The sequence below is a fragment of the Kordiimonas laminariae genome (genome assembly GCF_023008165.1).
In the GTDB taxonomy this organism is placed as follows: domain Bacteria; phylum Pseudomonadota; class Alphaproteobacteria; order Sphingomonadales; family Kordiimonadaceae; genus Kordiimonas; species Kordiimonas laminariae.
Genome location: NZ_JAKQZA010000008.1, coordinates 1 through 115,343 on the forward strand (window position 1 = coordinate 1; position 115,343 = coordinate 115,343).

The 115,343-nt window shown below is 46.9% G+C and carries 107 protein-coding genes and 2 tRNA genes (1 of these 109 running past the window's edge); 56 read left to right on the forward strand and 53 right to left on the reverse strand.

Annotated elements, in window-relative coordinates:
* Positions 1-3,576 (forward strand): beta strand repeat-containing protein (locus MF542_RS14845; RefSeq protein WP_247020849.1); only part of this gene is annotated, 3,576 nt, incomplete at its 5' end.
* Between the two features lie 101 nt (positions 3,577-3,677).
* Here the strand turns inward: MF542_RS14845 and MF542_RS14850 are convergent.
* The 8 genes from MF542_RS14850 to MF542_RS14885 all read right to left on the reverse strand — a co-directional run bounded on the left by MF542_RS14850 (position 3,678) and on the right by MF542_RS14885 (position 13,150).
* Positions 3,678-4,346, reverse strand: coding sequence for a TetR/AcrR family transcriptional regulator (locus MF542_RS14850; protein ID WP_247020851.1), 669 nt, complete (start codon positions 4,344-4,346; stop codon positions 3,678-3,680).
* A gap of 80 nt (positions 4,347-4,426) precedes the next feature.
* On the reverse strand, positions 4,427-4,897 hold the full coding sequence (locus MF542_RS14855; protein ID WP_247020853.1) for an arsenate reductase ArsC: 471 nt from the start codon (positions 4,895-4,897) through the stop codon (positions 4,427-4,429).
* A gap of 55 nt (positions 4,898-4,952) precedes the next feature.
* Positions 4,953-5,336: a hypothetical protein gene (locus tag MF542_RS14860; protein ID WP_247020855.1), complete on the reverse strand. Its 384-nt coding sequence runs from the start codon at positions 5,334-5,336 to the stop codon at positions 4,953-4,955.
* Between the two features lie 277 nt (positions 5,337-5,613).
* Positions 5,614-6,237, reverse strand: a complete 624-nt coding sequence (locus MF542_RS14865) for a hypothetical protein (RefSeq protein ID WP_247020857.1) — start codon at positions 6,235-6,237, stop codon at positions 5,614-5,616.
* Between the two features lie 133 nt (positions 6,238-6,370).
* A complete protein-coding gene (locus tag MF542_RS14870) occupies positions 6,371-8,887 on the reverse strand; it encodes a TonB-dependent receptor (RefSeq protein WP_247020859.1) in 2,517 nt (838 codons plus the stop codon).
* 6 nt (positions 8,888-8,893) lie between these two features.
* Positions 8,894-9,916, reverse strand: coding sequence for a FecR family protein (locus MF542_RS14875; protein WP_247020861.1), 1,023 nt, complete (start codon positions 9,914-9,916; stop codon positions 8,894-8,896).
* A 104-nt stretch (positions 9,917-10,020) separates the two neighbouring features.
* The gene (locus MF542_RS14880; RefSeq protein ID WP_247020863.1) at positions 10,021-10,551 is read right to left on the reverse strand and encodes an RNA polymerase sigma factor; all 531 of its coding nucleotides are present in this window, start codon (positions 10,549-10,551) and stop codon (positions 10,021-10,023) included.
* Positions 10,552-10,786: 235 nt separating this feature from the next.
* Entirely contained in the window at positions 10,787-13,150 is a 2,364-nt protein-coding gene (locus MF542_RS14885) for a M48 family metallopeptidase (RefSeq protein ID WP_247020865.1), read from the reverse strand.
* A gap of 92 nt (positions 13,151-13,242) precedes the next feature.
* Between MF542_RS14885 and MF542_RS14890 the strand changes: the two genes are divergently transcribed.
* Positions 13,243-13,743: a GNAT family N-acetyltransferase gene (locus MF542_RS14890; protein WP_247020867.1), complete on the forward strand. Its 501-nt coding sequence runs from the start codon at positions 13,243-13,245 to the stop codon at positions 13,741-13,743.
* A gap of 69 nt (positions 13,744-13,812) precedes the next feature.
* Here MF542_RS14890 and MF542_RS14895 read toward each other — a convergent pair whose 3' ends face one another.
* Both MF542_RS14895 and MF542_RS14900 read right to left on the reverse strand, forming a co-directional pair.
* Complete coding sequence (locus MF542_RS14895) at positions 13,813-14,298, reverse strand: phage tail protein (protein WP_247020869.1); 486 nt, start codon at positions 14,296-14,298, stop codon at positions 13,813-13,815.
* 171 nt (positions 14,299-14,469) lie between these two features.
* A tRNA-Thr gene (locus tag MF542_RS14900) sits at positions 14,470-14,544 on the reverse strand.
* Positions 14,545-14,703: 159 nt separating this feature from the next.
* Between MF542_RS14900 and MF542_RS14905 the strand changes: the two genes are divergently transcribed.
* Both MF542_RS14905 and dcd read left to right on the forward strand, forming a co-directional pair.
* The gene (locus MF542_RS14905; RefSeq protein WP_247020871.1) at positions 14,704-14,868 is read left to right on the forward strand and encodes a hypothetical protein; all 165 of its coding nucleotides are present in this window, start codon (positions 14,704-14,706) and stop codon (positions 14,866-14,868) included.
* A gap of 152 nt (positions 14,869-15,020) precedes the next feature.
* Complete coding sequence (gene dcd / locus MF542_RS14910; RefSeq protein ID WP_247020873.1) at positions 15,021-15,575, forward strand: dCTP deaminase; 555 nt, start codon at positions 15,021-15,023, stop codon at positions 15,573-15,575.
* Between the two features lie 111 nt (positions 15,576-15,686).
* Here the strand turns inward: dcd and MF542_RS14915 are convergent, their stop codons facing one another.
* Positions 15,687-16,445: a MipA/OmpV family protein gene (locus tag MF542_RS14915; protein ID WP_247020876.1), complete on the reverse strand. Its 759-nt coding sequence runs from the start codon at positions 16,443-16,445 to the stop codon at positions 15,687-15,689.
* Positions 16,446-16,543: 98 nt separating this feature from the next.
* On the reverse strand, positions 16,544-17,692 hold the full coding sequence (locus MF542_RS14920; RefSeq protein WP_247020878.1) for a helix-turn-helix transcriptional regulator: 1,149 nt from the start codon (positions 17,690-17,692) through the stop codon (positions 16,544-16,546).
* A gap of 210 nt (positions 17,693-17,902) precedes the next feature.
* On the opposite strand from MF542_RS14920, the gene murA reads away from it, so the two are divergent.
* The 11 genes from murA (at position 17,903) to MF542_RS14975 (ending at position 25,464) form a co-directional block, all read left to right on the forward strand.
* Complete coding sequence (murA, locus tag MF542_RS14925; RefSeq protein ID WP_247020880.1) at positions 17,903-19,183, forward strand: UDP-N-acetylglucosamine 1-carboxyvinyltransferase; 1,281 nt, start codon at positions 17,903-17,905, stop codon at positions 19,181-19,183.
* 107 nt (positions 19,184-19,290) lie between these two features.
* Positions 19,291-19,737 (forward strand): DUF2948 family protein, encoded by a 447-nt coding sequence (locus MF542_RS14930; RefSeq protein ID WP_247020882.1) that lies wholly within the window; start codon positions 19,291-19,293, stop codon positions 19,735-19,737.
* 54 nt (positions 19,738-19,791) lie between these two features.
* Positions 19,792-20,460, forward strand: coding sequence for an ATP phosphoribosyltransferase (hisG, locus tag MF542_RS14935; RefSeq protein ID WP_247020884.1), 669 nt, complete (start codon positions 19,792-19,794; stop codon positions 20,458-20,460).
* On the forward strand, positions 20,444-21,742 hold the full coding sequence (gene hisD / locus MF542_RS14940) for a histidinol dehydrogenase (RefSeq protein ID WP_247020886.1): 1,299 nt from the start codon (positions 20,444-20,446) through the stop codon (positions 21,740-21,742). The genes hisG and hisD overlap by 17 nt, the downstream gene beginning before the upstream one ends.
* A gap of 8 nt (positions 21,743-21,750) precedes the next feature.
* On the forward strand, positions 21,751-22,245 hold the full coding sequence (locus MF542_RS14945; RefSeq protein ID WP_247020888.1) for a UPF0262 family protein: 495 nt from the start codon (positions 21,751-21,753) through the stop codon (positions 22,243-22,245).
* Positions 22,245-22,670 carry an arsenate reductase ArsC gene (locus MF542_RS14950; protein ID WP_247020889.1) on the forward strand — a complete coding sequence of 142 codons (426 nt, stop codon included), beginning with the start codon at positions 22,245-22,247 and terminating at the stop codon, positions 22,668-22,670. The genes MF542_RS14945 and MF542_RS14950 overlap by 1 nt, the downstream gene beginning before the upstream one ends.
* 181 nt (positions 22,671-22,851) lie before the next feature.
* On the forward strand, positions 22,852-23,070 hold the full coding sequence (gene infA, locus MF542_RS14955; protein ID WP_247020891.1) for a translation initiation factor IF-1: 219 nt from the start codon (positions 22,852-22,854) through the stop codon (positions 23,068-23,070).
* 17 nt (positions 23,071-23,087) lie between these two features.
* A complete protein-coding gene (locus tag MF542_RS14960) occupies positions 23,088-23,696 on the forward strand; it encodes a Maf family protein (RefSeq protein WP_247020893.1) in 609 nt (202 codons plus the stop codon).
* A complete protein-coding gene (locus MF542_RS14965; RefSeq protein WP_247020895.1) occupies positions 23,696-25,090 on the forward strand; it encodes a ribonuclease E/G in 1,395 nt (464 codons plus the stop codon). Before MF542_RS14960 ends, MF542_RS14965 begins: the two co-directional genes overlap by 1 nt.
* Positions 25,083-25,259 carry a DNA gyrase inhibitor YacG gene (locus MF542_RS14970; protein WP_247020897.1) on the forward strand — a complete coding sequence of 59 codons (177 nt, stop codon included), beginning with the start codon at positions 25,083-25,085 and terminating at the stop codon, positions 25,257-25,259. The genes MF542_RS14965 and MF542_RS14970 overlap by 8 nt, the downstream gene beginning before the upstream one ends.
* Before the next feature lie 130 nt (positions 25,260-25,389).
* Positions 25,390-25,464, forward strand: a tRNA-Phe gene (locus MF542_RS14975).
* Positions 25,465-25,525: 61 nt separating this feature from the next.
* Here MF542_RS14975 and MF542_RS14980 read toward each other — a convergent pair.
* Positions 25,526-26,359: an alpha/beta hydrolase gene (locus tag MF542_RS14980; RefSeq protein ID WP_247020899.1), complete on the reverse strand. Its 834-nt coding sequence runs from the start codon at positions 26,357-26,359 to the stop codon at positions 25,526-25,528.
* A 483-nt stretch (positions 26,360-26,842) separates the two neighbouring features.
* On the opposite strand from MF542_RS14980, the gene MF542_RS14985 reads away from it, so the two are divergent.
* Both MF542_RS14985 and MF542_RS14990 read left to right on the forward strand, forming a co-directional pair.
* Positions 26,843-28,846 (forward strand): winged helix-turn-helix domain-containing protein, encoded by a 2,004-nt coding sequence (locus tag MF542_RS14985; RefSeq protein WP_247020901.1) that lies wholly within the window; start codon positions 26,843-26,845, stop codon positions 28,844-28,846.
* 118 nt (positions 28,847-28,964) lie between these two features.
* Positions 28,965-29,378, forward strand: coding sequence for a hypothetical protein (locus tag MF542_RS14990; protein ID WP_247020903.1), 414 nt, complete (start codon positions 28,965-28,967; stop codon positions 29,376-29,378).
* 29 nt (positions 29,379-29,407) lie between these two features.
* On the opposite strand, the gene MF542_RS14995 is transcribed toward MF542_RS14990, so the two are convergent.
* Positions 29,408-30,799 (reverse strand): helix-turn-helix domain-containing protein, encoded by a 1,392-nt coding sequence (locus MF542_RS14995; protein WP_247020905.1) that lies wholly within the window; start codon positions 30,797-30,799, stop codon positions 29,408-29,410.
* 239 nt (positions 30,800-31,038) lie between these two features.
* Between MF542_RS14995 and MF542_RS15000 the strand changes: the two genes are divergently transcribed.
* From MF542_RS15000 to MF542_RS15025, 6 genes are all read left to right on the forward strand, one after another.
* Positions 31,039-32,631, forward strand: a complete 1,593-nt coding sequence (locus MF542_RS15000) for an isocitrate lyase (protein WP_343264937.1) — start codon at positions 31,039-31,041, stop codon at positions 32,629-32,631.
* 228 nt (positions 32,632-32,859) lie between these two features.
* On the forward strand, positions 32,860-34,299 hold the full coding sequence (locus MF542_RS15005) for a serine hydrolase domain-containing protein (protein ID WP_247020909.1): 1,440 nt from the start codon (positions 32,860-32,862) through the stop codon (positions 34,297-34,299).
* 111 nt (positions 34,300-34,410) lie between these two features.
* Positions 34,411-37,173, forward strand: coding sequence for a DEAD/DEAH box helicase family protein (locus MF542_RS15010; RefSeq protein WP_247020911.1), 2,763 nt, complete (start codon positions 34,411-34,413; stop codon positions 37,171-37,173).
* A gap of 94 nt (positions 37,174-37,267) precedes the next feature.
* Complete coding sequence (locus MF542_RS15015) at positions 37,268-38,548, forward strand: serine hydrolase domain-containing protein (RefSeq protein ID WP_247021123.1); 1,281 nt, start codon at positions 37,268-37,270, stop codon at positions 38,546-38,548.
* 2 nt (positions 38,549-38,550) lie between these two features.
* A complete protein-coding gene (locus tag MF542_RS15020) occupies positions 38,551-39,093 on the forward strand; it encodes a MarR family winged helix-turn-helix transcriptional regulator (protein ID WP_247020913.1) in 543 nt (180 codons plus the stop codon).
* An 85-nt stretch (positions 39,094-39,178) separates the two neighbouring features.
* Positions 39,179-39,871, forward strand: a complete 693-nt coding sequence (locus MF542_RS15025) for an MOSC domain-containing protein (protein ID WP_247020915.1) — start codon at positions 39,179-39,181, stop codon at positions 39,869-39,871.
* A gap of 46 nt (positions 39,872-39,917) precedes the next feature.
* Here the strand turns inward: MF542_RS15025 and MF542_RS15030 are convergent, their stop codons facing one another.
* The gene (locus MF542_RS15030) at positions 39,918-42,221 is read right to left on the reverse strand and encodes a S9 family peptidase (protein WP_247020917.1); all 2,304 of its coding nucleotides are present in this window, start codon (positions 42,219-42,221) and stop codon (positions 39,918-39,920) included.
* Positions 42,222-42,552: 331 nt separating this feature from the next.
* Between MF542_RS15030 and MF542_RS15035 the strand changes: the two genes are divergently transcribed.
* Positions 42,553-43,734, forward strand: a complete 1,182-nt coding sequence (locus MF542_RS15035; protein ID WP_247020919.1) for an alpha/beta hydrolase-fold protein — start codon at positions 42,553-42,555, stop codon at positions 43,732-43,734.
* An 18-nt stretch (positions 43,735-43,752) separates the two neighbouring features.
* Here the strand turns inward: MF542_RS15035 and MF542_RS15040 are convergent, their stop codons facing one another.
* From MF542_RS15040 to MF542_RS15050, 3 genes are read right to left on the reverse strand one after another with little or no spacing between them, the layout of a single operon-like run.
* Positions 43,753-44,613: a LysR family transcriptional regulator gene (locus MF542_RS15040; RefSeq protein ID WP_247020921.1), complete on the reverse strand. Its 861-nt coding sequence runs from the start codon at positions 44,611-44,613 to the stop codon at positions 43,753-43,755.
* A gap of 56 nt (positions 44,614-44,669) precedes the next feature.
* Positions 44,670-45,611, reverse strand: coding sequence for a glycosyltransferase family 2 protein (locus MF542_RS15045; protein WP_247020923.1), 942 nt, complete (start codon positions 45,609-45,611; stop codon positions 44,670-44,672).
* Between the two features lie 2 nt (positions 45,612-45,613).
* Positions 45,614-46,429, reverse strand: a complete 816-nt coding sequence (locus tag MF542_RS15050; protein ID WP_247020925.1) for a hypothetical protein — start codon at positions 46,427-46,429, stop codon at positions 45,614-45,616.
* A gap of 268 nt (positions 46,430-46,697) precedes the next feature.
* On the opposite strand from MF542_RS15050, the gene MF542_RS15055 reads away from it, so the two are divergent.
* A complete protein-coding gene (locus MF542_RS15055) occupies positions 46,698-47,096 on the forward strand; it encodes a hypothetical protein (protein WP_247020927.1) in 399 nt (132 codons plus the stop codon).
* A gap of 91 nt (positions 47,097-47,187) precedes the next feature.
* On the opposite strand, the gene MF542_RS15060 is transcribed toward MF542_RS15055, so the two are convergent.
* Together MF542_RS15060 and MF542_RS15065 are read right to left on the reverse strand one after the other, a co-directional pair.
* Positions 47,188-48,000 (reverse strand): hypothetical protein, encoded by an 813-nt coding sequence (locus tag MF542_RS15060; RefSeq protein WP_247020929.1) that lies wholly within the window; start codon positions 47,998-48,000, stop codon positions 47,188-47,190.
* Between the two features lie 153 nt (positions 48,001-48,153).
* Positions 48,154-49,491: a methyl-accepting chemotaxis protein gene (locus tag MF542_RS15065; protein WP_247020931.1), complete on the reverse strand. Its 1,338-nt coding sequence runs from the start codon at positions 49,489-49,491 to the stop codon at positions 48,154-48,156.
* Positions 49,492-49,821: 330 nt separating this feature from the next.
* On the opposite strand from MF542_RS15065, the gene MF542_RS15070 reads away from it, so the two are divergent.
* On the forward strand, positions 49,822-52,686 hold the full coding sequence (locus tag MF542_RS15070; protein ID WP_281501735.1) for a M16 family metallopeptidase: 2,865 nt from the start codon (positions 49,822-49,824) through the stop codon (positions 52,684-52,686).
* An 89-nt stretch (positions 52,687-52,775) separates the two neighbouring features.
* Positions 52,776-53,441, forward strand: a complete 666-nt coding sequence (locus MF542_RS15075; RefSeq protein WP_247020935.1) for an RluA family pseudouridine synthase — start codon at positions 52,776-52,778, stop codon at positions 53,439-53,441.
* Positions 53,442-53,447: 6 nt separating this feature from the next.
* Here MF542_RS15075 and MF542_RS15080 read toward each other — a convergent pair whose 3' ends face one another.
* Genes MF542_RS15080 through MF542_RS15095 form a run of 4 tightly spaced genes read right to left on the reverse strand, consistent with a single transcriptional unit; the run spans position 53,448 to position 56,999 of the window.
* A complete protein-coding gene (locus tag MF542_RS15080) occupies positions 53,448-53,735 on the reverse strand; it encodes a hypothetical protein (RefSeq protein ID WP_247020937.1) in 288 nt (95 codons plus the stop codon).
* Between the two features lie 33 nt (positions 53,736-53,768).
* On the reverse strand, positions 53,769-55,565 hold the full coding sequence (locus MF542_RS15085) for a monovalent cation:proton antiporter-2 (CPA2) family protein (protein ID WP_247020940.1): 1,797 nt from the start codon (positions 55,563-55,565) through the stop codon (positions 53,769-53,771).
* Positions 55,565-56,110, reverse strand: a complete 546-nt coding sequence (locus MF542_RS15090) for an NAD(P)H-dependent oxidoreductase (RefSeq protein WP_247020942.1) — start codon at positions 56,108-56,110, stop codon at positions 55,565-55,567. Before MF542_RS15090 ends, MF542_RS15085 begins: the two co-directional genes overlap by 1 nt.
* Positions 56,111-56,120: 10 nt before the next feature.
* The gene (locus tag MF542_RS15095) at positions 56,121-56,999 is read right to left on the reverse strand and encodes a LysR family transcriptional regulator (RefSeq protein WP_247020943.1); all 879 of its coding nucleotides are present in this window, start codon (positions 56,997-56,999) and stop codon (positions 56,121-56,123) included.
* A gap of 116 nt (positions 57,000-57,115) precedes the next feature.
* On the opposite strand from MF542_RS15095, the gene MF542_RS15100 reads away from it, so the two are divergent.
* The 3 genes from MF542_RS15100 to MF542_RS15110 all read left to right on the forward strand — a co-directional run bounded on the left by MF542_RS15100 (position 57,116) and on the right by MF542_RS15110 (position 59,710).
* Positions 57,116-57,508: an MAPEG family protein gene (locus MF542_RS15100; RefSeq protein ID WP_247020945.1), complete on the forward strand. Its 393-nt coding sequence runs from the start codon at positions 57,116-57,118 to the stop codon at positions 57,506-57,508.
* 224 nt (positions 57,509-57,732) lie between these two features.
* A complete protein-coding gene (locus MF542_RS15105) occupies positions 57,733-57,939 on the forward strand; it encodes a cold-shock protein (RefSeq protein ID WP_247020947.1) in 207 nt (68 codons plus the stop codon).
* A gap of 229 nt (positions 57,940-58,168) precedes the next feature.
* Entirely contained in the window at positions 58,169-59,710 is a 1,542-nt protein-coding gene (locus MF542_RS15110) for an MFS transporter (protein WP_247020949.1), read from the forward strand.
* Between the two features lie 132 nt (positions 59,711-59,842).
* Here MF542_RS15110 and MF542_RS15115 read toward each other — a convergent pair whose 3' ends face one another.
* The 4 genes from MF542_RS15115 to MF542_RS15130 form a co-directional block, all read right to left on the reverse strand.
* Positions 59,843-61,123, reverse strand: coding sequence for a M24 family metallopeptidase (locus MF542_RS15115; RefSeq protein WP_247020951.1), 1,281 nt, complete (start codon positions 61,121-61,123; stop codon positions 59,843-59,845).
* Positions 61,124-61,144: 21 nt separating this feature from the next.
* Complete coding sequence (locus tag MF542_RS15120; RefSeq protein WP_247020953.1) at positions 61,145-62,422, reverse strand: Xaa-Pro dipeptidase; 1,278 nt, start codon at positions 62,420-62,422, stop codon at positions 61,145-61,147.
* 134 nt (positions 62,423-62,556) lie between these two features.
* Positions 62,557-63,096 carry a hypothetical protein gene (locus MF542_RS15125; RefSeq protein ID WP_247020955.1) on the reverse strand — a complete coding sequence of 180 codons (540 nt, stop codon included), beginning with the start codon at positions 63,094-63,096 and terminating at the stop codon, positions 62,557-62,559.
* 11 nt (positions 63,097-63,107) lie between these two features.
* Entirely contained in the window at positions 63,108-64,859 is a 1,752-nt protein-coding gene (locus MF542_RS15130) for an OPT family oligopeptide transporter (protein ID WP_247020957.1), read from the reverse strand.
* 175 nt (positions 64,860-65,034) lie between these two features.
* Here MF542_RS15130 and MF542_RS15135 point away from each other — a divergent pair, with 175 nt between their 5' ends.
* Complete coding sequence (locus MF542_RS15135) at positions 65,035-66,420, forward strand: MATE family efflux transporter (RefSeq protein WP_247020960.1); 1,386 nt, start codon at positions 65,035-65,037, stop codon at positions 66,418-66,420.
* A gap of 211 nt (positions 66,421-66,631) precedes the next feature.
* A complete protein-coding gene (locus MF542_RS15140) occupies positions 66,632-67,477 on the forward strand; it encodes a MipA/OmpV family protein (RefSeq protein ID WP_247020962.1) in 846 nt (281 codons plus the stop codon).
* Here MF542_RS15140 and MF542_RS15145 read toward each other — a convergent pair.
* Positions 67,474-68,145, reverse strand: coding sequence for a nitroreductase family protein (locus MF542_RS15145; protein WP_247020964.1), 672 nt, complete (start codon positions 68,143-68,145; stop codon positions 67,474-67,476). The genes MF542_RS15140 and MF542_RS15145 overlap by 4 nt on opposite strands.
* A 124-nt stretch (positions 68,146-68,269) precedes the next feature.
* Here MF542_RS15145 and MF542_RS15150 point away from each other — a divergent pair, with 124 nt between their 5' ends.
* The 4 genes from MF542_RS15150 (at position 68,270) to MF542_RS15165 (ending at position 71,430) form a co-directional block, all read left to right on the forward strand.
* Positions 68,270-69,925 carry a serine hydrolase domain-containing protein gene (locus tag MF542_RS15150; RefSeq protein ID WP_247020966.1) on the forward strand — a complete coding sequence of 552 codons (1,656 nt, stop codon included), beginning with the start codon at positions 68,270-68,272 and terminating at the stop codon, positions 69,923-69,925.
* Positions 69,926-70,081: 156 nt separating this feature from the next.
* Positions 70,082-70,342, forward strand: coding sequence for a hypothetical protein (locus MF542_RS15155; RefSeq protein ID WP_247020968.1), 261 nt, complete (start codon positions 70,082-70,084; stop codon positions 70,340-70,342).
* Positions 70,342-70,971: a DNA-3-methyladenine glycosylase family protein gene (locus tag MF542_RS15160; RefSeq protein WP_247020970.1), complete on the forward strand. Its 630-nt coding sequence runs from the start codon at positions 70,342-70,344 to the stop codon at positions 70,969-70,971. Before MF542_RS15155 ends, MF542_RS15160 begins: the two co-directional genes overlap by 1 nt.
* Positions 70,972-70,986: 15 nt before the next feature.
* Positions 70,987-71,430: a protein tyrosine phosphatase family protein gene (locus tag MF542_RS15165; RefSeq protein ID WP_247020973.1), complete on the forward strand. Its 444-nt coding sequence runs from the start codon at positions 70,987-70,989 to the stop codon at positions 71,428-71,430.
* A gap of 48 nt (positions 71,431-71,478) precedes the next feature.
* Here the strand turns inward: MF542_RS15165 and MF542_RS15170 are convergent, their stop codons facing one another.
* Entirely contained in the window at positions 71,479-73,563 is a 2,085-nt protein-coding gene (locus tag MF542_RS15170) for a S9 family peptidase (RefSeq protein ID WP_247020975.1), read from the reverse strand.
* Between the two features lie 183 nt (positions 73,564-73,746).
* Between MF542_RS15170 and MF542_RS15175 the strand changes: the two genes are divergently transcribed.
* Positions 73,747-75,540 (forward strand): aminopeptidase P family protein, encoded by a 1,794-nt coding sequence (locus MF542_RS15175; RefSeq protein ID WP_247020977.1) that lies wholly within the window; start codon positions 73,747-73,749, stop codon positions 75,538-75,540.
* 52 nt (positions 75,541-75,592) lie between these two features.
* On the opposite strand, the gene MF542_RS15180 is transcribed toward MF542_RS15175, so the two are convergent.
* The 4 genes from MF542_RS15180 to MF542_RS15195 form a co-directional block, all read right to left on the reverse strand.
* Positions 75,593-76,285, reverse strand: coding sequence for a hypothetical protein (locus tag MF542_RS15180; RefSeq protein ID WP_247020979.1), 693 nt, complete (start codon positions 76,283-76,285; stop codon positions 75,593-75,595).
* Complete coding sequence (locus tag MF542_RS15185; protein WP_247020981.1) at positions 76,285-76,671, reverse strand: MbcA/ParS/Xre antitoxin family protein; 387 nt, start codon at positions 76,669-76,671, stop codon at positions 76,285-76,287. Before MF542_RS15185 ends, MF542_RS15180 begins: the two co-directional genes overlap by 1 nt.
* Before the next feature lie 66 nt (positions 76,672-76,737).
* Positions 76,738-77,163 carry an OsmC family protein gene (locus tag MF542_RS15190; protein ID WP_247020983.1) on the reverse strand — a complete coding sequence of 142 codons (426 nt, stop codon included), beginning with the start codon at positions 77,161-77,163 and terminating at the stop codon, positions 76,738-76,740.
* A gap of 62 nt (positions 77,164-77,225) precedes the next feature.
* On the reverse strand, positions 77,226-77,882 hold the full coding sequence (locus tag MF542_RS15195; RefSeq protein ID WP_247020985.1) for a glutathione S-transferase: 657 nt from the start codon (positions 77,880-77,882) through the stop codon (positions 77,226-77,228).
* Positions 77,883-78,123: 241 nt separating this feature from the next.
* Here MF542_RS15195 and bfr point away from each other — a divergent pair, with 241 nt between their 5' ends.
* Positions 78,124-78,603 (forward strand): bacterioferritin, encoded by a 480-nt coding sequence (bfr, locus tag MF542_RS15200; RefSeq protein ID WP_247020987.1) that lies wholly within the window; start codon positions 78,124-78,126, stop codon positions 78,601-78,603.
* 38 nt (positions 78,604-78,641) lie between these two features.
* Here bfr and MF542_RS15205 read toward each other — a convergent pair whose 3' ends face one another.
* Positions 78,642-78,833, reverse strand: a complete 192-nt coding sequence (locus MF542_RS15205) for a (2Fe-2S)-binding protein (protein WP_247020989.1) — start codon at positions 78,831-78,833, stop codon at positions 78,642-78,644.
* A gap of 434 nt (positions 78,834-79,267) precedes the next feature.
* Here MF542_RS15205 and MF542_RS15210 point away from each other — a divergent pair, with 434 nt between their 5' ends.
* The 5 genes from MF542_RS15210 (at position 79,268) to guaD (ending at position 84,404) form a co-directional block, all read left to right on the forward strand.
* Complete coding sequence (locus MF542_RS15210; RefSeq protein WP_247020991.1) at positions 79,268-80,440, forward strand: glycosyltransferase family 4 protein; 1,173 nt, start codon at positions 79,268-79,270, stop codon at positions 80,438-80,440.
* A gap of 81 nt (positions 80,441-80,521) precedes the next feature.
* Positions 80,522-81,469, forward strand: a complete 948-nt coding sequence (locus MF542_RS15215; RefSeq protein ID WP_247020993.1) for a hypothetical protein — start codon at positions 80,522-80,524, stop codon at positions 81,467-81,469.
* 51 nt (positions 81,470-81,520) lie between these two features.
* Positions 81,521-82,297: a GNAT family N-acetyltransferase gene (locus MF542_RS15220; RefSeq protein WP_247020995.1), complete on the forward strand. Its 777-nt coding sequence runs from the start codon at positions 81,521-81,523 to the stop codon at positions 82,295-82,297.
* A 73-nt stretch (positions 82,298-82,370) separates the two neighbouring features.
* On the forward strand, positions 82,371-82,892 hold the full coding sequence (locus MF542_RS15225) for a PAS domain-containing protein (protein ID WP_247020997.1): 522 nt from the start codon (positions 82,371-82,373) through the stop codon (positions 82,890-82,892).
* Between the two features lie 213 nt (positions 82,893-83,105).
* A complete protein-coding gene (gene guaD / locus MF542_RS15230) occupies positions 83,106-84,404 on the forward strand; it encodes a guanine deaminase (RefSeq protein WP_247020999.1) in 1,299 nt (432 codons plus the stop codon).
* A gap of 20 nt (positions 84,405-84,424) precedes the next feature.
* Here guaD and MF542_RS15235 read toward each other — a convergent pair whose 3' ends face one another.
* Complete coding sequence (locus MF542_RS15235) at positions 84,425-85,270, reverse strand: DMT family transporter (RefSeq protein ID WP_281501732.1); 846 nt, start codon at positions 85,268-85,270, stop codon at positions 84,425-84,427.
* A gap of 62 nt (positions 85,271-85,332) precedes the next feature.
* Here MF542_RS15235 and MF542_RS15240 point away from each other — a divergent pair, with 62 nt between their 5' ends.
* Positions 85,333-85,668: a hypothetical protein gene (locus MF542_RS15240; RefSeq protein WP_247021003.1), complete on the forward strand. Its 336-nt coding sequence runs from the start codon at positions 85,333-85,335 to the stop codon at positions 85,666-85,668.
* Here MF542_RS15240 and MF542_RS15245 read toward each other — a convergent pair.
* Positions 85,655-86,152, reverse strand: a complete 498-nt coding sequence (locus MF542_RS15245) for an ureidoglycolate lyase (protein WP_247021005.1) — start codon at positions 86,150-86,152, stop codon at positions 85,655-85,657. The genes MF542_RS15240 and MF542_RS15245 overlap by 14 nt on opposite strands.
* The gene (locus tag MF542_RS15250) at positions 86,152-87,351 is read right to left on the reverse strand and encodes a urate hydroxylase PuuD (RefSeq protein ID WP_247021007.1); all 1,200 of its coding nucleotides are present in this window, start codon (positions 87,349-87,351) and stop codon (positions 86,152-86,154) included. The genes MF542_RS15245 and MF542_RS15250 overlap by 1 nt, the downstream gene beginning before the upstream one ends.
* Before the next feature lie 587 nt (positions 87,352-87,938).
* Here MF542_RS15250 and MF542_RS15255 point away from each other — a divergent pair.
* Positions 87,939-88,868 carry a LysR family transcriptional regulator gene (locus MF542_RS15255; RefSeq protein ID WP_247021009.1) on the forward strand — a complete coding sequence of 310 codons (930 nt, stop codon included), beginning with the start codon at positions 87,939-87,941 and terminating at the stop codon, positions 88,866-88,868.
* Here MF542_RS15255 and xdhC read toward each other — a convergent pair.
* From xdhC to uraH, 4 genes are read right to left on the reverse strand one after another with little or no spacing between them, the layout of a single operon-like run.
* The gene (gene xdhC / locus MF542_RS15260) at positions 88,865-89,818 is read right to left on the reverse strand and encodes a xanthine dehydrogenase accessory protein XdhC (protein ID WP_247021011.1); all 954 of its coding nucleotides are present in this window, start codon (positions 89,816-89,818) and stop codon (positions 88,865-88,867) included. The two genes, MF542_RS15255 and xdhC, sit on opposite strands and share 4 nt — an antisense overlap.
* A 17-nt stretch (positions 89,819-89,835) precedes the next feature.
* Positions 89,836-92,154 (reverse strand): xanthine dehydrogenase molybdopterin binding subunit, encoded by a 2,319-nt coding sequence (gene xdhB, locus MF542_RS15265; RefSeq protein WP_247021013.1) that lies wholly within the window; start codon positions 92,152-92,154, stop codon positions 89,836-89,838.
* Positions 92,147-93,622, reverse strand: a complete 1,476-nt coding sequence (gene xdhA / locus MF542_RS15270) for a xanthine dehydrogenase small subunit (protein WP_247021014.1) — start codon at positions 93,620-93,622, stop codon at positions 92,147-92,149. Before xdhA ends, xdhB begins: the two co-directional genes overlap by 8 nt.
* A gap of 38 nt (positions 93,623-93,660) precedes the next feature.
* Positions 93,661-94,014, reverse strand: coding sequence for a hydroxyisourate hydrolase (gene uraH, locus MF542_RS15275; protein ID WP_247021016.1), 354 nt, complete (start codon positions 94,012-94,014; stop codon positions 93,661-93,663).
* Between the two features lie 177 nt (positions 94,015-94,191).
* On the opposite strand from uraH, the gene MF542_RS15280 reads away from it, so the two are divergent.
* Genes MF542_RS15280 through MF542_RS15300 form a run of 5 tightly spaced genes read left to right on the forward strand, consistent with a single transcriptional unit; the run spans position 94,192 to position 97,800 of the window.
* The gene (locus MF542_RS15280) at positions 94,192-94,878 is read left to right on the forward strand and encodes a GntR family transcriptional regulator (RefSeq protein WP_247021018.1); all 687 of its coding nucleotides are present in this window, start codon (positions 94,192-94,194) and stop codon (positions 94,876-94,878) included.
* Positions 94,879-94,887: 9 nt separating this feature from the next.
* Positions 94,888-95,805: an allantoinase PuuE gene (gene puuE, locus MF542_RS15285; protein ID WP_247021020.1), complete on the forward strand. Its 918-nt coding sequence runs from the start codon at positions 94,888-94,890 to the stop codon at positions 95,803-95,805.
* Positions 95,805-96,323, forward strand: a complete 519-nt coding sequence (gene uraD / locus MF542_RS15290; protein ID WP_247021022.1) for a 2-oxo-4-hydroxy-4-carboxy-5-ureidoimidazoline decarboxylase — start codon at positions 95,805-95,807, stop codon at positions 96,321-96,323. Before puuE ends, uraD begins: the two co-directional genes overlap by 1 nt.
* Positions 96,324-96,334: 11 nt before the next feature.
* Positions 96,335-97,327, forward strand: coding sequence for an allantoicase (gene alc / locus MF542_RS15295; protein WP_247021024.1), 993 nt, complete (start codon positions 96,335-96,337; stop codon positions 97,325-97,327).
* Positions 97,328-97,332: 5 nt separating this feature from the next.
* On the forward strand, positions 97,333-97,800 hold the full coding sequence (locus MF542_RS15300) for a YybH family protein (RefSeq protein WP_247021026.1): 468 nt from the start codon (positions 97,333-97,335) through the stop codon (positions 97,798-97,800).
* 19 nt (positions 97,801-97,819) lie between these two features.
* Here MF542_RS15300 and MF542_RS15305 read toward each other — a convergent pair whose 3' ends face one another.
* Complete coding sequence (locus MF542_RS15305; protein ID WP_247021028.1) at positions 97,820-98,845, reverse strand: GGDEF domain-containing protein; 1,026 nt, start codon at positions 98,843-98,845, stop codon at positions 97,820-97,822.
* A gap of 225 nt (positions 98,846-99,070) precedes the next feature.
* On the opposite strand from MF542_RS15305, the gene MF542_RS15310 reads away from it, so the two are divergent.
* Together MF542_RS15310 and MF542_RS15315 are read left to right on the forward strand one after the other, a co-directional pair.
* Positions 99,071-99,280: a SlyX family protein gene (locus MF542_RS15310; RefSeq protein WP_247021030.1), complete on the forward strand. Its 210-nt coding sequence runs from the start codon at positions 99,071-99,073 to the stop codon at positions 99,278-99,280.
* Between the two features lie 77 nt (positions 99,281-99,357).
* Positions 99,358-100,020, forward strand: a complete 663-nt coding sequence (locus MF542_RS15315) for a Crp/Fnr family transcriptional regulator (RefSeq protein ID WP_247021032.1) — start codon at positions 99,358-99,360, stop codon at positions 100,018-100,020.
* Here MF542_RS15315 and MF542_RS15320 read toward each other — a convergent pair.
* From MF542_RS15320 to MF542_RS15330, 3 genes are read right to left on the reverse strand one after another with little or no spacing between them, the layout of a single operon-like run.
* On the reverse strand, positions 100,017-101,696 hold the full coding sequence (locus tag MF542_RS15320; protein ID WP_247021034.1) for an adenylate/guanylate cyclase domain-containing protein: 1,680 nt from the start codon (positions 101,694-101,696) through the stop codon (positions 100,017-100,019). The two genes, MF542_RS15315 and MF542_RS15320, sit on opposite strands and share 4 nt — an antisense overlap.
* 24 nt (positions 101,697-101,720) lie before the next feature.
* Positions 101,721-102,266: a nucleotide synthetase gene (locus tag MF542_RS15325; protein WP_247021036.1), complete on the reverse strand. Its 546-nt coding sequence runs from the start codon at positions 102,264-102,266 to the stop codon at positions 101,721-101,723.
* A 31-nt stretch (positions 102,267-102,297) separates the two neighbouring features.
* Positions 102,298-104,397 carry a toll/interleukin-1 receptor domain-containing protein gene (locus MF542_RS15330; RefSeq protein ID WP_247021038.1) on the reverse strand — a complete coding sequence of 700 codons (2,100 nt, stop codon included), beginning with the start codon at positions 104,395-104,397 and terminating at the stop codon, positions 102,298-102,300.
* A 190-nt stretch (positions 104,398-104,587) separates the two neighbouring features.
* On the opposite strand from MF542_RS15330, the gene MF542_RS15335 reads away from it, so the two are divergent.
* The gene (locus MF542_RS15335; protein ID WP_247021039.1) at positions 104,588-104,962 is read left to right on the forward strand and encodes a hypothetical protein; all 375 of its coding nucleotides are present in this window, start codon (positions 104,588-104,590) and stop codon (positions 104,960-104,962) included.
* Positions 104,963-105,134: 172 nt separating this feature from the next.
* Here the strand turns inward: MF542_RS15335 and MF542_RS15340 are convergent, their stop codons facing one another.
* The 3 genes from MF542_RS15340 to MF542_RS15350 all read right to left on the reverse strand — a co-directional run bounded on the left by MF542_RS15340 (position 105,135) and on the right by MF542_RS15350 (position 107,319).
* Entirely contained in the window at positions 105,135-105,806 is a 672-nt protein-coding gene (locus tag MF542_RS15340) for a TetR/AcrR family transcriptional regulator (protein WP_247021041.1), read from the reverse strand.
* Between the two features lie 199 nt (positions 105,807-106,005).
* Positions 106,006-106,296, reverse strand: a complete 291-nt coding sequence (locus MF542_RS15345; RefSeq protein WP_247021043.1) for a putative quinol monooxygenase — start codon at positions 106,294-106,296, stop codon at positions 106,006-106,008.
* 6 nt (positions 106,297-106,302) lie between these two features.
* Complete coding sequence (locus MF542_RS15350; protein WP_247021045.1) at positions 106,303-107,319, reverse strand: zinc-binding alcohol dehydrogenase family protein; 1,017 nt, start codon at positions 107,317-107,319, stop codon at positions 106,303-106,305.
* A gap of 105 nt (positions 107,320-107,424) precedes the next feature.
* Here MF542_RS15350 and MF542_RS15355 point away from each other — a divergent pair, with 105 nt between their 5' ends.
* On the forward strand, positions 107,425-108,309 hold the full coding sequence (locus tag MF542_RS15355; protein ID WP_247021047.1) for a LysR family transcriptional regulator: 885 nt from the start codon (positions 107,425-107,427) through the stop codon (positions 108,307-108,309).
* 5 nt (positions 108,310-108,314) lie between these two features.
* Here MF542_RS15355 and MF542_RS15360 read toward each other — a convergent pair whose 3' ends face one another.
* Positions 108,315-108,701 carry a hypothetical protein gene (locus tag MF542_RS15360; protein WP_247021049.1) on the reverse strand — a complete coding sequence of 129 codons (387 nt, stop codon included), beginning with the start codon at positions 108,699-108,701 and terminating at the stop codon, positions 108,315-108,317.
* Positions 108,702-108,818: 117 nt separating this feature from the next.
* On the opposite strand from MF542_RS15360, the gene MF542_RS15365 reads away from it, so the two are divergent.
* Positions 108,819-109,871: a hypothetical protein gene (locus tag MF542_RS15365; RefSeq protein WP_247021051.1), complete on the forward strand. Its 1,053-nt coding sequence runs from the start codon at positions 108,819-108,821 to the stop codon at positions 109,869-109,871.
* 4 nt (positions 109,872-109,875) lie between these two features.
* Here MF542_RS15365 and MF542_RS15370 read toward each other — a convergent pair whose 3' ends face one another.
* From MF542_RS15370 to MF542_RS15380, 3 genes are all read right to left on the reverse strand, one after another.
* Positions 109,876-112,407 (reverse strand): TonB-dependent receptor, encoded by a 2,532-nt coding sequence (locus MF542_RS15370; RefSeq protein ID WP_247021053.1) that lies wholly within the window; start codon positions 112,405-112,407, stop codon positions 109,876-109,878.
* 10 nt (positions 112,408-112,417) lie between these two features.
* On the reverse strand, positions 112,418-113,437 hold the full coding sequence (locus tag MF542_RS15375; RefSeq protein WP_247021055.1) for a FecR family protein: 1,020 nt from the start codon (positions 113,435-113,437) through the stop codon (positions 112,418-112,420).
* Positions 113,438-113,499: 62 nt separating this feature from the next.
* Entirely contained in the window at positions 113,500-114,078 is a 579-nt protein-coding gene (locus MF542_RS15380) for an RNA polymerase sigma factor (protein WP_247021057.1), read from the reverse strand.
* 136 nt (positions 114,079-114,214) lie between these two features.
* Between MF542_RS15380 and MF542_RS15385 the strand changes: the two genes are divergently transcribed.
* Positions 114,215-115,343: the 5' portion of an inositol-3-phosphate synthase gene (locus tag MF542_RS15385; RefSeq protein WP_247021059.1), read on the forward strand. Its footprint extends 29 nt past the window's final position; only the first 1,129 of its 1,158 coding nucleotides appear in the window; it begins with the start codon at positions 114,215-114,217; the stop codon falls past the right edge of the window.

Sequence of the window (115,343 nt, forward strand, 5' to 3'; positions counted from 1 at the left end):
ACAAGTGCATCTAATGTAAGCGGCAATGCCGCAGCCACGATTACCGTAACTGCCAACGATGGCGATGGCTCTGGTAACGTAAACTTAGGCACCGTAAATGTGAACATCACCGGAGTAAATGATGCGCCAACTCTAACAGCAACTGGCGGCAACCCAACCTTCGTTGAAGGTGGTGCGGCGCAGGATCTGTTTAACACTGTATCTGCATCTACCATTGAAAGTGGTGATACCTTCACCTCCATGACCCTAACGGTTACCAATGTTTCTGATGGCGCGAATGAGATATTGAGCTTCGACGGTTCTGATGTGGCTCTCACCAACGGCACCATGGTGACAACAGCCACGAATGGTTTGAGTGTTTCTGTATCGGTTACTGGTTCAACGGCAACAGTGAGCTTCTCTGGTGGAACGCTTACATCTGCGCAGTTCCAGACATTGGTGGACGCGCTCACCTACCGTAACACCAGCGACGATCCGACATCAGCTGGTAATCGTGTTGTAACGATTACAGATATTTCAGATAGTGGCGGTACAGCAAACAGCGGTGTGGATAGCGCAACACCTAATCTAGCCAGCACTGTTACAGTTACACCTGTGAACAGTGCACCAGCTATCACAGGTGTGGATAGTGAAAGCTCCACTGTTATTTCCGGAGACGGTGCAACCAATGTCGCCCTATTTGATGATGCAGCCATTACAGACGCAGATTCGAGCGACTTCAATGGCGGATTTATCACGATCGCGCAAAACACCGGCACAACTAACGGCAACTGGTCAGTGGACGGCACCACTGTTACATCAGGTGGCGATGCAACACTTTCTGCTGGTGAAACCATTCAAGTAAACGGCGTAACAGTTGGTACGGTTGATGTAACAGATGATGGTCAGGGCGGTAATGACTTTACTATCAACTTTACAACGGCCTCCGCCGATCCGTCCTCTATTTCTACGTTACTTCAGAACTTATTGTATGAAGGCCCATCTGTCGTAGATGCACGCACCTTCACACTCACGCTGAATGATAATGATGGTACAGCAAACAGTGGCGATGAAGATACCACAGCGAACTTCACTATCAATGTAAGCCCTAATCCACCGGTAATTGCTAACCTGAGCGGTGATAGCTTCACCTTCACTGAAGGTGATGATGCAACAACCTTGGATGTAGGTGATAACCTGACAATCACTGACGCTGACTCTGCTGATTTTGATGGCGGTGATCTCACCATATCCATTACAGCCAATCAAGCTGCGGAAGATAGATTAGAGATTGATACCAGCGGCAACATCAGCCTTTCGGCAGGGCAAACTGCAGGTTCAACAGTATCAGTAAGCGGTACTGTGATAGGTACGATTGACTCTGGCGCAACTGGTGGATCGAATGAAGATTTGATTATTAGCCTGAACTCAAATGCTACACCAGCAAGAGTGCAAGAGCTTCTGCGAGAAATTCAGTATAATAACGCAGATAGTAACACACCAACAGATGGTGACCGAACCATCTCTATTACACTTTCGGACGGCACAGGCGCCACATCTAATGCTGCTGACGTTACAGTAAATGTTGATCCGGTAAACACCAACCCGGTTCTGGATGCCGCTCTTCCAACAGACCTTACGTTCACGGAAGATACATCAAGCAACGTAGATCTCAGCTCATCTACTATTGGTGACCTGGACAGTGCTTCTATTACGGTAACCATTACGGCAAATGAAGGTATATTTGGTACCCCAACAGACGGTGCTGGTGTTGGTGGCGGTGTAACAGAAACACTGGTTAACAGCACAACCATCACCCTGGTTGGCTCACCGGCAGATATCAGTACCTATCTTGATACAACAAGCGCCATTACCTGGACCCCTGCAACAAATGACAACGGCGATAATACTAGCACCTTTACCGTTGCTGCGAATGATGGTGATGGCTCAGGCGATGTAACACTTGGTACTGTAAACGCTGATGTAACGGCCGTGAACGACATAGCCGTTATTTCCGGTGATGATACTTTATCAATCACAGAAGATGTTATCGGTACAGTATCTGGCGATCTCAACTCAACTGACCCGGATAATAATGATGATGTATTTCTTGCAGAAACACTGGATGGTTCATACGGACAACTTATCATTGATACCGATGGCAGCTGGACATACGATGTTGACGAAACACTGGCGGCTGTTGATCAACTGACCACTGGTGGCTCTCTCGATGACACACTTACGGTAGAAACCGAGGACGGAACCGAGCAGGATATCGTTATTACCATCACTGGCGTGGATGATGATGCAGTTCTCTCTGGTGATACATCAGCCACAATCAGTGAAACAGGCACATCAGTCAGTGGCACAATATCCCTGAGCGATGCAGATGATAGTGATCCCGTATTTGCTGATCAGGCAGCTACTATAGGTGATAATGCATTTGGTAGCTTTACGCTGGTCACTGGCCCATCATCCAGCACATGGACCTATGAAGTAAACCCAAGTCGGGTAGCAGGTCTTGATGACGGTGACACAGTAACAGATATCATTACCTATACGGCCTCAGATACTTCTACACATACCATTACCGTAACAATCACTGGTGTAGGCGAACCAGAGCCACAATCTACTGCTAACGATGATAATATTCAGCTCACAGATGAAGATGATGAAATCACGCTTCTCGGTGGCGACGATACGGTTAACGCTGGTAACGGCGATGACACCATCAATGCGCAAGAGAACGAGGATAACAATCTTCTTCTTAATGGCGGCAGAGGAGAAGATTTAATCAATGGCGGCGATGGTGATGATACACTGATTGGTGGCGAAGATTCAGACACCTTGAACGGTGGTGATGGCAACGATTTCATCCAGTTAGGCGACGATGAAGATCCGTCATCGGATATCGTGGGCAGCCGAGGACAAGGTGGTAGCGGAAACGATACCATTGATGGCGGCTTCGGTAATGATACCATTCTTGGTGGCGGCGATGATGATGAAATAGATGGCGACCGAGGACAAGATTTGTTGATTGGTGGTCAGGGTTCGGACACCATTAATGCCGGCAGGGGAGATGATCTGTCTTACGCAGGCCAGGGCGATATGGAAAATGATGACGTCAGCGGTAATGAAGGGGACGATACCCTTGGTGGCGGTGCCGGCGATGATTTGATAAACGGCGGCAGCGGTAACGATCTCCTGTGGGGGCGTCAGGGTAATGATACCGTTAATGGCGGTTCCGGTGATGATGTTATCTTCAACGGTGAAGGAAATGACACGATTGATGCCGGTACGGGCAATGATACACTTTGGGGAAGTTTCGGGAATGATACGCTCACAGGTGGCACTGGCGCAGATCACTTTGTCTTCGGCGCTGATTCCGGCAATGACCGCATCACTGATTTTGATGCCGACGAAGACATCATTGAACTCTTTGATTCTGCTCATAATTTCGCTGATGTAGATGCCCTTCTCGCAGCTGCAACCGAGGATGCTGACGGAGTACTCCTCACCCTGGGAGATGATCAGAGCATCTTTATTGCAGGCGCAAGTCTAAGTGATCTGTCGAGCAGTAACATCACGTTGCTTTAGACATATCTTTTAAAAAACAGCAAATGCCCCCTATCTCAGTCGGGGGCATTTTTCTTCACTCTTCAAAAAATTAAAGCACAGATATTTGCCTGTTCGCGCTATCAATCGCCAAACAAAATAAGCGCCTGCACCTCGGCCTTGCGCCTCAGGAATTTTTCCAAATCTTCAAGGGCACACTTTTGGGCACCCCCCATCATTTTCTGCACCCTATCGGCGACAAAAGTGAAACCTATGTGAACAGAAGTGTGAACTTTATCACGCCACTGGGCGGCATCCACATTCCCTGCCCGGCTTTTTAAAATGCTGAAAATCTGTTCCGCCCCGGCGCTGAATTGCCCTTCATAAAGCGGCCTGTATTCCCGGTTTTGGTATTCGCTCAGGTCCTTGGCGAAGAGCGCATAATGCCGCCAGCCTTCGTCCTGCTCAATCCGCTCTGAAAGCGGCTGCCCAAGCAGGATAAGAAGGTCCACATTTGAAAGCGCTTCCGCATCCACCACGCGCAGCTTTTCTTGCCGCTCCGCATCCAGCACAGCCATGCGTTTTTCAAGAATGGCTGAGAGAATAGCCTCCTTGGAACCAAAATGATAATGAATGGCGCCTGAGTTTTTCTGCCCCGCTGCTTTATTCACCTGCCTGAGCGAAAGGGTGCGCACACCACCTTCAGCAAGCAACCTTTCAGCCGCGTCAATAAGCGCAGTGCGTGTTGCGCTTGCACGTTTTCTTGTTGCGGTTTCCCGCTGCACTCCCACTGGCGCTGTTTTCGTTGTCAAAGTCCCACTTCCTTCCGGCCCCCATTTGCTTCTAGCAAACAGGTGCCGAAGGTCAAGCCGGAGCTATCACCCACCGTGTTTTAGTGCGCACCCATCTCGGCCATCGCGGCCTTCAAAGCCGCTTGGTCCATAGCACTAAACTCAAGCGCAAGCATGCGCTCAACCCGGCTTTCAATCTCGCGGATGGTTGCGCGGAAAGCATCGGCTTTCTCGGCGTCAGTTCCTTCTATTTTCGATGGGTCTTCAAGCCCCCAATGGAGCTTCAGCGTTTTTCCCATCCACACAGGGCAACTTTCGCCCGCTGCGCTATCACACACGGTTACCACCACATCAGGGGTGAAATCTTCCATATCATCCCAGCTTTTGCTTGAAAGCCCGTTTGTGGGCACGCCGTGCTCTGCCAGATAATGTTTGGTAAGCGGGTGCACTTCACCCACCGGCTGGCTGCCGGCACTGCGGGCTTCAATCTTGCCGCCGCCCATATGGTTTGTCAGCGCTTCTGAAAGCACACTGCGGCAGCGGTTATGGGTGCAGATATAAAGAATTTTCATAAGGCTTATGTCTCTAAATAATCACCAAATACACGTGCGGTAACTTTGTTGGTGCCTAAGCACCAAAGCGGAAGCTCTGTTCCCCTGCGGAGAACCGTTTTGCGCATGTTTTCACGCCTTCCCCAAACGGGCAGCTACCAGGCGGGCGGCTGTTAAAGGAAACCACAAGCGTGGTACCTTCTGGTACAGTAATAGCGCATTCACCGCCTGCGATCTGGCGGCTCGCGATCACTTGGTTAGACCGGTGGCCCCGGCCACGTTTTTTAAAGGCTTTTACCTTACCGTTTGATTTCTCGAACGAGCATGTTGCCGCCCATTTTTTCTCGCCAGAGAATTTCAGCGTAACAGATTTAAGAGGTTCCGCAGCCTGAACAGGCGCAGAAAGGGCAGCCGTCACAGCAAACGCCGTAATGATACCCCGTGAGAGAAGATATTTCATAGCTGTATCCTTAATTCATCGATATATCGAGATTAATGGATATATAAAGAAGAGTCTAGAAGGAAATATCCTCTTATCCTTCATTCGATTAATATTTTGACCATCAAAAAGACGTAACTTTCAGAAAAACAACACTCTGAAAGTTACGCTTTTTTATAGGTACTAACCACCTATGTAATGCTTGTACCTATCAGCCATAGTGCTAGAAAGCCTAACCAAGAAAAGCACCAAACTGTATACTTATTGGCAGCTTCCTAGACTTAAACTCCGCGCCCTATCACCAAATATCAAACAAATTACTGGAGGGCAGGTTTAAATCTGAAACACCGAAAAGACTCACTTCGCCGCCAAGGCCTGTCGTCAAAGTAAAACCAAAATCAGTTTCATTTACAGTAACATCTTCTCTAGATAAACCGGCGTCTGAGAAAAGAACTATATCTTCGGAAACGTTAAAATCCCGGAAAACAACATTTTCATTTCCAGAGATTTGAACGGTATCTTCCCCACCATTTCCAGTGAAAATAATAGTACTGCTACCATCTCCAATAACAACATCATTGCCACTTCCACCATAGATAATGTCAACATCCCCGCCCGTTGAATTACCCACAAGAGAAGTCGGACCAAGTTCGCCAGAGAAATCTTCAAGGAGAAGGCTATTGTCTCCCCAAGTTAACAAAAGCCCTTCATCCGTTTGTTCGCTGGAAAAATCTCCAGATTCGATATCAGCACCTAATAGAGATATCAAATCTTCAGACTCATTGAAGTTTCTGATAACATCGTCGCCGCTGTTGGGGCCAAAGGTAAAAAGTTCTGCACCATCTATTGCGTCATAGGTTTCATCTTCTTCACCAAACCTAACTAACCTAACGTTACTGTCCGTTTCCACTATTTCAGGCATATGCCAACTCCATATTGATTTGCACTGTTATTTTCGAAGGTCGAACTGGACCCTCGAATAAAAGACGCCACAGAATGGAGAAGACCCCACCTTCCTGATTTTTTAAGTGAGAAAGCGAAATAATTAGTTGGTATTAAAACTGCCACTGGCTAGAAAACCCAATGGTGCGAGGCCGAGGGGGGGTAACCTGTGTGCTATTCACCGCAGTTTCAGATACGCTTAAATTAAAAGGGTTGTTAAATGGAAAAATATTCGCCCTGCTATCAAATATATTTTCAACATAGATAGAAAACCGTAAGGTGTTCAAATTAAAGGCAATCGATGCATCCGCCTGATGAAACCCTGAAGCTTTTGGTTCACTTTCCTGATTAAAAACTAAACGGGTACTTCCAACAAAATTATATGATGCGGCAAGACTGGCATTTAAGCCAAATAATATAAAATCCTGCCGTCCTGACACATTCACTGCCAGTGCAGGAACTCCAGGTAGTCGGTTTCCCAGCCCTGTATTTGTCTGGGTATTTGTTTGTGTTATCGAAGACTGATTCCATGAGAAATTGGCTATAATTTCCCTGCTTTCCATGGGTGTATATTTTACCTCAACTTCAATCCCATAAACATTTGCATCCCCTACATTGCTGGATATAGGCAAACCATTAGTGTCAAATTCAAGTGACTGAATGTTGTTCCATGTTGAATAATAGCCGGACGTATTAATATTAAGCCCGATGTTTTCCGCCCGATATTTAAAGCCTATTTCATAGCTTGTGAGAAAATCAGGTTCAAAAAACCTCAGTCCGTCCTGTGGCCCCAGAAATATCCTATCTTCGCTCGTGCTGTCTAGAAAAACGGTCCCTCTAAATGTTGGCCCACGAAGATTGAACCCGCCCAGTCTATACCCTTTGGACACCTGACCATAAACAATAGCATTGTCATGAATCTGGTAGGAAAGAGACACTTTCGGTATAAACCCATTATCTTTAATCCCATCACGGAAAGTAATGAGGTCGCGGCTTTCTATATCACTAATGTCAGTTGACGCATTTGCCTTATAATTAAACCAGCGGAGACCTAAGGTAGATGATAGTTTATCGGTGAAATAATATGTTGCCTCGCCGAACACAGCTACTTCCTGCAAGGATTCTTCCGTATCTTCAAAAAAAGCTGCATCAACAGGGCCAAAAACACCATTCAATCCATTCCCAGGGATGGTCAGATTCGATACAGTTTCCTCAGTTCGTTTCGAAAAAAAAGTACCTGCAACGAATTCCAGACGATATCCAGTCTTTGAAGCTACATGCGTTTCATTCAAAAAGGTATTGATGCGCCGTGCCTGGAAAAAAGAACTTGGTACGTCAGGCCTCATGATTAACCGGGAAGCTGCTACAGAAGCATCAAGTGTTTGATCAATCTTTCGGTTATGCCATGTAGTTTCTGATACAAACGTTAAATCTTTTAGAGCGAAGTCTAATAAAACTCCAAACCTCTTTGACTTATTTTCAAGAGGTTCTCTTATGAAGTTAGCTCGATTTAAATCACCCAATTCAGCATCATAATAGTTACTATCATTCGATTGAAAATACTGAAGGTCTGACTTCAGAATGAGATTTAATGTCGAGGTAGGTTGTAATAAAAACGCAGATCTAGATGTCAAATATCGATTACTATTCGTGTCGGTTATACCAAGACGCAAATCATCTATATAACCGCCTTCCCGACGAAAAAATACCGAAGTACGGAAACCAATTTTATCAGATACAATTGGTAAATTAACTATAGAAGCAACATCATAAGACGGTGCACCACCCTTTGTGTGCTCGGCGCCTATAGAAAACTTCAATTCTACATCATCAAGTTTTGGCTTGTTCGGTACCAGTTTGTAGATACCGCTTATGGCACCAGAGCCATATAACGTACCTTGGGGGCCTCTCAATATTTCTATCTGTTCAATATCAACAATATTAAGCCCAGAATAAGGGGTATTATAATTTGCCCGTGAGAAATCAATATATGTGCTTACTAAAGATTGAACTCTACCGTTAAAAGCTCCATCAGATATACCTCGGATAACTATCTTATTTTGTGTACCTCGTCTGGGCACAGCATGAAGCCCCGCTGTCTTTGTAACAATATCCGAGTTCGTTAATCTTCCCAACTGTGTTTGGTTTTCAAATGTATAAACGCTTGCTGAAACAGGCAATTGAAACAGAGTTTCTGTTTTGCGCCGCGCTGAAACCAATATCTCGGTAATGTATTTTTCATTAGAGCCATCTGATAGGTTCTCGGTACTCTGCGGCTCCGATACTATAGAAGGTTGCTTAACTTCTTTATATATTTTTACAGCCCGTCCCTTGAGGGGTTCAAAGGTTAAGCCAGACCGATGCAAAAGCAGTTCAAGTCCCTCCGGGACGGTATAATAACCTTTTACAGCAACGCTCTTTCCGTCTCTATATGAAAGATGCGGTAAACTAAGCGAAATACGCGCCTGTGCGGCAAACTTACGTAAGGCTTTTGTTAGAGTAGTCTGTTCAATATCGAAATAGTGCTTCTTATCTTTTGTCTCAGCAATCGCTTCTGAAACAAAGACCAAGCAACAAACAACATACAAAAAAAAGTATCTACTTCTTGCTAAAGCAAATATGGCTGACATCCACTATTACCGGTAAATTTTTACAACTTGGTCAGTTTTCAAAACTTTGACCGATAAGCTATTTTCAAGCAATTCTAATACCGTCTGCAGATCATCTGTGTATAATATGCCTGAAAACTTCAAGGCCCTAACGGAGCTATCAAGCATCACATCTACACCAAAATATCTGTTGATATCTTGGGCTACTACCTCAAGAGAAACCTCTTCATATATCAGTTGTCCATCATGCCATGATAAAACATCATCGGCATTGACATCCAAAGCAAAACCTAACGCGCGTCCTTCGCTATGACGTAATTGCTTTCCGGCCGTTAATTGCCTGTGATCATCGCTGTTGGTTTCTGTCAGTGACACTACGTTCACCGTACCCTCAGTCACAGTAATGATTACATCACTTTTATGGCGCATTACATTGAAGATAGTTCCGGTTACTTCAATCCGTATATCACCAGCCGTTACCCAAAAAGGCTTATTATCATCTTTGGCGACATTGAAGGTAACCTCACCTCTCTGCAATACGGCACTGCGAGTTTCAGCATTGATTGCAAACTCAACCTGACTATCAATATTGATGTCTATTTGGCTTCCATCTTCCAAAAAGAGACTTTTTCGGGGTGTATCAAGAGCTTGATATATAATGGGTTCACCAACAGGGGTTTGTGCATCCTGTAAGAAAAAAGGTAAAAAGGCGAATATAAAAAATGTTGCTGCCACCAAGCCTGCCCATATGGTTTTATAATCATGGAACCAACTTCTGGCGGCTATTTCTGTGGTACCTTCAAATACCGGCTGAATAGTAACACTATCAGTATTTTTATATTCTATGTCTGCGCGGGTCAAACCATCCAGGTTCACTGCCACATCATGAAGCTTTTCATAGGCTTTTGCATGATCAGGGTTACTAGATAACCAATATGTTAACGCATCAAGATCTTCCATAGTGACTTGATCACTCTGAATCTTTGCATACCATTCAGCAGCTTCTTCTATAACTTGCGCATCTAAGTTTTTATATTGATCGTTATCCATTACATTCTGATACTTGTATTCTTGTTAAGAAGAAAAAACCTGTATCCCTTTATATAACGTCACAGCTAATTCATTACCCCACTTCAATCATAAAATTATTTCTCTCAGTGGCCATCCTTGATGTGCAACGCTATAAATTTCAACGCGCGTGACATATGTTTTTCAACAGCGCTTTTTGAAATATTCATCTTTGCAGCGACTTCAGAATATGTCAGCCCATCTATTTTGTGTGCAATAAATGCTTCTCGAGATTTTGGTGGGAGAAGATTGATCAGAGCTAAAAGTTCATCTGTTCTTTTTTTTGAATCGACAATGTTTTCAGCGTCTGGCGCATCATAAACAGGTTCACCACCAACCGATTGCACACTTACTTCACTCCATGCATGATCTCTGGCTTTTCTTCTAGCTAGCTGTCTTCGGTAGTCCAATGCTACATTATTTGTTATGCGTATCAAATAAGCTTCAGGATTGCTTAATGTTTGATTACCCGTCATTTTTTGGAGTTTTAAATACACTTCCTGCACAATATCTTCCGCAATGACTTCGTCGCGGAATTGTGCAATCAAAAACCTAAGCAGGTTTGATCTTTTTTCCAAATATAGCGCAATTAACAGTTTTTGACTGTTACTGCCCATAGTGTATTCCTCAAAAAACAACCTGAATTGATATTTTTCTTAGAATAAAATTCACTCTATAGTTGATTTTTATTCGTTGCGACATGTTATACACTGGTAAAGGTAAAACAATACAAATCTTCGTTTTCTCAACAATCAACCTTGAGTATACGCCAAAATTTCACTTTTTGAGTGTTACCGTAACAATGAATCTAATCAAATAAATACATGGTACTGCCGATAAGGTTTGAACGCCCTACCCCCGCTTATAAATCAGTGCGCTGCCATCCTTTGGTAAGTGTTTTTTCAGCTTGGGCATTTGGGTTTCAACGGAAATCAGGAACCCGTTATAGGTTCCGTGGGGCCAGTGCTCTGCCAGCATATCCATGGGGGTTGGGTCTTCCGTCATATGCATGATGCTTATCCCCTTCACGGCGCAGATAAACACGGCATCTTCTTCCGCCTTATGCTTCAGGGCTTTTCTGAACAGATGGGCTTCTTTGATTTGGGGCACTTTTTTAAGCGCGCGCAGGATGGGCTGAAGGGCCTTGTCGCTCAAGCCGTGGGGCAGCAATATATCTTCATCCAGCGTAAAAAACTCCCGCTCTTCATAAGCCTCTTTTTCTATTCGCGAGTATTCTGCGAAACGTTCCCTGAAAGCTTCTGCTTCCTCTTCCTGACCGGTGCGCTCAAGATACTCCACCGCCACCTGGGTGGCTTCCGCCATATAGCTTTCATCTGCCGCTGACGCATATTTCACCATATCAAGTCCCGTTTCATCATCCGCTTCCAGCTTTAAGGCACCCAGATAAAGGTTTGCGCGGGCATTTTTGGGGAAATGCGTGTAAAGCAGCTCGTATGCTGCCTTGAGCGCCGCGCGGTCTTCCAGCTCCGCAGATAACCAGACATGTTCCGTCAATGTATCTTCATCCGCCCTGCCCTTGGCGATGGCTTTTTTGATAGCCTTATGGCGCTTTAGGTTTGAATTCCATTCGCTGTGGATCTGTAGCCATTCATTCTGCGCTTCATCCCACCATGTTTTGGTGATCGCCTCCATAACAGGGGTGTGCGCACCGCCGAGCAGTGTGGCTGCTGCCGTCTTATCCGGCGCGGGGTAAGCTTTCAGCACACTGCCGATGGCCTCCAACCTATCATACACCGATGGATGGGTATCAACGAGGCTGGTTTCCCAACTTAGGGCATCTTCCATGATATAGGCGGTCAGACCTTCAGGCACATCCCGCATATAGGCGGCGATATCCCGGAAGGGGGAAAGATCAGGCTCCGCCAGATCGCGGGCTGTCAAAAAAACATCAGGCCAGAAATGCTGGTTGAAAACCTGCCCAGAAATGAAAATACGGCTGAGCGCACGGGCGGCTGTTTCCTGCCCAAAGGCTGCAACCATAGCCCTGTCTGCGGCATATTCATTCCGGCGGGAAAGTTCATAGCTGTAAGCCTGAAAATACGGCACAAATTTCCTGAGGAAAAGTTTCACGAAAATCCAGCTGAGCTTTTCTTCCCTGAGCGCTGTGGCGCGTAGTGTATCCCATGAATTTCTGAGGTAATATATCCAGGCGCCGCTGGCCCCGTGCCCGCCCGCCAGATGCCCCATTTCGTGGGCAATCACCGCCTCTACTTCATCTTCTGACAGGGTTTCAAGAAGCGGCAGGCCGACGGTAAGCGTGGTGCGCGGCAGCCACAGGAAACGGGACGCAGATTTTTGGTGAATGCTGGCGTTAAACTGATCATCAATCATCAGTGTGTGGATTTTGGGCGCGCCCACCGCCTTGCGCACACGTTCAACCGTTTGCCACAGTTCAGGGCTTTCGTCCCTCTGGATTTCAAAACCCATATCTGTTTGCTGTGGCGGTTTAAGTGCTTTCACCACACCATAAAGAAAATACCCAAGGGGCAGCACAATCACCTTCCCAAAGGCGAGACCGTATTTCCCAACCATGAAAGAAACAACCAGCGCCGTGATACCAAACCCACCAAGAAACAGCAGTGACAGCGGGATGATGCTGATACCAAACAAGCCGAGGAGCTTTACCTTCAGCGTATAAAGAAACAGGTTTTTCTTTGAGCTTTTCTCAAGCCTTTTGGCCAATTTCTGCATCTTTGGGTTTTCGCTCCAGTGCAGAATGGGTGCTTCGTCCTCTTCACGGACATTCAGCTCAAACGCCAATACATAAAGCAGGAGGAAAAAGCCCCACGCAAACAAGAGAAAGGATCGCAGCGTAAAATAAACGCCGAACAGCTCATAGGGTGCCGAATATTCATCCGCCATGGAAGCCAGCACATAAGGCACATATGTATCAGTGGTTTTATACATAACCGCTTTGGTGCCAAACAGCGCCCGCCAATCCCGTGACGGAGCAAGCACACGCAGGCTTTCTCCCCCTTCTTCAGCCACCGTGAAAACATAGATGTGGAGTAGTTCCATTTCGCTGCGGTTTTCAGCGATTTCCACCTCAAGCGGAATGCTGAGATCAGCCTTCATGAACAAAAGAACCTGCTCATGCTCACCGCGGATGCCGTATAGAAGGAACACGGCAAAAAGCGCCGGCAAAACGGAAAATAAAAAGCGGATACCCACCATCACCAGTTTTGCCTTAAGCATAAGCCCCCACCGTAAAAGATTGTAAAATTCACTATTAGAGGTAGATATACTTCCTGTGCCCGTCAAATAAAACAATTGGGAACCCCCTCCCTATGCCTCACATAGAAATGGTGCCGCTTGAAAGCGTGGCAGAGGAAGTGCTTTTAACGCTGATGAATGAGCCGCAGGTGCGCGCCTTTATGCCGCTGCTTCCGGTGCCCTTCACGGCTGAACAGTGCCGCGCGTTTGTCGCTGCCAAGCAAGCGCTGTGGGCAAAGCACGGCTATGGCCCTTTCGCCTTTATCATCGGTGGTGCCTTCGCGGGATGGGGCGGTTTGCAGGATGAAGACGGGGACGCAGATTTCGCCCTTGTGCTTTCGCCCAAATTCTGGGGTTGGGGACGGCAGATTTTTATGCGCGTGGCGGATCATGCCTTCCGCGAATGGGAGATACCTTCCATCACCATCCTGTTTCCGCCAAACCGCACCAACAGCGGTGCTTTAAGCCGTGTTGGTTTCATAGCTGACGGTGAGAGCACAATAGGCGGCGAAGCCTTCCTTAAATTCCGTCTGACCCGCGAGACATGGCTTGAGCACAGCAAAACACGCCTATGAAGCTGAAAACTGCCCGCTAAACACCAGGGCGCAGCCCATTTACTGCGCCTTAGTTTAAAGCAATATGATTTAACTACGCTGCGGATACTGACCATCTACACAGATTATATAATTTAAACCCAGTGACGGCTGCATATTTTCATGTGCCGTGTTACCACCCGCTTCACCAGACTGCATTGTTGACGCTGTGTCTAATGTAGTTACTGGTACATCACCAGACGCGACTGAACTTGTTTTAGTAGAGAAGTTCAATGCATGATTATGCACAGGCATCTCTTGCACAGTTAAAGTAACATTTTCCACACCACGCTGAGCCCCCAGCACGCTTGGGCTTAATCCTGGTCCATTCCCTACACCAAGAGCCACCCGACCTCTCATGTCAGGGAGAGCAAATGTACGACGCCCATCACCACCGTATGTATAGCTAATTACAGAGAAGAGCATTTCATTGTGGTCAATTTGTAAGACTTGCCCATCACAAAAGGCCCATTTTTCAGGTGCAAAGTTACCAGCCCATAATCTTACTTCACCAATAGTTCCATCATTTAATGACATAAATATTCCCCAATAATTGTATAATACCACATATAACTGTACACCATCTTAGACCTCACACAATGGTGGAAAATGGTTTTCTAACGGAAGAAAAATACAAATGAACACGGTACAAAAGCCAAGGCGCGGTAAGACCATGCGGGATGGATATACTAATTTATGAAAGATAAATGGTGCTGCCGAGAAGATTTGAACTTCCGGCCTCTCCCTTACCAAGGGAGTGCTCTACCCCTGAGCTACGGCAGCACTTTATAAGGCAGGTTGCACGTGTTGTGCAGGGCGGTCTATTGCCATATGTATAGCGTGCGTGCAAGCAAAAACATACGCAGGTTTGCAAATTCTCCTTGCCCGTCCATGGCAATTTTTCCTATGAGCAAGAGAGGAAAACATAGGGACAATACCTCCATGGCGGATGAGACAGATAAAAAGGCGGAAAAAGCGGCAATGAAAGCCAAGGACCGTCCTTCGGAAAAGCTGAAATCAGATGATAAGCAGGCCCGGCTTGCCGAAGCCCTACGCGCCAACCTGAGACGCCGCAAAAGCCAATCCCGCGAACGTAAGGACGACTGAAGATTGTTGACCTTTTGGTCAGCCCCAGCCGTTGATATACCTAAGCTTCAAGCATTTCACAGGTGTGTGAATTCTTCCTTGTGCATGCCTGGTTTCTGGCCTACTACTTAGGGCTATATTCAGTAAATTTATAAAAATCCGGGAGAGCGCACATGGCTATTATGTCTGATAAATGGATCAGGGAAATGTCACAACAGCACGGCATGATCGAACCATTTGTAGATGGCCAGGTGCGGGACGATAATATTTCTTACGGGCTATCTTCTTACGGCTATGATGCGCGGGTAGCGCCTGAGTTCAAGATTTTCACCAATGTGGATAGCGCTGTAGTGGACCCGAAGAATTTCTCTGACAAAAGCTTTGTGGACCGCGACACAGATGTGTGTGTGATCCCGCCAAACAGTTTTGCGCTCGCGCGCACTGTGGAATATTTCCGTATTCCCAAAGATGTGCTGACAATCTGCTTAGGTAAATCCACATACGCGCGCTGCGGCATTATTGTGAATGTAACGCCGCTTGAACCGGGCTGGGAAGGTCATGTAACGCTTGAGTTTTCGAACACCACACCACTGCCCGCAAAAATTTATGCCAACGAAGGCGCGTGTCAGTTCCTGTTCCTTCAAGGCAATGAGCCGTGTGAAGTGGCTTACAGCGACCGTTCAGGCAAATATCAGGGCCAACGGGGCGTAACACTGCCGAAACTATAGGCTACTCTTTCTTCCGAGACTAAAAAAAACTGGCCCGACATGCGGGGGGAACCGTGCCGGGCCAGCCGCGAGGTTGGCATAGAGCGTATGCAGGTTATAGGGGTTCCTGCATTAGAAGCTGTACGCCAATCCGATACCTGCCATCAGGTTATGTCGTTTACTTACAATCGGGCTATCAGCTGCCTGCGCGGGCAAACGCTCGGCTGTTGCATTCAGAAGCACGGACCAACCACCACTGATGGGATATGTGGCAGAGGCATCAAGGAACGGATACCAACCGCTTTCCACTTCATAGAGCGCAAAACCAGCGGCGCTATCAACCGCCCTCACACCGTAGAGGAATGTCCCAAGTTCTGATGAGCGGTGGCTCGCGCCTGCGTCCATGTTCAGGAATAGCGGCCCAATCGCCCCCTGCCACGTGCCGCCAAAGGTAAACTCTTCCCCTTCATGGGCGTTTGTTACATCCTTGAGAAACTGTCCATAGAGAGAGAATTCACCATGGGTATAGGAAGCATGAGCACCCACTTCAAAGGCGAAGTCACGGTCAAAATCGTTCAGGCGGTCATCGTTTGCGAAATCAATCTCTGAAATACGAAGTGAACCAACAGCTGAGAAACTGAAAGGCCCCGTATCAAACGGGTGCAAGTAAAGATTTGTCGTTTCAAATGTCAGATACTCATTCTGGTAAAAGATAAACGGCATCGGCAGGATTTGTGGCTTACCGATAAGAGCAGATTGCCCACCACCTGTAAACACACCCACGGTGAGTGTGCTGGATGGTTGTTCCTGCTCGCTTTCCTGCGCGTTCGCAGCAGCAGGCAGTATAGCCATGAGCATCAATGCTCCAAGTCCTCGTGTCGTAACTCGCATTTTTATTCTCCTGAAACTCAAAAACCTTGGAACTTGAGCTACTGGAGATTTAGGTATCAGGCGACCTGACCGAACGAACAGGACACCGATCCGTACGATCAGGACATGGTTTTACGGTCTTTCCGGTACTGAGCAGGGGATGTTTCCGTATGTTTTTTAAAAGCAGCACTGAAAGTGGAACGGCTGTTAAAGCCCACTGCATAAGCAATATCGATAGTTGCCTGATCTGTAGACGTTAATATCTCACATGCTTCGGTAATGCGGCAGCCATTGATATAATCATAAAAATTCAGGCCGATTTCATCCCTCAAAGTTTCAGAAATATGGTGGGTGGAAACCCCTATGGCATCGCTTAATTTCCTGAGTGTCAGATCAGCATCTCGGTAAAGATGGTCCTCATCCACCGCATGGCGGATTTTCCTGGCAATACGTTCGCGCCTGTCGTCTGACACCTGCTTTTTCAGTGGCTTTGCTTCTTCCGTCTGTTCCTGTTTTTCTTCGCCAAGCTTCATACCCGCAAAAACACGGTCCTGCCGAATACCGTATATACTAAAGGCCATCAGCCAAGCCGCCGTGACGAAATGCAGAACCCCCATCATGGCATCTTGCAAATGCAAGAAATCAGAAACACCAAGAAGCCACATAAGGATGAGTAACAAGATATAGTTCCTAAGCCAAATAAGCCTGCGGTTCTCAAGGTTTGAGAAATAGGATTTCACGCGCTTGTCGTGCCTGAGTATTCTGCGTACAGAAAGCCCAATATAAACCGCGCCCTGTAGCATCATAAGAAGATGGTGAATTTTACTGAGTTTGAGAACAAGTGGGTCACCCACCTCTGGCAGGCTCGCATATGTGCTTACCTGCAAAAGCTTCATTTCAGGCGAGGAGAACTGTATCGGCAATTCAAGAAGCAATATACCACCCGCGAAAATCCAGTGCCAACGAGACACTTCCTTCAGGCTCCAACGCCTGCGGGCACTAATTGCAACCACATAAAAATATAGGCTGGGTATAAGAAGCGGAGACCAAACAGTAGGCCAACCAATAATCATAGGATAACGCGCAAAAACCCCAGACCGTTCCAAAAATTCTGTAAAGAACCATGCGCCTAAAAGGATAAAGACACAGCCCAGCATCTGATAATGTATGCGTGTTTCTGACCGCTCAGAAAAAAGATACAGCACCATAAAGAGGCTGTGAAATCCAAGGGCAGCAGAGAGATATGGTACAAAATTTATGTCTGTCATAGGGCCACTGTTTTCAGGATTTTGTATCTGATAGTGATGGTTAGCAGCTAATTGCTGATTAAGGCAACAATCTGTTCTTTGGAATGGTTTCGCATCTTACGGCAAACTTTCGTCAATAAATTCTCACAAACGACTTTACATTGCCCACTTGCTGCCGCTATTGCGGGGGAATGTAGCTGCAATAAAAATCGCAGATTAAGGGTAAGATTTATGGAAAAACTGGTTATCAGAGGCGGAAAAAAGCTTGAAGGCACTATTCCTATCAGCGGCGCGAAAAATGCAGCACTGCCGCTTATGTGCACCCCGCTTTTAACCGATGAACCAGTTACGCTTACCAACCTTCCGCGTCTTGCCGATATCAGTACGCTGTCTGACTTGTTGAACCATCTGGGTGTCACCATCACTATTGAAGGCGGCAAGGGCGGTAAAATCCGTGGCCGCAGCCTTACTTTCTCTGCGGGTAATATCGCGGATACGGTTGCCCCCTATGATATGGTGCGGAAAATGCGCGCTTCTATTCTCGTGCTTGGCCCTCTGGTAGCCCGCGCAGGTGAAGCAATTGTTTCGCTGCCCGGTGGCTGTGCTATTGGTAACCGCCCTATTGACCTGCACCTCAAGGCCCTTGAAGCCATTGGTGCGAAGATTGAACTTGAGAATGGATACGTCCGTGCAAGTGCACCAGAAGGCCTAAAAGGCGGTACAGTGCGCTTCCCCTTTGTTTCTGTGGGAGCCACAGAAAATATCCTTATGGCAGCAGCTCTCGCCAAAGGCACAACAATCATTGAAAATGCTGCTCGTGAACCTGAAATCGCTGATCTCGCCAAATGCCTTAATGCAATGGGCGCAAAAATCACCGGTGCTGGCCACGAAACCATTACCGTGGAAGGTGTGGAAAAACTCCACGGCTGTACCCACGATGTCATTCCTGACCGGGTGGAAGCTGGGTCTTATGCGGTCGCTGCGCTTATGACCCGCGGCAATATTCTTCTTGAAGGCGCGAAGGCTGAGCATATGCAAGCGGCCCTTGATGTACTCACAGAAGCTGGTGCTATTGTCTCGGAAGAAGAAAACGGTGTTCGGGTTAAATCAAATGGTCATTTGGGTGGTTTCAATATTGTAACCCAACCCTTCCCGGGCTTCCCAACAGATATGCAGGCCCAGTTTATGGCACTAGCTGCTGTATCTGACGGTGCGAGTGTGATTAATGAAGCCATTTTTGAAAACCGTTATATGCACGTGCCTGAACTAAGCCGGTTAGGCGCAGATATCACTGTGTCTGGCTCAAGCGCTACCGTGCGCGGCGTTGATAAGCTGGTGGGCGCACCCGTTATGGCGACAGACCTCAGAGCCAGCATGAGCCTTGCGCTTGCGGGATTGGTGGCTGAAGGTGAGACTCATGTGAATCGCCTATACCATCTGGACCGGGGCTATGAACGCCTTGAAGAAAAACTCCGTCAGGTAGGCGCGGATATTGAGCGCGTTCCAACCTAAACGCGCTCAAAACACAGAAAATTTAGTGGAATCCAACAATTCTTTTTGAACCTTCGCGCCTTCATCACTACATTGCACCTGTTGGCTGAATTGATTGGACCATTTGTATGTCAAAACCACAAAGCGACATTTTGAAACTTGTTGCACAAAACCCCGATGATCTAACCGTCATCTCTGCGCTTTTGCAGGATATGGTAATCAGGGTTGGCGATATTGCCTGGTTGCCTGAAGAAAAACGCTTCGCAGCTGTTGGCAACCGCTACCGCTGGGAAAAGAAACGCCTGTTCCGCAAACCAAAAGGTGAGCGTATCAGAACCGGCTTCCACTTCTCCAGTGTAAACAGCGCTCAATTGAGCGGGATTGATCTATCTGAAAAGGAAAGCTTTCTTGAGCTTCTAAGCGTGGAAGCAGTAGAAAGCGACGCTGGCTTTTTTGTGATTTTGAATTTTGCGGGTGGTCCGGCAATTAAACTTGCTGTCGAAGCGATTGATGCAGTGGCATCTGATTTATCAGAAGGCTGGGAAGCAATCGCTCGCCCAACACATTCACTGTAACAACACATAGCTACGAACGTTTAAAGTTATATCCAAACAGAACTGGATCCCCCAATGGAACTAAGCCAAAAATTGGTTCTTGCCCTGCCGAAGGGCCGAATTCTGGAAGAAGTAATGCCACTGGTGCACGCTGCAGGCATTATCCCTGAAGATGATTTCACAAACCCGAAATCTCGCAAACTGGAATTTGAAACCAACATCAAACATCTAAACATCATCCGTGTTAGAGCATTTGATGCGGCAACATTTGTTGCCTTTGGCGCTGCCCATTTTGGCGTGGTTGGCAATGATGTTCTGCAAGAATTCGGGTATAGTGATCTTTATTCCCCGCTTGATCTGAATATTGGCCACTGCCGCCTGTCGCTTGCCATGCCTGAAGATGATTGCGAAGAGGACCCGCGTGAATGGTCCCACATTCGTGTGGCAACCAAATACCCGAACCTCACCCGGGAATATTATGCGAACCGCGGCGTGCAGGCAGAATGCATTAAACTAAACGGTGCAATGGAACTTGCCCCAAAGCTTGGGCTTTCCCGCCGTATCGTAGACCTTGTTTCCACAGGTGGTACGCTGCGCGCAAACCAACTGAAGGAAGTTGAAGTCTTGACCCATATTACCTCACGGCTGGTGGTGAACCGGCCGGCGTTTAAAACGCGCCCAAAGGAGGTAAATTACTGGATTGATAGATTTAGAGAGGCTCTCGACAATGGTTCTGCGGCTTAATACAAAAAATTCTGATTTCGAAAGCGCGTTTGAAGCCCTTCTGGGCATGAAGCGCGAAAGCTCTTCTGACGTGAGTGATACCGTACGCGGCATTATCAAAGATGTGCAGGAACGCGGCGATGAAGCACTTTTGGAGCTAACAACAAAGTTTGACCGGTTTGATGCAGCAGCAAAAGGACTACGCATCACTGAGGCTGAAATCGAAGCAGCCTGCACGCAGGTAGACGTTGATACAATGCGTGCGCTCGAAGTAGCGGCTGACCGGATAAAATCTTTTCACGTGAAACAGTTACCGGAAAATCTCGATTATATCGACGAGGTAGGTGTAAGGCTGGGCCAACACTGGAAAGCCGTTGAGGCAGCAGGCCTTTATGTGCCGGGCGGGCTTGCTAGTTATCCCTCATCTGTGTTGATGAACGCAATCCCTGCGAAGGTTGCGGGCGTTGACCGCCTTGTGATGGTGGTACCAACCCCTGATGACGAACTGAGCCCGCTGGTTCTCGCCGCAGCCAAACTTGCTGGTGTGACTGAGATTTACCGCATTGGCGGAGCACAAGCGGTCGCAGCACTGGCATACGGTACAGATACCATCAAGCCTGTGGATAAAATTGTTGGCCCGGGCAATGCCTTTGTTGCAGAAGCCAAGCGCCAAGTATTCGGTAAAGTGGGGATCGACAGCATCGCAGGCCCAAGTGAAATTCTTGTGGTGGCTGATGATAAAAATGACCCACGTTGGATTGCCGCTGATCTTCTGTCACAAGCAGAGCATGATACGGCCGCACAGAGCATCCTGATTACCGACAGTGAAAAATATGCTGAAATGGTAATTGGCGCCGTTGAAGATCATTTGGCGTCGCTTGACCGCAGAGATATCGCGCTTGAAAGCTGGACCAATTACGGCGCAGTTATCGTGGTTGATGATCTTGAAAACAGCATCCCACTGATTGACCGCTTGGCAGCAGAACACCTTGAGCTGGCTGTGGACAACCCTTCTGAAATGCAGGAAAAAATCCGCAACGCTGGTGCTATCTTCCTTGGAAGACACACTCCAGAGGCTATTGGCGATTATGTGGCAGGGCCAAACCACGTGCTGCCAACCGCGCGCACAGCAAGATTTTCTGGCGGTCTGAGCGTTTACGATTTTATGAAACGTACTACTTTTGTTGGTTGCACTGAAGAAAGCCTTCGTGCAATCGGCCCTTCTGCTGTTAGGTTAGCGGAAGAAGAAGGCTTGGGGGCGCATGCGCTCTCTGTGGCCATCAGGCTTGAGGAAACAAAGTAACGAGGCCTATGAGCAAGAAACTCGTAGATGTAACGCTGGATGAAAGCACCATTGTGCGCTGGAGTGCCGATATTGAGCACGAGCGCCGCATTGCCATTTATGATCTTCTTGAAGAAAACAGCTTTGATCTGGTTCAAACATCGGATCAAAGCTACACAGGCCCCTATAAACTGCATTTGGGTATTATCGAAGGCAGGCTCGCTTTTGATGTGCAAGCAGAAGATCAAAGCCCATTGATGTCGTTCCGCTTAGCCGTTACACCGTTCCGCCGGATTATCCGCGAATATTTCGCGATCTGTGACAGCTATTATGAAGCGATTAAATCTGCAAGCCCATCACAGATTGAAGCCATTGATATGGGCCGTCGCGGTCTCCATAACGAAGGTAGCGAACTACTGAAAGAGCGGCTCGACGGCAAGATCGAGATTGATCACCAAACCGCAAGGCGGCTGTTTACCCTTGTATGTGTACTCCACTTAAAAGACGGACGAGGACCACGCTAATGACCAAGCTTAAAAGCATCCTCTTTGTCTGTAACCAGAATGCGGTAAGAAGCCCAATGGCCAGCGCCCTTGCTTCCAAGCACAGCAAACGCCGTGTGTTTGTAGAATCAAGCGGCTTGATCGCTGGCGCCCTTGATCCCTTCTCTGTTTCTGCGATGGCCGAAATCGGCATTGATATCGCGGATCATAACCCGAAAACACTTGCTGATGTGGATATCACTCTCTTTGATCTGGTGATTACACTTACAGAAGAAAGCCGGGATATGATCACTAGCAAATACCCGGATGTCGCCCTGGAATTTTGGGCAACACCTGACCCATCAGACGCAGAAGGTAACCGTGATCAAGTGATGGATAGTTACCGTCTGGTGCGTGATCACCTTGAAACGCGAATCGCTGATCGCCTTCAATTCGAAGGCGCATAAGCAACTTTTGCGCTATTTCTCATCGCTCCAATGATGCAAAAAAACCGCTGTTCGCAGATATTTAACCAATTTATTCTATATTTTTCATAGGAAATTGCAGCAAAGCTGTTGCAATTAAGCTTTAACGAGGCCATGAATATGGCCGAATTTGAAAGGGCCAAAGCCACAACAAGGAGCCATAATGGCAAAAGAAGAAGTACTCGAGATGCGCGGCACAGTTACAGAACTGCTGCCTAACGCAATGTTCCGTGTAAAGCTTGAGAATGACCACGAGATCCTCGGCCACACAGCTGGCAAGATGCGCAAAAACCGCATTCGTGTTCTAGCGGGCGATGACGTTCTCGTTGAAATGACACCTTACGACCTGACTAAAGGCCGTATCACATACCGCTTCAAATAAGCACTTCGGTGGCTGACGTGACCACCAAGCTTGTTGAACCGGGAGCTTCTCCAGTAGGTTTGATACTAGCGTCCGCATCTCCGCGGCGATTAGACCTGCTTGACCAAATTGGCGTGACACCTTCCGCCATTATCCCCGCTGATATTGATGAAACCCCGTTTGACCGTGAGATGCCAAAAGCCCACGCAGAACGGCTTGCGCATGAGAAAGCCGCCAAGGTTGCTGAAAGCAAAAGCGGTAGCCTGATTTTGGCAGCTGACACAGTTGTTGCAGTAGGGAAACGCATCCTGCCTAAAGCAGAAGATGAAAGAACTGCGCGAGAGTGCCTTGCCTTGCTTTCAGGCAGACGGCACAAGGTAATCTCTGGTATTTCACTTATTTTGCCTTGCGGGAAACAGCATACTAAATCCGTTTCCACAGTTGTTGCTTTCAAGCGCCTCTCCCATGAGGATACAGAGCGCTATATCACAAGCGGCGAATGGGACGGCAAAGCTGGCGGTTACGCCATTCAGGGTCTGGGCGCTACATTCGTGCGCTTTATTTCAGGCTCATACAGCAATGTGGTAGGCTTGCCGCTCTTTGAAGTGGGCAGTTGGCTGAACGCACATATGGAAACACACCCATAATGAACAACGGTTTTACCATTATTGAACCCGGTATTGGCCAGTGGCGCAGTGCTGATATTGATGCTGACGAACTGCCAGTTGCACTTCGCTTTCATGAAAGCGTTGCGATCAGCCCCTTGGAGGCTGTGTTCGACGCCCGTGTAACCAATGTAGATCACGCTCTTGATATGGCATTCCTTGATTTAGGAAACGGTCTGATGGGTGCCCTTAATTTCCGCCGGGCAAGGCTTCTTGTGAAAGGGCAAGTAGGCGGCATTGGTGACTGCGTTCAGGAAGGCCAAGCCCTAAGGGTGCAGGTGATAGCCGAACCTTCTTCCATTGAAGACGGCAAAGCGCTGAGTGTAAGCGTACGCCCACGCGTTACAGGCCGCTATCTGGTGGCAGAAACAGGTGGCGCACGTCTTAATTTCTCAAAAGACCTGCCACCGCGTACGCTAAAGGCACTGAAGGAAGACTTAAGTCCGTTTGCTGCGAATGCAGCTATCATCGTGCGTTCTCGTGCCGTGGATATTGAACCAGCAGCTGTACTCGCGGAAGCAAAACGCCTCACAAAGGCTTTAAGCAGCCCTGTTGGTGAACCGGGCCTTGTGTTCAGCTACTCTGAAGCAGAGCGTGCCCTTCTAACTGCACCAGACAGCGATCTGCCTATTATGATTGAAGGCGGTAGTTTTGCGGCTGATGTGAAGAAGCTCGCAAAATCCCAGTGGCCTGACCTGCTACCGCGCATCAAAGGTTATGACGGCAAAAATGCCTTCGAAGAATTAGGCGTGAACGAATCGATCGAAGAATCGCTGGCTGACCGTATTGACCTGCCGTCTGGTGGTTGGATTTCCATCACACCAACACCTGCCATGACAGTGGTTGATGTGAATATGGGCAGCGCGCTTAAGCATATGAATGCGGGAGAAGCCAAGCTCGTAGTGAATATGGAAGCTACAATGGCCATCGCTCACCACCTGCAATTTCAGGACATTGGCGGCCTTATTGTGGTGGATTATATTGATATGTCTGGCAAAGGGCATGCACGGGAGCTGATGCAGCTTATTGAACGCACCATGCGGGAAGACCGGGTACCTGTTCAGCATACAGGCATTTCCACCTTCGGGCTTGTTGAGTTTACCCGCAAGCGCAGTGGCTTGTCGCTCCGCGACCGGATGCAGCGGCAACGCACACCTGTAGCACGAGATATGGCAACAGCCCTGGATACACTCCAGAAAGCGCAAGCCGCTGGTCTTTCAGCTGAACCCGGAAAGCTGGTGATTAAACTGCCACAAAATGCCATGAGCTGGTTGATTACAAACGATTCTCTTCTGGATGCTCTTGAAGCAAGCACTCAGCGCCAGCTTGATATCAGCCCCGGTGAAAAAACAGAGGTTTATATCCGTCATGACTGAAGCCAAAAAACAGGGCGCAAAATGCCCTCAATGCAGCAAACCAACAGATCATAAATTCCGCCCTTTCTGCTCAAAACGCTGCGCAGACGTGGATTTAGGCAAGTGGTTCTCTGAGGGATATGTGCTTCCGGGCGATACGGAAATCCCCGATGAGTTGGTTGAAGAATAGTGTCTCAGGCTTTTAAAGCGGCGCCTCAGAAAAATAATCGCAAAAAAAATGTAATAGGTGCTGGACAGGGGTCAAAATATTAGCTAAACACCCCCTCGCACCTCGGGGCACCCACCCGAGAATATTATGTGCCCGGGTAGCTCAGGGGTAGAGCAGCGGATTGAAAATCCGCGTGTCGGTGGTTCAAATCCGCCCCCGGGCACCATTTAAAAAAGCCAGTCTTTCGGACTGGCTTTTTTGTTGGCTACAATTCTCTTTCAGAAGGCTTATCCTTCAAGCCCTTTTACCAGCACACACTCTCTCTGCGCGTCAGCCTTTTGGTGCGGTAACAAACCAGCAATACCTGGGTCCAGCTTCCTCAGGAAACGGTCAACCTCAGCCGTAAAACAGCCCACTTTCCCCAGTTCCGCATTTAATGGCATATGCTTTAAGTTCACAGATATAAGCCCCGCATAACCACCATAGCTTTGTAGTTTTTTGACGAATTTCTCACTTTGTGCACAAGCCGTTGCTGTATGAATAGAACACACTGCCAAGAACGGTGGAATTTGAGCTTTAAGGGCATAAAACGGAGACGCCTTTTTTAAATACTCCGGGTCAGTGCCAAAGTTTCTCTCATAAAACTCAGAATGATTGGGAGGTGTGAACTTCTCAACAATATCATAGCCGGTGATATCCAGCGATACCGTTCCAAGAAGCGGCTTCAACAGTTTCGCTGCACCAGTACTATATTGCGCAGATACAAGTGAGACCAAATGTGCGCCAGCGGAATGCCCCATCAAGATGACTTTTGCGGGATCACTACCCCACACATGCGCTTGTTTTTGAGCAAACAGCAAGGCCGCCGCAACATCGCTCGCCTGTGTCACCGGATCAGCCTCCGGCAGGGTACGGTAATTGGTAGAGACAAAGACAAACCCGTTTTTCACCCAATGGGTAATCTTGCTATCCACCTCACCTGAATTAGCCTTATCACCGCCTCTCCAGCCGCCGCCATGCACCATAAATATCATAGGGGCCCCATCGGCACCCTCAGGTATATAAACGTCCATGGTTTGCGCAGTATGCTGGCCGTAGTCGATATCTGATAAGGTTTTCAATTCAGGCGAAGCCCCGCAAGTGCTACTAGCGATGAACAACAACACTAAACACAGGATAGATTTGAAGGAACAAAACATGATGTTTCTCTTTCTTCTAACATTAAACTATTTCAAACTTCAGGCAGAAAGCTGCCTTTGAAATGGACGCAAGAGAAACCTGAACGAAACAGCCCGCGAAACCTTGCCTGTACCGCAGGGTGCACCTCCCACATTGACAACAGGCATGATAAAAGTGTGTAGTTCCCGCTATTCGGGATGGCTTCGTATTATATGCGCTACCTGCGGCTAGTATATTTCCGAAAGGATCGATCATTCAGTGTTCCAGTATCCATTACTCAAAAAAGAAGCACCCACTTCTGGACTGAGTGCCTACGGATACTGGCGACGGAATGGAAAATAGTCGTGTCCCGAGCATGAGTTTTTATGAGTATTTATGATGATCGTTAAAAATAACCACATTAGCGGGCAAGGAATTTCAGGATAATGCGCTGGCAACTGGAAAACTTTCAATTCGATCAACAAACAAACCTGCTCACAGGGCCAAACGGCCAAGAACGCCTGGAACCCAAAACAGCCGCTCTCCTTAGCTTCTTCATCGCGCACAACGGCAAAGACATCAGCAGGGAAGATCTGATAGCTTCCGTGTGGCATGGCCAGATCGTCTCTGATCACGCCATTAACCGCGCCGTTTTGAATTTGCGCAAAGCTCTCGGAGATACAGGGAAAACCAAACGTTTCATCATTACTGTTCCGAAGGTGGGATACCGCTTTGTATGCAAGGCCCAAGAAGCAACAGTAGTTGCAGTTCCCTCGCGTGCCGCTAATAGATTCTCTGTTTTCCATCTCAGCATCGCCGCTGTCCTGGTGCTGATCATCGGGCTTGCTGTTTACCAGATAAGCCAACCCACGCCGCAATCAGAGAATATTCAGGTATCCCCGCTTGTCAGGTTAGACGGTATTCAATTCGATGTTGAACAGTCTAATAACGGTGAAATGCTGGCCTATTCTCGCAGAGTAGATAACCAGCCCGCAGAAATTCATATACTCAAAAAAGGCGAGGCGACCCCAGAGATCATCAGCCAACAGGGTGGTGACGCATCACTATCTCACTGGGCACCGGATGATAATCGGCTGGTTTATAAATATACAGCACCTGGAACCTGCCAACTGCATATGGTGGAGTTTCAGGTTGCCATTCCTCAAGCGCCAAAGCCCATCTATGAATGCACCTCAGGACCAAACCTGAAAGCGCTAGCCTTCAGCCGCGATGGGACAAAACTGTTTTTCACAGAACGCATCCACCGCTATGCGCCATTTATTCTCTATGAACTTGATTTGGAGAATGACAGCAAACGCCGCCTGCACCAGCCTTTACCATCAGGCATTGGCAACTATCATATTGATACCAACCCGCAAACCGGACACCTTCTGCTAGTTGCCAACCAAACGAGCGAACATTCCAGTATTTTTGAGATCAATCCGGCGGATGGTACATATTCCAAACAGCTGGATATGGATTATGAATTACTCGCAGCCATCTGGAACCATGACGGCACAGGCATTATACACTCTGGCCCGCACCCCTCTCATCACCTGATAGAAACATTGTTCGTCGGCAGTACACGTGTTCTTGTGCCTGGCTCACGCCGTATTGGCGGCATGAAACGCCTCAGTAATGGGCGGGATTATCTTTTCGGATCTTACCTTAGCAATCATAATATCACGGTGAATGGTAAAGACTTTCTCAGCCTCAATTCTTCCGACATGGATTATCTTCCAACCTATTCCCGGAGTGGTGAGCAGTTGGCGTTTATTTCGCGGCGCACCGGGGATGACATGTTATGGATCAAAAACCTGAATTCAGAGAAGCTGTCTTCTATAGAACTGCCGCACGTAAGCCATTCTTTCATAAGTATCGATTGGGCAAATGGCGATGCCCACATCCTTATCAACAGCAGCAGGGGAATCATTATCGTTGATTTGATGGCTGGCAAAACCATTAAAACGCTGGAGGCGACAAAGCCCGCCCGTGCAGCGACATGGGCAGATGCATCTTCTATTTTCTATAGCCAATACTCGGAAAACCGCTGGCACTTATACCGCCAGAATATATATACGGGGCAACGAGACAGCCTGAGTACACAGTGGGCCTTTGCATTTTCAGACCATGATCGGACCTTATATATTGACCAGAATATGCAGGCATTCCTGAATGCAACAACAGCAATCAGCACCGAAGAATGCAGCTCGCCCCTGCATAATAGTATCCTGACATACCGACTCTCGGGGCAGAATTTATACTGTCTCGATAAAAACAACCAAACCCAACTGCGCCTTCTCAGCAATATGCAAACATCAGCACTGCTGAACGCCCATGTTGGGCCTATGCGGTATTATTCCATCTCTGATGGGAATATCGCCACATCTCGGTTTGTGCAAAAAACCAGTGACATTATGCGCACAACTATCACTGCAAATACTCACTGAAGAAAATAATCTCATGCGCTCCAAAAAAGCCGACCGACAGACTGGCTTTTTTATTGGCTATTCTTCATTCCCGTAAGCTGGTATGCACTGCCTTTCATTTTATGGGGGACTTTATCAAATGCATCTAAAAACAGCTGTATTCATTTTCATTGCTAGCCTTGGTATTTCAGAAACCGGGAAAGCGAATGAATGCAAGGCTAACTATGTGGAATACACACAGACCGCCAAAGCAATTCTTGCGGATAGTGATCAGGTCGCATCCATTGTCGAAAACATACATCTGGAAAAAAGAAGCTCAGTAGCTTTTTACTGTAAGGCAACCAAAAACCTGCCTACCGCAATGGAAATTTCATCTCGTGCACTAGATGGGCTCAAAAAACTAAATCAGGTTAAAGATAAGATACGGACCAACTGCCCTGCAAACATATCGGCAAAAGTAAACGCTGGCGTTCAACACCTTACCGAATTTCTTCAAGAAGAAAATAAAAGGCTTCAGCCTATAGCAAAACGGCATCAGAATTTGTGCGGCTAAAACCGACATGAAGGTTTCATAATATCTGCTTATGGATCGGCGAGGCCGAACGGTGTTACCGGCCTGCGGATATCATCTGAAAGCAGTGATCTGCCAATAGGCGGTTCCGCACGGGCAAGGCAGTCCGCCCGGTGACAGAGACGACAGTTGATACCAATAGGCGTTGGTTTCACGGCAGCGATATCAACGCTTTTCGTATATACCAGTTGCGAAGCATGCTGGGACGCACAACATAGCGCCACGGCCCGCTCCACCTGTGGTTTGCCGTAGCCACCGCCGCCAGCCGTAACCGTACGTACGATGGAAAAGAACTTTTCTCCATCTGGCAGTTCCACCCACTGGGTGAGAAGTTGACGAGGGCTTGAGAAAGCACTGTGGAGGCTCCAAAGCGGGCACGAGCCACCATGCCGCGCAAACGGGAAACCAGCCCCGTCCAGCCGCTTGGAAACATTACCTGCAGCATCAACCCGAATGAAAAAGAAAGGCACCCCTTCCTGCCCCGGTTTCTGCAATGTGGTAAGCCGGTGCGCCACTTGCTCAAAACTAGCGCCAAACTGGCGGCCAAGCGCTTCAATATCATAATTCCGGTCTTTGGCAGCACGTGCGAATTTGCTGTAAGGCATCATAATCGCGCCAGCCGCATAATTCGCGAGCGCCCGGCGGGTCAACTTCTCCCCCGTCTCTGTTTCAAAACTGGTTCCCGCAAGGATTTCACCAATCACATCATTCATTTCAAGATACACGACCTGCAGTGCAAGCTGGAAAGTAGCACTGGCACCATCAAGCGATTCTTCAAGCACAATTTCCCGCCGGTGCATATCAAAACGGCGCGTAAAGCCCATCATCACATCAGATGGCAATCGCCTGACCCGCAAGCGTTGGTCATTGAAATATTTCTCAAAGCCCCCTGCCCGGTTCACATGCTGGGCCAGTTCCTCAGCAGGGCCATCAATTTCCGCGAAATAGTTTTTTCGCGCGGCTAAGAAACGCCGTGCTTCACTTACAGGATCAGGCCCAACGGAATCACCGCCAGTTTGGTCAGCCAGCGCGAGCTGGCCCTCCTGATAAGCGGTATAGAGCCGCATCACCGCCTCAGCTGTTGCAGGGAAAGTGCTGCCAAAATCCTGAATCTCAAGTGGAGAGAGATCAAGGTCCGCAAAGAGGGGCGCCTTAAAGGCTGCAGAAATTTGAGCATGGAAATCATCCCCGGCACCGCGTGCCAATGAAGCGATATCTATTCTGTAAATATCCGCAAGCTTTAGAAGCATGGAAGCTGTTACAGGCCGCTGGTTATTTTCGATAAGCGCGATATAGGATGGAGAAACATCCAGATCTTCTGCCATCACAACCTGCGTTAAACCAAGGTCCCGCCTAAGCCTGCGAATCCTTGGTCCCATAAATGTGCTGCGTTCTGTGCTCATCGCCAGCTCCATCATTACATATGTATTCTTACAAATCTTACAACATTACAAAATATTTTGTAAGATTTTACAAGTTCACTTTTTACTGCGGGTCAAAAGGCAAAAAAACACATACCGTTTCTTTAAAGGCAGATCAGCCGCCCATTTTCAGCGGCAATTTGGATTTGTGTAGATTTGTGTAACGGAGAGAAACAATGCCTTACGACAATAATTCTGGAATTTCAGACGGTAACAATACTATGAATTACCAAAGTGACATCAAAAACGTTCAAGACCTTATCAAAAGTTATGAAGGTACTTGGGATGGTATTGATGCCGAGGCCGTAGTCCGCATGCGCGCCCAGAATCGTTTCCATACAGGCCTTGATATTGCCCGTTACACCGCAGGCATCATGCGCCGCGATATGGCTGCTTACGATGCTGATCCAGCGAGCTACACACAGTCCCTTGGTTGCTGGCACGGCTTTATCGGTCAGCAGAAGATGATCTCAATTAAGAAGCATTTCGGCAGTACAAAGGGCCGCTATCTATATTTATCTGGCTGGATGGTTGCTGCTCTACGTTCCGAGTTTGGCCCACTGCCGGACCAAAGCATGCACGAAAAAACATCTGTACCTGCGCTGATTGAAGAACTGTACACATTCCTCAAGCAAGCTGATGCCCGCGAGCTTGGCGGCCTGTTCCGTGATCTGGATGCAGCACGCGGTGCTGGTAATGCAGCGCTTGAGCAGGAAATTCAGGGCAAGATTGATAATTTCCAAACCCATGTTGTGCCAATTATCGCTGATATTGACGCGGGCTTTGGTAACGCGGAAGCAACATATCTTCTTGCAAAGAAAATGATTGAGGCAGGCGCTTGCGCGCTTCAAATTGAAAACCAGGTGTCTGACGAAAAACAGTGTGGTCACCAGGATGGTAAGGTAACTGTTCCTCACGAAGATTTTCTCGCTAAAGTGCGGGCTTGCCGCTATGCCTTCCTTGAAATGGGTGTGGATGACGGTATCGTTGTAACCCGTACAGACAGCCTCGGTGCTGGCCTTACAAAACAGATTGCGGTTTCAAAAGAACCGGGTGACCTGGGTGACCAGTACAACAGCTTCCTTGATTGCGAAGAGGTAACTGCAAGCGACCTGAATTCAAACGATGTTGTAATTAACCGCGACGGTAAATTGATGCGCCCCAAGCGTCTGCCGTCTAACCTGTTCCAGTTCAAGCCGGGCACAGGCGAAGACCGCTGTGTTCTTGACTGCATCACATCGCTTCAAAATGGCGCTGACCTTCTGTGGATTGAAACCGAGAAACCGCATGTTGAGCAAATCGCAGGCATGGTTGACCGTATCCGTGATGTAATTCCAAACGCAAAGCTGGTTTATAACAATTCACCGTCCTTTAACTGGACCCTGAATTTCCGCCAGCAGGTGTTTGATGCATGGACAGAAGAAGGCAAGGATATATCTGCCTATGACCGTGCGAATCTGATGAGCGTGGATTATGATGATACAGAACTGGCAGCAGCGGCTGACGAGAAGATCCGCACCTTCCAGCGGGACGGCTCAAAGCGGGCTGGTATCTTCCACCACCTGATCACTCTGCCAACATACCACACAGCTGCGCTGTCTACAGATAATCTTGCGAAGCGCTACTTCGGCGATGAAGCAATGCTTGGGTACGTGAAACAAGTTCAACGCGAAGAAATCCGCCAAGGCATCGCTTGTGTAAAACACCAGAACATGGCTGGTTCTGATATTGGTGATGACCATAAAGAATATTTCGCTGGTGAAGCTGCTCTGAAGGCAGCTGGTGAAGACAACACCATGAACCAGTTCGGTTAATAAGCCCTGCAATACCCAAAACTGCCGCTTTCCCTAACTTGGGGGAAGCGGTTTTTTATGAGATCTAAACCATAGTAAAATAAGCGGCGCAAAAACATCACACAACTTGTGAAAGCGCATGCTCCTTGCTCGAAACGATTTGTAAAAACAAACTCAAGCACCTACGTTCAACACAAAGCAGCACAACTGCTTACTAATAAACATATGCGATGCGAGGAAAATTGAACTATGAAACGCTTCAAGCACATTGCTTGCAGCCTGATGCTTATTGCTGGTTTCAGTGCTCAGGCCCATTCTCAAGATACTACAGACAAAAACACTGCTTTCATCGAAGGCGCAGAAGCTATCATTCAGGGCTACACGGAAAGTGGCTGGTTTACGGGCACTGTTGCCATTTATAAAGATGATCAGATTATCTTTGATAAGAGCTACGGCCTCGCTGATATTGAAAATAACATAGCAAACCAAAGCAATACGAAAATCCGTATTGGCTCAATCAACAAGCATATTACTGCTGCTATCCTTCTTCGCATGGTGCAAGACGGCAAGTTAACTCTGGAAGATACACTGGCAAAATTTGATCTCGGGTTCCCTGCTGAGGTTGCGAACAAAATCACGGTAAGACAGCTTCTTTCTCACCGCTCTGGCTTCGCGGATATCTTCAATGATGAATATTACCGCACCTATAAATCCCTCAAAAACATTCAGGATAAACTACCGCTTTTAATGGATAAGCCACTGCTTTCAGAGCCGGGCACAAAGCGAGAGTATTCCAACTATAATTATATCGTTTTGGGCGCGATTATTGAGAAAATCTCCGGTCAGGATTTCGCAAGCGTACTCAAGCAAGAAATCCTTTCGAAAATTGGTGCAAACGATACCGAATACGCGCTCACAGAAGATGTAACTGGCAAAGCGCTCAGCTACAGCACTACTATGACTGGCAAGAAAGTTGATCGCACCACCATGCTGGAAAATGTAACACCGGACGGCGGCATGTATTCCACGCCTTCTGATCTGGCGCGCTTCTATTCTCACCTGTTCTATGAGAACACAATCCTGAATGATGAAATGAAGGCAGTGCTCGGCAACCACTACCAAAAACGCGATAGAAAATGGGAAGAAATCAAAGCAAACCCAGACAATATTTGGAGCTCCTATGGCGGAGGCCCGGGCGTTAGTGCTGCCGTTGAAGTGCTATTCAAAGACAAGCTGTTCATCATTGTTTTAGCAAACACAGATCAACTAGTTGCAGAACGGATTTCACAGCGCATTGCCGACCTTCACCAAGGTAAAACGCCAGAACCAGCTCTATTACCACTTGGTTTCTTTGCGTATCTTTACATAGAGAAAAACGGTATTGAAGCCTTCAGCGAGAAGTTTGAAACCGCCATCAAGGAAGCTGGCTATAAGGATTATTCAGATCGCTGGTTGAACCATTTGGGCTTTATACTTTGGGACGAAGGTGAACAGGACATGTCATTGGCGGTTCTTAAGAAAAACGTGAAACTGTTCCCTACTGTGGCCAATGCCTTTGATAGCCTGGGATTGATCTACGAGCGCCTCGGCAACAAAGACGCAGCTATTGCCAACTACAGGAAAGCGCTCGAACTGGATGAAAGCTTCACCTCCGCCAAAGAAGGCATTGAGCGGCTTTCAGCCTCATAGAACCCGCAGAACATCAAGAACCACCTTTCCTGCCTGGGAAGGTGGTCTTTCGCCTTGACCTGATAATCGCCTCTGGTATTCACTAAACGTTGATACTTGAGGGGGATTTCATTGTTTGAAGAATTAGGGTTTCGCGGCAAATGGCGTGCATATCAAGCACGTGTACTGGATGAACTTGATAGCCATCTGGATGATCAACATCTTCATGTTGTAGCAGCACCTGGTTCAGGCAAAACCACGCTAGGGTTAGAGGTTCTTATCAGACTTCAGAAACCAAGCCTTATTTTAGCGCCGTCCCTTACCATACGAGACCAATGGGTGAGCCGCCTGAAAGAAGCTTTCGCACCAGAGACCTATGATGTTGATCAGATAATCAGCTGCGAACTCAGGCAACCCAAGCCACTTATCTTTATCACCTACCAAGCTCTTCATGCTGCAATGACGGGAAAGATAGCTCAGGATGAAGAAGACTATGCAGAGGAAGAAGAAACAAACGGCCAATCGAAACCGGAAAAAATTGATGTTATCAAAACCCTGAAAAAGGTTGGCACACACACCATTGTGCTGGATGAAGCACACCATCTTCGCAAAGAATGGTGGGCCGTTTTAACCAAGGTGAAAAAAGGGTTGGGCAAACCCACAATGCTCTCGCTCACTGCTACACCTCCCTATGATGTAGAATATAGCGAATGGCAGCGATACGAGGAGCTATGTGGTTCGGTCGACACAGAAATTTCCGTGCCTGAACTCGTAAAGCGCGGCGATCTTTGCCCCCATCAGGATTATGTTTATTTTTCTGAACCCAGAGGGCTGGAAGCAGATCAACTTGAAAATTTCAAGACCGAGGTTGCGCTAGCTACCAAAGAACTCCTTACATGTGAGGGTTTTGAGAAAGCCATCTCCAGCCATCCCTGGCTGAAAGTTGCGGAAGAGGATTTCGAAGCCATCCTCGCTGATCCTAAGATGTTTTCCGCACTGATCATTTATTTCAATACAATTGGTTATCCACCATCAAGGAGCGCTTTAAAATTACTGGGCGCAGAAAAAGAAAAGATACCAACCTTAACGCCAGAGTGGTTGGAAATTTTCCTTACAGGTATTTTCTTTACCCAGCGGGATTTTTTTCCTGACCATGAGGAAACGCTCGCCCGGTGGCAAAAGCGCTTTCAAAAAATAGGCTGTATTGAGCGCCGCCGCGTAACCATTACGGATACCAAAGAAACCAGCAAACTGTTGGCCAACAGCGTTAGCAAACTCGCCAGTATTGTCGCCATTGCAGAGGCCGAAGCTAAAAATATGGGCGATGATCTTCGGATGGTCGTTCTTACGAATTACATTCGTTTGAAAGAATTACCTTCAGGCCCAGATGATAAACGCCCCATGAGTAAATTGGGCGTGGTGCCAATTTTTGAACACCTGCGGCAACATCTTACCAGCGATGTTAAACTAGGTATTCTTACGGGTTCACTGATAGTTGCACCAAAGAGCGCTTCCTCACTCATGCCCCAAATTCTTCAACAATTGGAAATCCCTGAAGCGGCGCTAAAGGTAAAGCCTCTGCATCACACACCAGATTATCTGGAGGTTTCACTAGAGGGCCGATTTAGCACACAGCAAGTTGCTTTTGTCACCGCACTATTCCGCTTGGGCGGCGTGACTTGCCTTGTCGGAACACAAGCCCTGCTTGGAGAAGGTTGGGACGCCCCCAGCGTGAACACGCTAATACTTGCATCCAATATCGGGTCCTTCATGCTCTCTAACCAGATGCGTGGCAGAGCAATCAGGATAGATCGTTCTTCCCCGGAAAAAGCATCAAATATTTGGCATCTCGCCGCAATTGAACGAGAAACACTGATGGAGCTCCTTAAGAAGGAATTCACCAACGCCCTGAAGGGGTACAGACCACCAATCAAAACTGTTTCGCCGTTCGAAGACCTGAATGTAAAACTTGGGCCAGATATGCAAATTTTAAAACGCCGCTTCAGAGCGTTTGAAGGCATTTCTCTTGGGGATATACCTCTTATCCAAAATGGTATTCGGCGCCTGAACCTGAAGGATGCCAAATGGACTACAAACGGGCTGCAGCAACTGAATGAACGCATGCTGGAGGAAGCTTCTGACAGAGGTGCCCTAAAGATGAAATGGGATCAATCACTCCAAGGCAAAAACCCACGGCCAGAAATGCGAGAGGCTACATCCGCGAACTATGCTCCTAAAAGTCTGGCCTTTATGGACACTCTTAAAGGACTTGCTTTCCAAGGTGCTATGGGCGGTGTTTTCTGGGGCGCATCCGTGTTGCAGGATATTACGCAGAACCTCAAATACTCACTTATGGGGGCTATTGGTGTGGGCATGCTCGTCGCTGCACCGAAGCTTATCACTGCACTATATGTTTTCCTACGGAATGGCAGCCTGGAAGGAAGTATGAAGCAGGTTGGCCACGCAGTGCTTGATACTCTGTATCAGGCAGACATCATCCGTACCGCCCCAAAGAATATTGAACTACGTACCACCAAACAAACAGACGGCACAGTGCGCTGCCATATTCTCGGGGCCAGTAACCCTGAACGCCACCAGTTCAATACCGCAATGGCACAAGCGCTTGGCCCTGTTGATAACGACCGCTATATCCTTGTCAGGAACTCACTCTTAGGCAGCATGCTCCGCGTTGATTACCATCCGGTGCCCCATGCATTCGCCAAACACAAGAAAACAGCGGCTTTCTACGAGAAGTGCTGGAACAGATATGTGGGGAAATCCGAACTGGTTTATACACGCACCCCCAAAGGACGACAGTTACTTCTAAAAGCACGGTTTAAATCCACCGCCGCCTACTTCCAGAAGAAAACGGATATCAGCAGCATCTGGGAATAAAATAGATAAAAGCGCTCTGCCTAAATCACACAGGGCTTGACAAAATACTTTGACACATACATTTATCTTAACGGTAAGATAAATGGTGAAAATAATGAAAAAACTAATATATACAAGCATATTGGTGGTACTATTTGGGATAGCATCGACAGCACCTGCTTTAACTGAAGCCCCAAAAACCACCTCTATTGATGATTATTTCAATCAGCTAACAACCAATGGGCAATTTAACGGTACTGTTGCCGTATTCAGCCCTGAACACCCTCCATATATAAAAGCTTTCAATAGCAAGCAGCTACCTTTATGGGCCCGGATAAACCCCACATCCCATTTCCATATTGCATCTGTTGCAAAACTGTTCCCACGTTACATTATTATGCGAGATAAAAACCTCTCCGAGAAGATGGACATCCCTATTTCAGTATATATGGAGAGCGATTTTGTGCACCCTGCATGGACTTTAAGAATGCTTCTTGAACATACAAGTGGTCTTCCAAGAGGAGAACAACATGATTTTGCTCAAGCCGTATATACCCCGGCTGAAACCAAAGATCTCATCAAAAGGCAAACACTGTTATTCGAACCTGGCACAAACGAACATTATTCCAATTTTGGTTTTAAGGCCCTTATGCTTGTTTTAGCAGAATATTATGGCATAGGCCCAAGGGAGCTTCTTCAAAACAAGGTATTCAGACCCCTAACCATGACATCCACTAGCGAATTCCTAGATTCGAAACAGAATACACACCTTGCAGCGGGAGTTCGAAAAGAGAATGGTGATATTATTCCCTCAGACACCAATCTTTACGGGCAATTTCCTTTTGGAAATGTATTTTCCAACCCTCAGGATCTATATAAGTTTGCTAAAATTGCCAGCCACATTGATATATTCGAAGATGAAGTTGAGCACGCTGGAGCAATCTCTGGTTTTCGGTCTTATCTGTACTATAACGACGCCACTGAGACAGCGCTAATCATCCTTTCGAACTATGGCAATATGCCAATCACGCAGGTTATCCGTGATAGTCGCACTCTTCTTGAAGGAGGTGAAGTGCCTTTACCCACCCTCATTAACCGAACCGCCATCAAAATGAATATGAAAACAGCAAAAATGTTGTCAGGGGTTTATCAACTGGTAATTAATGGGCAGTTTTTTGAAATTACCTATGAAAATGGCGATCTGAAGATCTGGGAACTAAATCAAAACAAACGCACAAATCCCGAACCATTATTTATGGAAGAAAATGGTATTTTCTTCACAGATCCAACATCAAACGATAGCATTATGATCAATTTAGAAACTGGCAAGGTTGCTATTACCGGCATGGGTGGTATGAGCTTTGATCTGAAAAGAATTGATAACCATGGTAACTGAATATGAATGAAGTCAGCAGTCGTTCTGAAAGCGTTGATCGAATTGTAAATCAGTGGGCAAAGGAGCGAGTAGACCTGGCGCACCTATTGCCCACTGTAGAACTGGTGGGCCGCCTTCTGGGCACCGCGTACAAAATTGATAAGCTCGGCAAAGAAACACTGCAACCACACGGTCTGAGGCAAACAGATTTCGATCTGCTTGCCTGCCTCCGTAGAAATGGTAAGCCTTATCAGCTAACCCCCAATGACCTTCTTAAAGATATGTATATCACTACAGGTGGTTTGACCGCCTGTTCTAACAGATTGATTAAGAAGGGTTTGATCGAACGACACATTGCTACCGAAGATAAACGAAGCCGGGTTATAAAGTTAACACCACAAGGACTTGAGTTAGTTAACCAGCTTGCAGAAGAACGCTTTACTCTCGCAGAACGTATCGCTTGTCACCTAACAACAGATGAGCAAACCAGTATGCTCACCTTGCTAAGAGCCTGGTCCGATAGACTTGATGAAGAACAGACCACTCTAGCCCCCCCCTTTGACTAGCCGACGTTTGACAAAAAGCTGTCACTGCCCAATACTGGTATCGACTAAATACTATATTTATTCAAAAACCATATAGGCACTGTGCATGGCTTTACCAAACCTCAAAACAACTATTGAAAACATCTTCCTTGGCGCCAAACAGGAGCTTTGGCTCGGCAAAGCTCCTTCAGCCATTCACAAAACAGTCGCTTATGGCGCTCAGACCATCGAAACCAATGGCTTCATCGCTGATGAACAGGCCGATCTAACAGTACATGGCGGAGCAGACAAAGCTATTCATCATTATGCCGCAGACCATTATCCTTTCTGGTGCGATAATGGCCACCTTCCAAGAGCAGCAACCCCAGCTGCATTCGGTGAAAATATTTCTACGCTCGGCCTCACTGAGCAAGACGTATGTATTGGCGATATTTTTGAAATAGGGAGTGCTGTCGTGCAGATAAGCCAAGGCCGCCAGCCCTGCTGGAAACTGAACGCTTACACCACCAACAAACAGATGACATCCCTATTTCTAAAAACAGGTTTCACAGGCTGGTACTACAGGATTCTCACACCAGGCATGGCCGAAAAAGGAGATATGATGCATCTTACTGATCGGCCACAAGATAGCTGGACCGTTGAGCGTGTTACCCGTGCGCGGCTTACCAAACAGGTATCAAAAGAAGATGCGCTCTATCTCGCAAAAATGCCAGAGCTCGCAGAAGGTTGGCGTACAGCATTTGCCAAGTTCGCTGAAGGAAACAAGGCGGAAGATACCAGCGCCCGCTTGAAGGGCTAGATTATAGAAAAAGCCAGCTTGGTAGCTGGCTTCTCTGTATCGTTTATCAATCTTCGAACTTGATCTCATACCCTTCAGGTGGCTTGGCCTGCATCAGATGCTTCACAAAGAAATCAAATCTTCGACGCTGGAAATAAGGTGAATCATCCAGAAAGTGTCCGTACCCCGGCACGATCAGAAATTCAAAATCCTTGTTCGCTGCGATCAGTTTATCAACAAGCTGAAGCGTTGCCATTGGGTTAACATTTTCATCCAGCTCGCCATGAGCGAGAAATAGTTTCCCCTTCAGGTTTCCGGCAACTGTTAGGTTGCTATCCCGGTCGTAGTGACTACCCGCTGGGAAACCCATCCACTGCTCGTTCCACACCGCTTTATCCGAGCGGTGATCATGGTTGCCGGATGCTGCCACCCCCACTTTATAAAAATCAGGCATTGTGAACATCACCCGCGCCGTATCATAGCCACCAGCCGAGAAACCATAAACACCTACATGGTCAGCATCCATATAAGGATATTTTTCCGCAAGTTGGCGGATAGCCGCTTCATGGTCTTTATAGCCGGTTTGCCCAAGGTTTTTATAAGCTTCTGCAAGGAAAGCCTTTGAACGCTGGTTTGTGCCCCTACCATCAATATGCACCACGATAAAACCAAGCTCCGCAATCGCCATCGCTTCCGTGCGCACACTGCGGCCGAAGGATTTGCGGGTCATCACATAATGAGGCCCTGTGTAGATGTTATCAATCACCGGGTAGCTTTTGTTCGGGTCAAAGTTACTTGGGCGGTAAATAGCCCCGTAAATAGGTGTCTTACCGTCTGCCGCCACTGCTTCAAACGGCTCGGCCATCTGAAAGCCTGTTGCAAACAAAGCATCTGCCTGTGCCGTTTCCAGTTCCATTAAAATTGCACCATCAACACCGCTTCTTAGCACCGTTCGTGTGGGCACATTCATCTCTGACATGTTATCCACAAAATAGGTGCCTGTCGGGGATATATCCACCCCGTGATCAAGTGCTTCTGGGGTCAGGAGTACAGGCTCACTGCCGTCACGGTCGGTGCGGTACAGATGCCTGTAGTAGGGATCTCGGCCCGCTTCCTTGCCGCCCGCCACAAAATAGATGGAACCATCTTCTTCACCTAAGCGTGCAATATAACGGTACCGCCAGTTGCCACGGGTTATTGGTTTTACTTTGTCTGTACCAGGATCATAACGTACCAGATGCTGCCATCCATCAATGAAGGATGACCAGTAATGCTCCCCTGTTTCCTCAACGGGGTTCCACTGGTGGGCATAATAATCAACAAAGTCATCCTGATTATCATCAATCAACACTTTGCTGCTGCCATCATCCGCATCAATTGCGATCAACCGGATAGCTTTATAACCACGTTCCGGCTGGCGAATAACTGTCGTTTCGCTATCAGCATTCCAGTTAAAATAAGGACCGCCGTAATAAAGTACCGGGATGGGATCAAGCGCCATTTTCACCAGTGTATCTGTTTCAATATTAGCGATGTAAGCATCTGCAAACGGAACTTTTTCTTCGCCAGACAAAGCATATACATAATCATACTGGTTTGGCCGTGTACTTCCGCTCTTCGGACTTGATTCCACAAGAGTAAGCTTCCCAGCTTCACGTTTATCAATGCGGTAGAAAGCAATTTTCTTCGAGTCTGGCGACCAATAAACCGTTGTAAATTCTTCTGGGTTACTGATGCGGCCATTAATGAGGTTTCTTGGGTTAATCAGTGGTGCTGCATATCCGAAGCCTTCTATGCCATCTGTGGTAATTTGCTTTTCATCCCCTGTTTCAAGGTTCCGCAAAAACAGGTTTTCTTCTTTCCTGAACGCCTGCCATTTACCATCAGGCGATGTACCGCGCTCAGTAGAAGGAATATCGGATTTAACAAGTGAATAATCAGCAAGTGTAAGCCGCCAGTGGCTGCCCTGCATATTGAACTCAAGTGCATCATCTTGCACGTCAAGAGCGCTCAGCCCAAACTCAGACGCATCAACCTCAATATCATGCCGATCTTCAAAAGCTTGCTTTAAGCGTTCATGATCAAATAACGAGCGACGAACCCCTTCTGCGGGGTCCACAAACATATAGTCATACCCCTTAGCTTGTTCGCGGATATACCAGAAACGGTCACTTTCCCCGATCCAGTTCGGACGAATGCTTAAGCGGTATGCAAGCTTGCGAGAATTCTGTGGTAACAGTGCAGATGCCCGATCATAATCGGCAGATGTTAGCGCTGTCGGCACTTCCAAAGGCGTGCTGGTTTTCTGTTCATCCAGACATGCAGATAAGAACGCGCTTGCCAGCAGCGCGGCTATTAGTGGTGTTTTCATTTTTCCTCCCCCGTATCTCAGTGGCCGCTCCGTAGACCAATAGACACGAGCTTACTCTGTGAGAAGGGTGGAGGTTTCACAAGCAAGAAAAACCAGTCAAACAGGTAATAAAAACCAATGATTATAAACCAATGTATTTAGTGTACATTTTGCCGGTATTGCCCCGGTAACAGGCTATGTTGAATCCTGATAAGGAAAAAAATTCCAACCCCTGAAACAATAAACTTCCAGAGGCACCGTTTCCATACCGATTAGTTATTATTTATCACTTTACATATTCAAGAAACGATACATAATAACATAACTTTAATATATTGATGGGCGTGAACTTATGAAATTTTTGTTGTTTTTACTGCTGCTTTTCAGTGGCATTACTCCCTCATTGGCAACAAGCCAAACCACCGAGAAAATAAGGGAACGCTTCATCATTCAAAGCGAGCTTTTAGGCGAACATAGAGAAATTCTCGTGCATCTCCCAAAAGGATATAACGCCTCAGCAAGATCTTACCCTGTTATCTATCTTACTGATGCCGAAGTACATATGGACCATACAAGTGCTTCAGCTGATTTCCTTTACAACCAACATAAAATGCCAAAATCCATTATTGTTGGGATTGTGAATACCAACCGCAATAGAGACCTGAGGCCAACTCCGGGAACTGAACAAACTGACCAAACACCAACGGGTGCTGATCTATTCCTTACCTTTCTGGAAAAGGAACTGATGGTGGAAATTAACAAGCGATACCGCACTCTGCCCTATAAGGTGCTTTCCGGGACATCATTTGGCGGCCTTTTTGCTATTCATAGCTTTGCCACCAAACCAGAACTCTTCAATGCTTATATTGCCGTAAGTCCATCTTTATGGTGGGATAACAAAGCTACTCTTAAGCACGCAGCTAAGACTATTAAGACCATTCCGATGCAGTTCGCGAATTTGGCTCCCAGACAGATTTATATCTCACTTTCAAATGAGCCTGATATGATGACCACCCCCTATGGGGAACTGGCTGAACTCCTCGCCGAGAGCAAGTTTGAAAAGCTTAAATCGTTTAACCGACGATTTCCGAATGAAAACCATAACAGTGGAGTTCTTATCAGCCAGTATAAAGGTTTTTCCGATATCTTTAATATATGGGAAATTCCCGATGCACCTCAAACACTGGAAGATTTACTCACCCGTTACGAGGCCATGTCCAAACAGCTTGAAACTTCCATCATGTTGCCAGAGGACCGCGCGATCGGTTACGGCACATGGCTCTATTATCTAAATAGGCTGGATGAAGCTACTGAGATGTTTGAGTGGGTTATTAAAACATATCCCGGATCAGCAACTGGCTATCATAGCCTGGGCCTGACATATGAAAAAGTTGGCGAAATCAAAAAGGCTCTCAATAATTTTGAAACAGCGCTAAGTCTCAGTAAAATGAATGGCGACCCATTATCCGGCACCTATTCAGATAGCGTGGAAAGAGCATCAGCTTTACTAAAAGATAAAGAGCCAGCTGGATAGTTGGCCTGCTGTTTTGCATCAGGCAAACGGCATGTTCAGGTCTTTGGTGTGAACTTCGAGACTATCAGAAACACGCTCAAACACCGTCTCCTCAATCGTTTCTGAATAAACCATATAAACCGGCAGTGTGAGCACAGGTGCATCTTCCATAATATGCAACGTTCCTGTAGCTATTTCATTTTGAATGGTACGGTATGGCAGATACCCCATTAATCCGGTTCGCAAGAGAAGGTTTTGCGCCAGCACACCCAAATTGGCTGACATTTTGGAATATGTAAAATCAGGAAAATGAAGTTTATGCTTACGCGCAAATTCACTCCCCCAATGCACATACATATAGCTCTCTTCATCAATGGAGCGTGGCTCAGGATTCCCGGAAACCAGTACAAACTTCTCTTCAAACAGTTTTTTTAATCTCAGCCCCTTATTAGTATAGGGCGTGTAAACGAGGCAAATATCCATAGTGCCATTATGAAGTTTCTGAATAAGTGAACTAGCAGTACCGATACGAGCGTTAATCACTGTATTTGGAAGCTGGGAACGGATATCCATCAACCAATCCATCAACAGAGGTTCCCACAAACCAAATCGCGCACCAATAGTGAGTGAAGGCGTGAGCTCCTCAGTTTGAACAACTTCTTTTTTTGCGTGATCCCAAAGCTGTACAATTGATTGCGCGTGCCGTTCAAACTTCTCGGCTGCCGCGGTTAAGGTTACACCCGCTTTATTCCGGATAAAAAGCGTACACCGCAGTTGCTCTTCCAGGCTCTTTATTCTCGCGCTTACCGTAGACTGTGTGACAAACAGTTTTTCAGCAGCCTTTTTAAAGTTCCTGAGTTCAACCACTGTGAGGAACGTTTTTGCCTGAGAAATATCCATATACCGGCCTCCTTAAATCGAAGATGTCGATAAAATGGATAAATAACATCATATTTTCAAATGATATATTGTTTGTGGCTACGCTTTCGCAGTTTTCCAGTTTGGTATTGCCGATGGTAAAGCGGTAAGTGGCGCAGCATAAAATACGCCTTATGTAACGGCGATTTCAAATGACGTACGGTATGTGCTGTCCATCTTCTTGAAACCATATCAAACAGAAATTGATCATACATATCTTCGCTATCATAATAGCGCTCAAAGGAAGGTGGATAGCTTACATCCGTTAGGTTTTTATAATAAGAACGAGAAAGACTGCCAGCGACCTCTCGGAATTTCAAATGGCCTCCAAGAAGCAACCCCATTTTCCCGTTACGCGCCACAATATGCTTTAAAACACGGTACCAATAATCAATTCCTTCATTAAGACGTGCGGTTTCTGAAAAGCTCTCCTTAACTGCATATTCTCGGGCAACAAGAACGTTACTGCCGCGCCCCATATTGAACCCTTCTGTTGTAGCAATAAGAAGTGGGTCAAGCCCTAAAAACACATCCTCCGTGCAAGGGACAAAATAAGGAGAAACCCTTTCAAACTCAGGATATGTTTTACCAGAAGGGACCAATTCAATACCAATCGCGAGAATATCCCAGCGGTACATTTCCACGACCCTCACTGCTTTCTCAAGCAGTGGCGGTTCATAAACATCATCCGCATCAAGGAAAATAACATAATCGCCGGACGCAAACTTCAAACCTTCATTGCGTGCAAAACCCGGGCCTTTATTTTCATCAAGCTCGATAAAATGCACACGGGTTTCAGGCAATGTTTTAAAATATTTAAGAATAAATAATTTCGCTGTCTCCAGGCTGCCATCTGTACTGCAATCATCAACGATAATAACCTCATCAGGATGGCGTTCTTGCGCCACAAGAGACGCAAGCGTTTCATCAATATAATCCACCTTATTATACAGGGGAATAATAACTGAAACCGTTGCCATCGCTATGCTGCCTGCACCGCGATATTTGCTGTAAGTGCGGCCATAACAGCCGCTTTTTTTGCCACATAATCACTGACAATTTCACTGAGATCATAGGCCGCCAAATCAATATCCATAGCATCTGCAAAATGCTCGACGGCATTAATCGCATGGAAAAAATGATCCTTTTCCGTTGGCCCACAATGCACTTGAATCCAGGCAAGACTTTTCTCAATGCGCTTATCTTCCCAGCCATAATCATGCTTCAGCCATTTCCTGAATAACGGCAAGATGAACTCTACCTCACCGTGGGTATAGATTTCATGAGCAAGCGTGGTAAGCAGCCCTATCATCAGGTCAGATTTACGGAGGCTGTTTTTATCTTTCCAGCTCTTAAAGCTTCTGGCCTCAGGCAATAAATATGCTTTCAGCATCCAAGCGTCATCACCTGAAATTTCTGTTGCCATCCGGTAGAAGAGATCAGAATGCAAGATATGCCCCTTCACAGCCAGATCTTCATCAGTAATGCGGTTCAAGCTGGCAATGGCATCCAGCAACCTGCCTTTATCTGCAACAGGTTTATCTTCATGCACCAACAAACTTAAGCGGTTACTTAGGCCAGAAACAGTGACTGCGCTATTATTTGTCTGGCTCCAACTGTGAAAGAATTTCCTGAAAGAATCTGGAGATTGCACATGCCCGGTAAAACTATGGAAAGATTGTTCAATAGTTTGGAAATATGGTTCTTGTGCTTTAAATGATTTTATCAGCTCTTGCTGAATATAACTGTTTTCAACCTGCCCCAATACAGGTTCAATAAATGACATCAACGTATGCATCTTTACCCCCCAATTTGATAAATTACCGCACGCATTTAATACACCCATAACTAACATAAAATTACACCTATAGTCGTGATTAAGATCACGACTATTACTTTAGGGTGCCTGACTGAGGAGCGCTCGGTAGAGGGTTTTTCAGCTTTCTTGGGTGGCAAATATTTTATATCGAATTTTCGAATTTTATTATTTGATATTATTCGCTTTTCAAAACTCAAACCGCCTGTAAGGTCATAACTGCTTATTCAATCATATAAGGAAAGTGATCATGCACTATTCGTTTGAAAGCACACAATCGACAGCCAGCGATACCATCGCCCGTGAAGAAAGCATCGGCACCCTTGAAGCGAAATTTGAACTACGAGTAGCTAAAATTGGCGAAGTCTTCAAAAAGCTTAATGAGCTATATCTTTCAACCAGTGTTACTGAACACCAAAAGCTGATTGAACTGTTTGAGCTTTCAAAACCAACGCTTGCCGCTGATGTCCTTGAAGCCAAAAGCATGCTTATTAAGCTGGAAGCCATGCTGGAACAGAATGATAGCCTCGTATCGCAGCTCGATATCAAGTTTGAAGAAGGAAAAGTTGTACAGCTAGCCAGAGAGATTGAAAAATATGAAAGCCGCTTGCTGAACAGTAGCTGTGCTGAAGATCTTTTCAAACACTAGAATTATCACCCTTTTTCATATTCCTCGCAGTACCCTGATGAAAAAGGGTTGAGGGAGGCTGTCTCGCTTGCTTGATAGCTTCCCTTACACCTTAAGCAGCCTCACTAATTGCCATTCGCTGTGTCAGTGCATTCACAATGGCAGCCTGATGCCCGGAATATGCATCAAACACTTCATGGAACATATCCACATTCCAGGTTTTGCCAGAAGCCGCTCCATAACTATTAATGGCTGTTTGAAGGTTCACCAAATGCAATGGGATAATGGTGGTAAGTTGGTGGTTAATCCAAGCCAGGCTTTCTTGAACTTGCCCTTCTTCCCACCCGTAATGGGCCTGCAGCCAATCCCCCAATTTATCAATAATTGCCTGAAAAAGTCCTTGCATATGCACCATATGAACAAGTTCAGCCATTAACCCAAGCTCAATATCTTTTGCCACAACACAAATAGCATCACGCCATGCTTTAAATTCATGCACAGCAGCACACAAAGCATCTGGCTGGGCCCAGCTTTCCCCCGCACAAACAGTGTTTGCCATAGTTCTAAAAAGACGGTGATTGGTCATGGAACCGTTTCGCGCGTCATCCATGGAAGAATTCAGTTGGATAATGGCATCCAGTATATGGCTTTCTGCTTTACCGGTAGGCTGTTCATGAAGCACCATAGTAAGGCGGTTCGTAATACCAGCTAAGGCAAGGTCACTATTATAAAGCACACTCCAGCCATGGAGGAACACTTTAAGGACATCCAAATCCTGTTTGGAAACCGTGAGCGTATTATAACCATGTTCTATTTGGCGATAACTTTGCTTGTGAAGGATAAGGCGTTCTTTAATAGCCTGACGAATATGCGCAGATTCCACCTTATCGGATGCGATAATAATGGCTTCTAATATATCACACATAAAGTTCCCCTCTTGCGCATACAGGCACAAAACAACGAATTGTGGATACCATAGGTTCTAAGATTGTATCGTGACGTCCGTCACGCTCGTTAACCAAACATAAAACAGCGGTAAAAATGCCACTGCTTTATGTACACTGTTGTATTATATGATTTATTTAGACTTTCGTCCGATTACAGAAAGAAGCCGCATAACCTCACCAGAAGCATCATTAGCTTCTCGCACCGCCTGAATAGCGCCTTCTAAATCCCCTTGCTTATAAAGTTTTGCTGCCTGAATGCCTCGCGCATGAACAAGCCGATGTGGTTCAAGAATTTCCTGCCATTCAGGTAAGTTTGTAAACCTCGGGTCAGTCTGGTTTTCATACCATTTCCCCATACGGCAACTACGGTGATCTGCAAGTTCTGTCGGCTCCAGAATAGCCCGCCCTGCAAGCATCTGAGCCAGCTTGCGCATCCAGATCATGTGATCAGATTTTGCTGCATAAACTGTTGCTGTTTTCCCACCACGGGCAACCAGATCATTGATGGCTTCCATAATTGGGGCTTCAGTTTCTTCAAGTACACCAATCACCTGTTCCACAGTGTTTACATTCTGGGTACTCATCCGAGCTATTGTGGTAACACCGCTCGATACCTCCTGCGAAGCTTCAGATTGCTGACCAAGAATATCGGTAATTTCCTGAATACGGCCATTTACCACATCAACCTGCTCGGAAATTCGCACCATTTCATCAGCAGATTTGGCAATAACCTGCTGGCCCTGTGACGCTTTATTTTCACCTTCCTGCATGCTTGAAACAATACCCGTCATCTCAGCTCTCAGGTTTTCAATTCGGTCACGGATATTCACGGTAGACATAGCGGTCTGGTTCGCAAGATTTTTTACTTCTGAAGCAACAACCGCAAACCCTTTACCCGCTTCTCCTGCACGCGCAGCCTCAATCGTTGCATTTAGGGCCAAAAGGTTAGTTTGCTTGGCGATATCCTCGATTTCCTTAACAATCGTACCGATCTGCTCAGATGCGGCTGACAGCTGCTGTACCTTGCCTGCTGCTTCTTTTACGGCGGAACTTATTTCTTCCATCGTCTGCTTAGCATTCGTTGCAGCATCCATGCCCGCAGCCGCACTTTCCGCGACGTAGCTTACTTCTTCTGCAGCCTGGGCGGACGAATCTGAAATATTGTGGACAGATACTGCTAACTCTTCCACTGCTGCCGCAATGCTCTGCGACTGATAATCCACTTCGCGGATTTCCCTCATCATTTCCGCGACGCCAGAAACACCTTTGTTTGCAGTGATTGACATATCAACGGTACGTTCAAGGTTGCGCGCAACCCGTGCCACGTTGGTGTCTGCCAACTGCTTCAGTTTTCGTGTAATCGCACATGTACCTTCTGGCACTTCTGAAAAATTACCAGCTATCAATTTATCGATTGTGCTTTCAATGCTATGCAAATCAGCACCGCCTTGAAGAATTGATCCCTCCATACAACACCTCGTTCATATCTTTGTCCCCAATGCCTACAGTAGCGGCTGATAAACTTTGCAAAACCACTGCTTCCCTGTAGCTGCGGTTTGTTAAAACCAAGAAACACCCAACTAGAAATTGATTTGCATCAAATGAGCAAGACAAACGGAGCTAAATTTGTCTTTTGAGGTAGCGGAATTGAGAATTCGGACCTAATCATGCCCTAAACCATAGTAACAATTTTGTTTTTCTACTGGCGCCACCTTGATGCATCTCTTAGAAATTATGCCAAATAGTTTCATTGGGAGGACAACGTGAAACAGCTTATGAACGTGCTGAATGCCAGCACTATGCTAAAATCAGCTACGATCGCAGCAGGTATTTTCACTCTTGCAGCATGTGGGGATGCACAAACAAGCTCACAAAACAAAACACCAGCAGGGGCAGAAACAGCGGCGGATGTTAAATCTGATACACTTGTAGCTTACGAAACCTTCACGCTGGATAACGGTCTTAAAACCATTCTCCATATTGACCGTTCAGACCCGGTTGTTGCGGTTGCGCTCACCGCCCATGTTGGTTCAGCGCGTGAGAAAGAAGGCCGCACTGGTTTTGCACATCTTTTTGAGCATCTGCTGTTCCTCGAATCTGAAAACCTCGGCAAAGGTGGTCTTGATCAGATGAGCGCTCGTATCGGCGGGTCTGGGGCCAACGGTTCCACAAGCAGAGACCGCACCAATTATTTCCAGACAGTACCTAAAGACGCGCTTGAAAAAATGATCTGGGCAGAAGCGGATAAACTGGGCTGGTTCATTAATACTGTGACTGACCCTGTGCTCGCCAAAGAAAAGCAGGTTGTTAAAAACGAAAAGCGCCAAAGCGTTGATAACCGCCCATACGGCCATTCACAGTATGTGACAGACAAAGCACTTTATCCGGAAGGCCATCCGTATAACTGGCAAGTAATCGGTTCCCTTGAAGATCTGGACGCTGCAACTCTGGAAGATGTGAAAGAATTCTTCCGCCGCTGGTATGTGCCAAACAACGTAACACTTACCATCTCTGGTGATTTCGATGTTGAACAGGCCAAAGAATGGGTTGAGAAATATTTTGGTGAAATCCCACGCGGTGAGGATGTTGCAAAACAGCCAAGGCAGGCTGGTGTGCTTCCTGAAACCAAGAGCTATTACTGGGAAGATAACTTCGCACGCCTGCCGCAGCTAACAATGACTTGGCCAACAGTGCCCGTTTATGATGCTGATAGCTACCCGCTTGCGGTTCTTAATAGTTTGCTGACGGAGGGCAAGGATGCTCCTCTTAACAAAGTGCTGATTGATGATAAGAAACTGACAAGCACACTCTTTATGTTCCCATACGAATCTGAAGTAGCTGGACAGATGACTTTGGGCGTACGCGCGAACCCGGGCACGAAACTGGATGATGTGAAAACAGCTATTGATGAGGCCTTTGCTAAATTTGAAGCAGACGGCATCAAAGACGCTGATCTGAACCGTATCAAAACGCAGGCCGAGGTAGATTTCTACAGTGGTATCCAAAGTGTGCTCGGTAAAGGTTTCCAGCTTGCACAGTATGATGTGTATCTTGGTGACCCAGGCTATATTGATACAGACCTTGCACGTATTAAAGGCGTAACCAAAGAAGACGTAATGCGGGTGTACGGTAAATACATCAAAGGTCAGCCGTTTGTAGCCACAAGCTTTGTACCTAAAGGCCAGAAAGAACTTGCGCTTGCTGGTGCTGAACTCGCGAATGTGGTGGAAGAAAAAATCGTTCAGGGCGCAGAACAAGCTGTTGATCCGAACGTGGTTGCCACTTACGAAAAAACACCTTCCTCCTTCGACCGTTCCGTTGAGCCGCCATATGGTGAAACACCTGTTGTTAAAGCACCAACACTTTGGGAAGCAGGCATGGATAACGGCCTCAAGGTTTACGGCATTGAAGACCGTGAAATCCCGGTTGTTCAATTTGACCTGACAATTGAAGGTGGCCAGCTACTTGATACGTTTGAGAAAACAGGCACTGCCAACCTTGTTGCAGAAATGATGAATAAAGGCACAGCTAACCGCACAACCGCAGAGCTTGAAAAAGCACTTCAGTCCCTTGGTGCCTCTGTGAATATTACAGCAGGTAGTGAAAGCATTCGCCTGCGCGGTGAAACCCTTTCCCGTAATTTTGATGCGGTAATGACAATTGTCGCAGAGATGATGCTGGAGCCGCGCTGGGATGCTGAGGAGTTTGATCTGGCGAAATTGCGGATCGACAGCCAGCTGACACAGGCAAAATCCAACCCGAATGCAATCGCTGCTGAGGAATTTGGTAAGATTGTTTATGGGGAAAATAACATCCTGTCCCGCAACATCATGGGCTCTGCTGATACGCTTGCAAACATCACACTTGATGATCTTAAGGCTTTCTACGCAGCAAACATTTCACCATCTGTTGCAAAACTACATGTGGTTGGCGCGGTAACAGACGCTGAAGTGAAAGCGGCAGCAGCACGTCTCGGCACTGATTGGGCGGCAAAAGAAGTAAGCATTCCAAGCTACGCAATGGCAGCTGATCCATCAGAATCCAAAGTATACTTCTATAACGTTCCTGGTGCGAAACAATCAGTTCTGCGCTTTGGTTACTCCGGCCCGAAAGCGGGTGACACTGAACTGTACCCAGCAACGGTAATGAACTATATCCTTGGCGGCGGCGGTTTCGCCTCTCGCCTCACACAAGAACTTCGTGAAGGCAAAGGCTACACTTACGGTATCCGTTCAGGGTTCCAAGGCAGTAAAACCAACGGCTTCTTCCAGATCGGTTCCGGTGTACGTTCAAATGTGACACTTGAAGCAACAGATTTGGTGAAAGATATTCTCACTAATTATGGTTCGACCTTCACAGATGAAGATCTGGGTGTAACCAAAAGCTTCCTTTCAAAAAGCCAGACACGTGCTTTTGAAACCCAAGGTGCAAAACTGGGCATGCTCCGCAGCATCAGCGTATTTGGCCTGCCATCGGATTATGCACAGCAGCGTGCCAATTATCTGGAAGGTGTAACAGTGGATGATATCCAGAAACTGGCTACAGATTATATCCGCCCCCAAGCAATGCACTATGTGATTGTGGGTGATGCATCTACTCAGATGGAACGTCTTAAGGAGCTTGGTTTTGGTGATCCGGTTCTTCTGAACCCAACTTCTGAATAACCAGAGCTTCTTATAGAAAACACAGGAAGGCCGGGGTATCCCGGCCTTTTTTGTTGTGCTCAGCATAAAACCCCGTTAAACCCCGCCCCATGAATTTGCATACACTCAGTGAATATCATCCGCCAATGGAACCATATATCGACGTTATCTACGCCGATAAGGATATCCTTGTACTTAATAAACCGAGCGGCATCCTGACCGTGCCCGGGCGGTATGAATATCTTTCTGATTGTCTGGCATCACGCGCCGCAGAAAAGTACCCAACGGCTACTATTGTTCATCGGCTTGATATGGAAACATCTGGTGTGATTATCATGGCGCTTAATAAAGAAGCCCATGTACATATCAGCAAACAATTTGAGCGCAGGAAAACAGGTAAAACATATATCGCCCGCCTTTTTGGTCATCTTGATGGGGAAGAAGGTACGGTAGATGAACCGCTTATCTGTGATTGGCCAAATCGCCCGAAACAGATGGTATGTTATGAGCGCGGGAAAAAAGCAGTAACTCACTGGAAAGTACTGGAACGCGAAAAAAAGGCTACTCGTGTTCAGTTCACCCCTATTACCGGCCGCTCCCACCAACTGCGTGTTCACTCGCTAGTTTTAGGGCATGCTATTCTTGGTGATAATCTGTATGCGGAAGGTGAAGCCCATGATGGGGCTGATCGTCTGCAGCTGCATGCTAAAACATATACGCTCTTTCACCCGCGTACGGGTGAAGAAGTTACTTTTGAAGCACCAGAGCCTTTTTAATCTCGACTAGGAAGGCAAGCCTTCAACGCTTTCAAGCGGGATTTCGATAGCTGTTTCACCAGCCTCAAGCATGTAGACAGTCGCGATCATAGCGATTTTTCCCATATCGTCGGTTACACTCCCAACATCTTTTGCATGCATGAAGCCAGCGAGAAGTGAAGCCGCCTGACCGTGATCCATATCAACCTGATCCATCAAGCCCTTCACGATTTCATAGTCGCCGTCCGCAACATCAAACGTGCCGTGCAGGAATGTTTCGCCGTTCTTCAAGACTGTTACATCAAGCTTACGCATGAGGAATCCTTTTCAATAAGTTTCGCGAGGGCTTTACCAAGCTTTATCAGAATTGGAAAGCTCTTCCTGATCACTGCTCATAACTTCTTCAAGCTGGGCGCGCGTACGTTTTGCATAATTGATCATGGATTTTTCATCCTCCATAAACTCGGCAGCACCCGCGATATTCTTTTCGTCATAGTGGCGGAAGCGAAGAACCGTTTGATGCGCTTCCCTCGCCCCGTAACCTAATTCCACAAGCGCAAGCTCCGCAATCTCAAGTGCGGAGGAGAATGTCTCCCGTCTGCTTGCTTTCACCCCCGCCATCTTCAGGCGGTTCAAATCCATCCGGTTTCTGGCCCGCGCCAGAATAGGCAGTTCTGGGAAATAACGTTTCACCATAGCAGCCGTTTCTTGCACTGCGGTTTGATCATCCATGGCGAGAATAAGAAGTTTGGCTTTATCAGCCCCCGCAGATTCAAGAAGATCAATACGGGTAGCATCACCGTAAAACACTTTGAAATCATACTTGCGCAGGAACTCAATATGGTTTGGATCATGGTCGATAACTGTTACAGGAATTTTTCGGGAGAGCATCACCCGCCCGGCAATTTGCCCGAACCTGCCATAGCCTGCGATAATCACATGGCCTTCATTCCGCTCGATATCACTTTCCTGCACCGTACTGATATTAAAGCGCGGCATGATGATTTTCTCATTAAGAAGCAGCAGGAACGGTGTGATGAACATGGATAAAGATGCAATAAGCACCAGCTCACTCGCAAATGTTACATCTACAATGCCCAGCGACTGGATAAGGGCCACTACCACAAAAGCAAATTCACCACCTTGTGCCAGCAGAAGCGCGAACAACACACGGTCAGACCGCGTAAGCCCTGCCATAGTACCCAAGTGGTAAATCACAATTCCCTTAAGCAACATAAAGCCAGCGACAATCGCCAGAATCACCAGCGGTCTGTCAAACAGGATCGATAGATCCACCGACATGCCAACCGCCATAAAGAACAAACCAAGAAGCAGCCCTTTAAAGGGCTCGATGTTTAACTCCAACTCGTGCCTGTATTCTGATTCTGCAAGTAGCACACCCGCAAGAAACGTCCCCAGCGCCATGGAAATATCTACCGCTTCCATTAAGAGGCCGGAACCGATAACCAGCAGAAGAGAAAACGCAGTGAATAACTCGCGAATTTTGGTTTCTGCAATCAGACGGAATACAGGCCGCAACAAATAACGACCGCCGATGATAAAGCCTACAAACACACCAAATGTTTTGAGCACATCTTCATATGATGTTGGTTCCGCAGACGCGCCCATCCCAAGAAGCGGCACAAAAGCAAGGATGGGAATCACTGCCAAATCCTGAAAGAGCAGCACTGAGAAGGAAGACTGGCTCACGGTAGTGTTGGATAGCCCTCGTTCTTCAAGGGCCTGCATAGCGGTTGATGTAGAAGAAAGCGCCAGTGCCACTGCAGCCGCACACGCCACCGCGAAACCGTGTCCCATCATCATGCCTGCCGCCATCAAGACAGCAATACTGAGGGCCACCTGCGCTGTACCAAGGCCAAAGATTGGCTTCCTAAGCTGCCATAATTTCGCTGGGTTTAGCTCAAGCCCGATCAGGAACATCAGAAGCACCACCCCCAGTTCACTGAAATTCAGTGTTGGGTCTACCTCATGAACAATATCAAAACCTTGTGGACCGATAATAATACCGGCAACCATATACCCAAGAACCGCCCCTAGCCCGAGCCGCTTGAAAAGCGGCACAGCAATAACAGCCACCCCAAGATAGATAACTGCCGTATGCAGGAAATCAGACTGTAGTTCCATCAGCTCTGCCCTCTTCCCTTGCCAAGTTCATGGATAATTTTCTGATACTGCTGGCCCGCGATGGCCACCTCGCCGGCGGACATATCTCCCACGCCTTGCACAATAAAATCTGGAAGCAGCTTCATTTTACAGAAAAGCCCGGTTTGTTTAAACGGCTGAAGATAGACATCAAGCGGTGCACCATGTCTGCCGCCCTCTTGGTAACTATCCTCAGTTCCCCCAGTTGTTACGCAGAGCATTAGTTCTTTCCCTGCAAGCTGGTTCGTGGCTCCGTAGGCAAAGCCGCCGGAAAGGACTCGGTCCATCCATTCTTTCAAAATAGCCGGACTACTGAACCAATAAATTGGAAACTGGAAAATAATGACATCGCTCTCAACAAGTAGCTGCTGTTCGGCATCTACATTAATAAACATGTTAGGATAAAGCTCATAAAGATCACGCACCACCACATGTTCGGCATACTGAACCGCCTGCAGCAGATATTTATTCACCTTGGATTTATTCGGCGCAGGATGTGCGTAAATGAGAGCAATTTTTTTAGTCACATTTAACTTTCTATGTCGTCAAAGCACCCTCAAGGGCGGCCTTTATTGGGGGTATTTTAGAGATCACAAACTGCCGGAAAGCCCGCATTCTGGCAGCACCGCGTAAATCCTTATGGGATAGCAACCACATATCATAATACCCTTCAGGTTCACTTAATCTAACAAGATTTTCTTCTGTGTCCCCTAAAAAACACGGAAAATAACCCAACCCTAAACCACGTTTCACAGCCTGCTGTTGCAAGAGCACGTTATTAAAATGGCAATTTAGCGGAAGGTGCGGATAAGGCGTTTTCTTTAACCAGTGTGGTTTCTCTTCGGGTGTCCCCCAACCAATCCAGCCAGCACCAGAAGACGGGTCCATAAGGTCATACTTTTTAATGTAATCTGCCCGGCCATAAACAGCCTGTTTCACGCGCCCGATTTTACAGCCAATTAAATGATCCGGAGGATTCTTGGTGAAACGCAAGGCAATGTCTGCTTCCCGGCGAGACAAATCAAATACTTCAAAGGAATCACTGATCTTCAATTGAATATCTGGATACTCAAGCATGAATTCTTCAAAGTAAGGCATCATCAGCTCAAGCGCGAAAATATCTGGCACTGTAACGCACACCTGGCCAGCCAGTTCGTTATCACGCCCTGCGATATGACGCCCGAAAGAATGGAGCGATTCGTCCACGCCCAAAGCAACAGGCATCAATTCTTCCCCTGCAGCAGTTAACTGATAACCGCTTGGCATACGGTCGAAAAGACGAACACCTAGCTCACCCTCAAGCGCATCAATACGCCGCGCGACGGTGCTGTGACTAACCTTCAAAGAGCTTGCAGCCACCCGCATAGAAGGTGCTTCTGCCACTGCCAGAAAATATTTTACATCATCCCAATTCATTGTCGGCCACCTCCAGTGGTCCATATATGGACCACACACATCCATATTCAATGACTTCCGGATTAAATTTGCGCCTGTATATGAAAGAAATCAGAAATTTTAAGGGATGCCTCAAAATGGATACGCTTTTCATCACACCGTTCGCTGCCGCTCTTCTCGGCATGCTTCAAATCTCTCTCATGATACCGGTGGGCCGAGCCCGTGGCCAAATCGGCGTCCCAATCGGTGATAACGGTAATACCGAGTTACTCCGCAAGATAAGACGACACGGTAACCTGACAGAAAATGCGCCTATCTTTTTGATTTTATTAACTCTTCTTGAAATATCGAATGCATCTAAAATACTCGTAGTGATTTTTGCTATTCTATTTGTAACAGCGCGAATATCCCATGTGATTGCATTTTCAGCTTCAGAAACCCCAGCCTTTTTTAGAGCCTTTGGCGCACTTGGCACTATAGTTTCCATCCTTGGTTCTTCACTTGCGATATTTTGGACACTTCTGTCCTGACACTACCCAAGGGCGGAAAGTGGTATTTTTCTGCAACACTTTTAAAAGCTTGCAAGAAAACTCTCATAGAAATTTAATGTTTTGGCGCTGGACTCTCACTCAAGAACTCTTATCTTAAGCGCATCAGCCTTTTTATTGAGGGTTGATACTATTTTGACTGCGACACTATTGACTTGGTTACAGACTGTTTCCATTCATACTCGCTACTTTAAAGGAGCCACACAATGGCAAACGGTACTGTAAAATGGTTTAATACACAAAAAGGCTTTGGCTTTATTAAACCTGAAGATGGCGGCAACGATGTGTTCGTTCACATCTCAGCTGTAGAAGCTGCTGGCCTGAAGTCTCTAGAAGACGACCAGAAAATTACTTATGAACTCGTAGAAGATCGCCGCGGCCGTATGTCTGCTGGCAACCTAGAGCTTGCATAAGCTTTAAGTTCATAAAGATTCGAAAGGAGCGTTACACCGCTCCTTTTTTTGTGCCTGTTATCCAAGTGGGTTTCGCCACAACTTCTCTAAATTTAGTAACACCCATCCACCTTAGTGAAAGCACCTTTTAGCTTATTGGCATTGACGGGCGCTCTAATACCCTTTCTATTTAGCCTCAATAAATTTCGCCCACCCATGAGGCGAAACATAAATCAATAAAAGGGTGGTTATGTCTCAAGAAAATGAAAACCAGCAAACAACAACTGTAAAGGATGTTGAACAGCTGGGTATCTTTGCAGCCATCGCAAGCTTATCCTATGTTTTCTGGATATGCGGCGGTATGGAAATGGTAGAACGCCTCGCATTCTATGGAGTTCGCCAAAGCACAGGACTTTATGTAACAGACTCTGTGGCCAACGGTGGCCTCGGGCTAGTAGAAAGTGACCTTGGCCTTATTTTCCTGATCTGGGCTATTGTACAAACATTTGTGCCTGTTCTAACCGGCGGCATTTCCGACCGGATCGGCTATAAAGAAACAATCTTCGCCTCAACAATCTTCAAAATTCTTGGATATCTGTTGATGGGCTTTTTCCCCTCATTCTGGGGCTTTGCATCAGGCGCTGTTGTTCTGGCGTTTGGCACCGGGATTTTCAAACCAGGTTTACAGGGTACTATTTCCAAATCTACGGGACGGCATAACAGCTCCATGGCTTGGGGGATTTTCTACCAGACAGTTAACATCGGCGGTGCACTTGGCCCAATGGTCGCCGTAGCCCTGCGTCAGCTTTCATGGGACTATCTGTTCTTCGCGTGCGCCGCGATTATCTCGCTCAATTTCATTCTACTTCTCATGTATAAAGAGCCGGATAAAGAAGAACGCCTTGCACACCGTGCTAAAGTCAAAGCCGGTGAAGTAAAAGAAGAAAGCCTGTGGCGCGACAGTATCAAAGAACTCTCCAACCCTGTTCTTATCTGGTACGTCGTTCTCTTCTCTGGCTTCTGGTTTATGCTTTGGACCTTCTGGGATGTAGCACCACTGTATTTCCGTGATTGGGTGGATACCACAACCATGGTTTCACAAATCTTTGGTGAAGGCGGAACGGACAGCGGTTTCTGGAAGTTCTTCTGGGGAATGAATCAGGAAGGCACAGCGGTTATGCCTGAGGGCCTAGTGAATATTAATGCCATCCTCATTATGTTCACCTGCTTTATCGTAGCTGGCCTGAGCGGCAAGATCAGAGCCACAAACTCTATGGCTATCGGTACCTTCCTTGCCTCAAGTGCATTGATCATTTTCGGCGGATTTAACTTTGCGTGGATCATTTTTATCGGCGTGGTTATTTTCTCCTTCGGTGAAATGCTTTCAAGCCCGAAAAGTAGTGAATATCTGGCAAACATCGCGCCGCGCGAGAAAAAAGCCATGTACCTTGGCTTCACACAGCTCCCTATCGGCCTTGGCTGGACGATTGAGAGCTATCTAGGGCCATATCTCTATGGTGAGTTTTCATCCAAAGAACAGATTTCACGTAAAATGTTGTTGGAAAACGGCATGACTGAAGCAGATGTAGCTGCAGTTCCGATCGGTGAAGCGTTTGATAAACTGTTGATGCTTACCGGACAAAGCGCAGGCACACTGACAGAACAAATGTATGCCGCTAACGCCGTTGGTACTGTTTGGTATGTTATGGGTATCGTAGGATTGATTTCAGCCCTTGGCATGTATGCCTACGGTAAATGGACCTACCGCGTGGCAAAAATGCAGGAAGCATAACAAGGCTTAAGCAAAAAAACGGGCGTGTCTCCCCCATCCAGAAGGCACGCCCCAAATATGTCAGTATCGTTCTGACCCCATTGAAGATGCCTTCAATCATAGGGGATTTCTACCTATAAAAAATTTAGGTTTTTAAGGAATTTTTGGCCCCAACTTTCCCACAGGTTGTTCTATAGATTGCGGGGGTTTAGTAAACCACTGCGGTCCGTTCTCTGTCATGTAGATACAATCTTCCAGACGCACACCAAATTCACCAAAAATATAGATACCCGGTTCATTTGAGAAACACATACCAGACGCCAGTTTTGTGGTTTCACCGTGGACGAAATTCACACTCTCATGCCCGTCCATACCAATACCATGACCAGTTCGGTGACTTAAGCCAGGCGTTTTATAACCCGGTCCATAACCTTTACTTTCATAATATCGGCGAACTGCATCATCTACATGACCAGCAGGCGTACCAAGTTTTGCGGTTTCAAACGCGATATCCTGCCCCTTGCGAACAGTATCCCACACTTCACGCTGACGTTTTGAAGCTTCACCAAACACAAAGGTTCGAGAAATATCTGATTGGTAGCCGTGCACACTACAGCCGCAATCCATCAATACAATCTTGCCTTCAGTAAGCTCTTGCGGTTGGTCTGTACCGTGTGGATAGGCGGAAGCCTCCCCTAGAAGCGCCAATCCCCAGATACCAGAACCACCTAGGTCTGCCTGTGCTTTACGCATCAGAGCTTTGATATCATCCGGGGTCATGCCTTTTTCAAGCTTGTCCCAAACTTCACCGTAAGCTCTGAGTGTAATTTCATTGGCTTTATGCATCAGCTTGAGTTCAGCTTTGGATTTATGCATCCGGCATCCAAGAGTGATAGGATCAGCCGACACAACCTCATACTTGGAAGCAGCATTTCTGAACCCATCCATGATGAAAAAACGCACTGTGCTTTCAAAACCAATCTTACCAGATGTAATACCACGGTCTTTGAGAATGCCAGCGACACGCTCAAACGGATTTTCATGCTCATGCCAGGTACGCACATCACTGCCAAATGTCATGCTTTCACGTACACTTGGTTCTTCAAAATACGGTGTAACAATGCCAATTTCACCATCACGCGGAATAACCACACAGGTAAGGCGTTCGCTTCGCCACCACCGAATACCTGTGAAATACAGCATTGCTGAGCCCGGCTCCAGAAGGATGGCATCGATGCCCTTTTCCCGCATCAATTTTTGTGCCCTGGCAACCCGGGATTTTCGCTCTTCTGTAGAGATTGGCTTTGCATCTCCGGTGATATTTTCCAATTCGCCAGAAACCGTTTTATTCGCGCCAGAAGCAGGTGATGTACCGACAAGAGCCGCAGCACCCAAACCAGCGCCAGCAAGCTTCAAGAAATCTCTTTTATCCATAACCTTGATCCCCCAATAGGCTTATTTTTTATAAACATCGCCATCTTTCATCACGAAAGATACATTCTCCAGAACAGTGATATCTTTTAGAGGATCACCATCCACCGCGATGATATCTGCAAGGAAACCTTCTTTGATCTGCCCCAAATCATTTTCCTGCTTGAGAAGTGCCGCAGAATTCATCGTAGCAGCCTGAAGTGCCTGAAGTGGGGTCATACCAAATTTCACCATACGAGATAGCTGTTTTGGATTATCACCATGTGGATAAATAGCAGCATCGGAGCCAAACACCATATTCACACCACCTTTAACCGCTTTGGTAAAACTCTCACGCTGACGCTTGGACACCTGACGTTCTTTATTCAGATTCTCTTCCGGTACACCATTCTGCTCGCCGAACGTAAGCGTATATTCAGTGTTATAAATATCCATGGAGAAATACGTACCAAAACGCTTTGCCAGCTCAACGCCTTCATCATCAAGGAAGCTTACATGTTCTACACTGTCTACACCTGCCACAATCGCGGCTTTAATGCCGTCCGTACCATGAGCATGGGCAGCAACAGTTACCCCGCGGCGGTGTGCTTCTTCAACAGCAGCTTTCATTTCATCCACAGAATACTGCTGAATACCAACCTTAGTGCCTTTAGAGAATACACCACCCGTTGCACAAAGCTTAATTGCATTCGCACCATATTTAATATTTTCACGCACTTTCTGGCGCACAGCATCCGTACCGTCTGCCACACCGCCGGAAGTTACCTTCATTTCTGGTGGCAAGAAGTTGTTATCACAGTGCCCCCCCGTAATACCAAGGGAATGCCCTGCAGCCCAGATACGCGGCCCTTCAATTTCACCTGCGTTAATGCCGTCCCGTACGCCGATTACGCTGTAACCCGCTGCGCCAACATTTCTTACGGTAGTAAACCCAGCCATCAGGGTTTTCTTTGCATTCTTCACTGCAACAACAGTTTGGCGCGGGATAGAGTATGTCATACTCAAGTGGAACGGTGTTTCAGCATCACCAGAGAGGTGCACATGCATATCCATCAAACCCGGAAGAACTGTTTTACCGGAAAGGTCAATCACCTTCGCATCTTTCGGCGCTGATCTGCCATCGGTTTTAGAAATAGAAACAATCCGGTTATCACGCACCACAATGGTTTGGTCTTTTTTCATATCGCCGTTTGCAACATCCAGAACCGCGCCCGCGTAGATAACCGTTTCATCGGCAATTGCTGTACCTGCCACCGCAAAAACTGCAGCCACCGCCAACGTTGATTTCAGTATATTTTTCATGATGTCCCCCTGCCCTTAAGCGTAAAGTTTGCAGCAGCCTAAGGGCTCTGCCTTATTGTGTCTATTTAGATTTTCGTGAGCATAAAAAAGCCCAGCATCATATGAAGCCGGGCTTTTCCTAATTTAGTGGTTGATCAGCGTGCGCTTGAAACAGCTTTATTGAACTCTTCTTGTGCATGCTTGAATTGACTGAGGGATTTGCTCACATAAGTAAGTACTTCATCCACATAACCATCCGTAGAGGCAGACCAAACCCGGTTGATATAGCGTTCGCCTGCAGCAAAACTGGACATAACATCTGCATAGGCCTGAACACCATAAAGGTGCTTCATTGTTTCGCGGGCATCCGCAAACCGGATCAGATCTTCCCTGAACAATTTATCGATTTCAAAGCGCATATCATATGTTGGTACTTTGTCTTTCCGCCCCTCAAGATCTGAGAGATTTTTTACGATATTTTTAAGGCTATCCTCAAGATCCTGCCGGTTAGAAGCCAACACACTATCATCTTTAGCGGCAGCTGCTTCCAGACGCTTTGACATAATCACACCTAGCGCACCGGCAATAACAATCGGGCCAAAGGCGGTCCAGTCAACTTCTGTTGGATGCAGTGATGTGAGATATGCACCCGCAAGGAAAGCAACAACAACAAGTAATTTCGCTAACATTTGCATTGTTCTTCTCCTTAGCTCGCAGACACGATCATGATTACAGCTTTCACAACGCCAACAAGCGCTTCACCCACAATCATTCCCGCGGCAATTGGAATGCCGTAGTTATCAGACCAAACCTTACCTTTCTTGCGATCAGAAATTTCGCGAAGAAGTGTGCCAAGGCTGTATGTCAATACGATATTAAACGGCAGATAGAAACCGAGACCAACGGTGATACCGAGGCCACCTTGCAAAGCGGTTAAAAGACCGCCAAGCGCTGCACCAGCTATATATTTTTCAGTTGGTACGTCACCGCCCGTAATACCCTTAACCATAGAAGCAAGCGCTTCACCTTGAGGCGCTGGAAGTTCATCAGAACCAAGACCGTAAGCTTCATGCAGCACAAAAATCAATACGATGATCAGGATCGGTCCAAGCCACGCACCAAAGAACTGCCCCATCTGCTGCATACGCGGTGTTGCGCCCACCAGATAACCGGTTTTAAGATCAAGCATCAGGTCTGTTGCCTGGCTCATGGCCACACAAGTTGCAGCACCCACAGTAATAGCTGCTACAATCGCCGGGCCAGTATCCATGCCGCCAAAGCTCTGTGTGATAATAATCAAGAGCGTTACCGCAATCAGCGTCATCCCCGAGAGTGGTGACCAGTTCGTGCGGCCAATGGCTTCCGAAAGAATAATACCTGCCATCCATATCCAAAGTGTACCAAGGATAGCCATCATAATACCGCGTGCAAAACCAACTTGCTCGTTTGCTGTAATCGCCATAACGCCAAGAAGGATGGCAGCTCCGGCAACAGCAATATAAAGAAGCTTAATCGGCATCTCATCAGCGCTCATTGCACTTTCAGACTTTGCTGAAGACTGCATAGACTTAACGGCAGATTTAATGAGCGGCAGTGCAAACATCACGCCGATCACGGCACCACCGATAAGCATACCAATACCTGTTGGTCGGAACAGAGTTACACGGAGCGTGCCCGGATCAGTTACCTTCACGCCGTCAACCACCGGCAACATGCCTGTAAGATCAAGCATCGGCGCCAATAGCCAGTAACATACATAACCACCGATGATAAAAGCCACACCACCCCGGCCAGCAATAAAACCAACACCGATTGTAAGCAGTGAAATATACCAAGCACCATTCAAGTATGGCGGCAAAACTTCAGAACCCAACGCACCATTGATCATATTGAAAAGTTCGAGGTTCGCACCATCAGAGAAGTAATAAACAATAGCAGAAATCAGTGCACCAGCGATAAGTAGTTTCGCTTTCTCCACACCAGCACCAGGTGATTTAAGGATTGAGGCAACCGCCACACCACCCGGGTATGTGAAACGTTCAAAATCAATCATCTGCTTCCGGAGCGGAATGATGAATGCAATACCGAGGAAAGCACCTGCAATTGCCCCGAACGTCAACACATATGGGTTAAAGTCATAGCCGTAACCCAAAATGAAGATCGCAGGCACAGAGAACATCATCCCCGACGATGCACCATTCACAGCGGAAGCCACAGTTTGCGTTACGTTATTTTCCACAATTGAACGGCGGCGCAATATGCCCCGCAAAATACCAAAGCCCAGAATAGCTGCAAGCTCAGAGCCTTCAATTGAGAAACCCAGTTTTAGTGAAGCATAACCAATTGAAAGCGCGATAATAGCGCCAAGGAAATAGCCCACAATAACTGCATGCGGTGTAAGTTCAGGATAGGCGCCTTTTGTAATTGGCCCAGCCTGAGAAGCAGTCTGATCAGACATGCTGTCCCTCCCCCGGAAAGTTATTCAACAAACGGCGCAGCATATAATTGCTCTCCCTAAGAACAACAGCCCTTGCATGTTGCGCCAAACAGGCCTAGCAGTAACATAATGATAAGAAAGTTGCGAGCCTGAGAACAAAAATTACACTATCAGGTTGGTTTTGAGGATAAGCCCCATGTCTTCTGCAGAAAACAAGATTAACCTTGCGTGGTTACGTGAGCGCCTGAAGCGCCACTTCAGCGAATTGCTGCGTTTGGCAGTGCCTGCAATTATGACACGTATCGGTCTGTTCGGCCTTGCGATGGTGGATATCGCTATGGTGGGCCACTATGCAACGCAGCATCTGGCATGGCTTAACCTAGCGAACCAATCAGTGATTATGTTCACACTTGTTGTAGGCATGGGACTATTGGCTGGTGTTACTGTATACACGGCCAATGCTATTGGTATGGATGATTACCACGGTGCCGGTAAAGTGTGGAAACGAAACCTAAGTTTCACACTTTTGATCAGCCTGTTCCTTGTCGCTGCCTGTCTGCCTGCTCCTCTTTGGCTTGAACTTTTAGGGCAAAGTCAAACCGATTCAGAAACCAGTGGTTTTCTCGTACGTATTCTGGCTATCGGCCTGCCGGGGCATCTGCTTTTCTTCTGCTGCACATCTTTCTTAGAGGGCATCAAACGTGCGGAGGTCGGTTTTTACATGATGATTGCTGCAAACATCGTAAATGTGGTCTTCAACTATGCCTTAATCTTTGGCCATTTTGGCTTTCCAGAATTAGGCGCAGAGGGCTCAGCCTGGGCGTCAACAATTGTACGCTGGTTTATGGCAGCTTCAGTATTTGGCTACATCTGGTTTATGCCAAGCATCAAGGATAAATACCAAATCCGTGAAAAGGTAACGCAGAAATGGGCTGAATGGTCTGATCAACGCCAGATGGGATATGCGTCTGCTGTATCCCTCGCCGCTGAAGTACTTGCCTTCAGCGCCCTTGCAGTATTTGCGGGCTGGCTTGGTACAGTACCTCTCGCAGCTCACGGGGTGATTTATCAGGTGATTGGTATTCCGCTCATGATTGCCATTGGCATTGGTGTGGCAACCACAGTTCGTGTTGGCATTGCATTTTCTCGTAAAGACAAGGCAGACACAGTTCTTGCCTCTATTTCCGGGATAATCCTGAATTTTATCGTATGCGGTACCTTCTCTGCAGCAATTTACGCGTTCCCAGCCCCTCTTCTCGGGATATTCACCAATGATATACGCATTATTGAACTTCTCATACCTGTGATTTTTGTAGCAACGTTCGGGATGATTTTTGATGCTGCTCAAATGGTGGCTGCTATGATGCTCCGAGGCTTTAAGGAAACATGGTGGCCAACCTACCTGCAGAGCTTTTCTTTCATCGCAGTAATGCTACCTGCCTGCTATATTTTTACCTTCCCGCTTGAAATGGGCTTCAAGGGCCTGATGGTCGGAACATTTGTAGGCGTCGTAGTTTCCTGGATACTTCAAATCGCACGTTTTGTGTATCTGGTGCGACAACCAGCCACGATGCAATCTTAACAGATCAGGTTATATTCGGAATCTGAATAAAACGGCCTATATGCCGCGGCAACTCTTGACATTCCGCGTACAGCTATTATCTGTGCGCCAAATAACAAGTGCCATATTTTTATCGCTATTTGCCTTAAATTTACCTTTCTAAGGCAGTTTAATATTCAGGCTTATTAATCGGATTGATAGCATTTTGCCCGCTAGATACAGGACAACAGCAATGAAAAAAACTCTCACTGCTTTAAGCTTTATTACACTGGCAAGTACCCCATCCACTGCTGATGATTTTAATGTTAGCGAGGTTTTGGGTGGTGCGGTTGATCTGCTACAGCAAGGTGTTGATCTTCTGTGGCCAGATGAACTTGGTCTGGATAATGTCAATGCGAAAATCGGATTCGGCGTAGGCTTCACCCCTGATTACATTGGTTCAGATAACTACGCTCTAAGAGCAGTACCGCTTCTTGATATTCGCTATAAAGATAGCTGGCGCTTATCTGGTAGCAAACTAACTTTCAGCCCTATCCGTACCAAGCATTTTGAAGCTGGCCCCCTTTTGAACCTAAGGTTTGGCCGTGCGGAAGAATCCAACGCATTCCTTGAAGGCCTTGGCGATATTAACACTACATTTGAAGTAGGTGGTTATGTAAGGGCGAAATATAAATCTGGCTTCCTGACAGCCGAATACCGCCACGGTTTGGGATCTGGCATCAAAAGTAACATCCAGGTAACCGCCGGACATGGTATCTATAAATCAGAAAATTTCGTTGCGCTTTTAAGTGCGCGCGTTCGCTGGCAAGACAACCAAACCGCCATGACACAATTTGGCATTACAGAACAGCAAGCTCAGAATTCCGTAAAAGGCTTTGATACGTATCAGGCTTCATCTGGTATTTATGATGTCACTACCAACTTAATTGGTTCTTATACTGTCAATAAAAGCACCCGCCTTGTTGGTCTTGTATCATATGGCAAGATTGTAGGGAGTGCTTCAGACAGCCCGCTGGTTGCTGATGCAGGTTCCAGCAACCAGTTTATCGTGGGTACAGGCCTAGTATTCAGCTTCTAAATCCAGGTAGAGATTTCTTCGAGGCTCTTCTTATCAATGTTCGGCACCTGAACGCCTTCTTCAGGGTAACCAGCCACAATTAGCATAATAGGTTTTTCATTGTTTGGTCTGCCACAAATCTTGCTCAGGAAACCCATTGGGGACGGTGTGTGTGTGAGTGTTGCAAGACCCGCATTATGGAGAGCAGCAAGCAAGAAACCACACGCAATACCAACGCTTTCATGCACATAATAGTTGGTTGAACGCTCACCTGTTTCCGAATCCAGACCGTATGTTTCCCGGAATACAGCAATCAACCAGGGTGCTGTTTCAATGAAAGGCTTGTTGGCATCCGTACCAAACGGCTCCAGATCCTTGAGCCACTCATCAGAAGCACGCCCACCATAAAATTCACGCTCTTCTTCCTCTGCAGCTTCACGGAGAGCAGCTTTGACTTCATCACTTGAAATAGCAGCAAAATGCCACGGTTGCTTGTTAGCGCCGCTTGGTGCCCGACCCGCAGTCAGGATCGCATTTTCAATTACTTCCCTTGGGACTGGCTTGTCAGAGTATTCCCGAACCGTGCGGCGGTTTTTCATCATCTCGAAAAATTCTTTGGAACGCGCAGTCATGGTTTCCCCATCCTTCACGTCAAAGCCTTCAAGAGGTACAAATTTTTCTGCTTTCATATCACTTCCCCGAAATGGCCCCTCGCCATTACTGTGCAGAATATGTTTATATTCCACAAATCACTTTCAAACTCATGGGCTTGCTAACATGCGCTGTTGGATATTGCTGGTAATATTATTGTGTATGCAGATGTTCACATCTGCCGCCCAAACACAATCTATCGCCATTCCTCCACAAAACCTTGAAGCATCCCTTCGCGACCAATTAGTTTCAGAGAGCAGTTTTTTTGTCAATGGGCCGCTTACATATGGCCTCACCCAGGAAACGGCAAACCGCTACTATCCTTTAGGAAACACAGCGAAAACCATTCTCGCCCTCACAGCACTTAGAACTGCAGAGGCCGGCCTTCTCGATATCAACGATCCTGTCGCGCGCCATCTACCTGAAATACTTGAAGACAACCCTTTCAAAGTGCAGGTAACCCTTCAGCACCTTTTAACGGAAACCGCAGGGTTTGCTACGGTACCTATCCAAAACAGTAGCAGCCCTCTCCGTTATTATGCCAAAGAACTTCGTACCGCAGGCCAAATGGCTCATGATGATATTGTCGGTTGGCTGGTGTTAATTAAACTACTGGAACGCTCTACTGGCACCTCAATCGACACGGTAATTTATACACATCTCCTGAACCCACTCGGGCTGCCAATAGAAAGCATTAAGTTGCCGGAAGTAGTTACCCCATCGCCGTTTCAAAACCTTTTAGGCATGAAGGCAAACGGCCAAGCCATAGCCGAAATTGTGCGTGTTCTTATCCGAAACCGTACAAAAGAAGGGTCGCCTTTTTTACAGCGTTATACTCATGATTTCTTGATCAAACACCATAGCTGGCGCATGCATCCTATGTCAGATGCCCGCACATTGGCAGGCGTTCAAAAACGGGCAAATAATCGCTTATGGCTTGAGCCTGCGGGAACCGATTGTGAGAAAGGTATCTTCTTTCAGGCCTATCCAGCGGGGGATGTTGCTTTCATTAAAATTGGATGCCCTACAGACGCTTATCTCAACGCGATTAGCACTACAGTTGAGAATAGCTTCCTGCCAGTAGAGACAAACAGCCGTCAGAAAGAGCTGGAAGCGCTCTATTCAACTGCACGGTTTAGCGGGCTATATGTAAGAGCAGATAAGCCGTCCGCCTGGTTCAAGGACCGTATAAACTTTATTCGTGATGATACACTCGACCTCAGTGACAGAGGTGACGGCACTGTCATCATTGATGATGGTATCAGGCAAATGACTTATCACCGCACAGCAGCTTTCACCTACGCTTCGCCATCGGGAGAAGGGGTACTTTTTAGTCCATTTAAACAAGGTGGTTACATGCTTATGGGTGATAAGTTTTACCGCTACGTAGGACCGCTTGGTAACAAAACAATGGTGATAACCGCTGTACCTTTCGTACTCATCGTTCTCTTCTCCAGTTTGTTCTATGTGAAGCCAAGCTTTGAAAAGCCATGGCGCAGGATGGGACAATTTGGCAGTGTCGGTACACTTCTGGTCACGGCTTCTATCGTGCTTGAATATACAGTATGGCCAACTGTTCTTTTTGACTGGCAGATGCCGTGGCTTATCAACCTATGGCGATTTTTCATGAATGTGGGCTTGGCTCTTATTCTGTCCTTACCGCTCTTTGCTATATCCTTCACCCGCCAAAACAAGGTACCAGCTGGAAAAGCTATCCTTTTTGTACCTCTACACCTCGGGTTACTGAGCGTTGCAGCTTTCGCCATGTTCCTGATTATGGTGGCATGGGGACTGGCCGGAGAATTTTCCGCCTATTAGGCTTGATTCCGTAGTGTCGCCATATTATGGTCCCGCCCATGACAAGAACTGGCGCATATAAACGCATGTGTAAGCGAATGATCCGCCCGGTTTCCACTGGAAGCCGGGGCACTATCGTTCGACCCTTACATACATCGTTTATAGGAGTAGCGCGCCATGACCGCGCCGTTTGAATTTACAAACCGTTTTGATATCCTGCTTACAAGCAGCCCAACATCACTTGAACAGGCATTAAGCCCTTTCACTCAGAGCGATATTACACCTGCCAAGGTTTCTGCAACACGGCAGGAACATGACAGTATGATTGTAACCGTTATTGTACCAAGCTTGGCGGAAAGAAATGCTCGTGCTATCCAGAAACAATTGAAATCACAGCCTCTTGTGAAAAATGTGTTTCTGGAACATATGGTGACATAATGCAGAATTTTGGCCTTGGCCCTGAGGATATTAAAGCTCAGCTTGATAAGCTTGCGGAAACAGATAGTAACGTGAAAGCAGCGATTGAACTGGTAGGTTATCCGGGAGAACGGGTAAACCCTCAAGGGTTAAATACCTTTGTACGGGTTATCATGGGCCAACAGCTTTCTGTGAAGGCAGCTGCTTCAATATGGACGCGTGTTCAGGCGCTCGTCGGTGAAGATGCTGACGCCAGTGCCTATGCAGCTCAATCTGATGAAGCACTGCGGGAAGCAGGCGTGTCGAGGCAGAAGATTAAATATCTACGTTCACTTTGCGAAACCATCGAAGACGGCGTGCTTGATATAGCAGCTTTGCCACACATGAGCAATGAAGAGGCAATCAAGGCCATTACATCAGTAAAAGGTTTAGGCGTTTGGTCTGCACATATGTATCTTATGTTCTCGTTGGGCCGTACAGATATATGGCCTGTTGGTGACCTTGCAGTTCGTGTGGGTATTGGCCGTATTGTTGGCTTGGAAGAGCGCCCTACGGAAAAAGAAGCTGAAAAGCTTGGCGAACGCTGGAAACCATACCGCAGTGTGATGGCGCTATTATCATGGCATTATTATTCTAATGCGCCATTTTAAGATGGAGAGTTGAGAGTGACAGATTTCAGGCAAGTAACAAATACCGTTTCGGTATCACCGCAAATCACAACGGCTGATATTGATGCAGCAAAAGAACAAGGCTTCACTCTGCTTATCAATAACCGTCCGGATGGCGAAGAGCTTGGCCAGCCTGCAAATGCTGACCTAGAAGCTTACGCAAACGAAGCTGGTATAAAGTGGTTACATATTCCTTTTGCGGGCACAGACCTTACCCTCAACAAAGTTATGCAGATGAACTATGAGCTAAAAAGAAACGAGAAAATACTAGCCTTCTGCCGCACAGGAACACGCTCTTGCAATATCTGGGCGCTGGCTTCTGCACTTACAAACGAATTAGCTAACGAAGAGATTATCGCTAATGGTTCTACAGCAGGCTATGATTTAAGCGGGATGGAAGCATCACTTGATCATATCCGTGAACTGAACACCTCAGCTTAAAGAATATGGGGCGTCACAGCAGCGCCCCAATATTTAACGATCGTTCGGTTATTTTTCTTTATTAAGCCCGAAAGCCTTCAAAACGAAGGTATATTCCTCAGCCACTTCCCAAAGACGCTCAAACCGGCCTGACTTACCGCCATGCCCGGCACCCATGTTGATTTTCATCACCAAAAGATTGTCATCCGTTTTAGTGGCCCGCATTTTAGCAGTCCATTTTGCTGGTTCCCAATATGTTACACGAGGGTCATTCAAACCACCTGTCACCATCATTGGCGGGTAATCTTTTGCTTTAACATTTGAATAAGGGCAGTAGTCCGCGATTGTGTCATATGCCTCAGCGCTTTCGATTGGGTTCCCCCATTCTGGCCACTCGATAGGTGTAAGCGGCAAGTCCGCATCAAGCATGGTGTTGAGAACATCCACAAACGGTACATGCATCACACAACCTGCAAATAGTTCTGGCGCCTGATTAACCACAGCCCCCATAAGCTCGCCACCAGCGCTGCCTCCAGAAATGCTTATACCGCCTTCAGCACAGTAACCTTCATCACTTAGCGCCCTAGCTACATCTACAAAATCATTGAAAGTGTTGGTTCGGCGTTCCAGTTTGCCCGCTTCATACCAACCATAGCCGAGCTCATCCCCACCACGAATATGGGCAATAGCATAGGCAAAACCACGGTCCAAAAGCGAGAGACGCGCACTTGAGAAAGATGGGCTCATACCAAGACCATACGCACCGTATCCATAAAGGTGAAGCGGAGCGCCTGACCCCTTTTTCCAGTCTTTATGATACACAATACTTACCGGGATTTGGGTGCCATCACGCGCGGTTACCATCTTGCGTTCAGAAGCATAGTTTTCCTTGGTGTAACCGCTTGGGATTTCCTGCTCTTTCCGAATGGTAAGGGCACCTGTTTCTATATCCCAATCATACACCGTTGGAGGCGTGGTCATGCTACTGTATGCAAGGCGTACAAACTTTTGGGCAGCTTCCGCATTACCACCAAGACCTACCTCATATACTGGCTCAGGAAATTCCACATAAGAACCTTTTCCACCGCGCCAGATATATATCTGATCAAGGCCATCCAGCCTATCCTGCACGGCGAGAAAGCCATCAAACACCTGCATACCATGAAGATAACGAGTATCACTGCCTTCAATCACTGGTATCCAGTGATCCTCAGAGATACCACCAGTCTGCACCTCATAAACACAAAAATTCCTGTGGCCTTTGTTGGAGCGCACATAAAGCGCCTGCCCGCCATGATCCACATAATAATCATGCCCATCGCGGCGCACAGCAAAGCATTCTGGCGCTTTCGAAAGGTCATCAAGTGGCACCATATGATTTTCAGCAGTTACATGATCAGCGGACCGAATAATCAGATACTGATCAGATGATGTAGCGCGGATATGCACGAAGAAACTGGTGTTTTCTTCTTCAAAAATCTTTTGATCTTCCGCAGCACCAAGCGTGTGCCGGTTCACTAGATATGGCCGCCATTCAGCAGAAACTTTCACATAGGCAAAACTTGTAGATGCACTATCCCAAACGATCTCACCGGATGTCTCTTCAATAGAATCACCTAGATCTTCACCAGTCTCCAGATTACGCACCTTAGCTGTAAAACGCTCTGACCCGTTATCATCTGCACTATAGGCTAGATATTTGCCGTCCGGGCTAACAGTCAGCGATCCAAGTTTATAAAATTCCTTACCTTTGGCTTCGACATTTTCATCCAGCAGCACCTGCCAGCCTTCACCTTCAAAAGGGTTCTCGGTTCGTGGGCGGTAGTACCAGATACGGTACTGGGTACCTTCAGCAAATGCCCAGCGGTAATCATACTTACCTTCCTGCCACGGCACGCCAACATCATCTTCTTTGATACGACCTTTGATTTCTTCAAATAGTTTATCTGTAAGCGCTTTTTCAGGCTCCATTACCTGTTCAAAATATGCGTTTTCTTCTTTCAGATAGCCTAAAATCTCTTCGTCTTTCACCTCAGGGTATCCTGGGTCCTTGAGCCAGAAGTATGGATCATCAAAACTTTTGCCGTGATGAGTAGCTGAATAAGGTTTTGTTGCAGCAACTGGTGCAGCTAGGCTTTCTGGTGCTTTAAGCATATGTTTCTTTTCCCGAGTAAAAAACTGTCTTACTGGTAAGCCTCATATGCAAATGTGTAAAGACTTGAAGAATCTTACACACCGCCTAAGGGATAGCGCTTGCAAATATCTGCATTCGCTGCCAAGTAGGCTAAAAGGGTCAGGGCTGGCCAACGTAAAATAATAAGTGAGGGGGCATATATTATGACCACAAATCCGCAACACCTGGCTGCACTACGCGCCGAACTCAAGAATCGCGACCTTGCCGGTTTTATCGTACCGCTCACTGATGAGCATATGAGCGAATACGTAGGAAATTATGCCCAGCGCCTTGCATGGGTTTCAGGATTCACGGGCTCTGCTGGTAACGGCGTTGTTCTGGCTGAAAAAGCATCTGTTTTCATTGATGGTCGCTACACCATTCAGGTTGCTGCAGAGGTTGATACTGCGCACATGGAACACCACCACTTCGAACAGTACCCTCTGCTTAGCTGGGTGAAAGATAACTCCAAAGCTGGTGACCGCATTGGATATGACCCTGAGCTGGCAACCGTAGCATGGGAAGAAGATGCCCGCGCGGCGCTGGACGGCACAGGTGTTGAGCTTGTAGCCGTAGATACAAATCCAATTGACAGTGTTTGGGAAGACCAGCCAGACCCATCCCTTGAACTGGTTTACGGCCACGATACAGAATACACTGGTAAAACTGCATCAGAAAAACGTGTTGATGTAGCTGCTGAACTTGCAAAAAAAGGTACTGACGCCGCGGTTATCACCATGCTGGATAGCGTTGCATGGGCCTTTAACATTCGCAGTAAAGACGTGTTGAACACACCAGTACCACATGCTTTCGCGATCATGGAAAAGAATGAGTTGGCTACACTGTTTGTGGATGAACGCAAAGTCGACAGCAACTTGAAGCAGTTCCTTGGCAACAATGTACGCATTGAACCGCGCACTGCCTTTTATGGCGAGCTTGAAAAGCTGGGCTCAGAAGGCAAAACAGTGTTGGTTGACCGCGCAAGTAACAATGCCAAAGTTTTCTCAACTCTAAAAGCGAGCGGTGCAAAGCTGGTTGAGGGACAAGATCCATGTATCCTGCCAAAAGCGGTTAAGAACGCAACAGAAGCTCAAGGCTCCCGCGATGCGCACATTCGCGATGGCGCTGCTATCGCTGAATTCCTTTGCTGGCTTGAAGGTGAAGCACCCAAAGGTACTGTCGACGAGCTCAGCGCAGTAGACAAACTTTGGGAATTCCGCCAACGCCGCGACATGCTGAAAGACAGCAGCTTTGATACCATTTCAGGTGCAGGCCCGAACGGCGCCCTTTGCCACTATAGAGTATCAGAAGAAACGAATCGCAAACTTGAGATGAACAGCATTTATCTTGTGGATAGCGGGGGACAATATCTGGACGGCACAACAGACATTACCCGTACCGTTATCGTTGGTACACCAACAGACGAAATGAAAGACCGTTTCACCCGCGTTCTCAAAGGCCATATCGGACTAACACTAACCCGCTTCCCTGAAGGCACCGCAGGCATGATGCTGGACAGCATCGCACGCCGCCCACTTTGGGAAGCTGGCCTTGATTATGACCACGGCACAGGTCACGGTGTTGGATCATTCCTGGCGGTACATGAAGGCCCACAGCGTATTGCCAAATTTGGTTCACCAGTTCCGCTTCAGGCAGGCATGATCCTTTCAAACGAACCGGGGTACTATAAAGAAGGTGAATACGGCATTCGTATTGAAAACCTTGTTCTTGTAAAGGAAATGGACCTTGGCGGGGACCCACAACGCCGTATGTTTGGTTTTGAAAACCTTACATGGGCACCAATTGAACGCCGCCTAGTGGATGCAAACCTTCTTGATGATATTGAACTTAACTGGCTGAATGCGTATCACGCGGATGTTTGGGAAAAACTGAACGGCCTTGTAGATGCAGAAACCAGAATTTGGCTTGAAAAAGCTTGCGCACCGATTGAGCGCTAAGTAACGCTGACAAGAGCTTCCGAAAATAGCCACTTCACTTCCACTGGAGTGGCTATTTTTTTGTGCCTATATCTCGCCAGTAAAGACCGCGATAATCAAACATACGAGTAAAACGCGCGCCATCCCAATCGAGCACCACCGCGCGTTCCTGTCCGTGCCATTTAAGTGCCTTTGCCTGCGTAATCACAGCAACTGTGCCGCCCTCTTCTTCATACAGCAGCCCAGCATTGCCTGAACCAGCAACATCCACCACCACCTGTTGAGATACGCTGTGATCAGCCATAGAATAACATGCGGGAAAAACTTCCCTGTCCGTCACATCCTTAAAGCTGCCTTCAAGTGTATAACGCTCTAGAAGAAAATTCATTCTACAAGGTGGCTGATTTGTATCCCGCAGGAAAGCCTCATAAATTTCGGATATAAACGCTACCGCTGCTTCAATCGTATCACCAACCACCATATGCGGCAGACTACGGGGATTGAAGCGCCATTCGGGGTAAGGATTTGCAAAACCCTCTAGAATTTCGGGGGCGGTACCTATCTCGGTTCCCTGCTCCAACGCGATTTTACCATCCTGCCAACGACCAGTGGGGGCTGTAAGGCCAATAAGTTCATCAAGAGCAGCCTCATCTTCACCATAATCCTTCAGTGCATGATCCGCTGGAACACGTGCAGGTTTCAAACGATATGCCGCAGGCCATTTCAAGAAGCTATCTGGAATTGATCTGATATCAAGCTTAACCATCAGGATTGCGCAAGCCCTGAAAGATACATACGAACCACATAAAGATCGGTGATTTCGCCAGCCAATAGCCTTTCAAGAGCACTTTGTCCTGCAAGTTGATCATTTGGTTTCTTGACCCAATCAAGCGCCTGTTGATCATCGCTGAAAAGCGTATGAAGCGAATGCTGGATTGCCATAATATGGGAAAGTCTTGAAAGCGTATCATGTGGCACACCGGAGATTTTCTCACCGCGCCAGTTATAAAATGTGCTGCGGGAGGGCTGGCCAAGAAGCACCATCTGCTCTTCAACAGAAAGGCCCCATTTTTCCGCTAATTTAAAGAAGGCACGAAGGCCGAGAGGAGCAAGCTGTTTGTTCTGCAATTTGTTATCGAGACGCGATTCCAAAATACTCTCCCCACCAGTACGTGAGTGGGAAGAGTACTGATAATTCATTGAAACTGCAACAGATTGCTAGTCTACTTCACGAATTTCAAAGTCTGTTGTGATATTGGCCAGAGCCGCAAGTTGAGCGGAAGCAGAGCAATATTTATCCATAGAAAGCTGGATCGCGCGCTCCACATGCTTTTCAGAGATATTTTTACCCTCAACCACAAAATGCATATGAATTTTAGTGAAATATTTTGGCATTTCTTCTGCGCGCTCACCATCAAGCTCAACCCATACGTCTTTAATGTCCTGACGCGCCTTCTTAAGGATCATCACCACATCAATGCTTGCACAGCCGCCAGCACCCAGAAGCAGCATTTCCATCGGACGAATAGCATGATCAAGTCCACCGCTTTCTGAACCACTGTCCATCAATACAGAATGACCACTTGGGGACTCGCCGATAAATGTCATATCGCCAGCCCATTTAACCTTTGCTTGTTTTGTCATATCGCCCTCTTAACTCTTTTAATGAATGAATTGGATATTGTTTATCACCGCAAGTCTATCGCTTACAGTGAATTATCAGGGAAAAGTGTCACAGTATCTTCAGGTTTCCACTGCTGAAACTTTTGCATAATGCGCGTGAAAGGTTCTTCTTCCAGCATCTCATCAAGCCAGCGGAGAGTATGCGGGTGAATTTTTTCTTCACGCCATGCTCGGTCAGCGTTTGCATACTGGCGCACAAACGGCATGATGGCATAATCTGCAAGCGCTCGTTTTTCACCAAACAAACTACGACCATTTGCGAGCCTGCCATTCAGGTGGCCCAGAAAATCCCGAGCCAGATTCTGATGCTTGGCAGGATCCACATCTTCATACCGGGTAGAATATTTAAAACGGTCCAGATGCGGCTTGAAGTCAGTTTCTGTGGCTTTAATGAGCGCGAGCATATCTTCTTTCGAGCCATTTTCAGCCTCAAGCCAGCCTTCAGGGTCGTTTTTAGAAAGCGCCCACAGCATTACATCAAGGCTTTCATCCACTACTTTACCGTCCTGTAGTTGCAGCACAGGCACAGTGCCCTTCGGGGATATCTCAAGCATATGATCGGGCTTATCCCTTAAGACAATCTCTCTCAGGGTAACCTGCTGATTACTCACATAAATTGCCATGCGTGCCCGCATGGCATAAGGGCAGCGCCTGAAACTATATAAAACTGGTGTATCCACGCTCTATCCTGTTTCCTGAAATCTCAATTTTACACCTTATACCGCCTATATTTTCACGTGTAAAATCACAGCAAAAAAAGCTATAAAAAGGGCCTGGAAAACGCAGTTAATAGGCACTCTCATTATTACAAAAAATCCTTTAAAATCATGTAATTAAGACCAATTAGCAACTAAGAAAACTTGTTGGCAAACACCCTTTCTCTTGCTATCATAAATGCAACTTTGACCTATGGAGGCAGATATGAAAGGTGACAAGGAAGTAATCCGTCACTTGAACGTGATTCTAAAAAATGAGCTGACAGCGATTAACCAGTATTTCCTGCATGCACGCATGCTTAAAGACTGGGGTATGGATAAGCTCGGTAAAAAAGAATATGAAGAATCCATCGATGAAATGAAGCACGCTGATGAACTGATTGAGCGTATTCTATTCCTTGAAGGTCTTCCAAACCTGCAGGATCTTGGCAAATTACAGATCGGTGAGAATGTAAAAGAGATTCTCGAATGCGACCTGAACATTGAGCATATCGCTCATAAAGACCTGACAGATGCTATCGTCCACTGTGAAGAAGTGCGTGATTTCGTTTCCCGTGACCTTCTAAAAAGCATCATGGAATCTGAAGAAGAGCACATTGATTATCTTGAGACACAGCTACAGTCGCTCGAGAACATGGGCATTCAGAATTATATCCAACTGCAAACATCCCCTGCAGAGGACTAAGATATAAGGCTATATAGCTGAAAGAATTAAGAGAGCTGTTATTCCGCTGCGAGCACGCGCTGGTTTGGCAGCTCTTCTTTTACGAGATCATTAGCGCAGTCAGTGCAAGCACCGCAGCAAAAACCATTGCCCAGTGACAGATACGCTTCTTCCGCAGTACTTACACCGTTCTCACGAACAGCGGTGCGGATTTCTTTATCTGTATAACCATTGCACAAACAAACATACATGGTGCGCTGAACTCCAATCAATAATGCGAACCGTTCGCAGTATCATTATCAAACAGATATGATGCCGTCAACCAAGTTTCAAGGAAAAACCGCTGTTTTCTGCGGTTCTTCCACTCAAAATCCATCAACTTATTGAATCCACACCAAAAGTTTTTTGCTATTCAATGCATTATTTGAGCATTGCACGCCTCTAAACAGGCGTTTTCCCGCCGTTCGTGCATAAGGGAGCTAACTATGGTAGGATTTCAGTGTCGAGTGAGTTTCACGGAACTGCAATCTTAAACCGCTAGAGGAGCGATTAGGTAAGAGTAGCTAAACCAGCTTAATCAGCTGTGAAACGACCCGAAGGCACTTTCACAAACTGAACACATTCTATAGCTATATGAGAGTGTAAGGTTATAAAAAAGAAGCCTATCGGCCATGAGAGACTATAAATGCCATACGACGCAGGAACACAGATACCACGCAGAATAGCGCTATTTTCCGGCAATTATAATTATGTGATGGACGGCGCTGCACGTGCGCTTAATAAACTGGTGGGTTATCTGGAAGAACAGGGCATCGAGGTTCTTATCTTCGCACCAACCGCAGATAAACCAGCATTTAAGCATAAAGGCACATTGGTTTCGGTACCGTCGTTTGCAATCCCGGGCAGAAGAAGCGAATACCGTATCAGCCCGTACCTACCGAAAAAGCAGCAAGAAATTCTGGAAAAATTCAATCCAGACATCGTACATCTTTCTGCACCAGATTTGCTTGGGCAATCGGCCCTGCGCTGGGCCCGGAAAAACAAGGTACCCGCCGTAGCATCCTTCCATACCCGGTTTGATACATATTTCCGCTATTATCACCTCGGCTGGCTTGAAAAATATGTAACAGCCTATATGCGCCGTTTTTACCATAAATGTGAGCAGATTTATGTGCCTACAGACGGCATGATAGAATTGCTGAAATCCCAGAATATGGCGAAAGATATTCGTATCTGGAGCCGGGGAATTGATCGCAATCTCTTTCACTATTCGAAACGCAACGATAAATGGCGCCAGAAAATGGGCCTCTCCGATGATAAAGTAACCGTCGCTTTTGTCGGGCGTCTTGTGCTTGAAAAAGGCATAGGGAACTTCGCAGATACACTTAAGGAACTTGAGAAACGCGGCGTGCCACACCAAGCACTTATTGTTGGCGCAGGGCCTGAACGTGAAACTTTCGAGAAAATGCTGCCGAATGCCGTGTTTACCGGCCACCTGAGCGGTGAAGACCTTTCCACCGCTTATGCATGTGCGGATATTTTCTTCAACTCCAGTATCACTGAAACCTTCGGTAATGTTACTCTTGAAGCCATGACCAGTGGCCTGCCGTGTGTGTGTGCAAATTCCATAGGGAACGCGCACCTGGTAAAAGACGGCGAAAATGGCTTTCTGGTGGAGTACGGCGACATCCAGGGATATGCGGATAAAATCGCTATTCTGATTGAAGATAGAGATCTTCACGCTCGCATGCGGGAAGATGGTATTGAGAAAAGCCGTTCCTTCACATGGGATATTATTCTCGGTGAAGTGATCGGGCATTATCAGCATGTGATGAAAACCTTTAAGGTTTCTGTGTAATTATCCATCAAGTTGACATGAGCTTATGAAACAAGGCCTTATGTCTTGGGGTAAGTACAATTAAGCGGGCACACATCCTATATGGCTAAATTCTTCGATGTATCAAAATTAAAAGATTTGATGCAAAACCCGCTGGTGAAGTTATTCCTGCGCGCCATTCAACTTTTAGCCGTGCTTGCAGTGCTATATTATATGCTCGATAAGCTAGGGGAAATTGGCTGGGATGATGTTTGGCAATCTCTCCCAACCACGCCGTGGTTTTATATCATGTTCCTCGCTATGTATTTTGCCCTGCCTATTGGGGAATGGCTTGTATATCAGGAAATATGGGGCAAAGCCGTAAAAGACCGATTCGATGTCTTCTTGCGAGCACGTATTTATAATCTGGCTATTGTAAGCTATGCTGGCGAGGCCTTCATCGCGCTTTGGGCACACCAAAACCTCGCAAAAAAAGGCCGGGTGGCAGTGTCTGCCGTAAAGGACAGCAATATCCTTTCAGCCCTCGCATCCAACAGTTTTACAGTGATGTTGCTCGCAGCTTTTTTCCTGACCGGGCAGCTCGAAGTACTAACGGATGCAGACCCGGATTACGGATATTATATCGGCTTATCGGTGGCTGTTGGTTTATTCCTTGTACCTATCGTACTGCGCTATCACGCCCGTATCCTCGGCCTGCCGCCTGAGAAAGCAAAGCGGGTATTTTTCATTCATCTCTGCCGGCTAGTTGCCATTCTCCTACTGCAGGCAGGCCAGTGGGCCGTAGTATTCCCAGATGTCCCTTTTGATACGTGGATATTACTGTTGACCGCACAGATGGTGTTAACCCGTGTACCGTTCCTTCCCAACACTGATTTGTTGTTCGCGGGGCTTGGTATCACTCTAATGCATTATGTGGATGGTCCTGCAGCAGCTGTTGCAGGCATGTTCCTCGCTGCAGGTGCTTTGAACCAAATCCTTAATCTTGTGTTCTTCATTATCACCAGCTTCACTCAGAAACGCGCAATTCCCCTTGAAACCCAGAGCGCATAAGCGTATCTGGAACCTCATATGCTGAAGCTTCTGCGCGACTGAGGAAAAAAAATGATTGATATAAAAACAAACCGTGAGCTTTTCATTGCAAAAGCCGCAGCGTGGCAGAAGGCAGACCCGCTCTTCACCGTGAAAGATATTATGGGCGCCACCGCCGTATTCAGCGGTAGCTCAACAGATACATTCAACGTGCTTGCCTTGGAGCCAAATGCCAAGCGTTCAACCGTTGAAACTGTTGATCATGCCCGCCGCTCTGTATTTGGTGCAGACAACCGCTTTGCTATCTGGAGCTGGGAAGAAGGCCAACTTGATGACCTGACACCGTTATTGGGGGCCGCAGAAGAAAACCTGGTGATGTCTGCAACCCTTGAAAGCCGAGTACCACAAAAACCAAAAATAGCACTCACTGTAGCTCACGCTACATCCAGCGCTCATCTTGCCGCAGCAGGCACTGTTCTCGCTGAAATCTTCGGTGAAAATGAAGAAGGTTTTATGGTACAGTCTATCTATATGGCACAGGAAGAAGCAGCAGTTAAAAACCTGCCGCTTCAGTATCTGGTTGCCTATGAAGATGGCGGTCCTGTTGCCACTGGCAGTTTCCTGCTCACGGGTGACACGGCTTCTATCTTTGATGTAGCAGTACGCCCTTCCCTTCAGGGTAAAGGTATTGGTTCGGCCATGTTTGAAGCCGTGTTTGATGCAGCAACAGAGGCTGGAGCCAAAAACTTCACCTTGCAGGCGACAGCAGACGGCGCAGGTATCTACGAACGGGCAGGGTTTAAAAAGCTTGGTAGCTGTTGGTGTCTGGACTTTGCTGAACCCCAGTAAACAACCCTGAACACTTCTTTAAGAAATTTCAGCTACCTTAAATATGGTTAAATTATTTTAAGGGACCTGATTTTTGCTGAATATCTCAAATCAACAGGTCGCCTCAAACACTCGATTTGGGGCGCAAACCCTATATCGCGGTGAAGAAATTCTCGGTAAAAATCGTGCTGCTGATTTCTTTTACAACCACTGGCATGCTCTCAGAAATCAGGGCCTAAGACCTTCAAGAGAAGATATCAAACCCAGAAACATGACCCGATTTCTGGACCGCGTTGTATTGATGGATGTAGTTCCTCAGGAGCCAGATAGCTTTCAGCTGCTGGTGAAACTGATCGGCGGGCACGTTGCTTCCTACTATGGGGAGATTGGCGGCAAGTTCATTGAAAGCATGTCCAATAAAAACGCGGTAAAGCGTATTTACCGCACCTCAGGCTTAGTGATTGAAGAAAAACAGCCCATTCTTGGTGTTACGCCAGGTTTTTGTGAGGACCGTCTGTTTATGGAAGCTCACGCAATATATTCACCTCTGTTTGATGAAAATATGGATGTCATCAAAATACTTGTTTGTGTGGATGTAAAATCAATGAATGTTTGATTCTGCTATCAAGTTTATGATTTTCAAATGGATTTATGAATACGTTCATCAGGCTTGCATAAATGCGTAAATATTTGATTGACCAAATAGTCAGGAATGCAGTAATTTAATCAAAAGCAGCGCCAAATCTGTGCTCAGGTTTCGCGCTGCTTTGTCGTGTCTGGCCCAAGTTTCACAGGCACAATGTGTATTTTAGAGCAGGAAGGAAACCCCGTGGCTCTTAAAGCGTATAAAGCTTCTGTTTTTCACATGACCGCTGACCCAAGCGTGGTCGGTATCGATAACGCACACGAATATTTCGAAGATGGTATGCTCCTTGTTAAAGATGGCATCACCGTGCGTGCTGGCCACCGAGCGGATATTGAGAAAACACTTCCTGAAGGTACAGAGATTATTGACCACTCTGGCAATATGATTGTGCCCGGCTTTATTGATACCCACATCCATTTCCCCCAGCTTGATATGATCGCCTCTTTTGGTGAACAGCTTCTTGATTGGCTTGAGAAATACACATTCCCGGAAGAAGCAAAGTTTGCCGATATTGAACACGCAGAAGAGTGTGCGGATTTCTTCGTAAACGAACTACTAAAGAACGGCACCACAACAGCGCTTGTTTACGGCACCGTGCATAAGAAATCTGCTGACGCGCTGTTTGCAGAAGCTTATAAGCGCAATATGCGCATTGTGGCTGGTAAGGCACTTATGGACCGTAATGTGCCGGAAAGCGTGCGCGACACCGCTGAATCTGGTGACAGAGACAGCCGCGATCTTATCAAAAAGTGGCACGGTAAAGGCCGTCTTGGCTACGCGGTAACGCCGCGCTTTGCGCCAGCTTGCTCCGATGACCAGATGGAACGCGCCGGCAAACTGCTTGCTGAATATCCAGATGTATTGATGCACACCCACCTTTCAGAAAATGTTTCTGAAATCGAATGGGTGAAAGAACTGTACCCTGACTGTAATGGATACTTGGATGCCTACGCAAAATTTGGCCTGCTCACAAACCAATCTGTGTTCGCCCACTGTATTCACTTGGAAGCAGAAGAATGCCAGCGCATGGCGGAGGCCGATGCCTCCATCAGTTTCTGCGCTACCTCCAACCTGTTTCTCGGCAGTGGCCTGTTTGATCTGAAACAGGCAGAGAAATACGGTGTAACCGTTGGTATGGGCACAGATGTTGGTGCTGGTACCAGTTTCTCTCTCCTGCAGACTATGAACGAAGCCTACAAGGTATGCCACCTGAAGGGGGAAAAGCTTACACCATTCAAGTCCTTCTATCTGGCAACTCTTGGCGGTGCGGAAGCACTGAATATGGCCGATAAAGTGGGCAGCTTTGAAGCGGGCAAAGAAGCTGATTTCCTTGTACTTGATTTTGCAGGCACGCCGCTTCTGGAGCGCCGCCTTAAAAACTGTCGTGATCTTCACGAAACGCTGTTTGTACTTTCCATGCTTGGGGATGACCGCACCATTGGTCACGCCTATGTGGCAGGTGAACTGCAGCACACCAAATAGAGCAAGCTAGGCGGCAGGGTTTAACTTTGCTGCCGCTTTCCGCCAAGAAGCGAAAGCGCAATGCCGCCAAGCACAAGGACGGCCGCAATGGTGAAATCCAGCGTCCACACCTCACCAATAAAGGCGATACCGCCAAGCATGGCGATAAGTGGCACAGTAAGCTGCACAATCGCCGCCACACTGGTATCAAGTTCCGGTAACACCCGGTACCACACCACATAACCCAGCCCTGATGTGATAATGCCGGATATAGCGGCAAGCACGGCCCCCTCCATTGCAATAGCGCCCGCATTTGAAGATAGCCACACAATAAGAGCAACCGGGACTGTCCACACAAAGCTAGCTGTGGTGGCAATAAGAGCATTCTCGGCCTTTTGCCCTGCGAGCGAATAAAGCCCCCAGCCAATACCTGCAAGTACCATCAACCCAGCGCCAAACAGGTTCAAGCCTCCAGTATCAGGGTTAATCACATAAACCAGCCCTGCCATACCGATAACCGCCCCCAGCCACTGCAACACACGCGGGCTACTGCCCTTCATAATAGCGCCGACAAACATAGTGATCTGCACAGTGCCAAACAAAAGGAGCGCCCCAAAGCCGGCTTCTAAAACCAGATAAGCAAAGGTGAAGCCGACACCATACAGCGCTAACCCACCCACGGACATGGCATTAAACTTGAACGTTGTAAGGCCCTTAAAAAGCCCTTTCATCTTCAGAAGCAACAACAGAAACAACGCGCCAGATCCAATCCTAATCAGCAAGAAAGTTTCCGGGTTGATGAGTTCTTCTGCAAGAGCCAACCGGTTTAGCACCGAATTCGCAGCGAAAAATATCATGGCTAAAGCTGTTAAAAGAATGATACGCATAAGGTGTGGTGTAGCACGGATCACGAAAGCGAAGACTAAATTCTTTGTGTAGGAGCCATCCGATGGGTTTATGGAATAATGCTGATAAAATTAAAGCCCGCGAGATATACAAAACTTTCACGGACGCATATGAGAGTGAAGATTGGGTGACTTACACACAGCAGATAAAAATTATCCGATCTAAATATATCCCTGAATTTGGAAAGTTGTCATCTACAGCAGATCACATCTACGCAATCGATAGCGAAGTTGATTGCTACCCTACAGGCCCAGAAAGACAGCACTGGAACAAACAAGCCTTACAAAAATTAGATGCTGAACTCTATGAAATATTCAAGGACAGTTTTCACCAGCTATGGGAACAACGCGCTGAACTAAAAAAGATTATAGGCTTATAGTCACCTGTTCATCGTGGGTCAGTTCGTGTTCCACACAGTTATCGCCTTTGCCTTTCCGGTCTATCACCAAAAAATCGCTCTGGCTATTCAGCGCCAATGAAAAATGATGCCATGTGCCCGCGTGGTAATTCACGCCCTGATCAGCGCTTGCAAGAAACACACGCAGCTTCTCTGCTTTAAATTCACCCTTTTCGGCAACCACAACCAGATAAGGCTGATCGCCCATAGGAATAAAGGCTTGGGAGGACAGTGGGTGATATTCCATCAGCTTTACAATAATGGGCTGCGGCAAGGGTTTGGTGCGGAAGATATTCACGCACACACTGCCCTCTTCTGCTGAAACGTTCACATCCGCCAAATTATGGAAACGGGTGGTGTTCCCGTAATTGATGGAAAACTGCTCTGCTCCCGCTGATGCTTCAATCACATCGCCAAACGGTGCAAATGCTTCTGCGGTAAGTGGTTCTGCTTTGATGGTACGCATCAATCATCCACCTTCATACCGTTTTCGATCCACTTACCTAGAATAGCACGTTCTTCATCTGTCATACCGGTTTCGTTACCAAGCGGCATAATATCTGATTTCACGGCTTGTTCCATAATGCGCGGGCCGTGCTGGATGATAAATTGTGGTTTATCAAACATCACACCACCTGGTGCTTCTTCAAAAGATTCGTGGCTTGGATTTGCAGCATGGCAACTAGCACAGTGTTTTGTCACCAGCGTTTGCACCTGGTTGAATGAGGCCTCAACACCCTTAGAAAGGGCCTTTCTTTCACGGGCTTCCATATCGCTTGCAAACATCATAAGGAGAATAAACACGCCACCAGCCGCAAACGGAAGCGCATAATTGGTCTGCCCTCTGTGCTTCAGGTTAAAGAAATGACGAATAAGCACACCGACAATCGCGAGCCCCGCAAGGATCACCCAATTATACGGGTTTGAAAATGTCATCGGATAATGGTTGCTCACCATCATCAAAAGCACAGGCAGGGTCATATAGTTGTTATGGAGAGAACGCTGCTTACCGATCTGGCCAAGGCGCGGGTCTGGGCTTTCACCTGCAATCAAGGAAGCAACCACCTTCTTCTGATTGGGGATAATCACCATAAACACATTAAAGGCCATGGCGGAGCCAACAATCACCCCAACATGAAGGTATGCCGCACGGTCAGAGAAAACTTGCGTGAGGCCATACGCTGCCGCTGTCAGCAGGCTGAACCAGATGATACCCAGCAACTTGTTATTCTGCCCGATAGGGCTGCGACAAAGGCCGTCATAGACCACCCAGCCACCTACGATAGAAGCGAGGCTGATAACAATTGCCTGCCACTGGCTAAGCACCATTTTGCTGTTATCAATAAGGAAGAGTTCAGCGCCATAATAATAAATCACAGCGAGCAGCGCAAAACCGCTCATCCAGGTGAAATAGGCTTCCCACTTAAACCAGTGGAGGTTATCAGGCATCTGTTCAGGCGCTACAGCATACTTCTGTTTGTGGTAAAACCCACCACCATGCACAGACCACAGTTCCCCAGACATACCCTTCTTGGGTTCTTTGGGGTCTTCAAGGTTGTTATCAAGCCATACGAAATAAAAGGATGAACCGATCCACGCGATACCGGTGATAACATGCAACCAGCGAATGGCCATGTTTAACCAAGGGGCTATATCAAGCTCCATTATACTCTCCCATCGGCAAAATGCCGTCTCCCGCGCTACCTGTTGTTGGCTACAGGCTCCTCAAGCGCTTTACTCTATACACAGGCAGATTAAAGCCTGTTTAATTTTGCCAACGCTTTTCCGCTTTGGTCTTTCGTGGGGAATTGTGCGCAAAAACAAACGCGATACTGGAACATTCATCAACTGCAAGAGCCAGAAAAGGCCAAGACCGGAAAAGGCCAAAAATGGAAAAGGGAGGTGGAAGAGGCAGGGCGCATTGTCCATACACCACTACGAACCGAGTATTTGAGGAGAATTGGGGGCCTCCTACACACTCAAATGGAAACAATCATTATGCGCTTAACAGCATCGCCTAACATACGGAGCTTAGCGTTACTCGAAACTACTCGGAACAAAAATGATCAATGCTTGGGATAGGTTGATCATTTTGCTGCATGCAGCACTATGTTTGTTTCCGCAGACGTACCCTACCTCTTCTCACCTAGGGGGTTCCATCAGTTGGAAGCCTCTATGTATATCTTTCTCTCATTTATGATAATCCTAATATTTCTGTATGTTTTTCAAAAAATATTTGATAATAGAAAAACATGAGTGTTTTCGATGATATGCCGGTGTTTATAGCCGTTTTTGAGAAGGGGAGTTTTTCCCAGGCCGGGCGCAGTTTACGTATGTCCCCTGCCCTTGTAAGCAGCCGTATTGCTAGGCTTGAGAACCATTTAGGCACGCGCCTTTTCGTGCGCACTACTCGTAAAGTTACAGCAACCGATGCTGGCCGCCGTTATTATGAAGACTGCCTTGATATCATGCGGCGGGTGGAAGAAGCCGAAAGCCGGATCGTGGAAGATGACAGTGCGCCTAAAGGGGTGCTTCGATTAACAGCTGCCTCGGCACTTGGGGATCAGTTCGTCACCAACATGATCCCTGATTTCTCTGCTCGTTATCCTGATATCCGGCTTCAATACCGGATGACAGATGCACTTGTGGATGTACTCACTGACGGCATGGATATAGCCCTCAGGGTTGGCCCTCTGGTAGACAGCAGCCTTAAAGCCCGCGTGCTTTGCCCCAGCCCCCGCTATATTTTCGCATCCCCCGAATACCTTGCAAAACACGGTATCCCTAAAAAACCACATAATCTGGTGGACCATAACTGCCTGATGTTACGCTTCCCCGGTTCACGGCAATATCGCTGGCGGTTTATGGACAAGCGCGGATCATACGAAATGCAGTTTGCGGGTACGCTTGATAGCAATAGCGGCGCGGTGCTGACCGACTGGGCACTGGCTGGCGCTGGCCTCGTTCTGAAACCATATTGGGAAGTGGCAGAACACGTGAAAGCAGGCAGGCTGAAAGCGGTGCTTACCGAGCATATGACCGATGACAGCTATATCGCAGCGCTTTACCCTTATGACACATTTGTACCACCGCGCTTGAGGGTATTTCTTGATTATCTGGTAGACCGGGTAAAAGCAGAACCGCTGTTTCAGGAAAAACTACCTGAAAGCGCTATTGCTTAATTAATCACCTGCAAAAGCTGTGCGGTAAGTGATGCGGCAATAATCTCAGGCTCTTTTCCAGTAATACCTGCAATCCCGATCGGGCAGATAAGCTGATCAAGTTCTTCTTCTGTTACTACCCGTTCCCGAAGCAAACGATTTTCAAAGCGTGCCCGCTTTGTTGCAGACCCAATAAGCCCGCAGAATTTGGCATCCTGCCGCTCAAGAATAGCCTTTGTTAGTTCATAATCCAGTTGGTGGTTATGGGTGAAAATGACAAACAAGGTATTCTCAGGTGCGCTCGCAATAACAGATAAAGGCTCATCTGTAAGACACGGTGTTACATTCGCAGGTATATCGTCCGGGAACTCGGCCGTACGGCTATCCACCCAGGTAATATGAAACGGCAAATCGACAAGCATTTTCACTGTCGCTCGGCCCACATGCCCGGCCCCAAACAGAATGAGCGGAAAACTTTTGCAGGCACTTGTTTCAAGAAGATAAGATGCCGCTTTAACGGCACCATCCAGCAGCTCACCAGTTTCACCATAAAAGGTAAATTCAGTATCCGCTTTCTCTTCCAGCCACACCTTGGAAAGCTTGCCATCTTCAAATGTGGTTTTCAGCGTGTTGGTTTGTACACCCCGAAGGAACTTGGCGCTTAAACCTTCTATACGCTCAAGAAGAATATCTACACTGCCACCACAGCACTGCTCAAGAAGCGGCCCAAGGGCATAATTCTGAAAGACGTAATCAGGCCCCTCTTCTGATGCCAACAGCTTACGAGCCTGTTCAATCACCTGAAACTCAAGGTTACCACCGCCAATCGTGCCAATCAGCTCATGCTCAGAAACCAGCATCTTGGTGCCTGCCCCGCGCGGAGCTGAGCCGCGGTCAGCAGCCACACTTACGAGCACAAAGCGCCGCTCGCGCGCATAAAGCTCTTGTGCACTCGTAAGCCAGTTTTGCATCAGGGTATCCGTATAAGTTAAGCGCGTTTCTTTACATCAGCCACAGCCATCAGAACTTCTTCAGGCGTTGCCGGTGCATCCATCTTAACAGGTACCTTATAGTCACCTACGCTGGCAACCGCATCAACAAGCGCCATAAACACAGCGTTCGCCAGCATAAAGGGTGGTTCACCCACAGCTTTGGAACGGTGAATGGTGGCTTCAACGTTACGGCCTTTGTTCCAAAGCTCGATATTCAGTTCGTCTGGGCGATCAGAGCAAGCTGGAACCTTGTAGGTAGACGGTGCATGTGTACGCAGACGACCTGCATCATCAAATACAAGCTCTTCTGTTGTCAGCCATCCCATACCTTGAATGAAACCGCCTTCAATCTGCCCGATATCAATAACCGGGTTCAGCGAACGGCCAGCTTCATGAAGAATATCCGTGCGGAGGACCTTGTTCTCACCTGTAAGTGTATCAATCATTACTTCCGAAACAGCGGCGCCATAACAGAAATAATAGAACGGACGGCCTTTGTGAGACGCACGATCGTATTTGATCTTTGGTGTTTTATAGAAACCTGTTGAAGACATGGAAACACGGCCAAGATACGCTTCCTGCGTAAGCTCATTAAAGGCCATTTCCTTGTTTTCAATATAAACCTTATTGTTGCGGAAAGTGATACGGTCTTTCGGGCAACTATATTTTTCCGCCGCAAAATCAATGAGGCGTGCCTTAATTTTGCGCGCAGCATCAAGAGCAGCCATACCGTTCAGATCAGAACCTGAGGAAGCTGCGGTTGCTGATGTGTTTGGCACTTTCGCAGTCGTTGTGGCTGTAATTTTCACTCGGGTAACATCAATCTGGAATTCTTCCGCCACAACCTGCGCTACCTTGGTAAACAAGCCTTGGCCCATCTCTGTACCGCCGTGGTTCAGATGCACACTACCATCCGCATAAATATGCACAAGTGCACCAGCCTGATTGAGGTGTGTCGTCGTGAAACTAATACCAAACTTCACCGGCGTGATGGAAATACCCTTTTTCAGATATTTACTATTGGCGTTAAACGCGCGAATTTCATCACGGCGCTTGCGGTATTCTGATGTCTCTGCGAGTGTTTCCATAATCTCGGCTGCAACATTATCTTCCACCTTCATACCATAAGGTGTGGTATCACGCTCACCTTCGCCGTAGAGGTTCAGCATCCGCACATCTAGCGGGTCTTTCCCAATCTCGCGGGCTACATCTTCAATCACGCGCTCAATACCGATCATCCCCTGCGGGCCACCAAAACCTCGGAAAGCAGTGTTAGAAACCGTATGAGTTTTATAGCGGTGCGATTTTATCGCTACGTCAGAGAGGAAATAGCAGTTATCCGCATGGAACATAGCACGGTCATTAATCGCAGGTGACAAGTCAGTCGAGCGGCCACAACGTGATGCCATTTCAATTTCGATACCAGTAATCTGACCATCATCATCATAGCCAACATCATAGCTATATTTGAAATCATGGCGCTTGCCTGTCATCACCATATCATCATCGCGGTCCAGGCGCAGTTTCACTGGGCGCTGAGTTTTCACCGCAGCAAGCGATGACATTGCCGCAAACATCGCTGGATGCGTTTCCTTACCACCAAAGCCGCCGCCCATACGGCGCACTTCAATAGTTACCGCATTGGTTGGGCGTCCGAGTACATGAGCCACAAGATGCTGTACTTCGCTTGGATGCTGTGTGCTTGAAAGCACGTGCACGTCGCCGTCTTCCTGTGGTGTCGCAAGCGCGATTTGGCCTTCAAGATAGAAGTGATCCTGCCCGCCAATATAGAAACTGCCCTGAAGACGGTTCTTTGACGCAGACAGCGCTTTTTCAGCTTCGCCTTGTGCCATCAACTGGCTGTCTTCAATCTTCAGGTCAACCGCTTCGGCTTCATCAATGTTCAGATAATGCGGTTTCTCGTCATACGAAACTTTCGCCAGTTTTGCCGCCGCGATTGCTTCCTCAAGGCTATTTGCAGCCACCGCAAAAATCGGTTGCCCGATATATTCTACAAGCCCTGTGGAAAAGAGCGGATCATCCCCCGCGAACGGGCTCACGTCATTATGGCCGGGAATATCGTCGGCTGTAAGAACGACAGCTACACCTTGTGCTGCACGAACGGCGGAAAGGTCCATCTCAGTAATTTCCGCATGTGCCTTTTCAGACATGGCAACATACATATGCAGCATGTTCTTCGGTTCTGCTACATCGTCGATATAAACGGCAGTACCAGCTACATGCTTATGCGCACTATCGTGACGCAAATCTTTGTGTACAGCACCTTTGATTTCAGAAAGAGACGGATTAGACATTGGCCATCTCCTGTCTTAGAGCAAGGCGGGTATCCGCATCGCTGGTAAGCTCAACAAATGCTTTCATCAACAGGTTTTGCGCCGATAACATGCGGTAATCCTTCGAGGCACGCATATCTGTAAGCGGGCTGAAATCATTTGCCATCGCTTCCATAGCCGCTTCCACATTTTCTTCGGTGAAGGCTTTGCCAACCAATGCGCTTTCTGCATTTGCAGCGCGTTTTGGTGTTGCTGCCATACCGCCATATGCGAAGCGCGCTTCTTTCACAGTTTCACCCTCAAGAGCGATAGAGAATGCCGCACATACCGCAGAGATATCTTGGTCAAAACGCTTGGATAATTTGTAAGAGCGGAACGCCGTATCTGCCGCCGGTTTCGGCACAATTACCTTGGCAACAAATTCACCTGCTGCACGGTCCTGCTTACCGTAATCAATGAAGAAATCTTCAAGATCGATAGTGCGCTCTTCGTGCCCTTTGCGGAGCACAAGCTTGGCACCAAGCGCAATAAGCGCTGGCGGTGTATCACCAATCGGGGAACCGTTAGCAATATTACCACCAATGGTACCGCTATTGCGGATTTGCGTGGAACCAATACGGCGGATCAGTTCGCCAAAATCAGGATAGAGTCCTGCGAGCAGTTCCATGGCATCGGTATAGGTAACACCCGCGCCGATCTCGACACTATCCGCAGTTTCTGTAATTTCTTTCAGCTCAGCCACATCGCCCAGATAAATCACTGTCGCCAGTTCTTTATGCATTTTAGTAACCCAAAGGCCAACGTCTGTACCGCCCGCAAGGAAGGTCGCGTCTGGATTTTGCTCTGCAACAGCTGCTAGTGTATCCACATTCACCGGTGCGAAATAGCGTTTTTCATTACCTGTCAACTTGCTTGTAGCTGAGATGTAAAGCGTATCATCCCGTTTAATACCTTCAAGAGCAGCCACTTGCTCCCGCATATCAGGCAGTTCATCAGCGCCCAGTTCAAACATACGGTGCGCCGCATCAATGATCGGGCCGTATCCCGTGCAGCGGCAGAGGTTACCCGCAAGTGCATCTTCGATACGGTCTTTCGTTGGGTTAGGGCCTTCAAGGTAAAGTGCGTAAAGCGACATCACAAAACCCGGTGTACAGAAACCGCACTGCGAACCATGAGTTTCAACAAGTGCTTCCTGTACAGGGTGCAAACCGCCTGATTTTGATTTCAGGCTCTCCACGGTCAGCAGTTCTTTACCATCGAGTGTGGGCAGGAAGATAATGCAAGCATTCACCGCTTTATATTCAACGCGGTCACCCTTAAGTTCACCAACAACCACCGTACAAGCGCCGCAATCACCCTCAGCACAACCTTCTTTGGTGCCGGTGCGCGCTATATCGTAACGCAAATAATTCAACAATGTGGCCGTTGGGTCTGGGCTATGGATTTCATGAACCCGTCCGTCCAGCAGAAACCGAACAGTACCTGACATATAAAATACTCCTAATTCCCTGAAAGCGGTTGCTCCGGCTAGCTGCCTCTGTAGGTGCTGTAGCCGTATGGGGAAATCAACAAGGGCACGTGATAATGTGCATCCACATCCGCTATACCAAAACGGATAGGCACCACGTCTAGAAAGGCTGGCTCAGCCAGCTCTGTACCACGAGCCCGAAAATAACTACCTGCCTCAAACTCTAGCAGATATTCACCAGTTTTGAAATCATCCCCATCAAGAAGCGGGCTATCAACACGGCCATCATCATTTGTGGCAGCGGATTTCAACAGACGGCGTTCTTCACCCTTCAAAGCATATAGCTTGATTTTAATGCCTTCGCCCGGACAGCCATTTGCAGTGTCCAGTACATGGGTGGTTAAACGTCCCATCTTGTCCTCTCTTTACGGGGTATGGTCTTCCTCAATTCTGATACCGTACTGATGATTGACGAATTGTAAAGTATATTATCAACATTAATGCCATTAAATTGTTGACAATTTGGTGACAGCGGCAAAAAATCTATGCTGTATTCAATGTGCTACATGCCAAACGACAGGGGATAGGTCATGGCAAACACCACAGCACTAACGGAAGAAGACGTGTGTCAGCGTATCAGGGATAGTATCCTTGAGCAACGTATTGCGCCTGGCACAAAACTGACTGAAGAATCACTGTGCGGCATATTTGGGGTAAGCCGAACGACAATCAGAAGGGTTTTCCTCCTGCTTAGTAAAGACAACATCATCAGGCTTGAACGCAACAAAGGTGCAACCATTGCCGCGCCAACCGTTGAAGAAGCCCATCAGGTTTTCGAAGCAAGGCGCGCAACGGAAAAAGCGCTTTTACGCCGTGCCGCTGAACGTGTACAGCCCGGAGACATTGCACATCTGCGCGCGCACCTTGAGGAAGAGCAAACCGCACTCAATGAAGCAGATTTAGCTGCATGGATCAGGCTTTCAGGAGAGTTTCATATCAAACTTGCGCATATTGCGCGCAATGAACCTATGTGCACTTTCCTTCAGCAGCTAGTGTTCCAAAGCTCTTTGATTATATCGCAGTACGGCACGGCGGGCGCACCATCAAGCTGTAAGGGCGGAGAACATGAACGCCTTGTTGATGCACTTGAACACCAAGACGCAGAAACAGCACAAACCATTATGGCAGAACATTTGCGCGGCATTGAAAGCCAGCTTTCCTTCGAAACCGAAGAAACCGGACAAGACCTGCACGTGATCTTTGCTGCCGCCAGTTAAGGATTAATAATGACAGAGCAAGCATACCCACGGGATATGATCGGCTATGGCCCCAAGCCCCCTCACGCCAACTGGCCGGGCGGCGCCAAAATAGCTGTCCAGGTGGTGATGAATTATGAGGAAGGCGGTGAAAACTGTGTGTTGCACGGTGACCCAGCCGCTGAAACCTTTCTGTCAGAAATTGTAAGTGCGCCTCATGTGGAAGACCGCCACATGAGTATGGAATCCATCTATGAATACGGTAGCCGCGCGGGTGTTTGGCGGCTGCTGAGGCTCTTTGAAAAATACGATATTCCGATAACGGTTTTCGCTGTTGCCATGGCGCTACAGCGCCATCCTGAAGTAGCCAAGGCATGCATGGATGCAGGACATGAAATCTGTAGCCACGGCCTCCGCTGGATCAACTATCAGAATGTAGATATTAAAACCGAACGCCAGCATATGCAGGACGCCATCAAGATCATTCAGGATATCACTGGCGAGCGACCACTTGGCTGGTATACGGGCCGTACAAGCCCCAACACAGGCAAACTGGTGGCAGAGGAAGGTGGTTTCCTTTATGACGCGGATGATTACAGTGATGACCTGCCCTTCTGGAAAACGGTGGACGGGAGCCCGCAACTGGTTGTGCCCTATACGCTTGATGTAAATGACATGCGTTTCGCAGCAGTTCAGGGTTTTAACGCTGGTGACCAGTTCTTTAACTATCTGAAAGATGCCTTCGATACACTGTATGAAGAAGGTGAAACCAACCCCAAGATGATGTCTGTTGGGCTTCATTGCCGCCTTATTGGTCGCCCGGGGCGCATCAAAGCGCTCGAACGTTTCTTTGAATATGCACGCTCCCATAAAGACGTATGGTTCTGCCGCCGCATTGACATTGCCAAACACTGGCACAGTGAACACCCTTATAAGGGAGAGAAATAATGCCCTTCATGAAACAAAGGCCGAGCGAGATTTCTGAAACCGAATTTATGGTGACATATGGTGTGATTTACGAACATTCACCGTGGATTGCCAAAGGTGCATGGGAAGCGAAAGACTCTGGAAACCTTGACACGCTTCAAGGCCTTCATAACGCCATGAAGAAGGCTGTCGCAGATGGTAGTGATGAAGCCAAAATGCGGCTTATCTGTGCCCACCCCGATCTGGCAGGCAAGCTGGCAATCAGTGGTGAACTGACCGAAGAATCGAAATCAGAGCAGGCTGGCGCAGAGCTTGATCGCTGTACACCGGAAGAATTTGAAGAATTCCAGACCTTGAATGCTGATTATAAAACCAAATTCGGATTCCCGTTTATTGTGGCCGTGAAAGGCATGGACCGTACAGAAATTCTGGCCCACTTCAGAGCCCGTATCAATAATGATAGGGAAACAGAGTTCGCCACTGCACTTGAACAAATTGACCGCATTGCCTTCTTCAGGCTTTCAGACCTAGCGGAATAAAGGACACCAACATGACAGACCACAGCTTTACGCGCTTTATCAATATGGCGTCCCCGCGCTTGGGTGCAGAAGTAATATTCGCCACAGACGATTTCTTTGCTGATAAAAGCCGCCTGATCAAAGACGAAGAAGCAGTTTTCATCCCCGGCAAATATGATGATAACGGCAAATGGATGGACGGGTGGGAAAGCCGCCGTAAACGAGGACAAGGTTTTGATCACTGCATCCTGAAACTGGGACAAGCCGGCATTATCAAGGGCCTTGATATCGACACCAGCCATTTCACTGGCAACTTTCCGCCTGCTGCTTCTGTTGAAGCTTGTTTCAACAAAACAGATACACCCGGAGAAGAAGCTGAATGGGTTGAGATTGTGCCGTCAATGAACCTGAACGGCGACAGCCACCATCTGGTTGCTGTAGAGAATGATACACCCTTCACGCACTTACGCCTGAATATCTACCCTGATGGGGGTGTTGCTCGTCTGCGTGTGTATGGTGAATTCTATAAGGTTTGGCAGGAAAGCGATTACGGCAAGGAAATGGACCTGCTCGCCATGGAGAATGGTAGCCGCCCGATCATTGCCAATAACGAGCATTTTGGCGTGCTTTCAAACATCATGCAGCCCGGTAAAGGCATTAATATGGGCGATGGTTGGGAAACACGACGCCGCCGGGAACCCGGGAATGATTGGGCGATTGTTGCCCTTGGTCATACAGGAGAAATTAACCGCATTCTTGTAGATACAGCCTATTTCAAAGGTAACTTCCCTGAAAGCATCAGCCTGCAGGCAGCACGAGTGGCGGGCGGCACAGATGATAGCCTACCGGTTCAAAGCCAATTCTGGGAAGAACTGATGCCGCGCCAGAAACTTACAGCTGATGCTGAACACACTTTTGAGAGCGAACTGAATAAGCTTGGCCCTATCAGCCATGTTCGAATTAATATCTATCCAGATGGCGGTATCAGCCGTCTCCGTTTGTTTGGAACTCTAGATAAAGACTAAGATTAATGAGCAAATTCCTAACCGCTGGCCTTTTGGGATTATTCCTTATGCTGACACCTACCGTGCAGGCGGATGATAAAGATATTATCCGCGGAAAGATGCAAGCCTGGCTTGATGCCTATAACACCAAAGACATTAGCGCACTTATGGCTCTATACGGCGACCGTATCTATTATGCTAATAACGGCAGTGATTTAGTAACATCCATAGAGCAAATCCGAGCTAACTATGGTGCACAGTTCAAGGCTGGTGGCGGTGCAACCGTTGAATTTTCAGAGGAATTGGTAACTGTAGGTGAAAAGCTTGCGCATATCGCAGGAAAATACCGTGTGAATATCCCACAAGGAGACGGTAAAGCACAGAGCTTTTACGGTAGGGTTTTATTGATCTTTGAAAAACAGACTGACGAGTGGAAACTGGTAGTTGATTTTGATAATCAGGGCAAAAACCTGTCAGCAGAAAACTTCCACTAACAGGCAATATTTTCAAAGCTTATTCAGCAATAGTTGTGCGGTTACGGCCGCCTTCTTTTGATTTATAGAGTGCAGCGTCAGCACGTTCCACGAAATCCGAAAGCGCCTCGCCGGGCTTAAATTCTGCAATTCCGAGCGACAGAGTTACATTACCAAAATCTTTTTCCGCTTGCCTATTGCGAACACGTTGAGAACCGATTTTATCGCGGATGTTATCCACAAGCTTAAAGCCATCTTCAATCTGTGTGTCTGGCAGGACAAGTGCAAACTCTTCACCACCATAACGAGCTGCTAAATCGCTCCCCTTCACATTGGCATGAAGCGCACCAGCAACAAGTTTCAAAACCTGATCACCCACCTGGTGACCGAAGGTATCATTAAACTTCTTGAAGAAATCGATATCCCCAACGGCGAGACAGAGCTTGCTGCCGTCTTTCTCTGCCATCTCGGAAGCTGCCTTAAGAAACGCGTCAAACTTCTTCCGGTTTGCGATACCGGTGAGAGCGTCTGTGTAGCTTTCTTTTTCCGCCTGTTTCAGATTTGATTGCAACGTTTCAATTTCAGCCGAGGATTTTTCAAGGCGCGCTTGAAGCTGCGCATTGGTTTCCTGAATACGGCGGGTTTCCTGCATCATATTCTGCACAAAGGCCTCGATACCAGTAATGGACGCATCTTCGCTGAAAGATTTAAGGTTATCCTTGATGGAAGCGCGCACGCCTTCAATTTCTGAAGAAGCACCACCAATAACTTCAAGCATTTTATCCGCCTGCTCTTTCATATGAGCACCGGTTTCCTGCAGAAGCGCGCCTTCTTTCTCATAGCCCAGATATGTATCATACAGTGACTGGTTGACCATGCCGTCAAAGTCGGCATCATCCCTGATCATCTGATCAAGTGCTATCTTCAAATCCGGATAACGCTGGCTAACATAGCTATACCAAATTGCAAAATTAGGTGGTGCTGGAGGCACCTTATGGCTGTCCATCAGTTCAATTGCCTGTTTAGCAATATCCCCTGCTTTGTTCATCCCATCGCCAAAGCTCATAATCTCTCCGCGATCATCAATCTAGTGTTCCCTTGCTAACCCCAAATCGATACAAATACTTGTACGGTTCATGAACTCTCGTTCACGCACCACAACAATTAACACTTTGTTAAACATTTTGACAGACGAAAATACAGGAATGTCTATTTTACTCGTATAATCGTTGCTTATGTGAAACGAACTTTCTAAATCATGGCGTTAAAACAATAACAGGTGCATAGTCTTATGGCTGATCTAGAAGAAAAACTAACTGATTTGGAATGCAAATTCGCTTTCCAGCAAGAAACTATTGATACGCTGAACACTGAGCTAACCAAACAGTGGAAGGAAATTGATAGTCTAAAAAACGCTATTCACCGCCTACACGAACAATTGCTGGATCTGGAATCGTCAGGTGGGAAACCAGAAATCGAACCACCACCACCGCACTATTAAGCATAAGTTTCGCTATTTACTTGCTTTTAATGGTGGATTGATCAATCTAAAATACATTGATCAAAGGGGGGCACTAGATGCGGGATATCCTCGCAAGTTTTTTTGGCACTTCATCTATCATGCTTAACGATGTTGAGCAGAAATCCACTCGCATGGTGTTCAACCCCGGTGAAACCATTTTCTCACAGGAAGAAGAAGGCAACACAGTATTCTTTGTATTAACTGGCAGGGTAAAAGCAGTACTTTATTCAAACGCCGGTGAAGAAGTATGGCTTGATGAATTTGGTAGCGGTACATTATTTGGGGAAATGGCTGTACTTAGTGCCCAAAGTCGAACTGCCGATATCGTAGCCTCAACTCGTGTAGAACTCGCTGCTTTCTCGGCCGCATGCTTTTTAGATTTAATGGAGAACCATGGCAGTGTTGGGCTTGCTGTCTCCAAAATGCTGGCTGACCGAGTTCATAAAACCACTCAGCGCATGTACGAACTTACAGCAGTTTCAGCCAAAGGCCGAGTCCATGCCGAGCTATTACGCCTTGCAAGAAGACAAAATAATCAGCTTCTTGTTGAAAATATCCCAGCCTACACGGTGCTTGCGAAACGTGTTAACAGTACGCGGGAAACAGTTTCCCGCACTGTGAATGAACTTGTTCGCAAAGGTGCCGTGGAAAAGAAAGGCAGCGACCTTATAATTCTTGATAGATCGGCACTTACAAGAAAAACATCCTGGGTAAATTAACGGACACGCAAACTAAAAAGCTTCAGCGCTTGTTGTCCTTTCCGAGCTTCAACCTTACCAACGGTTTCACAGCGGTATTTTTCTTCAGCGCTTAGTGCCAGAGCACAGGCAAAGGGCTCACTCACATATATTGAACCAGGCACAGTTACGGGCTCAATACGGGCCGCAAAAGCTACCTCTGTTCCGAATACCCCAATCCGGTTCGTAAAAGGATCCCGCATTTCATGTACTGGGCCATAATGACCTCCGATACGAAGCGCGAGAAATTCCGGCAATCCAATTTCAGCAAGATCAATAGCCCTGAATGTTTCCTGCAAGTCACTTGCTACATTGGCTGCGGCCTCTACACTATCCAGCACAAGGAATAAACCATCCCCCCAAGTATTCAGATGTTCAAGCTGCCGTCCCTGTGTGTTTACGCAGATGGCCAAGGGCCGCAGGATTTTATCGATAAACACAGGAACCTGACTGTCTGTAAGCGCGCCAAATCCCCGCACATCGGCAAAAACCATCGCCTTCAAATCGCGACTGGCTGTTAGTTCTTCGGCATTGTCTCCGGCCCCTGTTGCTTTCCTTGTATCTCTTGGATAAGGGATAATAATCTGATCACGCCCTGCTTGCTCCCACACTTTTGCATCTCTTGCAGTACCCGCTTTTGCTGTTGGGTTTTTCTGATCCCAAATCAACAACTGCAACGGTTTTGTGGCTAAACGCTCTGCCTTAAGAACTGCCAACCCCATCGCGGTTTCGCTGGCAAACGCTGTGAACATATCATCTGTTTTGAGATTATCGCCCGAGAGATATCGCACTGTTTTAGCAGCCGCTTTACAAGCCCAAAAGCGCGGCACCCAGTGCTCTCCGAAGGGGACGACTGACGTTTCGAGAAACAGTTCATCGGGGCACGGCAGAACCAAATGAAATTCTGCATTTGCTTCAAGTGCCTTCTCTGCAATCAGGATATCAGAACCAGCTGCGAGTGCACCATAAACATAACCAATATTTTCAGAGAGAATTTTATCCAGAATAGATTTACCAAGCCCATAAACAGAAGCTTCATCAAGAACATTCCCGTCGCCATCAAGGCCGAAAATATGTCCTGCAAAATGAAGGGTTTTCGGGGGCCTAAATTTATCAAGCCAACTAATATCTGCGTTATTTACCGTAGCAAGCAGTTCAAACTGTTTCAGAGTAGAGGCATGAGCATCATAATTCTCGGGATCAAGAGATATAGCATCCGTTAAATTAGTTTCAGCGCGTACATGATCACCTAAAATGAAATAGGCCTCAGCCACGGTTGCCATATGATAATAAGCATCCTGCCCGGGTTTAGGTGAATATCCCCTGGTTTTATGAAGAACTTCATCCGCGGTCGCACGAGCATTATCAATATCTCCCGCAAGCATCTGCATTGCGGCGGTGTTGATACCAGTATAGGTACCGCCTGTTGCTTCGTAGGCGTGATAATATTTTTCAGCAGCCTGCCGCGCCAGTTCCTGTTTGTGAGATTGATGACTTTCCACCATCCGGCTTTTCAAAAGCCGCCCACCCAGCGCCAGAATATCTTCGTTATCTGAAACTGTATCCAGCCCCAGACGGAAATACTCTTTCTCCGCCTGCTCAAGCGCACCAGCTCTAAGCAGCGTTAGGATTGAGTTATATTGCTCCGTCGGGGACATAATCTTTTACAACTTATCTAGCCGTTAACCGCGGCCATCACCAGGGCCATCATCATCGCCACCATTCCCTACATCTGGATCAATAATTACCGGCGTAACGGCCGATTTAATGTCCTCAGGGTTCTGCCAAACATCAATAAACAGGTTATAAACATAGGGTTTTTCCTGCTTAATCTTGTTTTCATCATCCACATAGATAGTCTTAGAACGCCCATACCCAAGAGGGTCGTCCTGAAGCTTTGTTTGATTAACAAAGTTATTCAATGGATCAGGCGTTTTAAGCGTAAAGGGAGCAATCGTTGGCTGGAAAAACCAGCTATCGACAGCAAGTGTAAACACAAGGCGCTGACGTCCCTTAACCTCAAAGAAAAACGGATTTTCTGATGTTACAGGCGCAAACTGGACATCTGGAATAGCTTTTAAGATTTCATCACGCCCAAGAAAACCCGGGATTGGTTTGCTACGTCCGACACAATATTGTCCGGAGGGCGACATTCCAATCTTGATAATGGTTGTAAATTGCTTACGCTTATCAAGCGTTGCATCTAATTCTTGAACCAATTCATACATAATTCATTCCCCTATAGTAAATAAGATACAGTTATTCTGTGGAAAACCCTCTATCAAGAAGGCTCTTCTCCAATTGTTTCAGTTGTTCGCTATTGCTCACAGCACTCAGTAATTTATGTAGTGAGCGCATATAGTGAGGGTGTTGCTTTTCTCTGGCGGCAATAGAATGCAATACAGAAGTATCACTTTCTAAATATTGAATTACCTGTTCGACTTCCGAAAATTGTCCAGCTTCTCTGAGAGCTTCAATTTTCAACGCATACGCTAACAATAAAGTTCTTCGCCCTTCTTTAACGACAAAAGCTTGCTGCGCATTTGATAAAATGCGATCTAAAATATCAGTGATTTTAGAAATGTTATCTTGCTCTAATTTTAGCTCCTTATTGATCCGGTAATTTAGGAGGCTAACAGAGAAATCGAAATGCGCTCTAGATTTTGGGCGTACTATTGCCCTACCTAATACTTCCTGTGAAATAGTTTTTACATCTTCTAACTGAGTACGTGACGCTGAATATTGACCGTCAGCATAATAGGCTTTAGCCAAACCTATCTGCATATAACCTTGTTGCATTTTCTTATTAAAATTTGCCTCATCTGCGGTACTAATCTCTTTAGCTACAGCGACCGCCTGAATGAAATAAGTGATCGCATCTTTATATTTTCCTTGATACATTTTCAGCAGGGCAAGAGCATGGAGTGGCGCAATTAATTCACTATGAAAAACCTTATTTTTAGGATTTTTCTCGTGCAAATCTCGTAAAATACTTAACTCTTTTTGGCGTGCTTCTTCGACCTCATCAGCATGTCCAAACCTCAATAAAGCATCTGCTATCCAAGCGTATGTATCCGCAATCTTTGCCTTTAAATTATTATCCTCCGGCATTTTTAATGCTAGATTTTGCCGAATTTGTAATGTCTTCTGATAGCTATGGTGAGCCGCTACTGGCTGAGATAAACTTAGTAATTGCAAGGTGCCTATGTTACTATGCGCATAGGCTAGTTCCTTTTGCCATTCAATATTATATGGCTCCATATCCACCAATCGCTCAGCAAGGCGCTTATATTCTTGCATTGCTACTGAAGCAGCTTCAGAATCCCTCGCAGACAAAGCCTGATTTCCTAGATAAAAAACACTCTGAGCATGCTCAAAAATACGTTGAGGGTTATCCGGGTCCCTTGCAAGTAAAACCGCCGTCGCTTGTTGTGCACTGCTGTACATCTTGCCAGCTTCTATAGCTTTTCCCCTGCGGTCTTGAATCTGTCCTAAAAGATGAAACGCCCTTGAGCGGCGGCCCATGGCATCATCAGATACATCATCCAAATCCTGCGCGTTATAATAATCCACAGCTTTGGTACCCACAGCATCAAGCACATCAAGCCGGCCAACAGGTTCCAATTTATCGCGCAGATCAGTGAGCATAAATTCGATTAAATCTTCCGCTTCAGCACGGTGCCGCTCGGCAGCATTTCGTGCTGTAGTTGCTTGATAGGTTAATGCACCCATCACTATCATGCCCAGAATGCTGGCGCTCGTGATAGCCATCACGCGGCGCTGCTTTCTTTGCAGTTCTCGCTCCACCAACTGATCAAGCCCAACCCCAAGTAGGCCTGCGATCAGCTTCTGAATACCTCTCTTTCGGCCATCTGATTGCTCGCGAATATCAGCTGCTATAGGTTCTGTACGAATATGTGAGAGCGTACCAGCGGGGGAGATACGGTACCGGAGGGCTGGTGGAAAACATTCCACCTCTTTATCATCAGTATCAGAAGCCCACGGCTCCCCTGAAAGAATCAAAGGCAGAACATATTTTTCACCGCGTAACTTTTTGAATTCGATAATTTCTTTGTTGACCCAGCGAGAAGCTGCCGCAGAAGGTGAACACAAAACAATCATGAACTCAGATTGCCCTAAAGCCTTCGCAACCTCAGCTGTAAGATCTTCCGCAACAGGCAATTCTTCACGGTCTCGAAAAAACTGCCCCAATTTCAACGGCACAACACCAATACCCGTTGTTTTACCCACCAATCTTTTGGGTACTTTATATTTTTCCAACTCTTTGTGGATCTCTTCCCCAAGAGCAGCGTCTTTGTGGCTATAGCTGATAAACGCTTTATACTTATAGTTGCTCACTATGCTCTCTCCTTCACAGTGCAGCTTTCATATACAACTATATCGGCACGCTAAAACCCGCGAGGCAAGCGGAAATTCAATGCAGCGTGATGAAGATCACGCGTAGAGCCCACAATAGTTTGATAAGAATTAATTTCACGAGGTAATTACAAGCCAACAACGGCAAAACATCAAGATTGGTTAGCATCCAATGGAACTGTTAAAAATAATAGATTTCATAGCCTTATCCGCTACCGCTACGTTGTTTTTCGTTGGGCTTAAATACTCGGTTGCGATCATTACTAACTGGGTTTGCGCAGTGGTATCAGGGGGATACCACTATGTAATAAAAGGCTCAGTTCGCGCACCACTTTCTGTTTCTGAATTATATCAGTTCATAAGTGAAGCGCTATTTTACGGTGTAACATTTCTGAGCTTGCCTGTGCTGGTTTCCAGCATGAGTGGTAACTGGGGAATGGGGGAACTCACGCTTATACTCGCGGGAAGTATGCTCCTTGCAACACCTAGCATACTCTACAAAGTAGATAAGCTATTGAAAGGAAATAACACTGCGGCTGTTCCATAATATGGAATGTCTGGAAGAGTTACTCGAGATTTAGTGCAGCTCTCTCCCTCATGGTGCCCATCCCCATCATACCCTGCTGGTCCCACGGTATCATGAAGAATTTAAAGCGCCCCGCTTTACTGTACTAAATCTTTCGTGCCAGTCAGTTTTACGGTTACTGACTGGCACATTTTTATTTTGAGGAACTTTTATGAAGCGTACATAACTCAATCGCTGCATCAATCAAGTTATCCAGAATGCCCATACCAAGTTTCAATCTGATATCTCGCGCTTTCCCTTCACCTAACACCGTAAGATTCATAGTGAAACCTGAAACCTGATGAATGAAGAGCGCTACCTGATAAAGATCATCCCGGTCAGCTCTATATCCAAAACGATCAAACAATGTGATGATACGAGTAGTGAAATTATGGATGTGGGTTTCACGAAGTTCGGCGATTTCCGGCACACGGCCAATTACCTTCATGATCTCGATATATACCTCGTTATCCAGATACTGATTTTCATAAATACGCTTATAAAGACGGTGAAACATCTCATAGATATCTGATGCCTGATCATCAACCGTATTATAAATATCTTCAAAATCCGCATTTATGTGATCGTACCACCGAAGCGTTAAAGCATAGAGAATTGTCTCTTTATCTTCAAAATACTGATAAAGTGTACCAATACTCATACCCGCCTTTTTCGCGATATGATTAGTAGTAAGCTTGCTATAACCATATTCAAATAACAGCTCACTCGTTGCATCGAGAATTTTACTAACTGTATTTTCACCGCGTTTCGTTAGCGGCACACGCCTTTTGGCTTTGCCCATGCCACGAGGCATCTCTTTGTTCATTTAGTCAGCCCTGAAAGTTACTCCGATTATCTTCATCCCCCATCAAGGCTCTATTCAAACATGCCACTCGCTATTTTTGCAATAAAATATCATGTGCATGAGTGGCCTTTAAATTTTAGCCAAAGAAGTAGTGTTTTTGAGCAAGAGAGAAATAAGGAAACACTACTTCAAATTTTTAAGACCGAACGATTTCGCTACATCAGGTAATATGGGTCATCTCATGCACAATGAACTCCTTCACTGCACCCTCAACCGCTTTCGAATAAGTAGCTAAATGCGGTGCCGCCATATGCTTCTGCCATACCGCACGCGATTCCCAGTTTTCATAAAACATGAAAACCGAAGGATCATCATTATCCTGATGAAGGTCATACTGAAGGCATCCTTCTTCGGCGAGGGTTGGTGCCACAAGTTTTTTCAGCTCCGCCTTCACAAGTTCCATCTTATCTGCATGAGCTTTAATATGGGCAACAATCGTGAGCTTTGTCATTCTGCTTTACTCCGCTTTCATACCGTCAAGAACAGTTTTGCCGATTGAAGCACCACTTTCCTGTGCTACATGGGCTGCCTTTAAATTCTCCACCGTCATCGCGCCTATATTCCTTGTAACCGTAGACTTTAATATGCCTTTATCCAGCATGTCAGAAACCCGGGTCAAAAGTTGGTGCTGTGCATCCATATCTTCTGTTTGGAACATGGAACGCGTAAACATAAACTCCCAACTGAAAGAAAGGGCTTTTGGCTTTATTGATGCCATATCAAGGGATTGTGGATCATCAATCAGGGCAATATGTCCCCGGGGTTTGATAAGCTCAACAATGGCACCAAAGTGCTTATCTGTGTGAGTGAGCGACGCAACATATTTGGGCTGAATACCAAGTGATTTAATTTCCTCATCAAGCGGGTTCCGGTGATTGATAACATGATCAGCCCCCATTTCTTTTACCCAAGTTTCTGTATCTGCTCTGGAAGCTGTCGCAATAACCGTTAAACTCGTAAGCTGTTTTGCGAGTTGAATAAGAATAGATCCAACGCCACCAGCAGCACCGACAATAAGAAGAGCTTCTCCTTCTCCATCTCCTTCCTTCAAGCCAAAACTATCAAAAAGAATTTCCCACGCGGTAATACTGGTAAGCGGCAAGCCAGCGGCCTCTGCAAACTCAAGTGACGACGGCTTTTTCCCAACAATTCGTTCATCAACCAGTTGATATTCCGCATTTGAACCGGGACGGGTTATATCACCCGCATAAAACACTTCATCACCCGGCTGGAATAGAGTTACATCAGCTCCAACGGCTTTTACTGTGCCTGCAGCGTCAAAACCCAAAACGCGAGGGCTACCATCTTCCAGCTGCATCAAAGCACGGACCTTCACATCCACTGGATTCATGGAAACGCCCTGAACCTTTACCAGAATATCTTTTGGGCCCGGAACAGGTATATCTGTTTCAAATTCAACGAGCGAATTCACCGCTGTAATTGGGCCTGTTTCACTATAACCAATCGCTTTCATATCATTATCTTTCTGCTGAATAACTTATCTATCCCCAATGTAATCATTCAGGTACGCATGATAATCTTGATTGATACGAAATCATTATTCGGATATTTTTGATAAATGGATATTCTTTCACTCAGGTTATTTCTCAGAGTAGCTGCGCTTGGCGCGGTCTCCGCAGCTGCGCGAGATTTATCTTTATCGCCAGCAAGCGCGAGTGCCCGGCTTTCAAAACTTGAAGAAACAGTAGGTTTCATCCTCTTCAACCGAACAACACGAGCTGTATCACTCACCACTGACGGCGCTGCTTTCCATCCGTATGCCGAGCAGATGATTGAAACACTGGAAAACGGTTTGAATATGGTAAGCGGTAATAACAAAGCCACTCATGGTCAGCTTCGCGTTACTATGCCCGGATCTTTTGCGCGAATGCACATCATCCCGTATCTGGCTGAATTCCATGAGAAGTTCCCGGACATCCAGCTTGACCTCAGGCTATCAGATGAAGTGCTCGATCTTGTGGAAGGTGCCTATGACCTCAGCATCAGAAACGCCCCCCTTGCAGACAGCAGCATGATTGCGCGTAAGCTCGCTCCAGATAAACGCCTACTGCTTGCCTCACCAGATTACATAGAGAAACACGGCGCACCTACATCACCAGAAGATTTAAAGCACCACCGCTGTGTTATTTTAGGGGAAAGGAGCAGTTGGAAATTTAAGGATGGCCAATCTGTTCAAGTACCGTGTAGCCACGTTGTAAACGATGGTGAAGCCATGCGCATGATGCTCAAACAAGGCCTCGGGATCGGTATGAAATCACTATGGAACGGTTACCAGGAAATCAGTAAAGGTACGCTTGTTGAAGTGATGCCTGATTATCCTCTTCTCACAGAATCAGCTATCTGGGCCATTTACCCTAGCAATCGTATCATCGCCCCCAAGGTGCGAGTCTTTATTGATTTCCTCCTAATGAAATTTAAGCCCACCGCTCCATGGGAAGAATAACAAGGTTAATTTGCTAACATACATTTTACGATCAAATCAAATGTATGGCTTTTCGATGGACCAAATAAATCATGAGCATAGAGAATAGCTTCTGGCCAATCTGAATCCTGATACTGAATGAAAGCTGCATAAAATGCTTCTTTCACCTCTTCCTCTTTAGCTCCGTTATGTAGTTTGCCGTCAATACGCATGGCCATCAATAAAAGCCCTAACCAGCGCTCAAGATTCTTATCCTGTTTACAGCCCCAGAATTTTTGCCACAGGCTGGGGTTCGTTTTGGCGATATAACACTTAGCCATGCAAGGCAGGATTTTCTGCATCACATGGTCTGTATAAGACAGAGCATTTGTGTTGATCATCAGCATTTTCCGTGAACCCTTTTGGATAAGCATTCGCATATTCACAGGGTCAACGGATCAATGATAAAACCACCTCCAATAAAAATGCTTTGGAGGCACTCTTTCCGTCATCTCGTTAGAGAAGAAATATATTATTTCCGGAGAGTATCAGTGCCTCACTGCTTCAAAAGCCTGTTTATATACGTTCTATTTGTCAGTCATGCTGCTTTAGCTGGCGATATAAAAGAACCCAAGTTACTGAGTGATAGTTCCTACAGCGAATACTGGGAACAGCAGTTTCTTTTTGAAAATAAAACTCTGGCTACCTCTCAGTTCCTCATCACCAACCTGCCCTTCAGCAAACACCACGGTATTATGGTGGGTACTTTGAAAGAACCTTCCAAAGACAGCATCATTATTAAAAATGGCCGGAAAAAAACCGGCTGGTTTTACAGCACAGAACCTGCAGAAACCATGAGCATTTTCCAACACAAACTCATAGCCGATGAAAAAGGTTATTTGATGCAGCTCCATAACACCGCTGCTGAAGTAGATGTGCTGTTCACGAAAGACTATCAGGCCATAAATCTGATCCCGAAAAATGAAGCAGAAAACCTGCCACAGGTCACTTTATATGCACCTGCTGCACAAGCTTATGGCCGCTGGCGGGCTGGACCAGAAATTGGTGGTGCAGGTGAAAACGGTAACTGGCTAGATTTAGGATGGGGTTTCGGTTACGGCCTTCATGTAGTGCACACAGAAACCCCAAACAAACAATTAAAGAAGTGGATACGTTTTTCAGGCCTGACTGAAAACAAAGAAGCCGCCCCAATTCTCCATATTTTTGAAACTCCCTCAGGCAGACAAATTCGCTCACTCACACTTATGCAAAAAACAGGGAAACCTACCACATTTGAAAATATCACTTTCAAACCAATCACACCAATGAGCTGGCAGATTACCGGTATATCTGGCGATAGTACTATGAAAGGAGAGATTGCCATCTCTGAACCCCTCGATGTTTTTAATCTCAAAGACCAACTGAATGCCATAGAAAAACTGGCGGCTGGATCTATGGCAGATGTGGAACGCCACAAATATCTGACCACATACCAATTCACATTGACCACAGGTGAAAGCGTAAAAGCCTTCACGGGCAATGCTCTTATGGAAAATATCATCTTCGGGAAAGAACAGAAAAAGCGCCCACGGCGCCGGAGATAGGCTTCTAGAAGCTGGTTTCCACAAAGATACCAAACGTTCTTGGACGCGGCGGTGTTATTTGGTCGCGATTACGAAACAAAAAGCTATTGCCAAAAGCGAAAGTATTGTCTGTGGAGTCTGTCAGGTTACGAACATAGAACCCAAGCTTCCATCGTTCCCTAAACAACTGAAGGCGGGCGTTTGCAATCCCATATCCCCCCATAGCTGGTGACGAACCTTCATTAAATCCGATTGCCGATTCCCCAGTATAGGCATAATCAGCAGCAATCGTCGCAGACCAATCATTATTAATGGAGAACTGATAAAGCGCCGCCAAACTATATGTACTTCCCGGAATCGTGGGCAAACGGTCCCCTCTTTGAGCACCAAGAAAAACATTATCTTCCCGTAGTTCCGTTTCATTACCAAACAGGGAACCTGTTAATTCAAAACCGGGAAACAAACGAGCAGAAAACTCTATTTCATAACCAAGGCTACGCGCGTCACCCACGTTGGTGATAAAGGGAAACCCTGCTTCTGATATTTGGTCTGACTGAATATCAAACCAATCCACATAATAAACCGACGCATTGAGGGATAATGCTCTATCAAACCAGAATGATTTGATACCCAATTCATAGTTCACCAGTTCATCAGATTCAAACACTTCGCTTTCAACATTCCCCTGTTCATCCTCAGGTCCTTGCACGGCTTGCAAGGCTTCGATCGGTGTATTGATATTAATGCCCCCAACCCGGTATCCCATAGAAACCTGAGCATAGGTTTGAATAGCATCTGTCCACTGATACCGAAGCGCCAATTTTGGTGTTAACTCTTCAGTATCTGCATCTTCATCCAGAGCAAAGTTGGTGTTATCTGGGGTAAACAACGAAGCATATTCTACCTCGGTTTTATGCTTCGAATAGCGAAGCCCACCAGTTACACTAAATTTATCTGTAACTTGGTAACTGGCTTCCCCAAAAAATGCGAATTCAAAAACGGTTTCATCACGTTCTTCAGTTTGCGCTACTTCCGGGGATTGGCCTGCATTGCCTTGCAACAACAAGCTATCAAGATCATTGTTTCGGCCTAGAAAATAAAACCCAAGAAGCCAATCGAAATCGCCATTACCTTCAGACTGCAGTCTGGTTTCATGGCTAATGGTTCTATATTCATCACGGCTAAAATAACCCACAGCGTTCTGGGTGAAAAAGTCGGAGAAAGCATTTACTTCCTGAAACTGACCAAAGCCTTCGAGAACAGGTAAAGTGCCTGCCGCAGATCTAATTGTATCGATAAAAGGCAGTCCAATAGTTGCATCAGCCGTTTCCGTTACCCCCCGGCTTACAAAGGCTGTTGCGCTAGTCAACAGAGTCGAACCTATCTTACCTTTCAGCGTTAAGCTGCCATGGAAAAAGGAATCTTCATAGGGCTCTGGGGTAAAGGTATCTTTCTGGTTTCTTGATTGGTCTACGAAGTAATACTGAGCATCATCATAGTTAATACCCTGCAGGTTTACCGATGCTTCCAGAGACCAGTTCGGGTTAATTTGCCATAAGAGCGACGGCCTTAGCCCCCATATCCGCAAATCGTTAGTATCTGTTTCACCAAGACGCGGATTATCAATATACCCATCATGCCCTTCAAAATATCCAGATACCCGAAGTGCCAGTTTATCTTCAACAAGGGGCTGATTGTAGACTGCATCAAGCGTTAATCCAGGGCCTGCACCCTTCGTTGCTTCCACTGCTATACGAGTTCTGAAACCTGTCTCTGTTAAATCAGGTTTGTTGGAAACAATCCGGTACAAGCCTCCCAAAGACCCCGCTCCATAAAGGGTTCCTTGCGGGCCTCGCACCAGTTCAATACGTTCCACATCAAACAAGCGTATATCCGGGTTAGTATCACTGAAGTTCACAGGTGTTTCATCAATATAAACGCCGACCACACCCTGGGTTCGGTCAGAAAAGGCACCATCAGAAAGGCCTCGTACAAAAATCTTGTTTCTGCCTGGCCCAAGGTTTGTTGAAAATACACCTGCGAGATGTGGCGCTAGTGACTGAAGGTCATACGCCTGTAGATCATCAAACTGCAAAGACGATACACCAGCAATACTGACGGGCACTTCAAAGTTTGTCTCAGTCCTCTTGGTCGCTGTTACTACAACATCTTCTATATAGCTTGCTCGGGGTTCATCAGCAGTACGCTTTGCTCTCACCACAGGCTTATTTTCAGAAGTGGTTTTAGAGAGCAATATCTGTACGGAATTTGGTGTAATAAATCTAAATTCCAGCCCGGTTCCATCGAGAATAGCTCTAAGCGCGGCACGTTTTGAAAGGCTGCCACCCGTACCTTCTGTTTTAAGGGCTGAGATATTAACCCCAGAGTAATTGATAGAAAGTCGGGCTTTTTCAGAAAATGCGATAAGTGCTTCTTCGAGCGTACCGGCTTTAATATCATATAGACCGTTTTGCGCGTATGCAGGTTGCTCAACAACCAGCATTTCAACACAAAAGAGAGCTCCAAAGGCAGCCAACATGCTTCCAGTTCTAGTCACTCAAAACTCTCTATTGCTGCTTACGGTTAAGACTGTAGGTATTACTATCAGCTCTCAACTCCATGCCGGTGAATTCCGCTAACTCTCGAAGCATTGTCTCTGGTTCTGTAACCACCAGTGTACCGGAAAACACTGTATCTCCTTCAGCTGTAACTACCGCATGAATAGTCGGATAAATCAGCTGAATTTGCTCAAGTACTTCACTGATTGGCTGTTCTTTGAACCGTAACACCCCTTCAGTCCAATTTCCTATTGTGGCTGGGTCTACTTCCTTGAGAATTGGTTCATCACTTGTAGATGCATAAGTCGCTACAGTGCCCGGTTCAATAAGGATTGCTGGAGTTTTCTCCTCACCTGCCTGCGACGCCACCGAAACCAAACCTTCATTCACCGAAACCCGGTCAAATCCATCTGCTTTCAAAACTTCAAAGCGCGTTCCCACAACACGCACTTGCCGTTCACCTGTATTCACATAGAAAGGTCGATCTTTATCGGAAACCACATCAAAGAAAGCGCGACCACTTTCAAGCGCTACATTGCGTGCACCATCATCCATTTCCACAGAAATACGGCTACCGGCAAAAAGGGTTACCCGTGAACCATCCATCAATTTTACATTTTTTAAACCTTCAGTACTGGCTGAATAGATATGAGGATCAGATGGTGCATCATAAAAGGGCGTTTGCGGGAAAAACATGACAAAAAGCAGGGCAGCTACAGCAGCTAGACCCGTGGCAAACTTTGGCCACACCCAACTAGCATTCATAGGCTTGGGAGCTACTACCCCTTGATTTGAAGGTACCTTAAGATCACTTGCAAAGGCTGCTCTGATCTGCTGTTCATGCTGACCAACACCCACATAAGCCTCTTGTACATATTCAAAGGCATCAGTGTGGACTGGGTCTTCAAGGAGCCATTCCATATGGCGCACGCGTTCCGCATCAGACAAAGCACCGCCAGCAAGCTTCGCCTGCCATTCGGCTGCCTCATCAATGAGTTTCTGATCGATATGTTTCAGATCGTTCGCCATGTTTTTCACTCTATGCCCATATATCTAACGAAATAGATATCAGCCTGCCTCCAAAAAAACTCTTACGGTGCTGCTCTTTTTTTCAAATCAGACAAGGCCTTGATAGCCTTAATCATATGTTTCTCAATGGTACTTTTCGGAATACCTGTTTTTTCTGATATTTCAGAATGGGTTAGCCCTTCAAACCTGTGCAGCAGAAATATCTGCCGGGTTTTATCTGGTAGCTTTTCAATCACCTCTAAGGCCTCCTCCACCTGCTGCTTTGCGGATAACGTGCGGGCAGGATCAATACTTTCAGAACCCCCAATCGCATCCACCGCACCATCAGTATTAAGCTTGCCCCACGCGTCTTCACGTGCGGCTCTGGCCTTCTTCTCCCGTACCCGGTCAATCAACAAATTGTGGGCAATACGCGCTAAAAGGGCCTCTGGCGAGCCTGTCGTTTCTGCATCATATTTGTTTTGGAAGCGGATAAAGCATTCCTGCACAATTTCTTCTGCTTCAGCTTCATTTTTGATTTTGGCATTCACAAAACGGAGTAATGGCCCACGTTGCAGACGGAACAAATCTTCAAAGGATTTGTTGCTGCAAACCTCGTCATTACCCTTACGTAGGGTTTTGTTTTTAATCCAATCAAACATGGCTAAACTCTAGCGTATCCATAATTTTTTAGGAAGCCATGAATTGCTTATGACATTTTTCTAAAAAACTTTGGAGGTGGGTTTTCACTTGCTCCGTTTTTCACCCAAAGCAGGAATTAGCCTTGGAGTGAATTTTATGACTGCACCAACAAACAAAAAAATAAATGTGGCAATTATTGGCATGGGTAACTGCGCGAGCTCGCTTATCCAGGGCATCTATTATTACGGCGCAGACCGTGAGACAGATGCATCAGGGCTGATGCACAGTGAACTGGGTGGCTATAAGCCATCTGATATTCAGATCACCGCCGCTTTTGATATCGACAGCCGTAAAGTGGGCAAAGACGTATCAGAAGCGATTTTCGTTGAACCAAACTGTACAGCTGTTTTCCAGAAAGACATCCCACATCAGGGTGTAGCCGTTCAAATGGGCCATATGCTTGATGGCTATTCAGATCATATGGAAAGCTATCCAGATGAGCGCCGTTTCATGCCCTCTGCTGATACACAGCCAAGCAAAGAAGCTGTTGTAAAAGCGCTTCAGGACGCTGACGTAGACGTAATGATGAACTATCTGCCAGTGGGCAGCCAGAAAGCCACGGAATTTTACGCGGAATGTGCTCTTGAAGCTGGCGTAGCGTTCGTAAACAATATCCCTGTTTTCATTGCCAGCAACCCTGAGTGGGCAGCACGCTTTGAAAATGCAGGTATTCCAATCATTGGCGACGATATCAAAGCCCAGCTTGGCGCAACAATTGTCCACCGTATCCTAACTGATCTGTTCGCCAAACGTGGCGTGGCGATGGACCGCACTTACCAGCTGAACACAGGTGGTAATACTGATTTCCTCAACATGAAAAACCAGAACCGACTGGAATCAAAGAAAGAATCTAAAACAGAAGCTGTACAATCAGTTGCAGCAAGCCGGCTAGATGATGAAAACATTCATGTTGGCCCCAGTGATTATGTGGCGTGGCAAAATGATAACAAAGTATGCTTCCTCCGCATGGAAGGCCGCCTCTTTGGTGATGTGCCAATGAACCTGGAGCTTCGCCTGTCTGTTGAAGATTCGCCAAACTCAGCCGGTGTTGCGATTGATACAATCCGCTGTGCCAAAGTTGCCCTGGACCGCGGCATCGCAGGTGTTGTTGAAGGCCCATCAGCTTATTTCTGTAAGCACCCTCCAATCCAGCATACAGATGATGTTGCCCGCCTGATGACAGAAGCTTTCATAGAAGGCTCCAACGTAACCACTGTACCCGTTC

Excerpts from the sequence above, each read along its gene's own strand:
- MF542_RS15305 (WP_247021028.1), bottom strand. The coding sequence starts at position 98,845 with ATGAGCTTTGGCGATGGGATGAACAAAGCAGGGGATATTGCTAAACAG.
- MF542_RS15245 (WP_247021005.1), bottom strand. The coding sequence starts at position 86,152 with ATGCGTACCATCAAAGCAGAACCACTTACCGCAGAAGCATTTGCACCG.
- MF542_RS14855 (WP_247020853.1), bottom strand. The coding sequence starts at position 4,897 with ATGAAAATTCTTTATATCTGCACCCATAACCGCTGCCGCAGTGTGCTT.
- MF542_RS15280 (WP_247021018.1), top strand. The coding sequence starts at position 94,192 with ATGGCAAACACCACAGCACTAACGGAAGAAGACGTGTGTCAGCGTATC.
- MF542_RS15065 (WP_247020931.1), bottom strand. The coding sequence starts at position 49,491 with ATGGAGGGATCAATTCTTCAAGGCGGTGCTGATTTGCATAGCATTGAA.
- MF542_RS15350 (WP_247021045.1), bottom strand. The coding sequence starts at position 107,319 with ATGAAAGCGATTGGTTATAGTGAAACAGGCCCAATTACAGCGGTGAAT.
- xdhB (WP_247021013.1), bottom strand. The coding sequence starts at position 92,154 with ATGTCTAATCCGTCTCTTTCTGAAATCAAAGGTGCTGTACACAAAGAT.
- MF542_RS15220 (WP_247020995.1), top strand. The coding sequence starts at position 81,521 with ATGATTGATATAAAAACAAACCGTGAGCTTTTCATTGCAAAAGCCGCA.
- MF542_RS15360 (WP_247021049.1), bottom strand. The coding sequence starts at position 108,701 with ATGCTTATCCAAAAGGGTTCACGGAAAATGCTGATGATCAACACAAAT.
- xdhA (WP_247021014.1), bottom strand. The coding sequence starts at position 93,622 with ATGTCAGGTACTGTTCGGTTTCTGCTGGACGGACGGGTTCATGAAATC.
- MF542_RS14945 (WP_247020888.1), top strand. The coding sequence starts at position 21,751 with ATGAGCAAGAAACTCGTAGATGTAACGCTGGATGAAAGCACCATTGTG.
- MF542_RS15070 (WP_281501735.1), top strand. The coding sequence starts at position 49,822 with ATGCTAAAATCAGCTACGATCGCAGCAGGTATTTTCACTCTTGCAGCA.
- MF542_RS15025 (WP_247020915.1), top strand. The coding sequence starts at position 39,179 with ATGGCTTTACCAAACCTCAAAACAACTATTGAAAACATCTTCCTTGGC.
- MF542_RS15175 (WP_247020977.1), top strand. The coding sequence starts at position 73,747 with ATGACCACAAATCCGCAACACCTGGCTGCACTACGCGCCGAACTCAAG.
- MF542_RS15135 (WP_247020960.1), top strand. The coding sequence starts at position 65,035 with ATGTCTTCTGCAGAAAACAAGATTAACCTTGCGTGGTTACGTGAGCGC.
- MF542_RS14920 (WP_247020878.1), bottom strand. The coding sequence starts at position 17,692 with ATGACAGACATAAATTTTGTACCATATCTCTCTGCTGCCCTTGGATTT.
- MF542_RS14970 (WP_247020897.1), top strand. The coding sequence starts at position 25,083 with ATGACTGAAGCCAAAAAACAGGGCGCAAAATGCCCTCAATGCAGCAAA.
- MF542_RS14895 (WP_247020869.1), bottom strand. The coding sequence starts at position 14,298 with ATGTCATTAAATGATGGAACTATTGGTGAAGTAAGATTATGGGCTGGT.
- MF542_RS15310 (WP_247021030.1), top strand. The coding sequence starts at position 99,071 with ATGGCTGATCTAGAAGAAAAACTAACTGATTTGGAATGCAAATTCGCT.
- MF542_RS15155 (WP_247020968.1), top strand. The coding sequence starts at position 70,082 with ATGACCGCGCCGTTTGAATTTACAAACCGTTTTGATATCCTGCTTACA.
- MF542_RS15000 (WP_343264937.1), top strand. The coding sequence starts at position 31,039 with ATGAATTACCAAAGTGACATCAAAAACGTTCAAGACCTTATCAAAAGT.
- MF542_RS14985 (WP_247020901.1), top strand. The coding sequence starts at position 26,843 with ATGCGCTGGCAACTGGAAAACTTTCAATTCGATCAACAAACAAACCTG.
- MF542_RS15040 (WP_247020921.1), bottom strand. The coding sequence starts at position 44,613 with ATGGATATTTCTCAGGCAAAAACGTTCCTCACAGTGGTTGAACTCAGG.
- MF542_RS15035 (WP_247020919.1), top strand. The coding sequence starts at position 42,553 with ATGAAATTTTTGTTGTTTTTACTGCTGCTTTTCAGTGGCATTACTCCC.
- MF542_RS15205 (WP_247020989.1), bottom strand. The coding sequence starts at position 78,833 with ATGTATGTTTGTTTGTGCAATGGTTATACAGATAAAGAAATCCGCACC.
- uraH (WP_247021016.1), bottom strand. The coding sequence starts at position 94,014 with ATGGGACGTTTAACCACCCATGTACTGGACACTGCAAATGGCTGTCCG.
- MF542_RS15315 (WP_247021032.1), top strand. The coding sequence starts at position 99,358 with ATGCGGGATATCCTCGCAAGTTTTTTTGGCACTTCATCTATCATGCTT.
- MF542_RS15115 (WP_247020951.1), bottom strand. The coding sequence starts at position 61,123 with ATGGATAAAAGAGATTTCTTGAAGCTTGCTGGCGCTGGTTTGGGTGCT.
- MF542_RS15215 (WP_247020993.1), top strand. The coding sequence starts at position 80,522 with ATGGCTAAATTCTTCGATGTATCAAAATTAAAAGATTTGATGCAAAAC.
- MF542_RS14990 (WP_247020903.1), top strand. The coding sequence starts at position 28,965 with ATGCATCTAAAAACAGCTGTATTCATTTTCATTGCTAGCCTTGGTATT.
- MF542_RS15055 (WP_247020927.1), top strand. The coding sequence starts at position 46,698 with ATGCACTATTCGTTTGAAAGCACACAATCGACAGCCAGCGATACCATC.
- MF542_RS14965 (WP_247020895.1), top strand. The coding sequence starts at position 23,696 with ATGAACAACGGTTTTACCATTATTGAACCCGGTATTGGCCAGTGGCGC.
- MF542_RS15375 (WP_247021055.1), bottom strand. The coding sequence starts at position 113,437 with ATGGCGAACGATCTGAAACATATCGATCAGAAACTCATTGATGAGGCA.
- MF542_RS15345 (WP_247021043.1), bottom strand. The coding sequence starts at position 106,296 with ATGACAAAGCTCACGATTGTTGCCCATATTAAAGCTCATGCAGATAAG.
- MF542_RS15170 (WP_247020975.1), bottom strand. The coding sequence starts at position 73,563 with ATGCTTAAAGCACCAGAAAGCCTAGCTGCACCAGTTGCTGCAACAAAA.
- MF542_RS15160 (WP_247020970.1), top strand. The coding sequence starts at position 70,342 with ATGCAGAATTTTGGCCTTGGCCCTGAGGATATTAAAGCTCAGCTTGAT.
- MF542_RS15190 (WP_247020983.1), bottom strand. The coding sequence starts at position 77,163 with ATGACAAAACAAGCAAAGGTTAAATGGGCTGGCGATATGACATTTATC.
- MF542_RS15130 (WP_247020957.1), bottom strand. The coding sequence starts at position 64,859 with ATGTCTGATCAGACTGCTTCTCAGGCTGGGCCAATTACAAAAGGCGCC.
- MF542_RS15105 (WP_247020947.1), top strand. The coding sequence starts at position 57,733 with ATGGCAAACGGTACTGTAAAATGGTTTAATACACAAAAAGGCTTTGGC.
- MF542_RS14930 (WP_247020882.1), top strand. The coding sequence starts at position 19,291 with ATGTCAAAACCACAAAGCGACATTTTGAAACTTGTTGCACAAAACCCC.
- MF542_RS15300 (WP_247021026.1), top strand. The coding sequence starts at position 97,333 with ATGAGCAAATTCCTAACCGCTGGCCTTTTGGGATTATTCCTTATGCTG.
- MF542_RS14880 (WP_247020863.1), bottom strand. The coding sequence starts at position 10,551 with ATGGGCAGTAACAGTCAAAAACTGTTAATTGCGCTATATTTGGAAAAA.
- MF542_RS15120 (WP_247020953.1), bottom strand. The coding sequence starts at position 62,422 with ATGAAAAATATACTGAAATCAACGTTGGCGGTGGCTGCAGTTTTTGCG.
- MF542_RS15080 (WP_247020937.1), bottom strand. The coding sequence starts at position 53,735 with ATGCGTAAGCTTGATGTAACAGTCTTGAAGAACGGCGAAACATTCCTG.
- MF542_RS15125 (WP_247020955.1), bottom strand. The coding sequence starts at position 63,096 with ATGCAAATGTTAGCGAAATTACTTGTTGTTGTTGCTTTCCTTGCGGGT.
- MF542_RS15355 (WP_247021047.1), top strand. The coding sequence starts at position 107,425 with ATGGATATTCTTTCACTCAGGTTATTTCTCAGAGTAGCTGCGCTTGGC.
- MF542_RS15110 (WP_247020949.1), top strand. The coding sequence starts at position 58,169 with ATGTCTCAAGAAAATGAAAACCAGCAAACAACAACTGTAAAGGATGTT.
- xdhC (WP_247021011.1), bottom strand. The coding sequence starts at position 89,818 with ATGCAAAACTGGCTTACGAGTGCACAAGAGCTTTATGCGCGCGAGCGG.
- MF542_RS14875 (WP_247020861.1), bottom strand. The coding sequence starts at position 9,916 with ATGGATAACGATCAATATAAAAACTTAGATGCGCAAGTTATAGAAGAA.
- MF542_RS15240 (WP_247021003.1), top strand. The coding sequence starts at position 85,333 with ATGGGTTTATGGAATAATGCTGATAAAATTAAAGCCCGCGAGATATAC.
- infA (WP_247020891.1), top strand. The coding sequence starts at position 22,852 with ATGGCAAAAGAAGAAGTACTCGAGATGCGCGGCACAGTTACAGAACTG.
- MF542_RS15210 (WP_247020991.1), top strand. The coding sequence starts at position 79,268 with ATGCCATACGACGCAGGAACACAGATACCACGCAGAATAGCGCTATTT.
- MF542_RS15140 (WP_247020962.1), top strand. The coding sequence starts at position 66,632 with ATGAAAAAAACTCTCACTGCTTTAAGCTTTATTACACTGGCAAGTACC.
- MF542_RS15015 (WP_247021123.1), top strand. The coding sequence starts at position 37,268 with ATGAAAAAACTAATATATACAAGCATATTGGTGGTACTATTTGGGATA.
- MF542_RS15005 (WP_247020909.1), top strand. The coding sequence starts at position 32,860 with ATGAAACGCTTCAAGCACATTGCTTGCAGCCTGATGCTTATTGCTGGT.
- hisD (WP_247020886.1), top strand. The coding sequence starts at position 20,444 with ATGGTTCTGCGGCTTAATACAAAAAATTCTGATTTCGAAAGCGCGTTT.
- MF542_RS15050 (WP_247020925.1), bottom strand. The coding sequence starts at position 46,429 with ATGCATACGTTGATGTCATTTATTGAACCTGTATTGGGGCAGGTTGAA.
- MF542_RS14950 (WP_247020889.1), top strand. The coding sequence starts at position 22,245 with ATGACCAAGCTTAAAAGCATCCTCTTTGTCTGTAACCAGAATGCGGTA.
- MF542_RS15335 (WP_247021039.1), top strand. The coding sequence starts at position 104,588 with ATGGAACTGTTAAAAATAATAGATTTCATAGCCTTATCCGCTACCGCT.
- MF542_RS14885 (WP_247020865.1), bottom strand. The coding sequence starts at position 13,150 with ATGCTTAAGGCAAAACTGGTGATGGTGGGTATCCGCTTTTTATTTTCC.
- MF542_RS15075 (WP_247020935.1), top strand. The coding sequence starts at position 52,776 with ATGAATTTGCATACACTCAGTGAATATCATCCGCCAATGGAACCATAT.
- MF542_RS14915 (WP_247020876.1), bottom strand. The coding sequence starts at position 16,445 with ATGCGAGTTACGACACGAGGACTTGGAGCATTGATGCTCATGGCTATA.
- hisG (WP_247020884.1), top strand. The coding sequence starts at position 19,792 with ATGGAACTAAGCCAAAAATTGGTTCTTGCCCTGCCGAAGGGCCGAATT.
- MF542_RS15255 (WP_247021009.1), top strand. The coding sequence starts at position 87,939 with ATGAGTGTTTTCGATGATATGCCGGTGTTTATAGCCGTTTTTGAGAAG.
- MF542_RS14890 (WP_247020867.1), top strand. The coding sequence starts at position 13,243 with ATGCCTCACATAGAAATGGTGCCGCTTGAAAGCGTGGCAGAGGAAGTG.
- MF542_RS15020 (WP_247020913.1), top strand. The coding sequence starts at position 38,551 with ATGAATGAAGTCAGCAGTCGTTCTGAAAGCGTTGATCGAATTGTAAAT.
- MF542_RS14860 (WP_247020855.1), bottom strand. The coding sequence starts at position 5,336 with ATGAAATATCTTCTCTCACGGGGTATCATTACGGCGTTTGCTGTGACG.
- MF542_RS14870 (WP_247020859.1), bottom strand. The coding sequence starts at position 8,887 with ATGTCAGCCATATTTGCTTTAGCAAGAAGTAGATACTTTTTTTTGTAT.
- MF542_RS14905 (WP_247020871.1), top strand. The coding sequence starts at position 14,704 with ATGGCGGATGAGACAGATAAAAAGGCGGAAAAAGCGGCAATGAAAGCC.
- MF542_RS15030 (WP_247020917.1), bottom strand. The coding sequence starts at position 42,221 with ATGAAAACACCACTAATAGCCGCGCTGCTGGCAAGCGCGTTCTTATCT.
- murA (WP_247020880.1), top strand. The coding sequence starts at position 17,903 with ATGGAAAAACTGGTTATCAGAGGCGGAAAAAAGCTTGAAGGCACTATT.
- dcd (WP_247020873.1), top strand. The coding sequence starts at position 15,021 with ATGGCTATTATGTCTGATAAATGGATCAGGGAAATGTCACAACAGCAC.
- MF542_RS15180 (WP_247020979.1), bottom strand. The coding sequence starts at position 76,285 with ATGGTTAAGCTTGATATCAGATCAATTCCAGATAGCTTCTTGAAATGG.
- uraD (WP_247021022.1), top strand. The coding sequence starts at position 95,805 with ATGCCCTTCATGAAACAAAGGCCGAGCGAGATTTCTGAAACCGAATTT.
- MF542_RS15145 (WP_247020964.1), bottom strand. The coding sequence starts at position 68,145 with ATGAAAGCAGAAAAATTTGTACCTCTTGAAGGCTTTGACGTGAAGGAT.
- MF542_RS15250 (WP_247021007.1), bottom strand. The coding sequence starts at position 87,351 with ATGGAGCTTGATATAGCCCCTTGGTTAAACATGGCCATTCGCTGGTTG.
- MF542_RS15095 (WP_247020943.1), bottom strand. The coding sequence starts at position 56,999 with ATGAATTGGGATGATGTAAAATATTTTCTGGCAGTGGCAGAAGCACCT.
- MF542_RS15340 (WP_247021041.1), bottom strand. The coding sequence starts at position 105,806 with ATGAACAAAGAGATGCCTCGTGGCATGGGCAAAGCCAAAAGGCGTGTG.
- MF542_RS15320 (WP_247021034.1), bottom strand. The coding sequence starts at position 101,696 with ATGTCCCCGACGGAGCAATATAACTCAATCCTAACGCTGCTTAGAGCT.
- MF542_RS15380 (WP_247021057.1), bottom strand. The coding sequence starts at position 114,078 with ATGTTTGATTGGATTAAAAACAAAACCCTACGTAAGGGTAATGACGAG.
- MF542_RS15085 (WP_247020940.1), bottom strand. The coding sequence starts at position 55,565 with ATGGAACTACAGTCTGATTTCCTGCATACGGCAGTTATCTATCTTGGG.
- bfr (WP_247020987.1), top strand. The coding sequence starts at position 78,124 with ATGAAAGGTGACAAGGAAGTAATCCGTCACTTGAACGTGATTCTAAAA.
- alc (WP_247021024.1), top strand. The coding sequence starts at position 96,335 with ATGACAGACCACAGCTTTACGCGCTTTATCAATATGGCGTCCCCGCGC.
- MF542_RS15150 (WP_247020966.1), top strand. The coding sequence starts at position 68,270 with ATGCAGATGTTCACATCTGCCGCCCAAACACAATCTATCGCCATTCCT.
- puuE (WP_247021020.1), top strand. The coding sequence starts at position 94,888 with ATGACAGAGCAAGCATACCCACGGGATATGATCGGCTATGGCCCCAAG.
- MF542_RS14995 (WP_247020905.1), bottom strand. The coding sequence starts at position 30,799 with ATGAGCACAGAACGCAGCACATTTATGGGACCAAGGATTCGCAGGCTT.
- MF542_RS15325 (WP_247021036.1), bottom strand. The coding sequence starts at position 102,266 with ATGTATGAATTGGTTCAAGAATTAGATGCAACGCTTGATAAGCGTAAG.
- MF542_RS15235 (WP_281501732.1), bottom strand. The coding sequence starts at position 85,270 with ATGCGTATCATTCTTTTAACAGCTTTAGCCATGATATTTTTCGCTGCG.
- MF542_RS15045 (WP_247020923.1), bottom strand. The coding sequence starts at position 45,611 with ATGGCAACGGTTTCAGTTATTATTCCCCTGTATAATAAGGTGGATTAT.
- MF542_RS14865 (WP_247020857.1), bottom strand. The coding sequence starts at position 6,237 with ATGCCTGAAATAGTGGAAACGGACAGTAACGTTAGGTTAGTTAGGTTT.
- MF542_RS15100 (WP_247020945.1), top strand. The coding sequence starts at position 57,116 with ATGGATACGCTTTTCATCACACCGTTCGCTGCCGCTCTTCTCGGCATG.
- MF542_RS15060 (WP_247020929.1), bottom strand. The coding sequence starts at position 48,000 with ATGTGTGATATATTAGAAGCCATTATTATCGCATCCGATAAGGTGGAA.